105 protein-coding genes, 1 tRNA gene and 1 pseudogene (1 of these 107 running past the window's edge) are annotated in these 115343 nt (G+C 61.7%); 58 read left to right on the forward strand and 49 right to left on the reverse strand.

Annotated features, from left to right (window positions below; all coding sequences use genetic code 11):
• Positions 1-81 precede the first annotated feature (81 nt).
• The 3 genes from betA to KJP30_RS21455 all read left to right on the forward strand — a co-directional run bounded on the left by betA (position 82) and on the right by KJP30_RS21455 (position 2836).
• The gene (gene betA, locus KJP30_RS21445; protein WP_218451425.1) at positions 82-1734 is read left to right on the forward strand and encodes a choline dehydrogenase; all 1653 of its coding nucleotides are present in this window, start codon (positions 82-84) and stop codon (positions 1732-1734) included.
• Between the two features lie 83 nt (positions 1735-1817).
• Positions 1818-2489, forward strand: coding sequence for a thermonuclease family protein (locus tag KJP30_RS21450; protein ID WP_218451426.1), 672 nt, complete (start codon positions 1818-1820; stop codon positions 2487-2489).
• Between the two features lie 110 nt (positions 2490-2599).
• Entirely contained in the window at positions 2600-2836 is a 237-nt protein-coding gene (locus tag KJP30_RS21455; RefSeq protein ID WP_218451427.1) for an HP1242/YdcH family protein, read from the forward strand.
• A 50-nt stretch (positions 2837-2886) separates the two neighbouring features.
• On the opposite strand, the gene KJP30_RS21460 is transcribed toward KJP30_RS21455, so the two are convergent.
• Together KJP30_RS21460 and KJP30_RS21465 are read right to left on the reverse strand one after the other, a co-directional pair.
• Complete coding sequence (locus tag KJP30_RS21460) at positions 2887-3414, reverse strand: glutathione peroxidase (RefSeq protein ID WP_218451428.1); 528 nt, start codon at positions 3412-3414, stop codon at positions 2887-2889.
• 48 nt (positions 3415-3462) lie between these two features.
• Positions 3463-3972 carry an endonuclease V gene (locus KJP30_RS21465; protein ID WP_218451429.1) on the reverse strand — a complete coding sequence of 170 codons (510 nt, stop codon included), beginning with the start codon at positions 3970-3972 and terminating at the stop codon, positions 3463-3465.
• Between the two features lie 71 nt (positions 3973-4043).
• On the opposite strand from KJP30_RS21465, the gene KJP30_RS21470 reads away from it, so the two are divergent.
• Positions 4044-4313 (forward strand): DksA/TraR family C4-type zinc finger protein, encoded by a 270-nt coding sequence (locus tag KJP30_RS21470; RefSeq protein WP_218451430.1) that lies wholly within the window; start codon positions 4044-4046, stop codon positions 4311-4313.
• Positions 4314-4333: 20 nt separating this feature from the next.
• Here KJP30_RS21470 and KJP30_RS21475 read toward each other — a convergent pair whose 3' ends face one another.
• Positions 4334-5395 (reverse strand): dipeptidase, encoded by a 1062-nt coding sequence (locus tag KJP30_RS21475; protein WP_218451431.1) that lies wholly within the window; start codon positions 5393-5395, stop codon positions 4334-4336.
• Positions 5396-5463: 68 nt separating this feature from the next.
• Positions 5464-5934, reverse strand: coding sequence for a GNAT family N-acetyltransferase (locus tag KJP30_RS21480; RefSeq protein WP_218451432.1), 471 nt, complete (start codon positions 5932-5934; stop codon positions 5464-5466).
• Between the two features lie 113 nt (positions 5935-6047).
• Between KJP30_RS21480 and KJP30_RS21485 the strand changes: the two genes are divergently transcribed.
• Together KJP30_RS21485 and KJP30_RS21490 are read left to right on the forward strand one after the other, a co-directional pair.
• On the forward strand, positions 6048-6350 hold the full coding sequence (locus tag KJP30_RS21485) for a DUF4389 domain-containing protein (RefSeq protein WP_218451433.1): 303 nt from the start codon (positions 6048-6050) through the stop codon (positions 6348-6350).
• 65 nt (positions 6351-6415) lie between these two features.
• Positions 6416-6718, forward strand: a complete 303-nt coding sequence (locus KJP30_RS21490) for a PAN domain-containing protein (protein ID WP_218451434.1) — start codon at positions 6416-6418, stop codon at positions 6716-6718.
• A gap of 96 nt (positions 6719-6814) precedes the next feature.
• Here KJP30_RS21490 and KJP30_RS21495 read toward each other — a convergent pair whose 3' ends face one another.
• The 6 genes from KJP30_RS21495 to KJP30_RS21520 form a co-directional block, all read right to left on the reverse strand.
• Complete coding sequence (locus KJP30_RS21495) at positions 6815-7108, reverse strand: PAN domain-containing protein (protein WP_218451435.1); 294 nt, start codon at positions 7106-7108, stop codon at positions 6815-6817.
• Positions 7109-7279: 171 nt separating this feature from the next.
• Entirely contained in the window at positions 7280-9094 is a 1815-nt protein-coding gene (locus KJP30_RS21500; protein ID WP_218451436.1) for a M3 family oligoendopeptidase, read from the reverse strand.
• A 53-nt stretch (positions 9095-9147) separates the two neighbouring features.
• Entirely contained in the window at positions 9148-10008 is an 861-nt protein-coding gene (locus tag KJP30_RS21505) for an amidohydrolase family protein (protein WP_218451437.1), read from the reverse strand.
• 37 nt (positions 10009-10045) lie between these two features.
• Positions 10046-10912: a hypothetical protein gene (locus tag KJP30_RS21510; RefSeq protein ID WP_218451438.1), complete on the reverse strand. Its 867-nt coding sequence runs from the start codon at positions 10910-10912 to the stop codon at positions 10046-10048.
• Between the two features lie 100 nt (positions 10913-11012).
• Positions 11013-12605, reverse strand: a complete 1593-nt coding sequence (locus tag KJP30_RS21515) for an ATP-dependent DNA ligase (RefSeq protein WP_218451439.1) — start codon at positions 12603-12605, stop codon at positions 11013-11015.
• On the reverse strand, positions 12602-13612 hold the full coding sequence (locus KJP30_RS21520) for a ligase-associated DNA damage response exonuclease (protein WP_218451440.1): 1011 nt from the start codon (positions 13610-13612) through the stop codon (positions 12602-12604). Before KJP30_RS21520 ends, KJP30_RS21515 begins: the two co-directional genes overlap by 4 nt.
• 98 nt (positions 13613-13710) lie before the next feature.
• Between KJP30_RS21520 and KJP30_RS21525 the strand changes: the two genes are divergently transcribed.
• Positions 13711-14484, forward strand: coding sequence for an HpcH/HpaI aldolase family protein (locus KJP30_RS21525; protein ID WP_218451441.1), 774 nt, complete (start codon positions 13711-13713; stop codon positions 14482-14484).
• 36 nt (positions 14485-14520) lie between these two features.
• Here the strand turns inward: KJP30_RS21525 and KJP30_RS21530 are convergent, their stop codons facing one another.
• A complete protein-coding gene (locus KJP30_RS21530) occupies positions 14521-15486 on the reverse strand; it encodes an alpha/beta fold hydrolase (protein ID WP_218451442.1) in 966 nt (321 codons plus the stop codon).
• Positions 15486-15776, reverse strand: coding sequence for an SCP2 sterol-binding domain-containing protein (locus KJP30_RS21535; RefSeq protein ID WP_218451443.1), 291 nt, complete (start codon positions 15774-15776; stop codon positions 15486-15488). The genes KJP30_RS21530 and KJP30_RS21535 overlap by 1 nt, the downstream gene beginning before the upstream one ends.
• An 89-nt stretch (positions 15777-15865) precedes the next feature.
• Between KJP30_RS21535 and KJP30_RS21540 the strand changes: the two genes are divergently transcribed.
• From KJP30_RS21540 to KJP30_RS21560, 5 genes are all read left to right on the forward strand, one after another.
• Positions 15866-16417: a tetratricopeptide repeat protein gene (locus KJP30_RS21540; protein ID WP_224874471.1), complete on the forward strand. Its 552-nt coding sequence runs from the start codon at positions 15866-15868 to the stop codon at positions 16415-16417.
• Positions 16418-16478: 61 nt separating this feature from the next.
• Positions 16479-19466, forward strand: a complete 2988-nt coding sequence (locus tag KJP30_RS21545) for a helicase-related protein (RefSeq protein ID WP_218451444.1) — start codon at positions 16479-16481, stop codon at positions 19464-19466.
• 1 nt (position 19467) lies between these two features.
• Entirely contained in the window at positions 19468-19857 is a 390-nt protein-coding gene (locus KJP30_RS21550; protein WP_218451445.1) for an RNA-binding S4 domain-containing protein, read from the forward strand.
• A 44-nt stretch (positions 19858-19901) separates the two neighbouring features.
• A complete protein-coding gene (gene fdxA / locus KJP30_RS21555; RefSeq protein ID WP_218451446.1) occupies positions 19902-20240 on the forward strand; it encodes a ferredoxin FdxA in 339 nt (112 codons plus the stop codon).
• A gap of 274 nt (positions 20241-20514) precedes the next feature.
• Positions 20515-21021 carry a CarD family transcriptional regulator gene (locus tag KJP30_RS21560; protein WP_218451447.1) on the forward strand — a complete coding sequence of 169 codons (507 nt, stop codon included), beginning with the start codon at positions 20515-20517 and terminating at the stop codon, positions 21019-21021.
• Positions 21022-21110: 89 nt separating this feature from the next.
• Here the strand turns inward: KJP30_RS21560 and KJP30_RS21565 are convergent, their stop codons facing one another.
• Both KJP30_RS21565 and KJP30_RS21570 read right to left on the reverse strand, forming a co-directional pair.
• Positions 21111-22991, reverse strand: coding sequence for a monovalent cation:proton antiporter-2 (CPA2) family protein (locus KJP30_RS21565; protein WP_218451448.1), 1881 nt, complete (start codon positions 22989-22991; stop codon positions 21111-21113).
• Positions 22992-23106: 115 nt separating this feature from the next.
• Positions 23107-24033, reverse strand: coding sequence for an alpha/beta hydrolase (locus KJP30_RS21570; RefSeq protein WP_218451449.1), 927 nt, complete (start codon positions 24031-24033; stop codon positions 23107-23109).
• Positions 24034-24280: 247 nt separating this feature from the next.
• Between KJP30_RS21570 and metZ the strand changes: the two genes are divergently transcribed.
• From metZ to KJP30_RS21595, 5 genes are all read left to right on the forward strand, one after another.
• The gene (gene metZ / locus KJP30_RS21575; RefSeq protein WP_218451450.1) at positions 24281-25474 is read left to right on the forward strand and encodes an O-succinylhomoserine sulfhydrylase; all 1194 of its coding nucleotides are present in this window, start codon (positions 24281-24283) and stop codon (positions 25472-25474) included.
• 120 nt (positions 25475-25594) lie between these two features.
• On the forward strand, positions 25595-26695 hold the full coding sequence (gene folE2 / locus KJP30_RS21580) for a GTP cyclohydrolase FolE2 (protein WP_218451451.1): 1101 nt from the start codon (positions 25595-25597) through the stop codon (positions 26693-26695).
• Between the two features lie 153 nt (positions 26696-26848).
• Entirely contained in the window at positions 26849-27076 is a 228-nt protein-coding gene (locus KJP30_RS21585; protein WP_218451452.1) for a hypothetical protein, read from the forward strand.
• Positions 27077-27182: 106 nt separating this feature from the next.
• Positions 27183-28631 (forward strand): TrkH family potassium uptake protein, encoded by a 1449-nt coding sequence (locus KJP30_RS21590; RefSeq protein ID WP_218451453.1) that lies wholly within the window; start codon positions 27183-27185, stop codon positions 28629-28631.
• Positions 28631-30217: a thiamine pyrophosphate-binding protein gene (locus KJP30_RS21595; protein WP_218451454.1), complete on the forward strand. Its 1587-nt coding sequence runs from the start codon at positions 28631-28633 to the stop codon at positions 30215-30217. The genes KJP30_RS21590 and KJP30_RS21595 overlap by 1 nt, the downstream gene beginning before the upstream one ends.
• Before the next feature lie 86 nt (positions 30218-30303).
• On the opposite strand, the gene KJP30_RS21600 is transcribed toward KJP30_RS21595, so the two are convergent.
• The 3 genes from KJP30_RS21600 to KJP30_RS21610 all read right to left on the reverse strand — a co-directional run bounded on the left by KJP30_RS21600 (position 30304) and on the right by KJP30_RS21610 (position 35322).
• Positions 30304-33483: a valine--tRNA ligase gene (locus tag KJP30_RS21600; protein ID WP_218451455.1), complete on the reverse strand. Its 3180-nt coding sequence runs from the start codon at positions 33481-33483 to the stop codon at positions 30304-30306.
• A 263-nt stretch (positions 33484-33746) separates the two neighbouring features.
• Positions 33747-34343, reverse strand: a complete 597-nt coding sequence (locus KJP30_RS21605; RefSeq protein ID WP_218451456.1) for a hypothetical protein — start codon at positions 34341-34343, stop codon at positions 33747-33749.
• 760 nt (positions 34344-35103) lie between these two features.
• Positions 35104-35322: a DUF1127 domain-containing protein gene (locus KJP30_RS21610; RefSeq protein WP_218451457.1), complete on the reverse strand. Its 219-nt coding sequence runs from the start codon at positions 35320-35322 to the stop codon at positions 35104-35106.
• Positions 35323-35547: 225 nt separating this feature from the next.
• Here KJP30_RS21610 and KJP30_RS21615 point away from each other — a divergent pair, with 225 nt between their 5' ends.
• Positions 35548-36612, forward strand: a complete 1065-nt coding sequence (locus tag KJP30_RS21615; protein ID WP_218451458.1) for an Mrp/NBP35 family ATP-binding protein — start codon at positions 35548-35550, stop codon at positions 36610-36612.
• A 168-nt stretch (positions 36613-36780) separates the two neighbouring features.
• On the opposite strand, the gene KJP30_RS21620 is transcribed toward KJP30_RS21615, so the two are convergent.
• The 4 genes from KJP30_RS21620 to KJP30_RS21635 all read right to left on the reverse strand — a co-directional run bounded on the left by KJP30_RS21620 (position 36781) and on the right by KJP30_RS21635 (position 40801).
• Positions 36781-37929, reverse strand: a complete 1149-nt coding sequence (locus tag KJP30_RS21620; protein ID WP_218451459.1) for a DNA polymerase III subunit delta' — start codon at positions 37927-37929, stop codon at positions 36781-36783.
• Positions 37926-38573 carry a dTMP kinase gene (gene tmk / locus KJP30_RS21625; protein WP_218451460.1) on the reverse strand — a complete coding sequence of 216 codons (648 nt, stop codon included), beginning with the start codon at positions 38571-38573 and terminating at the stop codon, positions 37926-37928. The genes KJP30_RS21620 and tmk overlap by 4 nt, the downstream gene beginning before the upstream one ends.
• Positions 38570-39730: a D-alanyl-D-alanine carboxypeptidase family protein gene (locus KJP30_RS21630; RefSeq protein ID WP_224874492.1), complete on the reverse strand. Its 1161-nt coding sequence runs from the start codon at positions 39728-39730 to the stop codon at positions 38570-38572. The genes tmk and KJP30_RS21630 overlap by 4 nt, the downstream gene beginning before the upstream one ends.
• A 150-nt stretch (positions 39731-39880) precedes the next feature.
• Positions 39881-40801: an SPOR domain-containing protein gene (locus tag KJP30_RS21635; protein WP_218451462.1), complete on the reverse strand. Its 921-nt coding sequence runs from the start codon at positions 40799-40801 to the stop codon at positions 39881-39883.
• A 211-nt stretch (positions 40802-41012) separates the two neighbouring features.
• Between KJP30_RS21635 and KJP30_RS21640 the strand changes: the two genes are divergently transcribed.
• The 8 genes and pseudogenes from KJP30_RS21640 to KJP30_RS21675 all read left to right on the forward strand — a co-directional run bounded on the left by KJP30_RS21640 (position 41013) and on the right by KJP30_RS21675 (position 46406).
• Positions 41013-41102: transfer RNA gene (locus tag KJP30_RS21640), tRNA-Ser, on the forward strand.
• 245 nt (positions 41103-41347) lie between these two features.
• Positions 41348-42199, forward strand: coding sequence for a hypothetical protein (locus KJP30_RS21645; protein WP_218451463.1), 852 nt, complete (start codon positions 41348-41350; stop codon positions 42197-42199).
• Between the two features lie 612 nt (positions 42200-42811).
• Positions 42812-43093 (forward strand): helix-turn-helix transcriptional regulator, encoded by a 282-nt coding sequence (locus KJP30_RS21650; protein ID WP_246594693.1) that lies wholly within the window; start codon positions 42812-42814, stop codon positions 43091-43093.
• Positions 43094-43294: 201 nt separating this feature from the next.
• Complete coding sequence (locus KJP30_RS21655; RefSeq protein ID WP_218451464.1) at positions 43295-44104, forward strand: DUF1376 domain-containing protein; 810 nt, start codon at positions 43295-43297, stop codon at positions 44102-44104.
• Positions 44073-44489 carry a hypothetical protein gene (locus KJP30_RS21660; RefSeq protein WP_218451465.1) on the forward strand — a complete coding sequence of 139 codons (417 nt, stop codon included), beginning with the start codon at positions 44073-44075 and terminating at the stop codon, positions 44487-44489. The genes KJP30_RS21655 and KJP30_RS21660 overlap by 32 nt, the downstream gene beginning before the upstream one ends.
• A 98-nt stretch (positions 44490-44587) precedes the next feature.
• Positions 44588-45133, forward strand: coding sequence for a terminase small subunit (locus KJP30_RS21665; protein WP_218451466.1), 546 nt, complete (start codon positions 44588-44590; stop codon positions 45131-45133).
• Positions 45134-45228: 95 nt separating this feature from the next.
• Positions 45229-45993: pseudogene (locus tag KJP30_RS21670) on the forward strand (IS5 family transposase).
• Between the two features lie 86 nt (positions 45994-46079).
• Complete coding sequence (locus tag KJP30_RS21675) at positions 46080-46406, forward strand: IS110 family transposase (RefSeq protein ID WP_218451467.1); 327 nt, start codon at positions 46080-46082, stop codon at positions 46404-46406.
• Between the two features lie 289 nt (positions 46407-46695).
• On the opposite strand, the gene KJP30_RS21680 is transcribed toward KJP30_RS21675, so the two are convergent.
• The 9 genes from KJP30_RS21680 to KJP30_RS21720 all read right to left on the reverse strand — a co-directional run bounded on the left by KJP30_RS21680 (position 46696) and on the right by KJP30_RS21720 (position 55257).
• Positions 46696-47538, reverse strand: a complete 843-nt coding sequence (locus KJP30_RS21680) for a fumarylacetoacetate hydrolase family protein (RefSeq protein WP_218451468.1) — start codon at positions 47536-47538, stop codon at positions 46696-46698.
• A complete protein-coding gene (locus KJP30_RS21685; protein WP_218451469.1) occupies positions 47535-48443 on the reverse strand; it encodes a dihydrodipicolinate synthase family protein in 909 nt (302 codons plus the stop codon). Before KJP30_RS21685 ends, KJP30_RS21680 begins: the two co-directional genes overlap by 4 nt.
• Entirely contained in the window at positions 48440-48778 is a 339-nt protein-coding gene (locus KJP30_RS21690) for an L-rhamnose mutarotase (RefSeq protein WP_218451470.1), read from the reverse strand. The genes KJP30_RS21685 and KJP30_RS21690 overlap by 4 nt, the downstream gene beginning before the upstream one ends.
• On the reverse strand, positions 48775-49938 hold the full coding sequence (locus KJP30_RS21695; RefSeq protein ID WP_218451471.1) for an enolase C-terminal domain-like protein: 1164 nt from the start codon (positions 49936-49938) through the stop codon (positions 48775-48777). The genes KJP30_RS21690 and KJP30_RS21695 overlap by 4 nt, the downstream gene beginning before the upstream one ends.
• The gene (locus KJP30_RS21700) at positions 49935-51005 is read right to left on the reverse strand and encodes an ABC transporter ATP-binding protein (RefSeq protein WP_218451472.1); all 1071 of its coding nucleotides are present in this window, start codon (positions 51003-51005) and stop codon (positions 49935-49937) included. Before KJP30_RS21700 ends, KJP30_RS21695 begins: the two co-directional genes overlap by 4 nt.
• Positions 50987-52078, reverse strand: coding sequence for an enolase C-terminal domain-like protein (locus KJP30_RS21705; RefSeq protein ID WP_218451473.1), 1092 nt, complete (start codon positions 52076-52078; stop codon positions 50987-50989). Before KJP30_RS21705 ends, KJP30_RS21700 begins: the two co-directional genes overlap by 19 nt.
• 80 nt (positions 52079-52158) lie before the next feature.
• Positions 52159-53016, reverse strand: coding sequence for a carbohydrate ABC transporter permease (locus KJP30_RS21710; RefSeq protein WP_218451474.1), 858 nt, complete (start codon positions 53014-53016; stop codon positions 52159-52161).
• Complete coding sequence (locus KJP30_RS21715) at positions 53013-53897, reverse strand: carbohydrate ABC transporter permease (protein WP_218451475.1); 885 nt, start codon at positions 53895-53897, stop codon at positions 53013-53015. The genes KJP30_RS21710 and KJP30_RS21715 overlap by 4 nt, the downstream gene beginning before the upstream one ends.
• Before the next feature lie 43 nt (positions 53898-53940).
• Positions 53941-55257, reverse strand: a complete 1317-nt coding sequence (locus KJP30_RS21720; RefSeq protein ID WP_218451656.1) for an ABC transporter substrate-binding protein — start codon at positions 55255-55257, stop codon at positions 53941-53943.
• Between the two features lie 191 nt (positions 55258-55448).
• Between KJP30_RS21720 and KJP30_RS21725 the strand changes: the two genes are divergently transcribed.
• The 4 genes from KJP30_RS21725 to KJP30_RS21740 are packed head-to-tail and all read left to right on the forward strand — an operon-like array spanning position 55449 to position 59186.
• Entirely contained in the window at positions 55449-56468 is a 1020-nt protein-coding gene (locus KJP30_RS21725) for a LacI family DNA-binding transcriptional regulator (RefSeq protein ID WP_218451476.1), read from the forward strand.
• Entirely contained in the window at positions 56465-57538 is a 1074-nt protein-coding gene (locus KJP30_RS21730) for a Gfo/Idh/MocA family protein (RefSeq protein ID WP_218451477.1), read from the forward strand. The genes KJP30_RS21725 and KJP30_RS21730 overlap by 4 nt, the downstream gene beginning before the upstream one ends.
• Entirely contained in the window at positions 57535-58275 is a 741-nt protein-coding gene (locus tag KJP30_RS21735; protein ID WP_218451478.1) for an SDR family NAD(P)-dependent oxidoreductase, read from the forward strand. The genes KJP30_RS21730 and KJP30_RS21735 overlap by 4 nt, the downstream gene beginning before the upstream one ends.
• A 2-nt stretch (positions 58276-58277) precedes the next feature.
• Entirely contained in the window at positions 58278-59186 is a 909-nt protein-coding gene (locus KJP30_RS21740; protein ID WP_218451479.1) for an amidohydrolase family protein, read from the forward strand.
• Positions 59187-59189: 3 nt separating this feature from the next.
• Here KJP30_RS21740 and KJP30_RS21745 read toward each other — a convergent pair whose 3' ends face one another.
• Positions 59190-60098, reverse strand: a complete 909-nt coding sequence (locus tag KJP30_RS21745) for a LysR family transcriptional regulator (RefSeq protein ID WP_218451480.1) — start codon at positions 60096-60098, stop codon at positions 59190-59192.
• A 181-nt stretch (positions 60099-60279) separates the two neighbouring features.
• On the opposite strand from KJP30_RS21745, the gene KJP30_RS21750 reads away from it, so the two are divergent.
• From KJP30_RS21750 to KJP30_RS21760, 3 genes are all read left to right on the forward strand, one after another.
• Positions 60280-61944: a GMC family oxidoreductase gene (locus tag KJP30_RS21750; RefSeq protein WP_218451481.1), complete on the forward strand. Its 1665-nt coding sequence runs from the start codon at positions 60280-60282 to the stop codon at positions 61942-61944.
• Positions 61945-61969: 25 nt separating this feature from the next.
• Positions 61970-64480 (forward strand): CoA transferase, encoded by a 2511-nt coding sequence (locus tag KJP30_RS21755; protein WP_218451482.1) that lies wholly within the window; start codon positions 61970-61972, stop codon positions 64478-64480.
• A 165-nt stretch (positions 64481-64645) separates the two neighbouring features.
• Positions 64646-66292, forward strand: a complete 1647-nt coding sequence (locus KJP30_RS21760) for a BCCT family transporter (RefSeq protein ID WP_218451483.1) — start codon at positions 64646-64648, stop codon at positions 66290-66292.
• A gap of 64 nt (positions 66293-66356) precedes the next feature.
• Here the strand turns inward: KJP30_RS21760 and KJP30_RS21765 are convergent, their stop codons facing one another.
• The 9 genes from KJP30_RS21765 to KJP30_RS21805 form a co-directional block, all read right to left on the reverse strand.
• On the reverse strand, positions 66357-67691 hold the full coding sequence (locus tag KJP30_RS21765) for a TrkH family potassium uptake protein (RefSeq protein ID WP_218451484.1): 1335 nt from the start codon (positions 67689-67691) through the stop codon (positions 66357-66359).
• 17 nt (positions 67692-67708) lie between these two features.
• Positions 67709-68374, reverse strand: coding sequence for a potassium channel family protein (locus KJP30_RS21770; protein WP_218451485.1), 666 nt, complete (start codon positions 68372-68374; stop codon positions 67709-67711).
• A gap of 36 nt (positions 68375-68410) precedes the next feature.
• A complete protein-coding gene (locus KJP30_RS21775; protein WP_218451486.1) occupies positions 68411-69814 on the reverse strand; it encodes an FGGY-family carbohydrate kinase in 1404 nt (467 codons plus the stop codon).
• Positions 69811-70125 carry an L-rhamnose mutarotase gene (gene rhaM, locus KJP30_RS21780; protein WP_218451487.1) on the reverse strand — a complete coding sequence of 105 codons (315 nt, stop codon included), beginning with the start codon at positions 70123-70125 and terminating at the stop codon, positions 69811-69813. The genes KJP30_RS21775 and rhaM overlap by 4 nt, the downstream gene beginning before the upstream one ends.
• Complete coding sequence (locus KJP30_RS21785) at positions 70125-71126, reverse strand: ABC transporter permease (protein ID WP_218451488.1); 1002 nt, start codon at positions 71124-71126, stop codon at positions 70125-70127. Before KJP30_RS21785 ends, rhaM begins: the two co-directional genes overlap by 1 nt.
• Positions 71123-72106 (reverse strand): ABC transporter permease, encoded by a 984-nt coding sequence (locus KJP30_RS21790; RefSeq protein WP_218451489.1) that lies wholly within the window; start codon positions 72104-72106, stop codon positions 71123-71125. The genes KJP30_RS21785 and KJP30_RS21790 overlap by 4 nt, the downstream gene beginning before the upstream one ends.
• 9 nt (positions 72107-72115) lie before the next feature.
• Positions 72116-73636, reverse strand: coding sequence for a sugar ABC transporter ATP-binding protein (locus KJP30_RS21795; protein ID WP_218451490.1), 1521 nt, complete (start codon positions 73634-73636; stop codon positions 72116-72118).
• A gap of 66 nt (positions 73637-73702) precedes the next feature.
• Positions 73703-74647, reverse strand: coding sequence for a rhamnose ABC transporter substrate-binding protein (gene rhaS / locus KJP30_RS21800; RefSeq protein WP_425515728.1), 945 nt, complete (start codon positions 74645-74647; stop codon positions 73703-73705).
• A 97-nt stretch (positions 74648-74744) separates the two neighbouring features.
• Positions 74745-75551 (reverse strand): DeoR/GlpR family DNA-binding transcription regulator, encoded by an 807-nt coding sequence (locus tag KJP30_RS21805; protein ID WP_218451492.1) that lies wholly within the window; start codon positions 75549-75551, stop codon positions 74745-74747.
• Positions 75552-75740: 189 nt separating this feature from the next.
• Here KJP30_RS21805 and KJP30_RS21810 point away from each other — a divergent pair, with 189 nt between their 5' ends.
• Both KJP30_RS21810 and KJP30_RS21815 read left to right on the forward strand, forming a co-directional pair.
• Positions 75741-77843 (forward strand): bifunctional rhamnulose-1-phosphate aldolase/short-chain dehydrogenase, encoded by a 2103-nt coding sequence (locus KJP30_RS21810; protein ID WP_218451493.1) that lies wholly within the window; start codon positions 75741-75743, stop codon positions 77841-77843.
• Between the two features lie 22 nt (positions 77844-77865).
• Complete coding sequence (locus tag KJP30_RS21815; protein ID WP_218451494.1) at positions 77866-79101, forward strand: L-rhamnose isomerase; 1236 nt, start codon at positions 77866-77868, stop codon at positions 79099-79101.
• A 303-nt stretch (positions 79102-79404) separates the two neighbouring features.
• On the opposite strand, the gene KJP30_RS21820 is transcribed toward KJP30_RS21815, so the two are convergent.
• Genes KJP30_RS21820 through KJP30_RS21830 form a run of 3 tightly spaced genes read right to left on the reverse strand, consistent with a single transcriptional unit; the run spans position 79405 to position 81754 of the window.
• Positions 79405-80001, reverse strand: coding sequence for an HD domain-containing protein (locus KJP30_RS21820; protein WP_218451495.1), 597 nt, complete (start codon positions 79999-80001; stop codon positions 79405-79407).
• Positions 80001-80378, reverse strand: a complete 378-nt coding sequence (locus KJP30_RS21825; RefSeq protein WP_218451496.1) for an AtuA-related protein — start codon at positions 80376-80378, stop codon at positions 80001-80003. Before KJP30_RS21825 ends, KJP30_RS21820 begins: the two co-directional genes overlap by 1 nt.
• Positions 80375-81754 (reverse strand): acyclic terpene utilization AtuA family protein, encoded by a 1380-nt coding sequence (locus KJP30_RS21830; protein ID WP_218451497.1) that lies wholly within the window; start codon positions 81752-81754, stop codon positions 80375-80377. Before KJP30_RS21830 ends, KJP30_RS21825 begins: the two co-directional genes overlap by 4 nt.
• A gap of 232 nt (positions 81755-81986) precedes the next feature.
• On the opposite strand from KJP30_RS21830, the gene dctP reads away from it, so the two are divergent.
• The 9 genes from dctP to KJP30_RS21875 all read left to right on the forward strand — a co-directional run bounded on the left by dctP (position 81987) and on the right by KJP30_RS21875 (position 90850).
• Complete coding sequence (gene dctP, locus KJP30_RS21835) at positions 81987-83018, forward strand: TRAP transporter substrate-binding protein DctP (protein WP_218451498.1); 1032 nt, start codon at positions 81987-81989, stop codon at positions 83016-83018.
• Between the two features lie 125 nt (positions 83019-83143).
• Positions 83144-84091 (forward strand): cyclase family protein, encoded by a 948-nt coding sequence (locus KJP30_RS21840; protein ID WP_224874465.1) that lies wholly within the window; start codon positions 83144-83146, stop codon positions 84089-84091.
• Positions 84092-84105: 14 nt separating this feature from the next.
• Entirely contained in the window at positions 84106-84684 is a 579-nt protein-coding gene (locus tag KJP30_RS21845; protein WP_218451500.1) for a TRAP transporter small permease, read from the forward strand.
• A 35-nt stretch (positions 84685-84719) separates the two neighbouring features.
• Entirely contained in the window at positions 84720-86018 is a 1299-nt protein-coding gene (locus tag KJP30_RS21850; protein WP_218451501.1) for a TRAP transporter large permease, read from the forward strand.
• 79 nt (positions 86019-86097) lie between these two features.
• Complete coding sequence (locus KJP30_RS21855; protein WP_218451502.1) at positions 86098-87108, forward strand: LacI family DNA-binding transcriptional regulator; 1011 nt, start codon at positions 86098-86100, stop codon at positions 87106-87108.
• Positions 87109-87259: 151 nt separating this feature from the next.
• Positions 87260-88168, forward strand: coding sequence for an NAD(P)-dependent oxidoreductase (locus KJP30_RS21860; protein ID WP_218451503.1), 909 nt, complete (start codon positions 87260-87262; stop codon positions 88166-88168).
• Positions 88165-89433 carry a 3-oxo-tetronate kinase gene (gene otnK / locus KJP30_RS21865; RefSeq protein ID WP_218451504.1) on the forward strand — a complete coding sequence of 423 codons (1269 nt, stop codon included), beginning with the start codon at positions 88165-88167 and terminating at the stop codon, positions 89431-89433. Before KJP30_RS21860 ends, otnK begins: the two co-directional genes overlap by 4 nt.
• Entirely contained in the window at positions 89430-90080 is a 651-nt protein-coding gene (otnC, locus tag KJP30_RS21870; RefSeq protein ID WP_218451505.1) for a 3-oxo-tetronate 4-phosphate decarboxylase, read from the forward strand. The genes otnK and otnC overlap by 4 nt, the downstream gene beginning before the upstream one ends.
• Positions 90077-90850 (forward strand): hydroxypyruvate isomerase family protein, encoded by a 774-nt coding sequence (locus tag KJP30_RS21875; protein ID WP_218451506.1) that lies wholly within the window; start codon positions 90077-90079, stop codon positions 90848-90850. The genes otnC and KJP30_RS21875 overlap by 4 nt, the downstream gene beginning before the upstream one ends.
• A gap of 190 nt (positions 90851-91040) precedes the next feature.
• On the opposite strand, the gene KJP30_RS21880 is transcribed toward KJP30_RS21875, so the two are convergent.
• From KJP30_RS21880 to KJP30_RS21895, 4 genes are all read right to left on the reverse strand, one after another.
• The gene (locus tag KJP30_RS21880; RefSeq protein ID WP_218451507.1) at positions 91041-92261 is read right to left on the reverse strand and encodes an NADH:flavin oxidoreductase/NADH oxidase family protein; all 1221 of its coding nucleotides are present in this window, start codon (positions 92259-92261) and stop codon (positions 91041-91043) included.
• A gap of 2 nt (positions 92262-92263) precedes the next feature.
• Positions 92264-92563: an ArsR/SmtB family transcription factor gene (locus tag KJP30_RS21885; RefSeq protein ID WP_218451508.1), complete on the reverse strand. Its 300-nt coding sequence runs from the start codon at positions 92561-92563 to the stop codon at positions 92264-92266.
• 75 nt (positions 92564-92638) lie between these two features.
• A complete protein-coding gene (locus KJP30_RS21890) occupies positions 92639-93874 on the reverse strand; it encodes a tyrosine-type recombinase/integrase (protein ID WP_218451509.1) in 1236 nt (411 codons plus the stop codon).
• A gap of 260 nt (positions 93875-94134) precedes the next feature.
• Entirely contained in the window at positions 94135-94929 is a 795-nt protein-coding gene (locus KJP30_RS21895) for an IclR family transcriptional regulator (protein WP_218451510.1), read from the reverse strand.
• Positions 94930-95092: 163 nt separating this feature from the next.
• Here KJP30_RS21895 and KJP30_RS21900 point away from each other — a divergent pair, with 163 nt between their 5' ends.
• The 9 genes from KJP30_RS21900 (at position 95093) to KJP30_RS21940 (ending at position 105986) form a co-directional block, all read left to right on the forward strand.
• A complete protein-coding gene (locus tag KJP30_RS21900; protein WP_218451511.1) occupies positions 95093-96370 on the forward strand; it encodes an aspartate aminotransferase family protein in 1278 nt (425 codons plus the stop codon).
• A complete protein-coding gene (locus KJP30_RS21905; protein WP_218451512.1) occupies positions 96367-97314 on the forward strand; it encodes a phosphotransferase enzyme family protein in 948 nt (315 codons plus the stop codon). The genes KJP30_RS21900 and KJP30_RS21905 overlap by 4 nt, the downstream gene beginning before the upstream one ends.
• Positions 97315-97327: 13 nt before the next feature.
• Positions 97328-98572, forward strand: coding sequence for a Tm-1-like ATP-binding domain-containing protein (locus KJP30_RS21910; protein ID WP_218451513.1), 1245 nt, complete (start codon positions 97328-97330; stop codon positions 98570-98572).
• 621 nt (positions 98573-99193) lie between these two features.
• Positions 99194-99919 (forward strand): ribonuclease activity regulator RraA, encoded by a 726-nt coding sequence (locus KJP30_RS21915; protein ID WP_218451514.1) that lies wholly within the window; start codon positions 99194-99196, stop codon positions 99917-99919.
• Between the two features lies 1 nt (position 99920).
• Positions 99921-101435 carry an aldehyde dehydrogenase (NADP(+)) gene (locus KJP30_RS21920; RefSeq protein ID WP_218451515.1) on the forward strand — a complete coding sequence of 505 codons (1515 nt, stop codon included), beginning with the start codon at positions 99921-99923 and terminating at the stop codon, positions 101433-101435.
• Between the two features lie 555 nt (positions 101436-101990).
• Positions 101991-102956 carry a Bug family tripartite tricarboxylate transporter substrate binding protein gene (locus tag KJP30_RS21925; protein WP_218451516.1) on the forward strand — a complete coding sequence of 322 codons (966 nt, stop codon included), beginning with the start codon at positions 101991-101993 and terminating at the stop codon, positions 102954-102956.
• Between the two features lie 207 nt (positions 102957-103163).
• Positions 103164-103613: a tripartite tricarboxylate transporter TctB family protein gene (locus KJP30_RS21930; protein WP_218451517.1), complete on the forward strand. Its 450-nt coding sequence runs from the start codon at positions 103164-103166 to the stop codon at positions 103611-103613.
• 3 nt (positions 103614-103616) lie between these two features.
• Positions 103617-105146, forward strand: a complete 1530-nt coding sequence (locus KJP30_RS21935; RefSeq protein WP_218451518.1) for a tripartite tricarboxylate transporter permease — start codon at positions 103617-103619, stop codon at positions 105144-105146.
• Between the two features lie 138 nt (positions 105147-105284).
• Positions 105285-105986, forward strand: coding sequence for a FadR/GntR family transcriptional regulator (locus tag KJP30_RS21940; protein WP_218451519.1), 702 nt, complete (start codon positions 105285-105287; stop codon positions 105984-105986).
• A gap of 902 nt (positions 105987-106888) precedes the next feature.
• Here the strand turns inward: KJP30_RS21940 and KJP30_RS25135 are convergent.
• Both KJP30_RS25135 and KJP30_RS21950 read right to left on the reverse strand, forming a co-directional pair.
• Positions 106889-108844, reverse strand: coding sequence for a methyl-accepting chemotaxis protein (locus KJP30_RS25135; protein WP_218451520.1), 1956 nt, complete (start codon positions 108842-108844; stop codon positions 106889-106891).
• Positions 108845-108988: 144 nt separating this feature from the next.
• Positions 108989-109909 carry a LysR family transcriptional regulator gene (locus KJP30_RS21950; RefSeq protein WP_218451521.1) on the reverse strand — a complete coding sequence of 307 codons (921 nt, stop codon included), beginning with the start codon at positions 109907-109909 and terminating at the stop codon, positions 108989-108991.
• Positions 109910-110031: 122 nt separating this feature from the next.
• Here KJP30_RS21950 and KJP30_RS21955 point away from each other — a divergent pair, with 122 nt between their 5' ends.
• The 5 genes from KJP30_RS21955 to KJP30_RS21975 form a co-directional block, all read left to right on the forward strand.
• Positions 110032-110790: an enoyl-CoA hydratase/isomerase family protein gene (locus tag KJP30_RS21955; RefSeq protein ID WP_218451522.1), complete on the forward strand. Its 759-nt coding sequence runs from the start codon at positions 110032-110034 to the stop codon at positions 110788-110790.
• 174 nt (positions 110791-110964) lie between these two features.
• Positions 110965-112173, forward strand: a complete 1209-nt coding sequence (locus KJP30_RS21960) for a CaiB/BaiF CoA transferase family protein (RefSeq protein WP_218451523.1) — start codon at positions 110965-110967, stop codon at positions 112171-112173.
• Between the two features lie 75 nt (positions 112174-112248).
• Entirely contained in the window at positions 112249-113895 is a 1647-nt protein-coding gene (locus KJP30_RS21965; RefSeq protein WP_218451524.1) for an ABC transporter substrate-binding protein, read from the forward strand.
• A gap of 141 nt (positions 113896-114036) precedes the next feature.
• The gene (locus KJP30_RS21970) at positions 114037-114975 is read left to right on the forward strand and encodes an ABC transporter permease (RefSeq protein ID WP_246594696.1); all 939 of its coding nucleotides are present in this window, start codon (positions 114037-114039) and stop codon (positions 114973-114975) included.
• On the forward strand, positions 114972-115343 hold the beginning of the coding sequence (locus KJP30_RS21975; RefSeq protein WP_218451526.1) for an ABC transporter permease. It continues 567 nt past the right edge of the window; only the first 372 of its 939 coding nucleotides appear in the window; it begins with the start codon at positions 114972-114974; its stop codon lies off the right edge, out of view. The genes KJP30_RS21970 and KJP30_RS21975 overlap by 4 nt, the downstream gene beginning before the upstream one ends.

Genomic DNA, 115343 nt, shown 5'->3' on the forward strand with positions numbered 1-115343 from the left:
CGCCCACCCACCCCGCGCCCGCAAGCGCGCTGTCTGGGACGGGGGGTGAGGGGGCGTCCGGCAGGCCATCGGGGGTGAAAGATGGAAGCGGATTACGTGATCGTAGGGGCCGGTTCGGGCGGCTGTGCCGTTGCCGGCCGTCTGACCGAGGCGGGCAAGTCGGTGATTGTCATCGAACATGGCGGCAGCGACTGGGGGCCCCTGATCAACATGCCGGGGGCGCTGAGCTACCCGATGAACATGGCGCGCTATGACTGGGGCTACCAGACAGAGCCGGAACCGCATCTTGGCGGTCGCCGGCTGGTCTGTCCGCGTGGCAAGGTGATCGGCGGATCCTCCAGCATCAACGGGATGATCTATGTCCGCGGCCACGCGATGGACTATGACCATTGGCGTGACGAGGGCTGTGACGGCTGGGGCTATGCCGACGTGCTGCCCTATTTCAAGCGCATGGAAGACTGGCACGATGGCGGCCACGGCGGCGATGCAAGCTGGCGCGGGCAGGGCGGGCCGCTGCATGTGACCCGGGGCAAGCGGGACAACCCGCTGGTGCAGGCCTTTGTCGAGGCGGGGCGGCAGGCAGGCTATCCGGTGACCGGCGATTACAACGGCCAGCAGCAGGAGGGCTTTGGTGCCTTCGACATGACGGTGTGGCAGGGCGAAAGGTGGTCCGCGGCCAAGGCCTATCTGCGCCCGGCGCAAAAGCAGGGCGCGGAACTGCTGCGGGCCTTTGCCCGGCGGGTCGTGTTCGAAGAGGGGCGGGCCGTGGGGGTCGAGGTCAAGCGCGGCGGCACGGTCGAAGTGATCCGGGCACGTCACGAGGTGATCCTTGCGGCCAGCGCGATCAATTCGCCGAAGCTGCTGATGCTGTCGGGGATCGGCGCTGGCGCGCATCTGGCCGAACACGGGATCGATGTGCTGGCAGACCGGCCCGGCGTGGGACAGAACCTTCAGGACCACTTGGAGCTGTATATCCAGATGGCGGCGACCCAGCCGGTCAGCCTTGCCAAATACTGGAACCTGTTCGGCAAGGCATGGGTCGGTCTGCAATGGTTGCTGGCGCGGCAGGGGCCGGGGGCTTCGAACCAGTTCGAAAGCTGCGGTTTCATCCGGTCGCGCGCCGGGGTGCCCTATCCCGACCTGCAATACCACTTCCTGCCCATCGCGGTGCGCTATGACGGGCAAGTGGCCCCCGAGGGCCACGGCTTTCAGGCGCATGTGGGGCCGATGCGGTCACCGTCGCGCGGCGAAGTCACGCTGAAATCCAGCGATCCGGCCAAGGATCCGCGCATCTTCTTCAACTACATGAGCACGGAACAGGATTGGCAGGACTTCCGCCAGGGCATCCGCCTGACGCGCGAGATCTTTGCGCAAGAGGCCTTTGCCCCTTATCGCGGCCATGAAATCCAGCCGGGGGATCAGGCCCGGACGGATGACGAACTGGACGAGGTGATCCGCGAACATGCCGAAAGCGCCTATCACCCCTGCGGCACCTGCCGAATGGGGCGCGCGGACGATCCGGGCGCTGTGGTCGATCCCGAAGGACGGGTGATCGGGGTGGAGCGCCTGCGTGTCGCGGACAGTTCGATCTTTCCGCGCATCACCAATGGCAACCTCAACGCGCCGTCAATCATGGTGGGCGAAAAGATCGCCGATCACGTTCTGGGGCGGCGACTGGCGGCGGAAAACGTCGATCCTTGGGTGCATCCGACCTGGGAGACTGTGCAACGTTAACATCCGTTAACCAACCTCTGCCAGATTAACCTTTCGTTAAGAAATGCCTTGAAGCAGGCTCTTGGTGTGCCGATATTTACGGTATGTTAAGAATTTGTTTCACTCTTGTTCTTCTGTTGCTGGGCGGCGCGGCCTCTGCGGATTTGCGCGGCCCGCTGCGGGTTATCGACGGCGACACCTTTGCCATCGGAGACATGCGAATCCGCCTGCACGGGATCGACGCACCGGAAACCGCCCAGATGTGCGGCGGCCAAAATGGATATGTCTGGCCCTGTGGTTCCTGGGTGACCGGCGAGGTCCGCGCCCGGTTCGAAGGGCGTCCGGCCTCTTGTGTGGCATTGGACGTGGATCGCTATGACCGCATCGTGGCGCGATGCGAAGTCGATGGCGTGAACTTGGGTGAAACGCTGGTGGAAAGCGGCCTTGCCTTTGCCTATCGCAAGTATTCCGAGGCCTATGTGCCGCAGGAAGAACTGGCTGCGCGCCGCAGGGCGGGGCTGCATGCGACCGGCGTTCCCTCGCCAGCGGCCTTTCGTGCCTTTCAGCGCCAGATGCGCGAAACACGGTTCATGGCGGCGGCACCTGCGGGCTGTGTGATCAAGGGGAATGTGTCCTCTCGCAGCGGCGAGCGGATCTACCACCTGCCGGGGCAGTCTTGGTACGCGGCCACCAAGATCAATCCCAACAAGGGCGAACGATGGTTCTGCTCCGAGCGGGACGCGCGCGACGCGGGGTGGCGCCGGGCACAGCGCTAGGGCGAATTGGCCGAAGAAATTCAACATCGTAACCTCGGTTTGATCCGCGTCAAAGTTTGCGGCCAATGGCTGTGCAAATTGGAGATCGGACAAATCGAAGGAGACGCCAAATGTCCCATACGCCGCATGAACTGGCCGAGGAATTTCCGGAATTCGCAGACAAGATGCACGAGCTGAAGCAATCGGACGCGCATTTCACGAAGCTTGCGGATGAATACCACGAGATCAACCGGCAGGTGCACCGGGCCGAGACCAACGTCGAGCCGATGGAGCAACTGGCCGAAGACCAACTGCGCAAGCAGCGCGCCGTCCTGAAGGACGAGATCTACGCCATCCTGCGCGGCTAAGCGCTGGCTCATCACGAAGTGGAACGCCCCGGCACGAACCGGGGCGTTTTTCATTTCAAGGCGTCTTCGACCGCCCGGATCATCTTGCCCGAAAGGGGCCGTGTGGTGGCTCCAAAGGTCGCCAGAACACGCCCGTCGGATCCGACCAGAACCTTGTTGAAATTCCAGCTGGGCTCAAAGCCTGTTTGCTCGGCCACCCATAGATAAAAGGGATGTGCCCCGGTGCCGCGCACATGGGTGATGTCCGTCATGGGCAGGGTCAGGCCATAGTTCACTTCGCAGAAATCCTTGACCTTTTCTGCCGAGGACAGCTCTTGACGGAAGTCATCCGAGGGGACGGCCAGCACCACCAGCCCTTGATCCCGATACCGGTCGTACAGCGCTTGCAACCCATCGTATTGCGGTGTGAAACCACAGCGCGACGCGGTGTTGACCACCAGCACCGGCTTACCCTTCCAATCGTCAAGCGACAGCGTTCCGCCGTCGATATTGTCAAAGGTGAACGCCTGCGCCGCCCAGCCGGGCAGGGTCAACAGAACGGCGAAAAGCGGGCGCAGGATACGGGTCAGACGGGGCATCGGAAAACTCCTGTGTGTGCCCCAACAGTTAGCGCGGCTTGGCCGGGATCAAGGGAGACCGGCATTGCGGCACAGGTGGTCGACCGCGCTCAGCAGGGTTGGAATGCGATGTGCCCCGTGCATCTCAGCCACATGCGCCTTTGCCCGATCCAGCGGCAGGCCGGCCGCGCTGATGTACAGCGGCGTCTTGCCAGAGCCGCGCAGCAGGGCGCATTCAGGCGGTGTGCCCCGGAAGGGCGACTTGGCCACGCCGATCACGCTCGCCTTTTTGTTCAGGGCGGCAAACAGGCGGGCACCAAGACCCGGGCGCGCCTCTGCCCCAAGCGTGACGAAACCGTCAATCACGATGACGTCAGGCTGTTTGGGGACGATGTCCAGCAGAGCGAGAAGGCAGGGCAGCTCGCGCTTGTAAAAAGCGCCGGGTTCATAGGGGGCGATTGTCGCGACTCGTGTGACGTAATCGGCCTGCGCCCTGGCCGCGGCCCAATGGTCAAAGGCAACCCCGGCCGCGACGGCGGATAAGTCCTTGTTGTAATGCACGTCGCAGGCAAGGATCATCGCGGCCCCCGCTTGCACAGGTGGCGGCGGATGTGCTGCACTGGGTGCCTCACATACGACGGAGGTGTGACATGGCAGGTGGTTGGAGCCGGGACGGCGCGGTCAGCGAACAGATCGAGGCCAGCATTGCCGAGGAACTGGAACGGATGAAGCTGCGCCGCGCACCGGTTGGTGAGAGCCTGATGGAATGTGCCGATTGCGGCGAAGAGATCCCGGAAAAGCGCAGGCTGGCCATCCCCGGTGTGAAACTGTGTATCGACTGTGCCAGCGAACGGGACGGGCGCGCCGAGGCGCGTGGCGGGATCAACCGGCGCGGCTCCAAGGACAGCCAATTGAAGTGACCCTTGGTGGTGCGGGCTGATCATCGCCACGTGCGGTCAAGGCAGGCCAACCAGTTGTCGCGCGCCAGTTTCGCCAGCAGCGCAACGTCATAACCGTGCCGTGCCATGGCCGCCAAAAGGGCCGGTACGCCGGTCACGTCGCCGATCAGGTCCGGCAGCACGCAGCCGTCGAAATCCGATCCAAGACCCACGTGATCTTCGCCCAAAGTCTCGATCAGATGATCCATGTGCCGCAGCATCACGTCCCAGCCGGTGCCGGGATCGGCGGATCCATCGGCGTTCAGATAGAAACTGGCAAAGTTCAGACCCACCATGCCACCTGTGTCGCGGATCGCATGCAGTTGCCTGTCCGTCAGGTTGCGCGGCGATGGGCAGAGAGCGTGCGCGTTGGAGTGGGTCGCCACCAGAGGAGCATCCGACAGAGTCGCCACATCGTTGAACCCGGCTTCGTTCATGTGGGACAGGTCGATCAGGATGCCCAGTTCATTGCATAGCCGCACCAGCGCGCGGCCCCTGTCCGTCAGACCCGGCCCCGTGTCCGGTGTGCCGGGGAAGGCCATCGGCACGCCATGGCCAAACAGGGTCGGGCGGCTCCAGACTGGACCGAGCGAGCGCAAACCCATGTCATGAAACAGGTAGAGCGCATCCAGATCCGGGCCGATCGCCTCGGCACCCTCCATGTGCATGACACCGGCGATGCGTCCGGCCTCCATGGCGGCACGGATCTGCGCCGTGTCGCGGCATAGCGCAAAATCCTCCGGTGCGGCCCGCGCCATCCAGTGCAGCAAACCCGCCATTTCCAGAGCGGTGGGCTGAGCGTTGGCGCAACCCATCTGCGGCGGCAGGGGCAGGTGGTACGGTGGGTCTGCCATCAGGGTCTTGAAATCAGGCGGCGGCCCGTCCGAAACCGGGGGCACGAAAATTGCGAACAATCCTCCGGCAAAGCCCGCCTCTTTCATGCGCGCCAGATCCATATGGCCGGGCGAACTACCCAGCCATGTCTCTTGGCGTGTGGCAGCGGATTTCATCAGCCGTAGCAGGAAATCATTGTGGCCGTCGAAAAACGGAAGCGGGGCGCTCAAAGGAGTCTCCTTGCGGTTAGCGGGTGTCCTATCAGAGCGCGGCGACCGGCGAACTTGCAAGCGTGGCGTCAACGCTCAAGCGGCAGGCGCAGGATGTGTTGCGGCCCATACCCGCCATCATGGTAGAATTGCAGCGTGTCGATGAAACCGCCCGCCAGATAGGCACTGCGCGCGGCGGGGTTCTTGGCGTTCACGGTCAGCCAGCATTCCATGGCGTCATAATGGCGGGGCAGATAGCTGGCCAGTTGCCGACAGGCGGCTTTCGCCACGCCTTTGCCCTGATGCGCCATATCGACAAGGAACATGCGCAGGCCAATGACGCCTTGGGGGGCAAAGTCATGGGTGTCGGCATAGTCGCGGTCGATTGCGAAAAATCCGGCAGGGATGTCATCTTGCAGGATCAGGTGGCCGTCACGGGCCGCACCTTTTTGCATCGAAACAAGGGGAAGATCGGCAAAGGGGGCCTGATCGGGCGGCAAGACAAAGCCCGAGGTCAGGTCCAGTTCGGCGCGGGGCAGGGGGCGGATGGTCACTGTCATGGCCCGCGCATCAGGACCCCGGCTTGCGGTCAGGGTCAACCCGCTGATCTCGGGGCCTTGGCGCAGGGCTATCGCATCGGTAGAGTTCGCTCAGGCGAGGCAAGGAACATGCAATGATGGGTGACGACGACAGGGTGGACGGCAGACTGCACGGGGAACAACCCGAGGTCGATCCCGACAGTATGGCAATGCGTTTGCTGCACATGCTGCTGATCTGGGTGATGCTGAGCCTTGCGCAGACTGTCCTGACGGTGACGACATTGGTGCAACTTGTCGTCATGCTGGTCAACAACCGCGAACCCAACGAAAGACTGGCGGATTTCGGCACGGATCTGGGCATCTGGATGGCCAAGGCCGCGCGGTTCCAGACCGGCGCCAGCGAGGTGAAGCCTTGGCCGTGGACCGAACTGGACTGAGCCTATGGCCAAGGCACAGCCAATGATGACGGGTTGATCGGCTGTTCAAGGTAAAGGATTTTAGGATGGCAGGTTTGTTCAGGATATTTCTGGTCGCAACGGCGGCAATGGTTGCGATGGTCGGGATCAGCCGGGCCGATGAAGGCTGCAAGATCTATCCCACCGGCAGCGTGATCGAATGGCATTATGATCTGATCGGTGCCGAGGCCTGCGCCGCCTCTTGTGTCGAAACCGAAGGGTGCCAAGCCTGGTCCTATGCGCCGCATAACTTCAACCCGAAATCCGCGCCCGGTGAATGCCGGCTTTTGCCAGACAGCGGAACCCGTGAAGAGCATGCGCGGGATTTCTGTGGACTGCGAGCCGAGTGATCCGGTGACCGGGACGGCCTTTGGGACACAAGAATAAAGGGGGCGCAGAGCGCCCCCTTTGCGTTCTGGCCCCGAAAGGCCGGTGACAGCAAGTGGTCACATTTCGCCGCAATAGACCTTGGCAGAGTCTTCTTTCTTGAAGACGCCTTTGATCAGCTTGCACTGGCCGGGCATCGACGAGTCAAAGCTATGCGGCTGAAAGGTCCAGCTGTCGCAACCGGCGGTCTGCTTGCAGGCTTCGACGCAATCCTCGGGTGAGGTGAATGTGTCGATGAAACCGACCTGGTCGACCGGGGTGATAAAGCATTTCTGCAACTCTTCCGCCTGGGCACTGGCAACAAGGGAAACCGAAAATACGGCAGCGGATGCGAAAAGCGATTTGAATGTCATGAATGGCCTCGTGAAAAATGCTTTGAGTGTCTTTGACTGTACCAGAGGTTTCCCTAGCGGAACGGGGAAACGGCGCTGGCCTTTCCCATGACAAAAAAGGCCGCGCCCGGTATCGCGGGCGCGGCCGTTTCGTCCTGTGATTCCGCCGATCGCCGGCGGGTGCGGCGGGGTTTAGTCCTCCATCGCCTCAAGCTGATCGATGAAACCTTCGATCATCGACAGGCCCTTGTCCCAGAAGGTCGGGTCCGTGGCGTCAAGGCCGAAGGGGGCCAGCAGATCCTTGTGGTGTTTCGAACCGCCCGCCTTGAGCATGTCGAAATACTTGTCCTGAAAGCCTTCGGGGGCCTCTTCGTAGGCGGCGTAAAGCGCGTTCACCAACCCGTCGCCAAAGGCATAGGCATAGACGTAGAAGGGCGAGTGCACGAAATGCGGAATGTAGCACCAGAAGGTTTCGTAACCTTCCATGAACTCAAACGCGCCGCCCAGCGATTCCGCCTGCACCGACATCCAGAGCGCGTTGATGTCATCGGGGGTCAGCTCACCCGCGCGGCGCGCCTCGTGCAGTTTGCATTCGAAGTCGTAAAAGGCGATCTGGCGCACGACCGTGTTGATCATGTCCTCGACCTTGCCGGCCAGCAGAACCTTGCGCTCGGCGTCGTCCTTGGCGTTCTCCAGCATCTTGCGGAAGGTCAGCATCTCGCCAAAGACCGAAGCGGTCTCGGCCAGCGTCAGCGGGGTCGATGACAGCATTTCGCCCTGTCCGGCGGCCAGAACCTGATGCACGCCGTGGCCCAGTTCATGTGCAAGCGTCATGACATCCCGCGGTTTGCCGAGGTAGTTCAGCATGACGTAGGGATGCACGTCGGTGACGGTGGGATGGGCAAAGGCACCGGGGGCTTTGCCGGGTTTCACACCCGCGTCGATCCAGCCCTTGTCGAAGAAGGGCGTCGCAATCTCTCCCATGCGGGGATCGAAGGCGTTGTAGGCGTCCATGACCATGGTCCGCGCCTCGTCCCAGCCGACCACGCGTTCGCTTTCCATCGGCAGGGGGGCGTTGCGGTCCCAGACCTGCATCACGTCAAGGCCCAGCCACTTGCGCTTCAATTCGTAATAGCGGTGCGACAGGCGCGGGTAGGCGTTGACGACCGCATTGCGCAGCGCCTCGACCACCTCGGGTTCGACGCCGTTCGACAGGTGGCGCCCGGTCTGGGCGGTGGGCATGCCGCGCCAGCGGTCAAGCACCTCTTTTTCCTTGGTCTGCGTATTGTGGACGCGGGCGAAGGTCTTGATGTTCTCGGCAAAGACGCTGGCCAATTCGCGGGCTGCGGCCTCGCGCTTGTCACGGTTCCGGTCGGTCAGCAGGTTTAGCGTGCCTTCGATGTTCAGCTCATCGCCGTCCACCTCGAAGGTCAGCCCGGCGATGGTTTCGTCGAACAACCGCTCCCATGCGTCACCCACCACGCCGAGGTCGTGGAGGAACTTTTCCAGTTCGTCGGAAAGCTGGTAGGGCTTCATCGCGCGCATCCGGTCAAAGGCGCGCTTATAGCGGTTCAGGTCGGCGTTTTCGGCAAAGAGCTTTTCGTAGTGCTCATCGCCCAGCCGGTTGGCCTCGAGCGAGAAGAAGACCAGCGGCGTGGTGTAGTTGGTGATCTTTTCCTGGCAGTCGGACAGGAACTTGGCACGCTCGGCATCGGTGGTCAGCTGATAGTAACGCAGACCGGCGAAGGACATGATGCGGCCCGCCACGGACGAGATCTTTTCGTTGCGCTGTACCAGCGTCAGAAATTCGTCTGAGGTCAGCGTGTCCAGCTTGCCTTCGTAGTCTTCGGCAAAGCTGCGGCAGGCCTCTTCGAGCCAGTCGAGATCCCGTTTCAGTTCCGGCGCATCGGGCGAGGCATAGAGATCGGTCAGGTCCCATTCGGGCAGATCGCCCAGATCCTTGCCCCCGGCGCTGGCGTTGGCATCAAAGACGGGTCGCAGGGTCATGGGGTGTCTCCTTTGTCTGTTTGGTCATCAGCTAAGGCGCGCGTTGCGGCGCTTCAACTGTCGAAACGGTAGAGGCGGGCCGGATTCTCGGTGAAAATCCGGTTTTGCGTGGCGGTATCGGGCAGCGCGTCCAGCAGGGTGTTCAGCTCGGTGCCCGCATCGGGCATGGAGGCGGCACCCAGCATCAGGTGCGGCCAGTCCGATCCCCACAGCAGGCGTTCGGGGTTGGCCTCGGCCAGTCTGCGGAACAGGGTGCCCGGCTCTGGCGTGTGGCGATAGGCAGCGGAAAGCTTGGTCCAGGCCTGACCCTCGGCCAGCAGGCGTTCCAGCGCCTTTTGCCCATCGGTCACGCCAAGCGCGGGGTCGGGCCAGGCGGCATGGTCAAAGACCACCTCGACCGGAAGGTCGGCGACCTGTGGGGCCAGTTCCGAGAGGTGAAGGTGGGAATGGGCCAGCATCTCGACATGCAGGCCATGGGCGGCCAGCATGGGCGCCATGGATCTCATGCCCTCCCAACTGAGCAATCCGCCGTGGACATAATTCAGCCGGACGGCGCGGGCGCCCGCCTGCGCCAGCGCGGCGATCTCATCCTCGGTGGCACCATCGCGGACAAGCACCACGGCGACATGGCCGGGGCCCATACGGCGGACGGCCTCCAGTGTGATCGCATTGTCGGGGCCATAGAGGATCGAATGCACCATGACGGCGCGGGTGCAGCCAAGTGCGGATTGATGACTGCGAAACCGGTCCAGCCAAACGTCCAGCGTACCGGGCTGGGGCCGTTCGACAGCCTTGTCCCACAGCGGGAAATCATCGCCCACCGGATGCACATGCGCGTTGACCGCATCGGCGGGCAAGGCGGTGCGCAGCGGGGTCAGCGTTTCGGGCGGCGGGGCGGAAAGCGGCAGAGTCATGCGGCGCAAGCTGCCACGTCGCGCGCCGGGGCGCCAGTCAGAAGCGGTGTTCCAGCGTGAGGTGAAAGGCGCTCCCCGCCGCGCCATCGGTGGCAGCGAAAAGCACGCTGGTCTCGGGCCGCAGTTTGTAATCCAGCGCGATGCCATAGGCGTCATCCCTGGCGCCTTCGGCGAATTCGCCAAAGACCATCATGTCCAGCTTGGTCGTGACGGGAAAGACCACGTCCAGCGCCAGCGCATCAGGGCGATCATTGACCTCGGGGTGCAGCCAGGCGATGCCCACATCCAATTGCCCAAGGTCGAAACGCCCGCCGATCTTGGCATTGATGCCGTCGTGTTTCATGTCGCGGGACGACACGGTTTCGACGGCCGCCGCCAGTTGCCAGCCCTCGCCATTGTAGGCGACGGCAAAAGAGGCCGAGCGGAAACTGCCCTTGACCGCGTCATGCAGCGAAACCGCCACATCGGTCCGGCCATAGCTTTGCTGGTAGGACAGCCCCCAAGGGACGGCAGTGCGGCGCATGGCCTCGACCGTGGTGTGGGCGCGGGCGTATTCGGCGCGTTCATAGGCAAGATAGGGAGCCGCGCGGGTAAAGACCGAGGGCAGGACCTGATCATAGGCCGGGCGCACGACGCCGATCCGCCATGTGTCATCCCAGGCCAGCGCGGCATAGGTCTCATGCGGGCGTTTGCCATCAAGCCCAAACAGGACCGTCCCCAGCTCAAGGCTCAGCGGGTAGCGCCGGGTGATCGGGATCGTCGCCGTTGCGTCGATATAGCCGATACCGCTGCCGCCATCGACATCATGGGCGCTGATGCTGACCGCGCCGTCAAAGCTGAAGGACTGGGCAAAGGCGGCAGCGGGGCAAAGCAGCCCGAGCGAGAGCAGTAGGGGGCGAAACATGGGCAGCAGAATCCCGCGGTTAAGACCGTGCAATGAATCCACAACGGTCCGACAGCCGCCAGTCGGGAAAACCGGACAGGGGGGCTGTGTGGCTTTCCCGTCAGCCGTAGACGGCCAGCATCTCGCGCAGATGGTCCAGTGTGTTGGCCTCTTGCGGGGTCTTGTCATGGCGCCAGCGGGCCATGCGCGGGAACCGCAGGGCGATGCCCGACTTGTGGCGCGGGCTTTCCTGAATACCCTCGAAAGCGATCTCAAACACATGTTCCGGGCGCACCTGCCGAACCGGACCAAAACGTTGCAGCGTGTTCTTGCGGACCCATTTGGTGATCTCGTCGAATTCGGCATCGGTCAGGCCGGAATAGGCCTTGGTAAAGGGGATCAACTGGTTCCCCTGCCAGACCGCAAAGGTGAAATCGGTGAAAAGATTGGCGCGTCGGCCATGGCCCTGCTGGGCATAGATCATCACCGCGTCCACGGTCAGCGGGTCCAGCTTCCATTTCCACCAGTCACCCTTCCTGCGGCCCGACAGGTAGGGGCTGTTGCGCCGCTTCAGCATCACGCCTTCGGCGCGTTCCTCGCGGGCAGTGGCGCGGATCCCGGCCAGCGTTGCCCAATCGTCAAAGGCAATGCGGGGAGAGGCACGGACAGCGGTCTCGGGCGGGAGGCCTGTCAACAACTGGTCCAGCCGGTCACGGCGCTGCGCCAGAGGTTGGTCCCGCAGGTCTTGGCCCGCGTCCTCCAGCAGGTCATAGGCCAACATGATGACGGGGGCCTCTTTCAGCAGTTTCCGGGGCACGGTCTTGCGCCCGATGCGCGGTTGCAGCGTGTTGAAGGGCATGGGCTGTTGGCCGTCCCAGGTTACGATTTCGCCGTCCAGAACGGTGCCGGGCGGCAGGAAATCGGCGGCGCGGGCAAATTCCGGAAACCGGTCGGTCATGAGGTCTTCGCCCCGCGACCAGACGTGATGCGCCGCGTCGCGCAGGATCAACTGGCCCCGGATGCCATCCCATTTCCATTCCGCCTGCCAGTCCTGCGGGTCGCCAAGCGCCTCGGGCGGGCCATCCAACTGATGGGCAAGGTAAAACGGATAGGGGCGGCTTTGGTCGGCGGTAGGGTCTTCGGCCTCGATCAGGGCGTGATAGCTGGTGGTTTCGGGGGTCCAACTGCCCATCAGTTTGTGCGCCAGAACGGCTTCGTCCTGACCGGTGGCCTGCGCCAGAGCGCGAGTCATCAGTTTGCGGCTGACACCGATCCGAAATCCGCCGGTGATCAGTTTGTTGAACAAAAAGCGCTCGGTCGGATCCAGCTGGGTCCAGGCGTCCAGAATAGGGTGTTTCCGATCCTCGGCAGGCAGGTCATGAAGGTCGCGCAACAGGTTGATCCAATGCGATAATCCGTAATCGGTGACTGCGGTCGACGGCGGCAGGATCAGCGCGATGGTTTCGGCAAGGTCGCCGACGATCGGATAGGCTTCTTCAAACAGCCACAGTGGGATGCCCGCCTGTTCGGCCGCCCAACTGCGCAACTCGGTTGTGGTGACGGCGCGTTTCGGCCTTCGCCCGGAAAACAGCGCGATGCACCACAGCCTGTCTTCCTCTGGAGCCCGCGTGAAATACTCGGCCAAGGCCTTTGTTTTCACGGTGGTTTTCGTCGTTTGGTCGATCTCGTCAAAGAGCGCGGCAAATTGTTTCATGACGGGTTGTCGCCCTCCGCATCCTCCTCGCCGCCGAATTCGGTCGGGACAATGGCCGCGTCATAGCCTGCCTCTTTCAACCAGCGAGAGAAGATTTCGGTGTAACCATGTGTGACAAATACCTTTTCTGCGCCTGTCGCTTTGATGGCGTCTTGCAGCCCGGGCCAGTCTGCATGGTCAGAAATGACAAACCCCCGGTCCATGGCGCGCCGCCGCCGAATGCCGCGCAGCCGCATCCAGCCCGAGGCGAACCCGGTGGAGGCGGGGCCGAACTTGCGGGCCCATGTGCTGCCAAGCGCCGAGGGCGGCGCCAGCACCAGCGCGCCCTTGTGGTCCTTGACTTTGGTTTCCGGCGTGACGGGAATGGTGTCCGGCAAGGCGTATCCTTGCGCGCGCAGCACGGCATTGGTGGCCTCGACCGCGCCATGTGTCAGGATCGGGCCTTGGGGGGACAGCAGAGACAGCAGGCGCTGTGCCTTTCCCAACGAATAGGCCCCCAACATCGTGACGCGGCCCGCCGCGGCATTGGCCGCCCACCATGTGTTGATTTCTTCTGCGACCTCGTCCTGCGAGGGCCAGGTAAAGACAGGCAAACCAAATGTGCATTCGCTGATGAAGGCATGGCAGCGAACCGGTTCGAAAGGTTCGGACAGTCCGTCCTGAGTTACCTTGTAGTCGCCCGACACCACCCAGACCTCGCCGCCGACCTCGACCCGGATTTGCGCAGAGCCGGGCAGGTGGCCCGCCGGGTGAAAGGACACGGTTGCGCCGCCGATGCGGCGCGGCTGACCATAGGGGATGGCCTCTGCCGTGATCGCGCCCAACCGGTGCCGGATCACCGGCAGCGCGCCGGTGGTGGCCAGATAGCTGCCATGGCCGGGCCGGGCATGGTCCGCATGGCCATGGGTGATCAGCGCCCGCTTGACCGGGCGCCACGGGTCGATGTGGAAATCCCCCGCCGGACAATAGATGCCGCGGTCCGTGAAGGTCAGAACGGGTTGGCTCATGCGGCCAAGATAGGCGAGAATTCCCGCTGTGCCAGCCTGTGCGGGTCTTGCGCTTTGGCTGGTGTGCTGTGCAGATGGCGCCGGAAAAGGAGAGCTTCATGGGACATGCTGATTTCAGGAAACGGGTCCGCGAAGGCGCGCCGCTGGCCGGAACTTTCGTCAAGACCCCCGCCGTGTCGGTGATCGAGGTGCTGGCGCAGTCGGGGCTGGATTTCCTGTGCCTTGACGCGGAACACGCGCCGTTTGACCGGGCCTCGCTGGATGCCTGCATGGCCGTGGCGCGGGCGCTGGATTTCCCGGTGCTGGTGCGCGTGGGCGACAGCAGCCCGCGCGAGATCCTGCAAGCGCTGGACTACGGCGCGGTCGGTGTCGTGGTGCCGCATGTGGAAACCGTCGAACAGGCCAAGTCGGTGGCACGCGCCGCGCATTTCGGCCTGCATGGGCGCGGTTTCGCCGGATCGACCCGCTGGGCTGGCTATGCCACCCGCCCGATGAACGAGGTGCTGGCGCAGGGGCGTGAGGAAACCGTGGTGCTGGCGCAGATCGAAGAACCGGGCGCCGTGGATATCTGCGAAGAGATCGCCGCCGTCGAAGGTGTGGACGGGCTGTTTGTCGGGCCGGTGGACCTGTCGGTGGGCTACGGCTACGAAACCGCCGACAATGACGAGGTCAAGGCGGCGCTGACCCGCGTTGGCGCGGCTTGCAAGGCTGCGGGCAAGGGCTATGCCAGCTTTGTGGGCACCGGCGGATTGGCGCAGGACTGGGCCAAGGCCTATGGCGTGAACATCTTTTGCATTGCTTCGGAACACGCGTGGATGCGGGCCGGTGCAGCCGAGGCCGCGCGCGCTGTTCACGAGATCGGATCTGACTGACAAGTGCAGGCAGGGGGCGCAACCCCTGCCAAACCCTCAGGCGCGCAGCGCGGTCGTGCCTTCGCTGGCGGCGTCGAAATGGGCGGCGATCTCGGACAGGACGCGGTCGCGGATATGCGGGCTTTCCATCAGGATCTCATGCTCGCCGCCATCGACCATATCCAGCCGCCCGTTACGCCAGCGCGCCATGCGCGAGCGGATGCGGTCGATGTCGACGATCCGTTCGTTGGTGCCGCAGTAACAGATGCAGGGTTGCACCGGTGAGGGGCGTCGCGACAGGCGGCGGGTTTCGGCCAGCGCCTCATGCAGCCAGTGCAGCGAAGGCCCGCCCAGTTGCAATTCGGGGATGGCAAGCACCTGACGGCGCATGAAATCCCAGTGTTCTGTGTCGGTGGTCAGCAGGTTGTTGTCAAAGGCGCTGGAGGCCACGTAGCTGTCGACCCCGGTGCCGGGGGCAAAATGATGGCTCAGCCCCATGGTCTTGGAGATGCGAGAGATCGCCCATGCGGCAGGGCGAACGGGGTCGGCGATGCGGATGCCCCACATCGGGCCGGTAAAGACACAAGAGGCCACGTCCAGCCCGTCATAGACCGCGCGCAACCCAATGCAGCCGCCCATCGAATGTCCGATCAGATGGCGGGGGCCGGGCAGGCCAAGGTCATCGGCCAGTTGCACCATCGTGGCGACATCGCGCTGATAGTCTTCGAACACGGCGACATGGCCGGTGCGCGGTTCATCCAGCATCCGGTCGGCAAGCCCCTGGCCGCGCCAGTCGATGGCAAGGACGTGATACCCGGCATCTGACAGGAAACGGCCGACGCGGCCATATTTTTCAACATATTCCGTGCGGCCGGGAAACATGAAAACCGTGCCCCGCGCCCCTTTGCTTGCATAATGCGCGATGCGCACGCGCAACCCGTCCGAGGCGGTCATCCACCAGGCGCGGGAATCTGCCGGACCTTCGGCAAGGTCGGCGTGGAAGGGCGCGGGGACGGCCGTCATCAGGCCAGTACCTGCGCCAGGCGCATCGCGGCAGACATATCGCCATCAATGGCGAGTTTGCCGGACATGAATGCGGAGGTGGGATCCAGTTCGCCTTCGACGATGGCGAGGAAGGTTTCGGCGTTTGCGGTCAGGGTCACGTCGGCCTCTTCATCACCGGCATGGGCGCCGTTTTCGTCGATGATCAGGCTGCCTTCGTCCTCAATGGTCATTTTCGCGGTTCCGTCGAATCCGTTTCCGCCCATTTTTTCATTCAGGGCGGTGACGGCCGCGTTAACAGTGTCGCTCATTTTCGCTCCTCAAGCTTGCTCTCATAATCGTGCGCTGGCCAACTGGCGTTCAGACGCTACACTCGGCACATGTTATGAGGACGGCACTTATGGATTACAAACGTATCCTCGCGGCATTACTGGCCCTAGTCATGATTTCCCTACCCGTCGCCGGGAGGGCGGAAAATCGCGTGGCGGACCTGCTGGCGGAACTGCGCGAGGCCGAGACGGAAACCGCCGCGCTCCGGCTGGAAAACCAGATCGTGGCCGAGTGGTCCAAGTCGGGTTCGGCCAGCATGGACCTGTTGCTAAAGCGCGGACGCGACGCGCTGGAGGTGCAGAATTTCACCGCCGCGGTTGAGCATTTCCGAGCCCTGACCGATCATGCGCCAGAGTTTGCCGAAGGCTGGCACGGGCTGGCGCTTGCCTATTTCGGGGCCGAACGCTTTGGTCCGGCGATGGATGCGCTGGAGCGAGTTCTGGCGCTGAACCCCGATCACTTTCCGGCGCTGCGTGGCGTTGGCGCGATCAACGAACGGGTGGGAAATCCGACCCTTGCCTACCGCGCCTTCGAGAAGGTACTTGAACTCAGGCCGCATGATCCCGACGTCCAACAGGCGATGGATCGGCTTGAGCGCGAAGCCATCGGCATCACGCTTTGACGAGGCAGGGGGCGCGGCGCTGACGATTGTCGGGGCACGCCCGGGACAATAGGCGGCCCCAATGGCCCAGAGATCGCGGATCGCGGCCGTTCTCGGCCCGACCAACACAGGCAAGACACACTACGCCATTGAGCGGATGCTGGGCTATCGGACCGGGGTGATCGGTCTGCCGCTGCGTCTTTTGGCGCGCGAGGTCTTTGACAAGATCGTTGCCATTCGCGGACCGTCGGTTGTGGCTTTGGTCACGGGCGAAGAGCGGATCGTGCCGCCGCGTGCGCAGTACTGGGTCTGCACGGTCGAGGCCATGCCCGAAGGCATGGGGGCCGATTTCGTGGCCATCGACGAGATCCAGCTTTGCGCAGACCCCGAGCGCGGCCATGTCTTTACCGACCGGTTGCTGCGGATGCGCGGGACGCAGGAAACGCTGTTCCTTGGATCGGACACCATGCGGGGGCCGATTGGCGCCTTGGTTCCGGGCGTCGAATACGTCCGGCGCGAGCGGATGAGCCAGCTTGTCTACACAGGTTCGAAAAAGATCAGCCGCCTGCCGGCGCGGACGGCCATCGTCGGCTTCAGCGTCGACAACGTTTATGCCATCGCCGAGCTGCTGAAACGGCAAAAGGGCGGGGCGGCCGTGGTCATGGGCGCGCTTAGCCCCCGGACGCGGAACGCGCAGGTGGATCTGTATCAGAATCGCGAAGTTGATTACCTGGTGGCCACCGATGCCATCGGCATGGGGCTGAATCTCGATATCGACCACGTGGCCTTTTCGTCGCTGGTGAAATTCGACGGCCGTCGGATGCGCCCGCTGCAACCCAACGAACTGGCCCAGATCGCGGGCCGGGCAGGGCGCGGCATGTCGAACGGCACCTTTGGCGTGACGGGCGAGGCATCGCCGATTCCCGACGACTGGGCCGAGGCAATCTGCAACCATCAGTTCACGCCGCTGAAAAAACTTCAGTGGCGGTCGGCGGATCTTCGCTTTGGGTCGATCGACGCTCTGGAGCGCAGTCTGGACGGCAGTCCGAACCACGAGGTTCTGACCAAGGCGCGCGAGGCGGATGACTTGCGGGCGCTGCGCGCGCTGGCCTCCGAGGCCGAGGTGCGGGCACGGGCGTCGGACGGCGCATCCGTGCAACTTTTGTGGGATGTGTGCCGAATCCCCGATTTCAGGGGCATTTCGCCGGCGGAACATGCGGGCCTTTTGGGCGTTATCTTTGGGCATCTGCACGAAAGAGGCCGCGTTCCCGATGATTTCCTTGGCCGTCAGGTCAACCGGATCGACAGGACCGATGGCGACATTGACACATTGTCGAAACGACTGGCCTATATCCGCACGTGGACATATGTCGCGCAACGCAAGGGCTGGGTCGCGGACGAAGACCATTGGCGCGGGCGGACTCGCGCTGTAGAAGACGCCCTGTCAGACGCGCTGCACGAGCGTCTGACTCAGAGATTTGTAGACCGCCGCACCAGTGTGCTTTTGCGGCGGTTGAAACAGAAGGAGGCCCTTTTGGCCGAAGTGAACGATCAGGGTGAAGTCACCGTCGAGGGCCATCTCGTCGGGCGGCTTGAGGGGTTCCGGTTCCGTCAGGACAAGGACGCGACCGGTCAGGAAGCCAAGACGCTGCGGCAGGCCTCCTTGCAGGCGCTGGCGCCGCATTTCCATTTGCGTGCGGACCGTTTTTATAACGCGCCGGACACCGAGATCGACTTTACCGAACAGGGTGGGTTGATGTGGGGCGACCAGGCGGTCGGCAAGCTGGTCAAAGGCGACGATCCGCTGAAGCCGCGCGTTGTGGCCTTTGTCGATGACGAGGCCGGGGCCGATGTGGCCGCCAAGGTGGAACGCCGGCTGCAACATTTCATGGACCGCAAGATCGCGGCGCTGTTCGAACCGCTGCTGAAAATGCAGAACGACGAGGCACTGACCGGTCTGGCGCGGGGCTTTGCCTTCCAGATGGTCGAGGCGATGGGCGTGCTGCCGCGCGCGCAGGTGGCCGACGACGTCAAATCGCTGGATCAGGACGCGCGGGGCAGCCTGCGTAAACATGGCGTGCGCTTTGGCCAGTACACGATCTTCATGCCGCTGCTGCTGAAACCTGCGCCGACCCGTCTGCGTTTGGTGCTGTGGTCGCTGGCTGGCGGGCTGGATGAATTCCCAGAGGCACCGCCGCCGGGTCTGGTCACTGTACCGAACATCGAAGAGGTCCCGGCACAGCATTATACGCTGGCAGGCTACCGCAAGGCGGGCGCGCGTGCGATCCGCATCGACATGCTGGAGCGTCTGGCCGACATGCTGCGCGCCGAGGACAGCCGCGGCGGATTCGAGGCCAAGGCCGACATGCTGTCGATCACCGGCATGACGCTGGAACAGTTCGCCGACCTGATGCAGGGGCTGGGCTATCGCGCAGAAAAGGGCGAACGCGAAAAGGTGAAACCCGTGGACGCGGTTGTCGCGACCGAGGCGGGCGCCCCGGCCGAGGACAAGCCCGTGATGGATGCCGCGGCCGAAGAACCTGCCGGTGTCACCCCGGATGCGGCCGAAACGCCCGCGCCGGCAGACGTGGCCGAACCGGTCGCCAAGCTGGAAGATCAGGGCGAAGCACCGGTTTCCGAAGAACCTGCCGAACCGGTTGCCGAAACACCGGTGCCGGATGCGCCCGAAGAGGAACTGGTTCCCGGAACCGCGCCGGATGAGGCGCTGGCCGGGCCCGAGCTTGAAGTCTTCTTTACCTTCACTTGGGGCGGCAATCGCGGCAACCAACGTCGTGGCGGCGGCAAGCCCCGTCGCGAGGCGCGTGGCGGCGATGCGCCGCGGGGCGACCGTGGTGGCCGTCCGCAGCGCGGCGACCGTAACGACAAGGGTGGCGAACGCGGCGACAAACCGCGCGGCAAGGGCGGCAAGCCCCGTGGCAAAGGCGGCAAGCCGCCCCGCGACGGTGGTGGCGGCAAAACCTACGAGGCACGTCCGCCCCGCAAGGAAAAGCAGATCGACCCGGACAACCCCTTTGCCGCGGCACTCATGGGGCTGAAGGACAAGACCTGAGTTGTCAGAGGCTCCCGCCAGCAAGATCCGCATCGACAAATGGCTGTGGCAGGCGCGTTTCTTCAAGACGCGCTCGCTGTCGGCCAAGGTCGTGTCCGGCGGGAGTTGCAGGGTGAACGGAACCCCGGTGGCCAAACCGGCCTTCATGGTGGCCCCGGGGGATGTTCTGACCTTTTCAAAGGAACGTGAGGTGCGCGTGATCAAGGTGCTCGCCTTGGGCGAACGCCGGGGTCCAGCCCCCGAAGCGCAGGCGTTATACGAGGATTTGTCCCCTCCGGAACCCAAATCGGGGGAGGACGTTCCACCGATCCGCCGCCTTGAAGGCAACGCGCGTCCGACCAAGCGGGACCGCAGGAAACTCGATCTTGATCGTCGCAGGGAGGTTGAATGATTCCGCGCGCTGATCTAGCTAGGCAAAAAAGCCGAGAGTGACCCATGACCTACGTCGTCATCGACAACTGCATCGCCTGCAAATACACCGACTGCGTCGAAGTCTGTCCGGTGGATTGTTTCTACGAAGGCGAGAACGCGCTGGTGATTCACCCCGATGAATGCATCGATTGCGGCGTCTGCGAACCGGAATGCCCCGCCGATGCCATCCGCCCGGACACCGAGCCGGACATGGAAAAATGGGTGGAGTTCAACCGCAAGTACGCCGAACTTTGGCCGGTCATCATCACCAAGAAAGATCCGCTGCCCGAGGCAGAGGAGCGCGACGGCGAGACCGGCAAGCTGGATAAATACTTCTCCGAGGCGCCGGGCGAGGGCGGCTGAGTCGATTCGCCGGAAGGGCGGCAGGGAAACGGTTGGATTTTCGATTAAATATCTGAAATCCAAAGCCTAAACCGTGTTCTTCGACTGTGCTAGGATGCCTATGCATTCTATGCTATACATGTGCTTCACATGATGACTGCACGCGCGGGGCGTATCGCCCGACGGCCTTTCGGGGCATAACCAGACTGTATGACATGAGATGAACGGGAATCCTGTGGTCCCCGCTCGTCTTTTTTGTCGCCTGTCAACTGATGAGTTGCGAGGAACGACTTACATGACCAAGACCAAAAAAGCTGACTTCCGTCCGAATGACTATGTGGTTTACCCGGCGCATGGCGTCGGTCAGATCGTGTCGATCGAAAAGCAAGAGATCGCCGGCATCAGCCTCGAACTCTTCGTGATCTCCTTCGAAAAGGACAAGATGACCCTGCGCGTTCCGACGCACAAGGCCACCGAGGTTGGTATGCGGTCCCTGTCGTCGCCGGACGTTGTTAACGAGGCGATGAAGACGCTGAAGGGCAAGGCCAAGGTCAAGCGCGCGATGTGGTCGCGCCGCGCCCAGGAGTACGAGCAAAAAATCAACTCGGGTGACCTGATTGCCATCGCCGAAGTGGTGCGCGACCTGCACCGCGCCGACGACCAGCGCGAACAGTCCTATTCCGAGCGTCAGCTCTACGAAGCCGCGCTGGAGCGCCTGACCCGCGAAATCGCCGCCGTGTCCGGCGACGAGGCCGCCGCCGCCAAGCAGGTGGACGAAGTGTTGGGCCTGCGTGCGGCCTAAGCGACCCGCGAAACGGAAATGAACTGACCGCGTCCCCCGGGGCGCGGTTTTTTCATGTGTGGATACCGGAAGGGCGGATCGATGATCCGTCAGGCCGCGTCTTGTTTGCCGCGTTCGATCAGGGCGGTGTACAGCTCTGCTTCCAGTTCGCGCTCCAACTCCTTGGAACGGGCGATATAGGCCGCGTTTTCTCCCGGCGGCACCGAAGGATCCCACAACTGCGCCAGTTCCTGGATGGTCTTGCGGTCGTGGTGGTAAAAGGTCTCTTCGGCAATCGCCGCCTCGAACTCACTCATCCCGACGTTCTCCAGCACATAGCGCCCGGCCCTCAGGCTGGAGTCAAACATCTCGCGCACGATGTCATTGGCCCCGGCCTGGTACAGTGCATAGACGTGGGTACGGTCCCGCGCACGGGCAACGATATGGATGTCGGGCCGGATTCGGCGGGCATAGGCCACCAGTTTCGTCGTAGCCTTGGGATCATCCAGCGCCGCCACCAGAACGCGCGCGCTTTCGATCCCGGCGGCATGCAGCAGTTCCGGCCGAGTGGGATCGCCGAAAAAGCCTTTGACCCCGAAACGGCGCATAAGCTGAATTGTCTTGATGTCATGGTCCAGCACCACGGTGCGATGTCCGGCCGAGCGCACAAGCCGATTCACGATCTGGCCAAAGCGGCCGATGCCGGCAATCAGCACCGGGCCTTCTTCGTCGATCGTGTCCTCGGGTTCGGCCCCTTCGGCCACGCGGCTGAAACCCTTGTTGAGATAGTCGAAGAAAAGGAACAACAGCGGAGTGATCAGCATGGTCATGGCGATGACCAACAACATCCGGCCTCCCAGCGCTTCCGGAAAGACATTCTGCTGTTGCCCGAAGGAGACCAGCACAAATCCGAACTCCCCGGCCTGTGCCAATCCAAGCGTGAACAGCCACAGCCCCCGCTTGCGCAGGCCAAAGGCGCGGCCCAGCCCGTAGAGGATCACGCCCTTGATTAGGATCACGGCCAGCGCCAGACCAAGGATGACGAAGGGTTCCGCCAAAAGCGAGTCGATGTCGATGCCTGCTCCGACCGTGATGAAGAACAACCCCAGCAGCAATCCCTTGAAGGGTTCCACGTCCGATTCCAGTTCGTGCCGGAACTCAGAGTTGGCCAGCACCACGCCCGCCAGAAAGGTTCCCAGCGCGGGCGACAGGCCCACCAGCATCATCAGGAACGCGATGCCGATCACGATCAGCAGGGCAACGGCGGTGAACATCTCGGGCAGGCGCGCGGCGTGGATATAGCGGAACAGGGGGCGCGCGCCATAAACCCCGGCCAGAATGATCGCGGCAATCACGCCCAGCGTCACCAGCGCCGCGGCCCAGCCCGGCAGACCCTCGACCAGCGACATGGTGGCGTGATGGGCATCCGCGGCATGGCTGTCACCTTGTTTGGCAAGGAAATCGGCCGGGCTGACGAACAGCGTGACAGACAGAAGCGGAAAAATCACCAGCATCGGGATGACAGCGATGTCCTGCGTCAGCAGAACGGAAAAGGCGGATCGCCCGCCATTGGTCTGCATCAGGTTCTTTTCGTTCAGCGTTTGCAGCACGATGGCGGTCGAGGACAGGGCCAGCGCAAGCCCCACTGCCAGCGCCGTCTGCCATGCCAGCCCCAACGCCAGCCCGCCGGCAAGGATCGCGCTGGTGGTCAGCAGGATCTGTAACCCGCCCAGCCCGATCAGACGGTGCCGCATGTCCCACAGCGCGCGGGGTTCCAGCTCCAGCCCGATGATGAACAGCATCATGACCACGCCGAATTCGGCAAAATGCTGAATGTCAGCGGTGTCCACCACCAGCCCAAGCCCCGGTCCGATGACCAGCCCGGCCAGCAGGTAGCCCAGCACCGAGCCAAGCCCCAGACGCGCCGCAAGTGGCACCGCGATCACCGCGGCAAGCAGAAAGACGGAGCCTTGAAATAGAAACGAGTCCACGGGCGTCTCCGCTGTTTGGCCGATACCCTATATTGTGCCGGGGAGGGCCAAAGTGGCAACAGGTGACATGGATCCGGGGCTTGTTCCTTGCCGAAGTTTTTCGTGGGGCTGTCCGCTATTCCGCCGGCAATAGAGGGGGCTGGGGCCGCGGCAGGCGTGGACGCAGACGTGACCAGCGCGGCGCGGATCTGGCAGGCAGCAGCGCCCGCAGCCGATCCAGCGACATCTCGCCGCTCAGCACGGCGCGGTACAGGGGAAAGACCCCGGCGCGCAGGTAGGGCGACCAGTGACAGATCAACCGGTCCGGCGCTTCGATGGGAAAGCCGGCACTGCGCAGGGCCGCAAGGCTGCGCGAATCATCCAGTTGCAAAGTAACCATCCGCGGCAGGCGCAGGCCGCCGTGCCCCAACATCCGGTCGCCGCGACGTGCGGGTGGGATCAGGCATTCCAGCAGGAAATCATAGAGGTCATTTTCGCGGCTCGTGACGTTCAGCACCTCGGTGTGGCGGCCCGTCTCACCTTCAAGAATGTGACGCGCGGTATCGGCATATTCGGCCGCCGCCAAAAGCACCGCCCGATTGATCGACCCCGGCGCCCCGGCACCGATTGCGGCCAGCGCCACGCGCGCGCCCAGCGAATGCGCGATCAGGTTGACGGGACGTCCGGGCGCAAAGCGGCGGATATCGCGCACCAGCGCGGCCAGCGCCTGTCCTGCGGTCTGCGCCCGCCGGTGGGCCGCCCAGATCGAACCGCGCGCCTTCCAGCCAAAAGAGATCGCCACGCCGGTGCCGCGCTGCCCGTGCAGACCCAGTTGGGACGGCCAGCTGACGATTTTCCAGTCGTCCTTTGCGGGATCGGGCGACATGAGCGAGCCATGAGGGCAGTGGATGGGGTGGCCGGGCAGGTATTTGTACCCATGCACCATGATGGTGACCGGCCCCTTGTCGGCGGCAAGCGCGGCGACAAGCGCGGGTTGCAAGGGAACGTCCCCGCCATGCAGGCGCGGTTCGGAATCTGTAACAGTGATGCGTAGCATTGGCATGGCAGCGTCCCACTACATCTAGTGCGTGGCCCTAAGCCAAGGCTGCGACGTTTCCGTGAAGCTCCGGTTACATTGCCGTGACGCTCTTGCAATGTGTTGTTAACGACTCTATGCCAGCGCTCGTGGCGATTTGTTACCGGATTGCGGGCCACGGGGGGCAGGGACCCTTCATAAACCGCTAAAGAGGTCAGACGGAAGGCTCCTTTCGCTTGACCGCGATCGGGGCTTTTTTGTTGGGAGTGGATCCATGACAACGAACGACAGCCCATCAAGGGCAAAGGCAACCAATCTCGTCCATGGCGGCACCAAGCGCAGCCAGTGGGGAGAAGTCAGCGAAGCGATTTTCCTCACGCAGGGCTTTGTCTATGACACCGCCGAGGCAGCAGAGGCACGCTTTCTCAAGGCTGGCGAAGACGAATTCATCTATGCACGGTACGGCAACCCGACGGTGGCCATGTTCGAAGAGCGCATGGCTTTGCTGGAAGGGGCCGAAGACGGCTTTGCCTGTGCCAGCGGCATGGCGGCGGTCAGCGGCGCGCTGACCTCGATGCTGAAGGCGGGGGATCACGTGGTGTCTGCCCGTGCTCTGTTCGGGTCCTGCCTTTATGTGCTCGAGGATGTTCTGACGCGATTTGGGGTCGAGGTGACCTTTGTCGACGGAGAAGACCTGTCGCAATGGGAGGCCGCGATCCGGCCTGACACCAAGGCGGTGTTTTTCGAAAGCATGTCGAATCCCACGCTGCAACTGGTCGACATCGCCGGGGTTGCGGCGCTTGCGCACAAGGTCGGGGCCACCGTTATCGTGGACAATGTCTTTTCCACTCCGGTCTATTCCAAGGCCATCGAGCAGGGCGCCGATCTGGTTGTTTATTCCACCACGAAACACGTGGACGGACAGGGACGCTGCCTTGGTGGTGTGATCCTCGGCACACGCGAGCATATTCGCGGTGTCGTGGAACCCTACATGAAACATACCGGCGGTTCGATGAGCCCGTTCAACGCCTGGGTGATGCTGAAAGGTCTGGAAACCGTTGGCCTTCGTGTACGCGCCCAGACCGAAGGCGCGGTGGCCGTGGCCGAGGCGCTGACAGATCACCCCAAGATCGCGCGCATGATCTATCCGGGCCATGCCAGCCACCCCCAGCATGCGCTTGCCCAACGCCAGCTTGGCGCGGGGGGAACGCTGGTTTCCTTCGAGATCGCAGGCGGCAAGGAAGCGGCTTTCAGGTTCCTCAACGCATTGGAAATCATCATTATTTCCAATAACCTGGGGGATGCGAAATCCATTGCCACGCATCCGGCGACAACAACCCACCAGCGGTTGAAGCCGGAACAGCGCGCGGCCTTGGGAATCGGTGATGGCATGATTCGCTTGTCCGTTGGAATCGAGGATGCGCAAGACCTCGTGCGGGACATCCAACAGGCGCTGGACGCGGTTTGACCGAAAATCGCCGCCCGCGACTGATCCGGATAGGCTATCCTGTCGTATGAATTAGCGATTGGAATTGCTGCAAACAGTTCCTAGGTTTTGCGCTACAGGATACGCTCGAAAGGGGTGGTGATGAATATCCACACACCGGAACTCGACAAGAAGCCCAGCCAGCAAGAGGCCGCCGAAGCGCTGGCGCTCTTGCGGCGATGGGCGTCGAAGGCTCAGGACGCCGAGATCGAGGCGCTGGACCCAGTGGTCGCGCGGCTCGCACCCGGTGCCGCGCCCGAGTCGTACCCCCTGCTATCCCGCAGCTATCCCGAGGGTTTCACTGTCGACGGTGATTACAAGGCTGGCCTGCCGGATCTGCAAAACGGCCCGTCGTCGTTGATCCGTGGGGCCAACCGGGCGATTCAGCACGTGGGCATCTCGAATTTTCGCCTGCCGATCCGTTACCAGACCCGCGACAGCGGCGACCTGCATCTGGAGACCAGCGTGACCGGCACCGTCAGCCTTGAGGCGGACAAGAAGGGCATCAACATGAGCCGCATCATGCGGTCCTTCTATGCCCACGCGGAAAAAACGTTTAGCTCAAAGGTGATCGAGGCGGCTCTGGATGACTACAAGTCCGATCTCGAAAGCTTTGACGCCCGCATCAACATGCGTTTCTCCTTCCCGATGAAGGTGAACAGCCTCCGCTCGGGGCTGTCGGGATATCAGTATTACGACATCGCGCTGGAGTTGGTCGAAACCGACGGTGTCCGGCGCGAGGTCATGCACCTCGATTACGTCTATTCCTCGACCTGCCCCTGTTCGCTGGAACTTTCGGAACACGCGCGGCGCGAACGTGGCCAATTGGCGACGCCACATTCGCAACGCTCGGTTGCGCGTATCTCGGCCGAGGTCAAGCCGGGCAAGCGGTTGTGGTTTGAGGATCTAATCGACATGTGCCGCCGCGCCGTGCCGACCGAAACGCAGGTAATGGTCAAACGCGAGGATGAGCAGGCCTTTGCCGAGCTGAATGCGGCGAACCCGATCTTCGTCGAAGACGCGGCCCGGCTGTTTGCCGAGCAATTGCAGGCCGATCCGCGGGTTGGCGACTATCGTGTGGTGGCCAGCCATCAGGAAAGCCTGCACAGCCATGATGCGGTTTCGGTGCTGACCGAGGGCGACCTTTTTGCCGCTGAAAGCATCGACCCCAAGCTATTCTCGACGCTCTTCCACGTGGGCTAAAGAATTGGGCGGCACCGCAGGACGGCTGCTGCCCTTTTGATCGACCGCCTGCCGCGGCAGAAATGTCATGTCCCGTTCATGGCTTGGTCACGCCTGATGTGACAAGCTTGCCGAAGGGAGGAAACCGATTTCAGGCATGAAAGGTTTCCGGCGATGACACGCGACAATGTACAGATCGGGATGGGCCACAGGTCCCTGAACGCACGCATAGATGTTTTCCTGACCGAAGTCGGCTTTGGCATGAACCCGGGCCAGTTGCGCCGCGCCCGCCTGCGCCAGATCATCGCTTTGGAAAGCGCCAGTGATGCCGAACTTGCACGGCTTGGCATCGGACGCGACGACATTCTGCCCTTTGTTTTTCGCGATCTTCTGGCCGCCTGACAGGGGGCCGACGGTTTTATAGCAACGGGGCATTGGCACAGATCCCCTTCACGTCATGACGGCGCCTGCTTGACAGTCCGGTTCCGGCGGGCCAACGCTCCATCCCATGTTGGATGTCCGCCCTGTCGCTTACGTGATTGGCCTGCTGGTCGCCTGTCTTGGCGGCTGCATGTTGTTGCCGCTTGTGGTCGATCTGGCCGAGGGGCGGGGTGAATGGCCCGTCTTTCTGGAAAGCGCCGCGATCACCATTCTCGCCGGAGGGCTGACCGCGCTGTCCTGCGCCAATGCGGTCAAAGAGGGGCTGTCGTTGCAGCAGACTTTTTTGCTGACGACGGGCGTTTGGGCGGTGCTGCCGATCTTTGGGGCGTTGCCTTTCATGCTGGGCGCGACGGACGCCAGCCTGACAGATGCCTATTTCGAGGCCATGTCGGGCATGACCACCACCGGATCGACGGTCTTTACCGGTTTGGACGACCTGCCCAAGGGGCTGTTGCTATGGCGCGGGTTGTTGCAATGGCTGGGTGGCATCGGGATCATCGTCGTTGCCATGGTCTTTCTCCCGGAATTGCGGGTTGGCGGGATGCAGATATTTCGCTCCGAGGCCTTTGATACCATGGGCAAGATCCTGCCCCGCGCGACGCAGATTTCGGCCTCGATCTCGTCGATTTACATCACGCTCACGCTGGTCTGTACCATCTGCTATCTTTTGACCGGCATGAATGCCTTTGACGCGACGGTTCACGCCATGACGACGGTCTCGACAGGGGGCTTCGCCAATTACGATGCCTCGTTCGGCACGTTCTCGGGGCCCGCGGAATACGTGGCCTCGGTTTTCATGGTGTTGGCCGCGCTGCCTTTCGTGCGCTACGTCCAGATGGTGGCCGGGGCGCGCTATGTGCTGTTCTCGGACAGTCAGGTGATCGCCTTTGTCGGGATCATCGGCATCCTTGCCGTTGTGACGTCATTTACCTTGCTGTCGATCTTTCCACACCACCCGGAACAGGCGGTGCGCGAGGCGCTGTTCAACATCACGTCGATCATGACCGGCACAGGATATGCCAGCGTCGATTACATGTCCTGGGGGCCGTTCCTGATCGCCATGTTCTTTTTCATCGGGCTGATCGGTGGTTGCGCCGGATCTACCGCCTGTTCGGTCAAGATCTTCCGCTATCAACTGCTGATCGCGTCGATCCGGGTTCAGTTGCGTCGCATCCGCTCGCCGCATGGCGTGTTCGTGCCACGCTATCAGGGGCGTCCGGTCGGGCCGGATGTCATGAGCTCGGTCATGAGCTTCTTCGTTTTCTTCGTGGTGTCGCTTGGGGTGCTGTCGGTCGGGCTGAGCCTGACGGGGCTGGATTTCATCACTTCGGTGTCCGGTGCGGCGACGGCGATTGCCAACATCGGTCCGGGGCTGGGGGACACTATCGGCCCGGCGGGCAATTTTGCCACGCTCAGCGATACCGCCAAATGGATGCTGAGTTTCGCCATGCTTGCCGGACGGCTTGAGCTTTTGGTTGTCTTTGCCCTGTTCACTGTCGGCTTCTGGAGGGCCTGATGCAAAAACCCCTTGGTGCAGAAATCAGCCATGCGCTCAAGGCGCGCGGAGTCGAGGTGATTTTCGGCATTCCCGGTGTCCACAATATCGAGATGTATCGAGGCATCGAAGAGGCCGGCATCACGCATGTGCTGGCGCGCCACGAACAGGGCGCGGGCTTTATGGCCGATGGCTATGCGCGGGCCACCGGGCGGCCCGGCGTCTGCTATCTGATCACAGGGCCGGGCTTCGTCAACGCGATGACGGCGCTGGGGCAGGCCTATTCTGACAGTGTGCCGGTGCTGGCGCTGGCCTCCTGCCTTGACGAAACCTCGGCGCGCCGGGGGCAATTGCATCAGATGCGGGACCAGAAATTGGCGGGGGCGACGGTCTGTGACTGGTCGGAACAAGCCTCGGATCCGGCTGCGGTCTATCGTTTGATCGACCGGGCCTTGGGCGAATTCGCCTCGTCGCGACCACGGCCCAAGGCGCTGCATGTGCCGATCGCGGCGCTGGGGGCGTTGGCCGATCCCGCACCGGCGGTTCCTCCGCGCCCCGAACGCGCCCATCTGACCCATTACCAGATCTACGCCGTGATCGACGCGCTGTCCGAGGCGGAAAAGCCGCTGTTCGTTTTTGGAGGCGGGGCCGTGGCCGGCGCCGCCGATGTACCCGCTCTGTTGCAGCAGACAGGGGCGGCCTGTTTCACGACCTATGCCGGGCGCGGGATCGTTCCTCCCGGCCATCCCTGGTCCTTTGGCAGCTTCCTTGCCCGGCCCGACAGCGCGCGGGTGGCCGCAGAAGCTGACCTTGTGGTCGCCTTGGGCACCGAATTGTCCGAGGTCGACCTCTGGCGCGATGAACTTGGCCACCAAGGGCGCATGATCCGCGTCGATCTGGACCCCGAGGTGCTGTCGGGCCTGCGCGCCGGGGATTTGGGGCTGATCGGTGATGCGGCAGCGCTGATCCGGGCGATGACGATTGCGATACCGGCACGCAATGACGATCGCCCGCCGTGTTGGGACGCTGAGATGGTCGCCGCCACGCGGGCACGCTGGCGGGCCGAGGTCATGGCGGAACGTCCAGGCATCGTCGAAGTGGCCGAGGCGCTACGCGACGTCATGCCTGCCGAGGCGATGATTTATTCCGACATGACCCAGTTCGCCTATGGCGCCAAAGAGATCTGGGACATGCCGCGGGCGGGGCATTGGCACCATCCCTGCGGCTATGGCACCTTGGGCTATGCCTTGCCCGCCGCGATTGGCGGAGCCGTGGCGCGGCCGGGCCTGCCAACCTGCGCGATCCTTGGCGACTATGGTCTGCAATACACGCTGCCCGAATTGGGCACGGCGGTCGAACTGGGGCTGCCGCTGCCGATTCTTGTCTGGGACAATGGTTCGTTGGGAGAGATACGTGACTCGATGGTGGGTGCTCAAATCGCGCCCAATGCCGTGGTTGCCCGCAATCCCGATTTCCTCGCGCTGGCGCGGGCCTATGGGGCCGGGGCGGTGGAACCGGCGAGCCTTGCCGGGCTGCAACGGGCGCTGCTGGAGGCTTTTGAGGCCGACGGGCCGACCTTGATCCGGATGACCCCGGCCTTGATCTGACCGTGGCCCCATGGGCGGCCACGCCATACCGCACCAACAAAAAGGCCGGGCAGGGTGCCCGGCCTTTGCTGTTTCAGGATGCCGCGTCAGCCGATCTCGGCCAGACGGGCCAGCGCTTCTTTCAGCTTGGCCTCTTCGCCTTCGCGGGCGGCAAGGTTTTCCTTGGCCTCCTCGACCACCTCGGCGGGGGCGCTTTCGGCGAACTTGGGATTGTTCAGGCGACCGCGCAGGCCGCCGATTTCCTTGGCCAGTTTGCCCAGCGTCTTTTCAAGCCGGGCCTTTTCCTCACCCACGTCGATGATGTCAGCCAGCGGCAGGCCAAAGGTGGCCTGGCCCACGGGGACGGTGACGCAGCCCTTGGGGAAGTCTTCGACCGTGGTCAGGCCCTCGATCCGCGCCAGCTTGAGGATCAGCGCCTGATTGCGGTCCCAGGCGGCCTGTTCCTCGGGCGTGATGCCCTTGACCAGCATCGGCACATACAGACCGGCCGGAACGTGCATCTGTGACCGGGCCGAACGCACGCCTTCGATCAGCGAGATGACCCAGGACATTTCCGTATCCGCCGAAGGATCGGCCAGATCGGCGGCGGCATAGGTCGGCCAATCGGTGTGGACCAGCATTTCCGACCGCGCGCCCAGCGTGTCCCAGAGCTCTTCGGTGATGAAGGGCATGATCGGGTGCAGCATGATCAGGCATTGGTCCAGCACCCATGCCATTGTGGCGCGGGTTTCATTGACCACCTGACCGTCCTCGGAGCCGAACAGCGGTTTGGAGAATTCCACGTACCAATCGCAGACCTTGCCCCAGACAAAGGCATAAAGCGCGTTTGCCGCGTCGTTGAACCGGTATTCGGTCAGCGCGGCATCAACGGTTTCCCGCACGCGGGCGGTTTCGCCGATGATCCAGCGGTTGACGGTCTGTTCGGCCTTGGGGGCAAAGCCGGGGTCCAGCACCATTTCATGCGCGTCGAAGACATTGTTCATCTCGGCAAAGCGGCAGGCGTTCCACAGCTTGGTGCCAAAGTTGCGATATCCGGCGATACGGTCCACCGACAGTTTCAGCACGCCCCCGATGGAGGCCATCGAAGCATTGGTGAAGCGCAGCGCATCGGCACCGTATTCATCGACGATTTCCAGCGGGTCGATGACGTTGCCGGTGGTCTTGGACATCTTCTTGCCCTTCTCGTCGCGGACGAGCTGGTGCAGATAGACCGTGTGGAAGGGTTTTTCCCCCACGACAGCAAGCTGCATCATGATCATCCGGGCCACCCAGAAGAACAGGATGTCAAAGCCGGTGATCAGCACCGAGGTCGGGAAGAAACGCTTCATCTCGTCGGTGTCGGCAGGCCAGCCCAGCGTGCCGATGGGCCAGAGGCCCGAGCTGAACCATGTGTCCAGCACATCGGATTCACGCCATGTCGGATAGACCAGTTTGGTCGGATCCTGCGTGGCCTCGTACTGTGCCAGCCCTTCGGCGAAGCGCTGAACGGCTGTGGCGCGGTCCGCGACCTCGATCACGCGGGCGTGGTTCAGCGGCGTGGGAAGGCCCGAGAGCACGTCTTCGAACTGCGATTTGACGGCATCGAAGTCATGCGCGGCGTGGTGGTGTTCCTCGCCGATCAAGAGGCGCTGGTCGTCCAGCAATTCGCGCATCTCGACAAGGTCGAGCGCGCCGTCCTGTTCCTGATCGTATTGCTTGCCACGCTTGGCCGAAAGGTCCAGCCCGTACCAGACGGGGATCTGGTGACCCCACCACAGCTGGCGCGAGATGCACCAGGGCTCGATGTTTTCAAGCCAGTGGTAATAGGTCTTTTCGCCGCTTTCCGGCATGATCTTGATGTCGCCATTGCGCACGGCGTCCAGCGCGGGGCCGACGACCTTTTCGGCATCGACGAACCACTGGTCGGTCAGCATCGGTTCGATGACCACCTTGGAGCGGTCCCCGAAAGGCTGCATGATCGGCTTGGCCTCGACCAGCGGGACCTCGGTCACGGGCGGTTCTTCCTCGCCCTTCTTGAGTTTTTTCTTCGGACCAAGGCGCGGGTCATCCGAGGTGGTCATGACGGCCAGCCCCTCGGCGGTGATTTCGGCCACCACCTTTTCACGCGCCTCGAAACGGTCCAGCCCGCGCAGATGGTCGGGGACGAGGTTGATGCTGTCGGCCTCGGCCTCGGTCAGGGTGCGGTCGCCTTCGGCCACCTGCATGGCGATTTCGGCAGCCTCGGCATAGGCATTGCCATCGGTGCGCATATGGCCGCGCATATCCATCAGGCGGTACATCGGAATGCCGCCGCGCTTGGCCACCTGGTAGTCGTTGAAGTCATGCGCGCCGGTGATCTTGACCGCGCCCGAGCCGAAGGTCGGATCGGGGTATTCATCGGTGATGATCGGGATCAGGCGGCGATGTTCCTTCGGGCCGACGGGGATCTCGCAAAGCTTGCCGACGATCGAGGCATAGCGTTCGTCCTTGGGGTGGACGGCCACGGCGCCGTCACCCAGCATTGTTTCGGGGCGCGTGGTGGCGATCGAGATATAGTCGCGCGTTTCGCGCAGGGTGACGTTCCCGTCCTCGTCCTTTTCCACGTATTCATAGGTGGCACCACCCGCCAGCGGGTACTTGAAGTGCCACATGTGGCCGGCAACCTCGATGTTCTCGACTTCGAGGTCGGAAATCGCGGTTTCGAAATGCGGGTCCCAGTTGACCAGCCGCTTGCCGCGGTAGATCAGACCCTTTTCGTACATGTCGACAAAGACCTTGATGACCGCGTCATGGAAGTTGGGCGAGTTTTCGTGGCCCGTGCGCGGGTCGCCCGGCGCGCCCGCCATGGTAAAGGCGTTGCGGTCCCAGTCGCAGGAACAACCCAGCCGCTGAAGCTGGTTGACGATGGTGCCGCCGTACTGGCCTTTCCATTCCCAGACCTTGTCGAGAAACTCCTGCCGCGTCAGGTCTGTCCGGCGCAGGTTGCTTTCGGCCTTGAGCTTTTTCTCGACCTGTAGCTGGGTCGCGATGCCCGCATGGTCCTGACCGGGTTGCCAGAGCGTGTCGAACCCGCGCATCCGGTGCCAGCGGATCAGGATGTCCTGCAACGTGTTGTTGAAGGCATGACCCACGTGCAGCGCGCCCGTCACGTTGGGCGGTGGGATCATGATGGTAAAGCTTTCGTCGCGGCTTTTGTTGGCGCCGGCGCGGAAGGCACCCGTCTTGAGCCATTTCTCGGTCAGGCGGGGTTCGGCCTCGGCGGCGTTGAAGCTTTTTTCCAGGGGCATCGGTCTTGTCCTCGTCGGGTGTTGGCGGAGGGTCTACGCCAAGGGGGCGCGAAGGGGAAGGGGGCCGGAGGGCGGGCTTGCCTTCGGCAAGACGCTCCTGCTGCGCAGATCGCCCCACCCACCGTCCCTTATGGCACCAAGCGCCGGGCTTTGCCGGGACGGATGCCCGAAAGAAAAGGGGGGCGCAAACCGTGTCGGTCCGCTATGCGGACGAAGGGTGAATACGCAGCGACTACGCAGATGGCGGCTTTCCGGCGCGAGCCTCACCGGAAATCTGGGTATGGAACGCGAAGATCAACGTCGGTAAGAAACTTCATGTAGCCGCGCACAGCATCTCTAAACTCAGTTACGTTGCCCAGCTCACGATCCTTGTAAGCGTGAATCGCGTTTCGACGGTTTTGCACAAGTTGAAACATTACTAGATGTGCCTCTGCGAAGAGATTTTTGTGAATGCTGTATCTACGCAGGACCTCGAGTGTTAGCCCGTCAGGCTCCTTGTGGGTATTCTTCTTGTAGTCGTAAGCATTCGCCTTCTTGAGCGCTTCAGTGTCCGTCTGAAAATCCGAATAGTAGACTGAAAAGAAGAGCTTCAGAGTACCTTCAAGTAACGCACCCAGATTAGCCCAAGCCAAGATCAATTCCCCGTCGGTCATTGAGTTTCGATCGATCCAAAAATAGAGCGTTTTTGAAAGTGAAACCTGCCAGTCTAAGCGTGATTTGGAGAGCAATTTGGCCGCATCTTCGGGCGCCCAGCCATGAGCGGAGGCCCAAAAAGCGGATAGTTTAGCATTTAGTGATATAATCCTGTCTACTACTTCAGCAATATTTTCAGACAACGCTTCGGCATCAACATTTCCCATCTTGCGATGACCTCCATAGCAACCGCGTAGTACCTGTAAATCACGCTTCACTCCTCAATGCAGCCATTCAATCGCCGCGCAGCATCGGTGCGTTTGGGCTCGAACCAGACCTCTGCGCGGCGCCTGTTCGAAACGCGGAAGCGCACCAACACCCTGTGCGGATACCCCCAAAGAAAAAAGCCCGCGATGACGGACATCGCGGGCTAAGTCACGAAACCCCAGGGAGGAGGAGAGGGGCCTCGAAACCGAATTCTGGTGCGGCGGTGCCAGGGAGGAGGAGAGGCACCGCCGCTTATGCAAGACCCCAGGGAGGAGGAGAGGGGCCCGACATCTGGTTGAGGCCATCGGGGCCCCGGAATTTGGTGCGGCGACACCAGGGAGGAGGAGAGGTGCCGCCGCTTATGTGAGACCCCAGGGAGGAGGAGAGGGGCCCGACATCTGGTTGGGGCCATCGGGGCCCCGGAATTCTGGTGCGGCGGTGCCAGGGAGGAGGAGAGGCACCGCCGCTTATGCAAGACCCCAGGGAGGAGGAGAGGGGCCCGACATTTCGATGAGGCCACCTTGGCCCCGGAATTTGGTGCGGCGACACCAGGGAGGAGGAGAGGTGCCGCCGCTCTGTCTGCAGGCCGATTTGGGAGGAGAGGCCCGCGGATACAAGGGGTCATCGACCCCGGAATTTGGGACGCCGGCTCCAAGGGAGGAGAGAGAAGCCGGCGTCAGACCAGACGGGACTGGGAGGAGAAGCGTCCCGCCTGAAAACTCAGTTCTCGTTCGCGGCCTGCCATGCGATGCGAGAGATCTCGCTGCGGGCCAGGCCAAGGTCGGCCAGATCGCGGTTGCTCAGAGCCGCCAGCTCTGCGTAGGTCTGCTTGTAGACCTTGCGGCGGGCGTGGCGTGCCTGGAGCATCTCGACAAAGCCGGCAAAACGTGCGCCGAAACCGCTGTGGGCTTTGGAAGAAATCGCCGTTGCATGTGCCATTGTTCAGTGCCTCAGTAAAAGCTGTGTTCGTTTGGTTGCGCTAAAGATGGTCGAAATGCTGCGGGTGCACAATGGCCGGAGAGGCAATGCCGCTATGCAGAAAGTGCATGGGGAATTTGTTCAATTCTTGGGGGTTACGCCCGATCTTTGGGCAATCGCGCGACCGTGGGTTGCGCTAACGCGAGGTCAGCGCCACTGATGGGGCGCGCGTCAGAAGGAAGAGGCATGTCAGATAAAACAAACGTGATCGAGGCGGCGCTGGAGAGAGTCGAACTGCCCGACGGTGGAAACCTGATTTCCAGAGATATGATTCGAGCTTTGCGGGTCGACGAGGGTGTCGTGCGCTTTGTGATCGAGGCACCCAGCGCCGAACTGGCCCGCCAGATGGAGCCGTTGCGCCAGATGGCGCAACGCGCGGTCGAGGCGGTGCCCGGTGTCACCTCGGCGAGCGTGGTGCTGAGCGCCCCGACGGCCGCCAAGGCGCCGCCGCAGTTGAAAATGGGGGGGCACCCGAAACCGCAGGAGGGCGTGATGAAGCCCGCAGGCGTCAAGACGATCCTTGCCGTGGGATCGGGAAAGGGCGGCGTGGGCAAATCGACCGTATCCGCCAACCTTGCCGTGGCGCTGGCGCGGGCCGGAAAATCGGTGGGGCTGCTGGATGCGGATATTCATGGCCCCTCGCAGCCGCGCATGTTCGGCTTGACGGACAGACCCGCCAGCCCGGACGGCAAGACGATCATCCCGCTCACGGCGCATGGCGTCACGGTGATGTCGATCGGGTCGATGCTGGCCGAGGACAAGGCGGTGGTCTGGCGCGGTCCGATGTTGATGGGGGCCTTGCAGCAGATGCTGATGCAGGTCGACTGGGGCACCAAGGACGTGTTGATCGTCGATCTGCCGCCGGGCACGGGCGATGTGCAACTGTCTCTGGCCCAGAAATCCGAAGTGGCGGGTGCGATCGTGGTCTCGACCCCGCAGGACGTGGCGCTGATCGACGCGCGCAAGGCGCTGGACGCTTTTGCGACACTGAAAGTGCCGGTGCTGGGGCTGATCGAGAACATGGCGGTTTTCACCTGCCCGCATTGCGGCAAGGACAGCCATATCTTCGGGCACGGCGGCGTGGTGTCCGAGGCGGAGAAGATCGGGGTGCCCTTGCTGGCACAGTTGCCGATCGACCTTGATACCCGGCTGGGCGGTGACGGGGGCATGCCGGTGGCTCTGGGCGACAGCGCCATGGCCACGGCCTATGCTCAGTTGGCGGATCGATTGATCAAAGGCGGGATCGTCTGAGGTAAATGCGGCTGCGCCTTCGGCGCGTTTGAGTATTTGGGCCAAGAAGAAGCAGGGGCCTGCGCTGCCGGAGGCGTGTTGGGCGCATATATATGTGTCGTTCGGCGCAACGGTGGCGCGGGGCGGGCCCGGCAAAAGGCGTGCCTGGGAAGGAGCGTGCCCGGGGCCTTACAGGGCCTTTTGCAGTTGCAGGAAAAGATCTGTGACGAGGGCGCCCGCGTCGATATTGACGGCGCGGGCGTGGCGGGCGCGGTCACCTGCTTCTTGAGAGATCTCGGCCCAGCGGCGGCCAGACGCCGGATCGGGCGCGAGGCGGGAAAGGATTTCCGCCTCGCCTTGCAGGACTTCGGGCGGCGGCGTTCCGGTTACGCCTGCGCGGGCCAGCCGCGCGGCGATCTGGTCGGTCAGGGTCAGCAATAGGTCCAGCCGCGCTTCTTTGCCCTTGCCGGCGCAACTGTCGGAAAGCGCCAGCAGGCCGGCGCGGTCGAGCGCGGGCATGCTGCCCAGAAGGCGCAGGAGGTTGCCATACAAGGTCAGCCCGTCCAGTGTCAGCAATCGCATCGCCGCGCCCACGGACCCTTCGGCCAGGGTGGTCAGCGGTGCGATCTGATCCTCGGCCACATCCGCCCCGGCCTGAGAGAGGGCCTGTGCCATGTCTGAAGCCCCAAGCGGTGCAAGCCGCAGCGTCCGGCACCGGGAGCGGATCGTGGGCAGGAGGCGCGCAGGTTGGTGGCTGAGCAGCAGCAGAGTGGCATTGGCGGGCGGCTCTTCCAGCATTTTCAACAGTGCGTTGGCGGCGGGGGTATTCAACTCGTCCGCGCTGTCGACGATGACGACCCGGCGGCCTCCGTCGGCAGAGCTGAGGCCAAAGAAGCTGTGCAGCTTGCGGATTTCATCGACGCGGATCACGTCGGAGAAACGCCCGTCTTTCAGGGCTTTCTCACGCTCGCTGTCCGAACTGCCGGCGCCGCCCCGACGCAGCAGGAAAAGACCCGGTTCGGAAAGGGCCCGCATGCGGTGCGCAACGGGGTGGTCCGGGTCGATGTGCAATGTGTCGGGGGGCGGAGGGGCACCGATCAGCCCGTCCTGATCTGTCGGCGGGGTGGCCAGAAGAAAGCGGGCGATTTGCCAGGCAAGCGTGGCCTTGCCCAGCCCGCGCGGACCGGTCAACAGCCAACCATGGTGCAGGCGGCCAGAGTTATAGGCGGTGAGGAAGGCTTGCTCGGCCTTGTCCTGGCCGATGACGCGCGGGGTCTCGCGCGGATGCGGCGCACCGTCGAGCCGGTCCGGTTCTGGCAGGTCGACAGGGTCGTTCATGCAGGCGCCTTAGGCAGATGAGGTGCAATGACGGCGCGAATGTCGGCGGCCACGGCATCGATATCGCGATTGCCGTCAATCACCCGGAAGCGCTCGGGATCTTCATGCGCCAGAGCGAGGAAGCCGTCGCGCATCTGTTGTTGGAGCGACAAGCCGAAATCCTCGAACCGTTCTTCGGCGGTGGCGCGCGCCTTGGCCCGCGACAGCCCGGCCTCGGCCGGCATGTCGACCAGCAGCGTCAGGTCCGGTTCGACCCCGATCATCAGTCTGTGCAGGGCGTCCACCTTGGCCCGCAGGCCGCCGCGTCCTTGATACATCCGGGTGCTGTCAGCGAAACGGTCACAGATGACAATACGGCCAGCTTCCAAGGCGGGCAGGATCACCCGTTCAAGATGGTCGCGGCGTGCGGCGGTGAACAACAGAAGTTCGGTTTCCGCCGACCAGCGATCCGGGTCGCCTTGCAGGACAAGCGCGCGGATCTCCTCGGCCCCCGGGCTGCCGCCCGGTTCCCGGGTCAGCACCGGATCCAGCCCCTTGGCGCGCAGGCTGTCGCACAGGCCGCGCGCCTGTGTGGATTTGCCGGACCCGTCGATGCCTTCGAAACTGATGAACAGGCCGGGCCAGGGGCGGTGTGTCGTCGTCACATGGCCTCCTCGGCGTCCTCGGCAAAACGTTTGATCAGCAGGCTGCTGACCGTCATCATCCGATCAAGGAAACCGCCGGCGTCCACCTTTTCGGCGGCGAACAGAGGGACGCGGGTTTCCGGCAGGCCATCGGGCTGGATGATGAGTTCCGCCAGCTTTTGCCCCTTGGACACCGGGGCCTGAATCGGGCCGGTATAGACAACTTCGGCTTTGATACCCTCGGCGCTCATGGTGGGCAGCAGCAGCGTCACGTCCTTGTCAGAAACAAGATCAACATGTTCGGCAGATCCCATCCAGACCTCGGCCCTGGCAATGCTGGCGCCCTTTGTCACCACGGTCTGTTCCGCGAACTGGCGGAAGGCCCAGTTGACGATGGCCTCGGATTCCTCGGCGCGGGCGCGGGTGCTGTCCAGTCCGGTGATCGCAAAGACAACGCGGCGCTCGCCGTTCTTGGCCGATCCGACCAGCCCATAGCCTGCCTCGGCGGTGTGACCGGTCTTGAGACCGTCAGCCCCGTTCACCAGACCCAAAAGCGGGTTGCGGTTGTTCACGTTCGACGGCGCGCGCCCGTCGAATTCGAATTTGCGCTCTGAGAACATCGGGTAGAATTCCGGGAAATCACCGATGATCCGCGTGGCCAGCAGCGTCAGGTCGCGCATGGACATGACATGGCCCTGCGCGGGCCAGCCTGAGGCGTTCTTGAACGTCGAAGAGGTCATGCCAAGCTGCTGCGCGCGCTGCGTCATCAGGCGGGCAAAACCTGCTTCGGTGCCATCTGGGCTGAGCGCTTCGGCCAGAACGACGCAGGCGTCGTTGCCGGACAGGACGATCACGCCGCGCAGCAGATCCTCGACCTTGACGCGGTCGGTGGTGTCCAGAAACATCGTCGACCCGCCAAAAGACATGGCGTGGGCCGACACCGGCAGCCGTTCATCCAGTTGCAGGCGACCGTCGCGAATGGCCTCGAAAGCGATGTACAGCGTCATGAGCTTGGACATCGACGCGGGCGGCAGCGCAAGGTCGGCGTCCTTGGCCAACAGCACGGTTCCGGTGGTTTGATCCATCACGAAGGCGGCCCGGGCGCGGGTGTCGAACGCCATGGCGGCGCTGGAAAGGGTCAAGGCCAGCGCAGTGCCGGTCACAAGGCTGCGGAACATCAGGCTCATCTATTTCCTCCGAGTCGCGGATGGGGATCGACACAGGGCAGTTATCGCCCAAGCCGGACCGGCTGTCATCCCGATGGGCAGTCCCGCGCGCAGCGGACCGCCGATTCAGGGGGACGCCACGCCGGGCGCAGATCCATCAGGTCAGTCCGTAACTGCGTAAGCGTCGGTGAAGCCGGTCTTTTTGATCGTCTGGATCAGGGTGGCCAGTTCATCCTTGGACTGTGCCGGGCCGACAACCACACGCCAGAAGGTCTTGCCCTTCGAGGTGAAGGTCTTGACCGTCGGCACCATGCCGGCCTGCCGCATGGCAGTGGCGGTGTTCTTGGCGTTCTGCTCGACGCTGAAAATGCCGATCTGGATAAAGGGTTTCGCCAGCTTCGATGTGCTTGCCACAGCGGCGGGTTTGGGTGCCGGCGCAACCGGGCGCGCCTTGGGCGGAGTGGGGGCGGATCCGTCGATGGCCGCGGCAGCACCGCCGATCACCGGATCCAGCGGCATAGCGTCCACGCCCGGAGCCGCGGGAACGGCCCCCGCGGCAGGGGCGGCGGCCAACAGCGGATCATCCAGCGGTGCCTCAGGGTCCGCCTGCGGTTCGGGCGCTTCCTCGCGGCGCAGGGCCACCACGTCAAGGTTGGTCGGTTGTCCCGCCAGCATGCCCAGTGCGGCAGCTGCGTCAGACGACACCTGAAGCCGGGGGCCGGGCGTTTCGCGTTCCTTGCGGAACAGCGCTCCGATCACGAACTTGCCGTTCTGCTGGTTGCGGATGATGACCCGCTCGGGGTCCTTGGCGTCGGGATGCGCGACCCAGACGCCGCCCAGCGAGGGGCGGCCATCCCAGAGACCGGCTTCTTTCGCCTCAAAGATCTCGGGCGCTTCGACGTCACGCGGGGTGCCGCGCGGCTCGGCGGTACTGGCGCGGGCGACCACGTCACCGTCGCCGCCGTCCTTGGATTTCAGAAAGCCCGGCATCTGACCATCGGCGCAGGCTGCGACCAGAAAAAGAGCCGTGCCTGCGGTGGACAGACGAAGAGTCCGGGAAAGATTGGATAGGATGCCGCTCATGTCTTGCCTCTTGCCCTTGTGGTGCCGCGGGGTTTCCCGGGCGAGCGCCGGGTTTTCCCGGTCGCACACTGCCTTGACGGGCTCTGACGGCCCTGTTTGGCACAAGGATAACTTGTCAAGGCCCACATGGAAAGCCTGCAAAATTCGGCTGCGCGGATTTTCGGCTAGGTGCTTTCAGAATCGGGAAACACCGATTATCGCTGTCCGGACCGGAGGTTTGGCAGAGTGGTCGAATGCGGCGGTCTTGAAAACCGTTGGGCGTGAGAGCGTCCCCAGGGTTCGAATCCCTGAGCCTCCGCCATGATCGTCAAGCAAATAGGCGATTTTTACTGGATCTTTTTGAACGAAGAAAGCCGCAGATACACTTGCAGATACACTTCGTGTTTAGCGTTTTGGCTTAGGTAGGTTAAGCTGTATCGCCCATACAGTTGCTCTCTTCGTGTTGATTAACTGGGGTTCCTGCCGGATCCAGCTTCGATCTATGATACTCTGCATCCGCTCAGGTGACTCGAATGGCTCTGCCCCTCATCGCGGAGGAAAATCGATTTGACTGACAAGCCGCAGACAACAAGCTGGGGCTGGGAGCCCCTCATTGAAACCGCGTTCTGGGACGATGTGGATGAATGGTGGCGAGACCATCTGCGACTTGCCCCGGATGACAAGGCGCCACTCCTTGCATTGCTGCGCAGGCTGGAGGAGATCGTACCGACGGTTCGCGTCGAGAACGGCGAAGAGGCTAATGTCCGGCTTATCCGGCAATCTGACTCAGCAGGCCATTGGAAACATCGGGAGCACTTGCGGGGCGCGGCTATTATCCTTGAACTTGGAGAGCTGGCAGCCGCCGCAGAAGGGCCCCCGCCGATTGCCAGTGTCGGCTGGGCGGAGCATCGGGAGGAAGTGGAAGCATGCCTTGGCGACCTCATTGTGTGGCCCGAGGTTACAGCGGGAGTCGACGAGTTGTCACGCCGCGCGCATGTCGACGCCGCACTGGAGTTGTTGGAGAGCCTCGATTTCACGACGTCTTTGGTGACGGAGCAAATGGACACGGAAGAAGACCGCACATGGCTCTCTGAGATCATTGCCGAGGTCGCCTTTGCAAGCTTCACAGCCGGACGCCATGTTCAAGCCGCCTGGGGCAAAGAGCTTGAACAGTTTGTGCCAACCGGTCGAAAGGTTCGGCAGGCCCAAACGCGCGGTGGCGATGCGCGCAGGGGGCAGACGAAAGAGCAGTCCCAAGCTGTTCTGAAGGAAATACAGCGCCTTGTTTCCGAAGGGCACCCGGCGAAACGTGCTGCTGAACTCGCCGCGCAAAAAGGGATCGGCACCTCCGCCAGCGCCAATAGACAGTTGCACTATAGGGACCAAAAACGGCGAAGAAGCGGGCCGGGAACAGCTTGAGGACGGCCATCGGCAGCCTTCCGCGAATCTGTTGCAATCGTCGATCCGGAGGCGGCCTCTGACGCGACGCAATGAGGCCCGCTCCCCGAAGGACTCATTGCCTCTCCCCGCACCTGTCCTTCATTCGAAGCAGCCGCGAGGCTGCGGCGCTGGGCGAGAAGCATTACATCAGCGTTTAGCGCGCCATTGTATTGCTTGCGGATGGCGGCCTGATCGTCCGTCCTCAAATTGAGGAAATACCCACGGCGGGCCTCCTGTGACGGCCTATCTGCTCGAATGGCGCGCCTCCCAGACTGCGATTGTTGCGCATCTGTCGCCCAAGTTCACGACCCGCCTCGCGGATCGCCCGCAGGACCACTAACTGGGCGCCGCCGCACCTCTCAGTTCCGTCAACGTCACTGCAGTCGTTCCAATGTGATTTGCGCTCCGCAACAAGGCAATTCTGTTGCGTGACGCAATGCGCGCGAGCGATCCCGGCACTACGAGCCTTACATGCTGCCATGTGGGTACCAAAAGTTGTGACACATCAGACCACTGTCACACGGTGAAATCTCTATGTCTCAGCTCAACGCATGACGACGCGTCACGACGCAAGATAGGCGAGGCTGAGCAGTGAACAAGAACTTTGCAATCGACACGACGGCGACAGCCTTCGCGCAAGCGGAAATTGACCCTTTCGCCACCGGGAACTCGGTTGCCGGCATTGTCGAACGCCTGATCCGCGACACGGAAGGCGCAGCCCTTCTCTCTTGCTCCAAGGCGACCTGGTGGCGCCGGGTCGCTGACGGCACGATGCCGCAGCCGGTTCGTATCGGATCGATGACCCGCTGGAAGCTGTCCGAAGTCCTCGCGGCCATCGAGCGCCTGAGCGCGCCGCAAGCTCCCGAGCGCTAAGGTGATGGCCCTCGGAATGTCCCTCATACCGGCCTTCGACTGCCCCATAGGCGCTCATGGCCTTGCCATTTGCGAGGACCGGCGCGCCATGCCACAGGGGACGCCCATCATTCTGTGCTCCGTGCAGTACCGGCCGGTCGTGGGCAACGGCGTCTACATGACCTGCCGGGCCAAGGACCAGCGGTCCTCGGAGCCCGTGGCATGAACAAGAACCGCCTCCCCTATTACAAAGCCTATCCCCGGGATTTCATCGAGGGAACCGTTGGCATGGAGGCTGATCTCAAGGGCGCTTATCGCCTCGTGCTCGACCTCATCTACATGCATAGCGGGCGCCTCCCGGATGATCCTGGGTACATCTGCGGAATCCTCGGAACATCGAAGCGCAAGTGGGGCACACAGCGCAACCGTCTCATCGAAATGGGCAAACTGTTCGTTGACGGCGAGTTTCTGGGCAATTTTCGCGCCGATATCGAGCTCGAAAAACTCGGAAAATTTCAGAATACACAGCGCCAAAACAGCCTCGGGCAGAACAAAAACAATGGCTTGGGAACTCCACGGCCTGACCAACCAGAACCAGAACCAGATTCAGAACCAGAGAAGAGAGAAACTTCTGTTTCCGTCTCTCCTCGCGATGATCAGGCTGAGCTGGACAGCGATCTCGAGACGGCAGTGACCATCTTCAACGCCGCCGCCGATCAGGCCGACTGGCCGAAGGTTCAGAAACTGACCGACGCCCGCCGCAAACAGCTGAACGCCCGCCTGAACGATTGCGGTGGGCTGGAAGGCTGGAAGATCGCGGTCGGCAAGGCCCAGGAGAGCGACTTTTGCCGTGGTCGCACGTCAAGGCCTTGGACCGGTTTTGGCTTTGACTGGCTCATCAAAGCTTCGAATTTCACCAAAGTCATGGAGGGAAACTATGACAACCGCAGTCGCCTATCCGAACCTTCCCACCTGCCCGGACACCGGTCAGATCCTGCCATTGAGCAAATCGCTCGACTCACAGGGCATTAAAGAGCATCGCGCCCTGCTGGCGGTGGAACTGGAGGTGATGGCGAAGAAGATGGACCGATTTGGCTGGGAGCCTGAACGCGGCACCGCCGCGCATGATCGCCTAATGACGGATTGGATGGATGCGCTTCAGGACTTCACTCTGGAAGAGGTCAAATCGGCTTGCAAGAAATGGGTTCGAAACAATCCGCGGAAAATGCCCAACGAGGGCGACATTCTCAACTTGATCGGCATCCAGAGACAGGAAGAGATTGCCGAATACAAGGCGAAAAATCCGCCCCCCGAAGAGCCAAGGAAGGAAAGGGTCAGCCCTGAGAGGGCAAAACAAATCCTGGAAGAGATCGGTTTCCGGCCCCAAAGGTTCGGAAGCACCGCCACTGAATCGTAGTCCCCCACTTCCAAAGCCAGTCTTGCTCAGGGTTTCTTGGCACTGGCCGGAGGCCCGATGCAACTAGCCAATTGAAGCCAGCCATGTAGGATTCAACCATGTCCACCCTCAAGAACACGCGCCACGAAGCCTTCGCCCAAGCTCGGGTTGCGGGCATGACCATCGACACGGCCTACGTCGAAGCCGGCTACAAGGCGAACCGCTCCAATGCCGCTCGGATGAACGCAAATGAACACATCGGGCAGCGTATTCGAGAGTTGCAGGACGCTGCCGCCGAACAGGCTGAAATGACGGCGGCGCAGGTGCTGGAAGAGATCGGACAGATCGCCTTCAGCGACATCCGCGAGCTCTTCGATAAGGACGGTCGCCTCCTGCCCGTCGACGCCCTGTCCGAGAACGCCGCCAGGGCCATCCAGTCGATCAAGGTCACCTCGAAAGTCGCCCCCGGCTCCGGCGAAGGCGAAATGGTGTTCACAACCGAGATCAAGTTCTGGGACAAGAACGCGGCACTGGAGAAGCTCTTTAAGCATTTCAACCTGTATGAGCAAAAGCCAAAGGGCGATCCCATGGCCGCTTTCGCACATGCTTTGATGGGGAAGGCCAAGCCGTTGCCGGTAGCGACCGCCCTTCGTTCCGACACCTAGGCTCAGCCCCCATTGATTTCCTCTGGGTGGCGTGATTCACCGTTTGAAAAACGAGCGGTGACATGTCTGATCTTTTCTAGCTGAGCGACGCGGAGATGGCGCGTCTGAACCCCTACTTCCCGAAGTCCCACGGTCAGTCACGTGTCGATGATCGGCGTATTCTGAGTGGGATTATCTTCATCAACCCCAATGGTTTAGGGGGGTGCGATGCGCCTGCGGAGTAGGGGCCGCACAAGACTTTGTACAACCGTTGGAAGGGGTGGAGCGACAAACGTGTGTTCGCTAGGATGACGGCGGGCTTGGCTGCCGAACCGAGCGAAGAGAAGACTGTGATGATTGACGCCACCTACCTAGAGGGCCACCGCACAGCGACCAGTTTGGGCGTCAAAATGGGGGACGTGGACGCCTGATTGGGCGCACCAAAGGCGGCATGAACACCATGCTGCACGCCATCTGCAACAGCGAAGGCCGGCTCCTGAACCTGTTCGCCACAGCCGGACAGGTCAGCGATTACATTGGCGCACGAGCATTGCTGATTAGCTTGCCGGATGTCGACTGGCTGCTCGGGGACCCCGGATATGGTGCCGGCTGATTTCGAGAAGCGTTAAAAGACAAAGGGATACGCGCCTGCATCCCTTGTAGGAAGCAACGGAAAAACCGTCAAATACGACAAGCGCCGCTACAGACGCCGTAACCGCCCCTCTCGTGACATTGCTTTGCAATGCACTGCCGGGCAGTGATCCGAGATCATGTTCGACAGGCTCAAGGCCTGGCTGCGTGTGGCAACCAGATACGACCGCTGTCCGAAGGTCTTTCTCTCAGCCATCGCTCTCGAGGCAACTGTCATCTATTGGCTATGAGCCATCGGGTAATTTGTGGCTGCTTCTCTCGGGGCTGAAAGAGAACTCACACTTCTGGCTGTCGAAGCAGAAGGAAAGAATCAACCATGAAACGCTATGCCGGACTGGACCTGTCGATGGACAGCACGCTGGTTTGCATCGACGCACGGCAGGCGCATCAGAGGCTGAAAGCATTGAAGGCGAACAAGACTGACCCGCATGACGCAGCCGGGCTCGCGCAGCTTGCCAGGACCGGCTTCTATAAGGAGGTGCATGTCAATTCAGCTGCCGCCCAAAGTGTGCGGAGCGTCATCGCGACGCGCATCCATCTCGTTGAAGCCCGGGTGCGGCTCGACAACATGATTCGAGGTATTTGTGCAACCTTCGGGTTCAAGCCCAGTCCCGGTCAGAGCAAGGGTTCATCGACTGGGTGATGACTGCTGCCGATGTACCGGTCGTTGGCCAGAGAAACTTGGCGATGGTCGCCGCCAAAGCCGGTTTGGTGGAACAGATCAGGCAACTGGATCGTGTCTTGCGTGAGTCCGCTCACCAATCATCGGCCTGCAGGCAGCTCATGGGCAGCCGAGTACGCTTACCAGAGAATTCTAGCTTCAAATGATCCAGTTATCAGAGGTAGTGCACCGGAAAGGAGGCGCGGGATCGGTACAATGGCCGGTCCCGCAGCATATCCGGTCGCAAAACTGAAAACGAACGCGCCGCGGATCAACGCTGGCGGACAACTTGATGCTGTTCGCCCAGCCGCTCTATCTGCAACCGCATTTCGTCGCCGGGTTTCAGGAACCGTTGGGGCGTCATCCCGAGGCCCACGCCCGGCGGCGTGCCTGTTGAGATTATGTCACCTGGTTGAAGGGACATGTAGCGAGAGAGATAGGAAACGACTTTTGCGACACCGAAAATCATCGTCCGGGTCGATCCGTTCTGAACCCGTTCGCCATTCAATTCCAGCCACATTTCAAGGTTGGTGGGGTCTGGCACCTCGTCCCGGGTCACGAGCCACGGTCCGATCGGGCCGAATGTGTCGGCGGATTTGCCTTTGACCCATTGCCCGCCGTGTTCCAGCTGAAAGGCTCGTTCCGAGACATCGTTGACGACGCAGTAGCCAGCGACATGATCGAATGCCTCGGTCTCGGAGACATCTTTGGCCTCCTTGCCGATGACCACGCCCAGTTCGACTTCCCAGTCACCCTTTTCCGCCCCTTGTGGCAGGATCACGTTGTCGTTGGCGCCGCAGATCGAAGATGTCGCTTTCATGAAGATGACAGGTTCTTCCGGGACCGGCATACCGCTTTCCTCTGCGTGGTCAGCGTAGTTGAGGCCGATGCAGATGAACTTGCCCACCTGGCCGACGCAGGGGCCGATCCGGGTATCGTTCGACACGACGGGTAGGGTCTCCGGATCGAGGGTGCGCAACTTGTCCAGACCATCGGGCAGCAGGGTGTCTCCGGCAATATCGGGGACCACCGACGATAGGTCACGCAGCGTTCCGTCCTTGTGCAGCAGGGCCGGGCCTTCCTTGCCCTTCGGTCCGACGCGAAGAAGTTTCATGCGATTTCCTTTTCAGTGAGTTTCGTTGTCTTGATCCGCGTCAGCAAACGCGCCAGTTCACTGCGGGTTATGGCCTCCGGCAGCGCGGTTGGCGGACGCACGTGGGCATGGCGGAAGATGCCTGCCTGGCACAGCAGTGCCTTGTGGACGTGGTAGAACATGTCCCCTGACTGAAAGCCGAGCCGGCTGACAGGCAGGATCTCGGTCTCGATCAGGGCTGCCGCCTGCCCCTCATCCCCGGTTTCCAGCGCGGTCCACACCTGCATGAACAAGGCTGCCTGGCTGGCAAAGGGCATGGTGCCGCGTGCGCCGCGCCTGTATTCCTCGACCAGCGTGCCGCCGCCTGCGCCGCCCAGCACGGTCAGTTTCCCGTCGACCGCCGCTACCATCGCGCCGACCTGCGCCACGGTCGGATTGGTTTCAACCTTGATCGTGTCCACCAGCGGCACCGCCTCGGCGATGCGCAGGGCAAGGGCGGGGGAGATGGGTGCCTGCGGCACGTCCTGCAGAATGATCGGCAGGCCTGCGGCCTCGGCGATGCGGGACAGGTGTTCGACCACGGCATCGGGGCCAAGTGCAAAGAAATCCGGTGGCCAGATCATCAGCCGTGATGCGCCTGCCTCGGCCGCCTCGACGGCCAGTTCCACCGCGGGCGCGGTGCCGGGGGCAGAGGTGTTCATGATGACCGGCACACGACCATCAACCTGGTCGACCACGGCGCGCAGCATCTGGCGGCGTTCGCTTGGCGTCAGCTTGAAGATCTCGCTGCCGATGGCGATGCCGATACCATGCACGCCGGTATCAAGGGTTGCGTCGACTTCCAGCCGCAGACTGCCGTAGTCGATCGTCAGGTCGTCGTGGAAGGGCGTCAGCAGGATGGGTACAATACCTTCGATCCCGGTCATGTTTCGGTCTCCGATGTGGTGTCGAGCGCGAAGACCTCGCGCAGGGTATGATGGACGGGCCGGTGGTTGGCGCCTTCGGTCACCATCAAGGGCGCCATCGTGCGCCACCAGCGGACGGTGACATCGCTGGGCGGGACCGTGGTGGGGCCAAAGGGCTGGTCGCGTTCCTGGAAGGCAAAGATGGTACGGCCCGAACGGTAAAGGAAAAAGCGCACGATGCCGCTGGCCGTCATCTGGGCCTTCAGTTCGGGCCAGATCGCAGCATGGGCGTCGTCATAGGCGGCTTCGGCCCCCTCGCGCAGCTGCATCGTCCAGGCGCGGCGGTACAGGGTCATGCCGCGATCCTGTTGTCTTCGATGTGATCCCAGACGATGTCATAACCAAGGCCCGGCGATTGGGGCAGGGCGACATAGCCTTCGGCGTCCATTGGATCGCAGTTCCGCTTCAGGTAGGGATGCGGCGCGTCATAGTCGACGCCGGGCGCAAGCAGCCCCTTTTCGTACCACTCGCTGGTGTCTTCGCTGGTCGCCCCCATGACCTGCAGGTTGCCCCAGCCCGCCATGTGGATTTCGCAGCGCTGGCCGAAGGCCTCGCAGACCACGGCCGTCTTGCGGCAGCCGGTCACGCCGCCCCGGCGGATGTCCATGCGGCTCATGTCCGAGGCCCCCTGCAGAATCCATTCCGCACGGGTGAACACGCCCCCGGCGGCAATCTCGGGCGCTAGGATCGGGATCGACAGTTCGCGGCAGAGACGCCGATAGCTTTCGACCCGGTATTCCGGCATCGGATGTTCAAACCAGTAGTAGTCGTTGCGCTCCAGCTCGCGGCCAACCTTTATGGTTTCCTCGATGGTGTGATAGGTGCCCCAGACATCGTACATCAGCACCATGTCCGGCCCGACCGCCTCACGGACGAGGTTGATCGTCTCGATATCGGCCCGAATGTTCGAGGGGCGGCCATTGGTGGGCAGTTCGGTGTCCGGGTTCCAGAAGTAGTGCGGGTGGATCTTGTAGGCCTTGTACCCCTCGGCCTGGCAGGCCAGCGCGTGTTCGGCGTAGACCTGCGGTTGGCCGATGTTGGGATAGGTCGAGGCATAGGCGGGCACTTTGTCCCGCGCGCCACCCATCAGCTTGTACAGCGGCAGGCCGGCATGCCGCCCCGCCAGATCCCAGAGCGCGCAGTCGATGACGCTTTGCGCCACCTCGGGGATGTTGCGGACCCACATCCATTTCCAGATCAGCTCGCGGTCGAACGGATCGGCGCCCAGGATCATGTCGCGGACCTGGCCTTCGATCAGGCGCTGTTCGTCCGGGGTCATGCCGTCTTGATCGCCGTGTTTGCCACCGCCAAGGAAGTATCCGGTCAGCCCCTCGTCGGTGTCGATGCAGGTGATGGTCTGATGCACTTCGGCCTTGGGTTTCAGCCGCGCGTGGCCGATATCCCAACGGTCCGCATGGGTGCGGAACCTTATCACCCTGACGTCGGTGATCTTCATTGCAGGCGATCCCGCGTGGCAAGGGTCTGCTCGGTTTCCGCGTCGAAGCAATGCAGCTTGCCGGGGGAAATGGTGAAATGCACCTGATCGCCGACTGACTGGGCGATGCGGTCACGGGTCGTCATGATGATCGAGGCATCCTGCGTACGCAGGGTCAGCTGCGTTTCCGCGCCGGTCGGTTCGATCAGCGCGACCTTGGCCGCGATGCCGGTGTCGGACAGCTTGATATCCTCCGGTCGGAAACCGGCGATCACGTCCCGGCCCGCCGCGACATGGGCGGCAACCTGTCCAAGGGGTTCACCCGACGGGGTCTGCAAGCCGTTGGCCGCGGCCCGTGCGGGAACAAAGTTCATGGCCGGCGACCCGATGAAGCCCGCCACGAAGACGCTGGCCGGATGGTCGTACAGCTCCAGCGGAGAGCCGATCTGCTCCACGTGCCCGCCGCGCATGACCACGATCTTGTCCGCCATGGTCATGGCTTCGATCTGGTCATGGGTGACGTAGATCGTGGTCGTCTTCAGCCGCTGGTGCAGTTCCTTGATCTCGGATCGCATCTGCACGCGCAGCTTGGCATCCAGGTTCGACAGCGGCTCGTCGAACAGGAACACCTTGGGGTCCCTAACGATGGCGCGGCCCATGGCGACGCGTTGCCGCTGACCACCCGAAAGCTGGCGCGGATAGCGGTCGAGCAGGGCGGTCAGGTCCAGGATCTCGGCCGCGGCGCGCACCTTGCGGTCGATCTCGGCCTGCGGTTCCTTGGACAGGCGCAGCGAAAAGCCCATGTTTTTGGCCACGCTCATATGCGGGTAAAGGGCGTAGTTCTGGAACACCATCGCGATGTCGCGTTCCTTGGGGACCAGCGTGTTGATGACGGTGTTGTCGATGCTGATATCGCCGCCGCTGATGGTTTCCAGCCCGGCGATCGAGCGCAGCAGGGTGGATTTTCCACAGCCCGAGGGGCCGACAAGCACGGTGAATTCTCCGTCCTGAATATCAAGGTCGATGCCGTGCAGCACCTCGACGGCGCCGTAGGATTTGCGGATGTTTCTCAGTGCGACAGAGCCCATGTTTCAGCCTCCTTCAAGTTGGGTTCAGCCGCATCGAAGGCGGCCATGACAGTCTGGGGTGGACGGTTTCCCGCCGGATCGCGCGGAACGGCGACATGGCCATCCGCAAAGCGGGGGCGGGCCCCCATCAGTTCGTAAAGCGCAGAGGATTCGCCCCGGTCGACGCATTCGACCAAGGGGTTCTCCTGCCGCGCAGCGGCCAGCGCCAGCGCCCAGGGCTGTTCGCAGGTATTGTGCAGGATGACCGGCACCTGCGCGGCCTCGGCCATGTTCAGGATGTGCAGCGCCTCGGTGATGCCGCCCGCCCATGCGACGTCCGGTTGCAGGACGCCCACAACGCCGGTGCGCAGCAGGTCCGCGCAATCCGCACGGGAAAAGGCAAAGTTGCCAAGCGCGAGCGAAATGTCGGGATCCATCTCCTGGCGTATCTTCTGCAGGCCCGCGACATCTTGCGGATGGATCGGATCCTCGATCCAGGCGACGGGCAGATCGGACACGGCCTCGGCAAAGCGCAGGGTGTAATCCGCGTCCCACGACAGGAAGGCGTCGATCATGATCGGCACGTCCGGGCCTGCCGCCTCGGCGAAGCGGCGCATCAGGGTGACATTGGCCTGCAGGCCGTCGCCCCCGGATTTCGGGCCATAGGGCGCGGCGGCCTTCAGGCCGCGCCATGCTCCGCCAACAAAAGCCTCGGGGCGCGGGGTGGTCATGTAGACCGGGAGGGTGTCTACCCCCGCGCCGCCGAGGAGGTCCACCAAGGGCCGGGCCTGGGTCTTGGCGGTCAAATCCCACAGGGCGATGTCCACACCGGCGACCGCCATCATGGCAAAGCCGGACCGGTCATTGGGCAAGAGCGACGCCGCCATCTGATCGTTGAGGAGGGACAGGTCGGCCAGGTCCTCACCCACCAACAGGCGGCCAAGATGGTCGTTCACGATCATCTCGACGATTTCGCCGCCGTTGGTGCAGCCCCAGCCGGTGCTGCCGTCTTCGCCCGTCACCCGGACGAAGACCTTTTTCGTGGGCCACATCCAGCTTGCGCGCTGTTCGGCAAAGCGCGGAAAGCGGGACATGGGGGACGCCACTCGGCTGGTCTGCAGCTTTTGGCTGTTGAAGCCGCAGTCCACCGCGCGGGCCGTGATCGAGGTGATCCTCATCCCTTGACCGCCCCGGCCAGCAGGCCGCGGGTAAAGTACCGCTGCCCGAAGAAGAAGACCAACATGATCGGCAGGGCAACGATGGTCGCGGCGGCACCGACATACTGGAACTCCAGGGTGAAAAGCTCGACAAAGCTGGCAAGGCCGATGGTGACGGTCTTGTTGTCGTTCGATTCCAGCAGGATCGAGGCAAAGGCGAACTCGGACCAGGCGCCGACGAAGTGCCACATGGATGCCGTGATCAGCGCAGGCGTGGCCAGCGGCAGAATCACCAGGACCATGCTTTGCAGGCGGCTGGCCCCGTCCATCATGGCGCTTTCTTCCAGCTCTTTCGGGATTTCACGCAGGGAGGACGCTATGATCCAGGTCGCAAACGGCAGGCCGAAGGCGGAGTAGAGCAGCACCAGGCCGATCAGGCTGTCCTGCAGGCCGATCATCGACATCAGCCGATAGGTCGGCAGCAGCAGCGCCGCGCCCTGAAACATCCGGCTGATCAGCAGACCACCAAGGATGAGATCGCGACCGGGGAAGTTCAGCCGGGCAAAGGCGTAGCCCGCCAGCGTCCCAAAGATCAGCACGATCACGGTGGAACTGATCGCGATGAAAAAGCTGTTGCCGATCAATTGCGGCCAATCCAGCAGCTGCCCCTTCTGGTGGGTGGGTGAGAACAGCGCCTTGTAGGCGTCCAGCGTCGGCGCCTGCGGCCAGAAGGTGACCGGCAATTGCGCCAGCTCTGCCTGCGTCTTGAAGGAAGCGAGGAACAGCCAGAAGACCGGGAACAGCACGTAGATCGAGATCACGAGGCCGACGAAGCCAAGGAACATCCAATACAGGGTGCGCGGTTGTTCGTTCATTTCGAACCCTCCGAAGCCCAGGAGCGACGATTGACGTAAAGGTACAGTGCGACGATCGAGGCCAGCATGACGAGGTTGATCACCGACATGGCCGAGGCGACGCCCCAGTTGAAGAATTCGAAGCTCTGCTGGTAGATGTACGTCGCCATGATCTGGCTGGCATTGGCGGGGCCGCCGCCGGTCATGATCCAGGGCAGGGCGAATTCGGCCGTGATCCAGATCATCGAGATCACCGTCACAGCCGTCAGCGAAAAGGCGATGTTCGGCAGGGTGACGAAGCGGAACCGCTGGATGGCATTGGCCCCGTCCATGCGTGCGGCCTCGACCTGATCATCGGGAACGGCGCGGATCGCGGCACATAGGATCAGCGCCACCAGCGGCATCTTGCGCCAGATCAGCACCACCACCAGCACCCACATAACCAGGTTCGGATCACCGAGGAACGAAACGGTGCCCTCGGTCAGGCCGGAGGATTGCAGCGTCTGGCCGATGATGCCCACCTGACCGTGCAACATCCATTTCCACGCCATGGCGGTCACCACGTCGGGCAGCACCCAGGGCAGCAGGATCAGCGCCCTCAACCAGCCGGTCATCCGGCTGTCGATGGCAAGGAACGTGCCGACGCCCAGACCCACGGCGACACAAAGAAACGTGCCGCCGAGGATCCAGATGGCGGTATTCTTCAAAACCAGTCCAAAGACCGGATCCGCCGCCAGTGCCTCGAAATTTCCAAGCGTTCCGAAACCACGCTCCATCCCCATGACCACCTTGGTCAGGCTGAGCGTGGCCACGTTGTAAGTGGGCCCGACGACAAAGGCCACAACGGCGGCCACCACGGGCAAGATCAAGGCATATGCCAGAAAACGATCGCTTCGCAGCATCGTCAGGCCCTCCTTCAGTTCTGTCTTTTCAGGTGTCTGGCGATCAGCCGCGGATCAGGTCGATCTGGCCTTGCGCGGCAACGGTGGCCTCGTCCAAGGCCTCTTGCGGCGTTTTCTGGCCCAGAACGGCTTGCTGGATCGCGGTGCCAAGCGCGGATTCAATGGCCGAGACGCCAATGAAGCGCGGCATCGGGGCGCCGCCTTCGAACAACGTGCCCGCGTCATAGGCCTTGACCCAGTTCGGCCACGCCTCTTTCAACTCGGCATTGTCCCATGCAGCCTTGCCCGCCGGGATCCGCGCGATTTCAGGTTGGCCACCCCAGGTTTCGAGCTGCTCATCCTGCGACCAGAAATCCACATATTCCAGCGCGGCTTCCGGGTTCTTCGACCGCGAGGACACCATCAGCATTGCCGTACCATCCATGATTGCGTTGACCGGCTCATAGCTGCCGGTGGGCGCTTCGGGTTTGGGCATCGGCACGCCGGTCCAGCGGATGTTTTCGTTCACACCCCACGGGGTGTTCAGCCATGACAGTCCGATCCACATGGCCGAGCGGCCCTGACCGAACAGTTGCGCCGTGTCGCGGAAGAAGGTTTCGGTCAGTGATGTGGCCGCGGGTGTCGAGCCGTCCTTGATCAGATCGACGTAGAATTGCAACGCATCTACAACGCCCGGATCGTTCAGAGTGACCTTGCCGGTGTCCTCGTCAAAGATGCGGCCGCCATTGGCATAGGCGAGGCCCTCGAAAATGTTGATGTCGACCGGTGCCGTGGTGGCGGGGAAAGCGATGCCGGGGCGGTCCGGCTTGGTCATCGCCTTGGCGTATTCGCGCAGTTCGTCCCAGGTTTCCGGCGGCCGGTCAAAGCCCGCTTCTTCCAGCGCATCAAGGTTGATCGCGAGGAAGCTGGCCATGTCGACATAAGTGGGCAGGGCATAGAGCTTGCCGTCGTGCATGCCCGATTCGAAGACCTCGGGAACGATGCGGTCCTTCCAGCCCTGAACCCGGTCGGGTGCGATCTCGTCCAGAGGCTGGATCATGCCGAAACCGGCGAATTCCGGGATGTCCTGACCGAAGGCGATGATCACGTCCGCCAGGCGGTTGGTCTGGAAACCGGCAAGGATTTTCTGCCGGCGGATCTGCCCGTTGAAGTAGGAGTAGTTCAGGTCGATGTCGGGCTGAGCAGCGGAAAAGGCGTCATTGCGCGCGGCCCAGACTTCGACCTCCTGCGGGGTGCCCCCGAATTTCCAGACCGAGATTTCGCCGCTGGCGGCGCGGGCCGGTTGTGCGGGCAGAAGTGCTGCGGCGCCCACGGCGGCGGTGGTGCCCAGGAACCTGCGGCGGCTGATTGAATTCGACATGTAGTCCTCCCTTTTTTGCCCTGACTGGCGATCCGCGTGATGCGGGGAATCTGGATGATATACGAGTGTCATTCCATGTTGACGGACGTTATGGGCAATGATACTCGTATGTCAATCGCGATTTTGCGACATGATCTTTCCACCGCCGGTGCCAGGCCGGCGGGGCTGGAAAGTGTCGAAAGGGGGCCGGAATGGCGCGAGGTGAAAACAAGAAGGTGACGCTGAAGGACGTTTCAAAGGCGTCCGGCCTGTCGCTTATCACCGTGTCGCGCGCGCTGCGGCAGCCAGAGACCGTACATGCGGACACACGGGCCAAGATCCAGCGCACGATCGAGGAGATCGGCTATATTCCGAATCTGACGGCACGCTCGCTGGTGTCGCAACGTTCGGACATGATCGGGGTCGTCGTGCCGATCCTTGCAAGCTCGCTCTTCGCGGATTTCGCTCAGGGCATCAGCCACGTGCTGGAGCCGAAGAAGCAGCAAATGTTGTTGGCGGTCAGTGACTGGTCGCCGGCAAAAGAAGAAGAAGCGGTGCGCACCTTTGTAGCGCGTCAGGCGGATGCGATCATCGTCACCGGCTTTTCGCATACGGAGACCACGCGCAAGCTGCTGGACAAGTTCTCCGGCCCCGTGGTCGAGGCCTGGAACCTGCGGGACGGGGTGATCGACAGCACCGTCGGGTTCGACAACTACGCGGCCTCCGTGGACATGACGCGTTACCTGATCGGGCGCGGGTATCAGAACATCGTGATGGTCGGCGGATCGTCCCGGTACAACGACCAGGCCGAAGACCGGACGCGCGGCTTTGTCGACACCATGCGCGAGGCGGGGCGGAGCGTGACCGATGACGTGATCGTCGAATTCGACAACCCTGCCACCATCGAAGGTGGGGTGGCGCTGATCCAGACGCTGATGGCCCGCAAGCAAAAGCCGGATGCGATCTTCTTCCTCGCGGAACTTCCGGCGCATGGCGCCATGTTGTGGTGCATGTCCAACGGCGTCAGCGTCCCGGATGACGTGGCCATCGCCGGTTTCGGCGATCTCAGCCTGTCGGCGCTGTTGCCGGTGCCGATGACCACCGTTCAGATCAAGGGCCGCGCCATTGGCGAGTGTTCGGCCAATCTGGTGATGGACCGGTTGGAGGGCAGGGGGCACAGCGCCTCTCCCCATGACATCGGTTATCACCTTCAAATCAGGAAAAGCACATGACCAAGTCAAACGGCCCGATCCGGGCCGCGATCATCGGCGCCGGGCATTTTGCCTATCGGATGCACATACCCATTCTTGCCCAGCGTGAAGAGGTGGTGCTGGATTCCGTCTGTCGCCTTGGGCGCAAGGAACTGGACCTGATCGCCGATGAATTCGGTTTCGCTTTCGCGACCGAGGATTGGCGCGAGATGCTGTCGCGGGACATCGACATTGCCGTGATCGCTTCGCCGCACAACCTGCATTATGAGCAGGCCAAGGCCTTCCTTGAAAAGGGCTGTCACGTGCTGGTGGAAAAACCGATGTGCCTTGACCCGGATCAGGCATGGGATCTTGTGCACGTGGCGCAGGCGACCGGGCGTGAACTCTTGGTGGCTTACGGCTGGAACTACAAACCCGGCCTCGACGCCATGCGCGACATGGTGGCCGAAATAGGTGAGATCGAACACGTCGTCTGCCACATGGCGTCCTTCACGCGTGGTATCTTTTCCGGCGGCGGAATGGAGCGTTGGGCCCATATCGCCATTCAGCCGGATCGCAGCACGTGGGAGGCGCCCGATCAGGGCGGCGGTTATGCCTATGGCCAACTCTCGCACGCGCTGGGCATACTTTACTGGCTGACCGATTTGCGCTGCGCTTCTGTCCGCTCGACATTGTTTCAGGCCCCGTCGACGATCGACCTGCACGACGCCGCAACCGTTCGTTTCCAGAACGGCGCGACAGGCGTTCTGTCCGGCAGTTGCGGCGTGCCGAACGGCCACGGATTCGAGGTGGATCTGCGGATCTACGGCACCAAGGGGTCTGTGTTGCTGGACATCGAGACCGAGCGCCTTGTGCTGAAACTGCCCGGTGGCGAAACCCGTGTGGCCAAGGTGCCGCAAGGTGCGTGGACCTACAGCTGTGAAGGCCCGGCAAACCGGCTGGTCGATATCGCGCTGGGCCTTGGCCGCAACGAAAGCCCCGGAGAGGTCGGCGCGCGCGCCGTGGAAACGCTTCATGCCATCGTCGCCTCGGGGCAGGCGAACGGGGCCGAACAGATCATCAACCAGACGCAGAAGGCTGCCGCAGAATGAATGACTTCGTTGATCAAACCGCCATCGTGACCGGTGGTGCCCAGGGTATCGGCCGTGCCGTCGCCAATCGTCTCGCCGCGGGCGGTGCCCGCGTCGCGATCTGGGACCGGGACAAGGCTCTGGCGGATCAGGCCGCCGCAGAGATCGGTGGCGGGGCCTTTGCCTGCGCCGTCGACGTGTCCGACTGGGCCAGCGTCGAAGCGGCGATGAAGACGACGTTGGAGGCAACCGGCCGCGCCGACATAATGGTCAATTCCGCCGGTGTTGCCGGGTCAAACGGCCCGCTGGCGGACTATCCGGTGGAGGAATTCCGGCAAATCACGGAAATCAACCTGCTGGGTACCTTTCACGTCAACCGCGCCGTTGTCCCCGCGATGACGGCCCAGGGCTATGGCCGCATCGTCAATATCGCCTCTGTCGCGGGGAAAGAGGGCAACCCCAATGCCAGCGCCTATTCGGCCTCCAAGGCCGGGGTGATCGGGTTGACCAAGTCGCTTGGCAAGGAACTGGCCGACAAGGACATCGCGGTGAATTGCGTGACGCCCGCGGCCGCGCGGACCCGGATCTTTGACCAGATGAAGCAGGAGCATATCGACTACATGCTGTCGAAAATCCCGCGGGGCCGGTTCCTTGAACTGGACGAGGCGGCGGCGATGATCACATGGCTCTGCACCAAGGAAAACAGCTTTACCACCGCGTCGGTGTTCGACCTGTCCGGCGGCCGGGCCACCTATTGATCATGGCGCATTGGCTGGACGGGATTTCACTGGTCGACGGGCATCATCATTTCTGGGAGCTTGACCGCTTCCCCTATCGCTGGCTGGCGCCCGATGCACCGCCCGCCCGCTTTGGCGACAAGTCCACGATCCGCCGCGACTATCTGCCGGCGGATCACATGGCCGCTTTTGGTGATCTGCCGCTTTGTGCAAGCGTACATGTGCAGGCCAATTGCGGTGCCGCCGATCCGGTCGACGAAACCCGCTGGTTACAACATCTGTCGGACAGCACGGGTTGGCCCAATGCAATCATCGCCGAGGTCGACCTGTGCCATCCCGACGCCGCGGCGCAGATTGCGGGTCATCTGACCTGCCCGGCTCTGCGCGGCATTCGGACGCCGGTTGCATGGGATGAGGCGGGTCGTTGGCGCGTTGCGTCGAAACCCGGCGTCCCGCGTGATCCGGGGTTTCGGCGGTCCCTGGCGGTGCTGGAGGCAATGGATCTCTGCCTTGAATGCGTGGTCGTGCCACAGCAACTGATCGAAATCGCCGAACTGGCCCGGGACCACCCTGCGCTGAAGATCGTCATCAATCACTTCGGCACACTGGAACCCGCCATTCCCGGCAACGCGCAGCAGTGGCGTGAAGGGATCGTTGCGCTGGCGTCCGCACCAAACGTCTACATGAAGCTGTCCGGTCTGTGGACCGTCGACAAGGGCTGGCAGGCTGACGCGCTGAAACCCCATGTCCTGCATCTGCTTTCGTCGTTCGGGGCAGAGCGTGTCCTCTATGGATCGAACCTGCCCGTCGAAGGCGTGAACTGCCCGCTGCAGCGCCAGTTCCAGCAACTGGAGATCGTGCTGAGGGGCCAGCCAAAACCAGTCCTGAACGCGATATTTTCGGAAACCGCGCGCAGGGTCTATCGGCTGTGACGGTCAGTGCCAAACGGTCTCAAGCTGGTCGAACAAGGCCGCGATGACAGGTGCCTCTTTTCGCGCATCCAAGGCCAGCATCACGAGGCAGGCGGGCACACGCAGGTTTTCGCACATGCTCAGGCCAAAAGACTGTCGTTGGTCAAGCGCGATGGACTCTCGGCAGAGGCTGAGACCTACGCCTGAGCGCACCATTTCCAGCATCGAGGCCTCGTGATCGACAAGCGCGACGGTGTTCTGCGTGCAGCCGCGTTCGGCAAAGATCCGGCTCAGCAGGCGGTTGTGCACGGAAACAGAGGTTGTCCCGATCCAGGGGAGAGGGGCCAGTTCCTCCCAAGCCGCAGACCCCACCCGGGCTTCCCAGCCCGCAGGTGCGATGACGCAGTAATTGAACTTGGCCAGGACCCGGACATGGACCGCCTCTTCGGAGGGAATGTTGTCGACCTCTTCGGGGGCCGTCAGGTAGTAGCCCGCGTCGATCTGGCGCCGCTTCAGCCGTTCGAGGATCTCGCCGCTGATGCCATGAACAAGTTCCGTGGTGATGCCCGGATGCGCGTCGCCAAGACGGCTGAGCAATCGACCCAGACGGATGAATTCGGGGTCGACAATCGTGCCGATCCTGAGCGTCCCGGACACTAGTCCGGCCTGCCTGTTTGCGCTCTGGCGGAATTCGATCATGGCGTTCAATACGTGTTCCGCCTTGGGCAGCAGTGCCTTTCCGTCGGGTGTCAGGTCAAGCCCGTGCGGTGTGCGCCGGAACAGGGTGATCTCGGTCTCTTCGCTCAGCCGCCGGATCTGATGGCTGATGGCTGGCTGCGTCAGGTTCAAAACCTCGGCCGCGCGCGAGACATTGCCTTCACGCGCCACCGTCACGAAGGCCAATATGCTATTCGGGTTTGAGAATCTTTGCATATTACGGATTTTAATATCAGGCAAAGACATATGTCATTGGAATTGCGCAGCGGGCCTTTCTAAACCCCGATCAGTTGGTGCCGGGAGGAGCATCGACCGTTGTGACCGACCTTATCCCGCTCTCGGGACGGGGGGGGCCAACGGAGCCTCCGGGACCGCGGATCATCTGAGGGGAAAGGCAATGCCGGGCACGGAAACGGTTTTCGATTTTATCGTCATTGGCGGCGGGTCGGCGGGTTGCCTATTGGCCAATCGGTTGAGTGCGGACCCCTCCAAAAACGTGTTGCTGCTGGAAGCAGGCAAGCCGGACACCTATCCGTGGATCCACATTCCCGTCGGCTATCTGTATTGTATCGGCAACCCGCGCACGGACTGGATGTACAACATCGAGGCCGACAAGGGGCTGAACGGGCGCACGCTCGGCTATCCGCGCGGCAAGACACTGGGCGGGTGTTCGTCCATCAACGGCATGATCTACATGCGCGGGCAGGCGCGGGATTACGACAACTGGGCGGCCCTGAGTGGCGAGGACGAATGGTCATGGGACGGAGCGTTGAAGGATTTCAAGGCGCATGAGGACCACTACAAGCTGGATAACGGCTCCGATCCCGAAACCGGAGACAATGAGCGCTTTTCCGACATGCACGGCCACGGTGGCGAATGGCGCGTCGAAAAACAGCGCCTGCGGTGGGATGTGCTGGACAGCTTTGCCGAGGCGGCGGTTCAGGCGGGTATCGACAAGACCGATGATTTCAACAGTGGCGACAACGCGGGGGTCGGCTATTTCGATGTCAACCAGCGGTCCGGTTGGCGCTGGAACACCTCCAAGGCCTTTTTGAAAACGGTCCGCTCGCGGCCCAACCTGACGGTCTGGACCGAGGCTCAGGTTGAAAAGCTGACCTTTGAAGCGGACGCCAATGGCGCGCCGCGCTGCACGGGCGCGCGTGTACTGCGCCGGGGGCAGATGACGACTGTCTCTGCAAGGCGTGAAACGCTTCTGTCCGCCGGTGCGATCAATTCGCCCCAGATCCTGCAACTTTCGGGGATCGGACCCGCGGACCTGTTGAAATCGCATGGAATCGAGGTGCTGCGTGATGCGCCCGTGGGGGAAAACCTGCAGGATCACCTGCAGATCAGGGCCGTCTACAAGGTCAACGGAACGCAGACGCTGAACACGCTGGCGAACAGCCTGCTTGGCAAAGTGAAGATCGGTGCGGAATACATGCTGAAGCGTTCCGGTCCAATGAGCATGTCGCCCAGCCAGTTGGGCGCGTTCACAAGGTCCGATCCGGGCCGCCCCCATGCCAATATCGAATACCACGTGCAGCCCCTGAGCCTAGAGGCCTTCGGCGATCCATTGCACGACTTCCCGGCCATGACAGTCAGCGTCTGCAACCTGAACCCGTCAAGCCGGGGCACGGTCCAGATCCGGTCCGCCGATTTTCGGGACGCGCCGATGATTTCGCCGAACTACCTGTCGACGGAAGACGACCGAAAAGTTGCAGCGGACAGCCTGCGGCAAGTGCGGCAGATCATGTCCCGCCCCGCGATGGCGCGCTACGCGCCCGAGGAGTACAAGCCCGGACCGCAATACCAGAGCGACGAAGACCTCGCCAAGCTGGCCGGTGACATCGCCAACACGATCTTTCATCCGGTCGGCACCGTCAAAATGGGCCGTGTCGACGATGACAGCGCCGTTCTGGACCCGCACCTACGGGTGAAGGGGGTGACCGGCCTGCGCGTCGTCGACGCCAGCATCATGCCTGAAATCACCAGCGGCAACACCAACTCGCCGACATTGATGATCGCGGAAAAGGCGGCCCGTTGGGTCCTTGCCGGCAATTAACCAAACGTTCGTGCTGGGAGGAACCATGCGCACTTCGTTTTCCAATCTGCCCCTGACAGGGGTCAAAGTGGTCGATTTCGGACAGTACATCGCCGGGCCTGCCGTGGCGATGTTGCTGGGGGACCTGGGCGCGACGGTCGTGCATATCGATCCGCCGGACGGGCCGATGTGGGATAGCCCCGCCAACGCGACCCTGATGCGCAACAAGCTGATCCTGAACCTTGACCTGAAGTCCGAGGACGGCCTGGTCAAGGCCCGGGCGCTCTGTGCAGAGGCCGACATCATCGTCGAGAATTTCCGCCCCGGCAAACTGGCCGCGCTGGGCATCGACTTTGCCGCCATGCGAAAGGAGCGTCCCGAACTCATCACTATATCTATCCCGGGCTTTGCCTCGAACGACATGGAGCGCCGCGAGCAGCGGGCCTTTGAAAGCGTGGTCGCCGCGAGTTCCGGTGTCTTCACTGACATGGGGCTGAACCGGGTGCTGATGGGCTTGAACCCGTCGTTCTCGCCACTGCCGCTGTCGTCGGCCTATGCCTCGCAGATCGCGGCCTCCGCCACGGTACTTGCTTTGCAGTCGCGGCAGTTGACGGGCCTGGGTGACCAGATCGAGGTGCCGCTGGCTGCGGCGGTGATGGAGGGGCTGTGCTACAACTCCATCAAGGTGTCGGACATGCCGGAACGCTACCTGACCCAGCGGGAGCTGGAGATCGAGCGTCGCCGGATCGAAGGGCTGCCGATGAACGTGTCCTACGAGGACCTGCAAGAACTGCTCGACCCGTTCTTCCGCAGCTACATGTGCAAGGACGGGCGTATGTTCTACGTCGTCTGCCCCAGCCACAAACACCACGCGCGCCGCTGTCTGGAGGTTCTGGGGCTCTATGATGAGATGATCGATGAGGGGTTGCGGGAAGAGGACGACACCTACAAGCCGCAGTCGGAATGGGTATCCGATACCTCGCTGGGCGTCTATCCTATGCCGAAGTTCTGGGCCGACAAGATCGCCGCGCGGATGAAAGAGGTGTTCATGACCCGCACCTCGCATGAATGGAAGCGCATGTTCGGACGGGCGGGCATTCCTGGCGCGCCGCAACGCTGGTTGCAGGAATGGATCAACGATGAATACGCCGAGACATCCGGCCTGATGATTGACGTTTGGGATCCGGAGTTCGGGGAAATGACCCAACCCGGCCCCGTTGTCTGGATGGAGGAAAGTGGAGAAGAGGCACTGAACCCGACCCCGCGCCGCTGGGTCGAGTTCGAGGAGGCGCTGAAGGTGCTGCGCAAGCTGCGCACCGACGTTCCCGACCCGGAAGAAGGCATCGCGCAAGAGGGATGGCTGTCCGGTGTCCGCGTCTTGGACATGTGCAACGTGATCGCCGGCCCGCATTCGGCCAGCTATCTGGCGCGTTTCGGGGCCGAGGTCATCAAGCTGGACCCTGCCACGCCGTTGTATGACAGCTGGAACACCGTGATCTACGGGCTGAGCCAAGGACGGGGCAAGAAATCCATTCTGGCCGACATCAAGTCGGAACATGGGCGAAAGGTCTTTGAAGACCTTGTAAAGTCGGTCGATGTCATCTTTTGGAACGCGCCGGACAGCCAGATTCGTCGGATGGGATTGGACGCCGAAAGCCTCCGCAAGCTGAACCCCGAGGCGATTTTCTGCAAGCTCGACTGTTTCAGCGGTGTCCGTCGCGGAACACGCACCGATTACATCGGCTATGACGACCTTGTGCAGGCCACAACCGGCATCATGCTGCGGTTTGGCGGTGCCATGGATCGTCCCGAAGAACATGCGCATGTGGGTACGATCGACGTGATGTGTGGCTTTGGCGGCGCTTTGGCCGTGGCCTCCGCCCTGTATCAGAAGCATCGCTTTGGGCGGATCGGGCGCGGGCGCACCTCGCTGTCGGCCAACAGTGGGTTGTTGCAGGTGCCTTTTGCCTATGACTATCGCGGGCGCGGCCTGTTCGATGAGCCGTCAGGGCCAGAAGTCAACGGATATGACTCGCTCAGCCGCTTCTACAGCACGGCATCTGGCGTCTACATCCTGCTCAGCGCCTACGACACCGACCTGCCGCGTTTCCGAAATGTCGAGGGGTTGGAAGATCTGCCCGATATCCCCGAAGAAGAGCGCGCAGCCTATCTTGCTGGTGCGTTCCAGTTACACCCGGCGACCGAGTGGATCGATCGACTGCGCGCGGCGGATATCGGTTGTGCGATCTGTAACAACATCGACGCCCTGCGGTCCGAGAACATGCGCGAACCCGATGGCACCCCCGGCACGGACCGGGGCAGCTATTCCTTCTCGCACTACTCCGACCATCCCAGCGGGCATGAGGTGATCCAGCTGGATCCCTATGCGGTCCGCCCGACACGGGGAAAGGTCTATGCGCTGCCGCCGACGGAAAAGTTCGGCAGCTCCACACGCGTCATCCTGAGCGATCTCGGCTATTCCGAGGCCGCAATCGAACGGATGCTGAAATCCGGACACCTCAGCGAAAGCTGGAGTGCCGAGTACTTGCCCAGCTGAGGGTAAGGCGGGGTCTGTCCCATCCGGGGCGGACCCAGATCCTTTTGCGGCGTCCTGGAAGACCCGTCGCATCCCAAAACGGATTGGACCGGCTATGTCGAACGTTTCCGTTCGGCAAACGGAGGAAGCTGTCCAACCCGTCATTCAACAATAAACGGAGGAGACATGCCTAACAAACCGCCTTTGATGGACCTGCACATTCCGACCGCGGATCGCGGCTTTTATTCCGGCTTTGCCAAGAGCGTCGCCATTCCATCGAAAATCCTTGTCAGCGCTTTGATCGTCTGGGCGATCACGGTGCCTGAAAATGCCGCTGCCGTTCTCAACGCCTTGAACGGCGCCATGCTGAAAAGCTTTGCCAGTTGGTACATCTGGGTCGTGGCCCTGTTCCTGATCTTGTGCGTTGTCTTGGCACTGGTGCCTTCCACCGGTCGGCTGAAGCTGGGCCTGCCGGACGACAGGCCGGAGTTCTCGCGCTTTTCATGGTTCTCGATGATGTTCGGCGCGGGCATCGGGATTGGCATGCTGACCTTTGCAACAGCAGAGCCGATGTATCACTTCGCGACAAATCCCAATGTCATCATGGGCCAGACCAGCGGATCGGCGGCAGATAATGTGACGGCCGCCTATGTCTGGTCTTTCTTGCACTGGGGCTTTTCGGCCTGGGCCTGCTACGCGCTTGTCGGACTGTCGCTGGCCTACTTTTCCTATCGCCGCAATCTGCCGTTGACTGTGCGGTCCGCGCTGACGCCGCTGTTCGGTGCGCGGCTGTCGGGGCCGGTTGGGCATGTGGTCGACATCGTAGCGGTGGTCGCCACGATCCTTGGTGTGGCGCAGACGTTGGGTTTCGGGGTCGAGCAATTCGTGGCGGGCCTCAATCGCGTCGGCTTTGGCGACTGGATTCTCATGGATGATGGCAAGCCCAGTTCGGCGGGGGTCGTGGTGGCGCTTGTCGTGATCCTTGGCGCTTCGACCCTGTCGGCGCTGTCAGGCGTGGGAAAGGGGATCAAGTGGTTGTCCAACCTCAACATGGGTCTCAGCTTCTTCCTGCTGGCCTTCTTCGTACTGTTCGGGTCCACATTCTTTGGTCTCGGGGCGCTGTTCTCTGGTTTAATGGCCTATCTGCTGGAACTGCCCCAACTCCTGTTCACTGTCTGGCATGCCGACGGGACTGAGACCGGCGATGCCTTGGCCGCGTGGCAGGGGGGCTGGTCGGTGTTCTACTGGGCGTGGTGGATCGCGTTTGCGCCCTTCGTCGGTGTTTTCCTCGCGCGGATCTCGCGCGGGCGCAGCATTCGCGAATACGTGCTGGGCGCGATCATCGTCCCGTCGCTGATGTGTTTCGTCTGGTTCACGCTGGTTGGCGGCACGGCCATCGACATGACCCTGAATGGCACCGCTGGGGACGCGATTTCCGGGGCCGGTCAGGAAAGCCAGCTGTTCGTCATGCTGGACCTGATGCTGAGCGACGGGTTTGCCGTGGCGATGGCGGCAATCGTGGTTGTCTTGTTGCTGACCTATCTGGTGACAACGGCGGATTCAGCGATCCTGATCGTCAACACGATCAACGCTGCTGGAGAGGAAAGCCCGAAGGGCCGCGCCCATATCATCTTTTGGGGTGTCGCGCTCAGCCTCGTGGTCGGAGGCTTGCTGCTTGTCGGCGGGCTGGACGCCATCAAGACGGCCATGGTGATCGGTGCGCTGCCATTCAGCCTTGTGATGTTCCTGATGTGTGTCGCGCTGACCAAGGCGGTGATCAAGGACGCGATCCGCGAACGCAACGGCGTGCAAAGCCTGCACGTGAAAACCTGAGTTTGCACATTCGCGGGGCAGGGTGGACCTTGCCCCGCGATGTTCGGCCGGCTTCACTCGCAGATCACCCGAGATAGACCTGCCCTTCCGGATAGCGCAGACGGGGCGCCGTTCTGGTGGCAAGAAAAAAGCCAAGTGTCAAAGGCCCGACCCGGCCGATGAACATGATCGCCATAATCACCGCACGCCCGAAATCCGAAAGCTCCCCGGTAAAGCCGCGCGACAGGCCAACGGTGCCAAAGGCACTAGCGACCTCGAAACTCACGTCAAGGAAATGTCCTTCGTGTGAGGCGACGATCAGGAACACCCCGACAAACACAAGGATGACGCTGATCGCGGTCAGCGCCATGACCTTGAGCACCTGGTCCAGAGCAATGGACCGACCAAAGGCGTGCAACTGTTGCTGGCGGCGGAAAAAGGCGACCGTTGCAATCATCATCACGATGAACGTCGTCACCTTGATGCCCCCGGCGGTCGAGGTCGGCCCTCCACCAATTAGCATCAGGGAAATGAACATCATCGAGGTGCTTTCATGCAAGGCACCGATGTCGGTTGTGTTAAAACCGGCTGTCCGTGTCGTGACCCCCTGAAACCAACTGACGACCAGTCGGGCACCGGCGCTGTCGAGTTGCCCAAGCGTTTCAGGGTTTGACCATTCCAGCAAGGCGAACATGCCCACGGACCATTGGATCAGGATGGCTGTTCCAATCAGCATCAGCTTGCTGTGCAGAGAGAATTTCCGCCAGGATTGTTTGCTGAAGACGTCGTGCAGGACGACATAGCCGATGCCTCCGACGATGAAGAGTGCCGGGATGACGACATTCACGACCGGGTCCGTGGCGTAAGAGACAAGCCCGTCGGCAAAGGTCGAGAAGCCCGCGTTGTTGAACGCCGAAATCGAATGAAAGACCGCCGTCCAGAGGCCTTTGGCCGGCCCCAAATCCGGCGCGAACACCATGAGGAGCAACAGCGCGCCGATACCTTCGCACAGCAGAACGACCTTGAGGATCGTGCTGACCAACGCCCGCAACTGATGCATCGACGTCTGGTTCAGGTCCTCGCGCAGGTATTGGTGGCCGGTGATCCCGACGGGCAATCCAAGGGCGCCAAGGATCAGGACCGCAAAGGTCATCAGGCCCAAACCGCCCATCTGGATCAGGAATGCCAGCACCGCCTGACCGAAAACCGTAAGATCCTGCCCGGTGTCCAGCACCACCAGCCCGGTCACGGTCACCGCCGACGTCGAGGTGAACAGCGCGTCAGACCAGGTGACCGGGACCGTGTGCGCAACTGGCAGCAATAGCAGGGCGGCGCCAAGCAGAATCAGCAAAGCGTATAGCAGCGCCAGGATCAGCGGCGGTGGCAAGGCGGCAAATTCACGGTAGAAAGTACGTGTCATGGATTTTCACTCAGGCGTCAGAGACCGTCGCCGAACCGGCGCAAGTCTGGGCGTTTTCCAAGTACGATAAGCTTGTCGTCCTGTTCGAGTGTCGGTGTATCGCTGCCGTCGGTGCCATGAAACTGGGTGCCGCGCATCAGCCCCAGCAGTCGCAAATCATACTTGGTTCCGATCCCCAGGTCGGAAACGGCGCGGCCTGACAGCGCCTCGGGCACGACGATATTCACCACGCTGAAACCGTTGCCAAGGCTGACATAGTCCTGAACGACGGGATTGTTGAGCATCTGGGCAATGTGTCGGCCCATTTCCTGCTCGGGCAGGATCACGCGGTTAGCGCCCAGTTTCGAAAGGATCCGGTGGTGTGTCTTGCTCGATGCCTTGGCCCAGATGTTCTCGACCCCCAGCAGCTTCAGGTTCATGACGGTTAGAATGCTGGCCTCGACTTCCCGCCCGATCGCAACAAGAGCCACGTCGTACTGGTCTATCCCGGCTTCTCGCAGCGCCATTTCATCGGTTCCGTTCAGGATGACCGCCGAATGCAGCTGCGTGGACACCTGCGCAACCCGTCTCTCGTCCAGATCTATGCCGATCACGCGATTGCCGAAGCGTGCCAGTTCCAGCGCGACGGTGCTGCCAAAAACGCCAAGCCCGATGATGGCAAAAGACGTGCGCTTCTTTACCATGCCGTTTGCTCCTTGAGCACTCCAAGAGCACAAGCGTTATTGCGACGGATCGGAACAGTCAACGGCGGCCAGGGCCTGGCGCCAGGCATCGTGATAGGCGGTCATTGCCCCGGTCAGATTGTCCGCTGCCGCGTGTGGCGCGGGCGTTCTGAAATGCGACTTGTCTGCGCCTTCCAGCAGCAGCGCAGCGCCTTGACTGGTCCCGGTTGCGCTTGTCATCGCCGAAACCGTGCTGACCGTGATGGCGCGCAGCATCCGCTGATAAGTCACGTTGCGAGCGAAGGGCCCTTCGACCACGATCTCGCCGCGATGGCCGATCAACTCCAGACAGCGCGCCGTCAGCATCGCGAGGTAGAGCGCAACGGCAGCGCCGCGCTGCCCCGTGCCCTTGGCGGGTTTACCTCCACTCCACTGTGCGGACCGGCCGCGAAACGGACCCGCTGTCGGCACGACAGCGGGCAGCAACATGACCCCCGTTTCCAGCACCTCGCAAAGCTCTGCCTCTGTCGACTCTACGTTCTGGCCGCCCAGGGCAATGTCATGTTCCCGCCCGCCCATGAAGCGCGCAGAGGGGACAGGGTCACCAAGCGCGTTGACGTTCACCAGAACGTCCTTGGTTTGATCAAGATGGCAAGGCGCGCCGCCGACTGACATGCAAATCGTCCAAGTCCCGCTGGAAACGACCGAATAGGGCGGGGTGCGGGACAGGATATGGGGCAGGAGTGAGGCGTTGCTGTCATGGATGCCGCAGTACACCCGCGTGTCCGGCCGCAGCCCGGTGTGCGCGGCCACTTTGGGCAGTATGGTGCCCAATACCTCGGCCGAGCGTCTGGCGGGTGCGATCTTGTCCGTGATCTGCAAGCGGTCGACCAGGCTGGAAAAACAACCCTTCCGCGGGTTCCACAGGTCCGTATGACAGCCCAGCGATGTCACGTCACTGGCGGCAACGCCGGTCAGGCGGTGCCCCCAATATTGCGGGTAGGTCACGATGGTTCGGGTACGTTCGCGCAGTCCGCGGTCCATCTCGAAAAGCCAGTGCAGTTGCGCGCCGACATTCAGCCCGCCTGCAAGCTTCGGCGACCCTGTCTCATCGAATGACGGGCGGATTGTGTCATAGTCCGCCGCAACATCGTCGGGCCCCTCGAACTCGTAGTCGAGGATCGGCGTCGCCAGATTGCCCTGTTTGTCGAGCAGCGCGGCACAGGCGCCATGCGTGGTGATCGATATCGCATCGATCCCGTGATCGGTGTGAAACCGCGCCAAGGCATCCAACAGGAAGGCCCAGTGCCCGTCGACATCGAAATGCGGGTAGGGCGGGCCGGGCAACACCGTGTTGGGCCGGGTGACGACAGCGATTTCGGACAGGTCCGCAAGGTTGACCAAGGCAAGCTTGGCATTGGTCTTGCCGATGTCGATGACCGCAACGTGACGCCTGCTCATGGCATGTGGAACATCGGGAGCAGGTCCACGACAACCGGTTCGTTGTCGGGCTTCGTCTCCATGATGTCAGCCATATGCGCCCACCATTTCTGCATGATCGGCAGTTCCGGCAGCGCGGCCATGCCATGATCCGCCTTTCGCCAGAGCACGCCGAACAGCAGCCCGGTCTCCTGGTCGAGGTGAATGGAGTAATCCGATACCCCGGCCTCCTTGAGCGCCGTCACCAACTCCGGCCAGATCGCATCGTGGCGTTTGCGGTACTCATCCTCGCAGCCCGGATCCAGCCGCATTCTGAAGGCGTATTTTTCCATCACCGGTCCCGCCACATCTTCCAGAGGCGCGGCAGGGCGATCACGCCGATCAACAGTGCGCCGATGACGATGGACATCACGATACCCGGCACGTTCAACAGCCCCAGCCCAAATGTCACCAGCCCCATCACGAAGGCCGCGATCACCACTCCCGGGATCGTGCCCGATCCGCCGAGGATGTTGACGCCACCCAGAACCACCATGGTCACGATCTCCAGCTCCCAGCCAAAGGCAATGGAAGGGCGGGTCGAGCCCAGTCGCGAGGTCAGGCAGATGGCCGCAATGCCGGACATCAGGCCCGTCAGCAGGAACAGGAGGAACTTTACCCGCCCGACACGAATGCCGGAAAACAGCGAGGCGGTCGGATTGTTGCCGATGGCATAGACGGCGCGGCCGAAATTCGTCTTGTGCAGCAGCACGCCGTAGATAACCGCCAGCAGCGCGAACAACACCAGTTCGAAGGTGATGACCCAGTACACGTAGCCCTGACCGAAAAAGGCAAAGTCGCGGGGGTAGTTGTTGTAGACCTGATCGCCCAGCACGATGTAGCTGATGCCACGGAACAGGCTCATGGTGCCGATGGTGACGACGATCGACGGCAGGCCCATGCCGGTCACCAGGAACCCGTTGATCGCGCCGCAGATCAGGCCGGTGCCAAGGCCGATTAGGACCAGTACGGGCGTGCCCAACCCGACTTCGGCCGCCGCGCCCATGGCGGTCGAGGCCAGCGCGATGATGGCGGCGACGGAGAGGTCGATCTCTCCCGATATGATCAGCAGCGCCATGGCAAAGGCGACCATCGCCTTTTCGGTAAAGTTGAAGGACGCGTCGCTGAGGTTCCAGGCATCCAGGAAATAGGGCGAGGCAAAGCTGTTGGCGACGAAGATGGCGATGGCCACCAGCATCAGCAGGCTTTCCCAGCTTTTCAGCGTTCGATCCAGCGGGGACCGCAGCCTGTCGGGGATGTCCCGGCCCAATGTGACTTGGTCTGTGCTTGTCATACCGCGTGCTCCGCTGACTTGAGAATGATCCGCCCCTTGGTGCGCGAGGCACGGGAGTTGACCGCAACCGCGATGATGATCGCCGCGCCCGAGATGGCCAGTTGCCAGAAGGGAGAGACATCGATCACCGGCAGTGCATTCTTGATGACGCCCAGGAACAGCGCGCCCAATAGTGCGCCGCCCACCGTCCCGATGCCGCCCGCGATCGAGATGCCCCCGATCACGCAGGCGGCCACCACGTCCAGTTCAAACCCGCTGGCAATGTCCACGTATGAGACTGCGTAGCGCGACACCCAGAGATAGCCCGTCAACCCGGCCAGCGCACCGGACAGGGTAAAGGCCCAGAACTGCGTCCGGCCGACGCTGATCCCGGTGTAGGTGGCCGCATGGGGGTTGCCGCCCACCGCATAAGCCGCCCGGCCCAGAGAGGTACGCGTCATCACGATGGAAAAGACGACCACAGCAAGGATCGCTATCCAGCTCAGCACCGGAAGTCCCAGGATTTCGGCCCGGGGAAAGGCCTTGAAAGCCTCGCTCATCTCGTGGCTGTTGACCCATTTGCCGTCTGAAATCAGGAAGATGATGCCGCGAAAGATGGTCATGGTGCCCAGCGTAACAACGATGGGCGGGATGCCCAGTTTCCACACCAGTACACCGTTGGTCATGCCCATCACCGCGCCCAGGGAGATGGCGATGACCAGGATCACCACGACCGGGACTCCAGGAAAGGCGACGTTGATCATGGCGACTACCATCCCGGTCAGCGCAAGATTCGCTGCTACCGACAGGTCGATACACTTAGTCAGGATGACCACCATCTGCCCGATGGCCAGCAGGATCAGGGGCGAGGTGTCGTTGAACACGTCGGCCAGATTCTGCGGGGCGATGAACCCGTGAAAGCGCGAGGCAATGGCCGCCAGCAGCGCGGCGATGGCCACCAGAAGCAGGGTTTCGCGCGAGGAAAGAAGTCTTTGCAGCATAACTGGTCCTCAGATTCCGGCCGCGTGGCGGACGAGTGTTTCGGGGGTCAGGTCATCGCCTGCCAGTTCGGCGGCGATCCGGCCTTCGCGCATGACGATCACCCGATCCGACATGCCGAGGATCTCGGGGATTTCCGAGCTGACCATGATCACGGCAAGCCCCTGCGCGGCCAGTTCGGCCATGAACTCATGCACCGCCGCCTTTGACCCGATATCGATGCCCTTTGTCGGCTCATCGAGGATGATCACCTTGGGCTGGGTCGCCAGCCACTTGGCAATCACCACCTTTTGCTGGTTGCCGCCGGACAGGTTGCCGACCTCGGTGTCCAGCGACGCAGCCCGCAGGTCGAGCCGCCGGGTATACTCCCGCGCCAGTTTGAACTCCTCGGCCATCCTCAGAAAGCCCTTGTTCGACGTACGCCCCAGCGAGGGCAGGGTGACATTCTGAAAGATGGGCAGGGCAGTGATCGCCCCCTGTTTGCCCCGGTCCTCGGGGACATAGACGACGCCGTTGCCGATGGCATCGGCGGGCGAACGGATCACCTTGATCGCGCCGTCGATCTTGGTCACGCCCTTGGACGGCTTGGTGATGCCGAACAGCGCCTGCATGAATTCGGATCGGCCTGCGCCGACCAGCCCGTAGAAGCCAAGGATCTCGCCCCGCCGCAGGGTGAACCCGATGTCGGCAAATTCGGTGGGGTGGTCATAGCCGACAACCTGCAGCACCTCGTCGCCCAGATGGCTTTGGCGCTGCGGAAACACCTGGGACACATCGCGCCCGACCATCATCTTGACCAGTTCGGCCTCTGACACGTCCGAAATCAGGCCGTCGCCGACGAATTGCCCGTCTCGAAAAACGGTGTAACGGTCTGCGATACGAAAAATCTCATCGAACTTGTGGCTGATGAACAGGATCGCCTTGCCCTGCGCCTTCAGCTTTTCGACCAGTTCATAAAGCTCCTGGATTTCCTTGTGCGACAGCGCCGCGGTGGGTTCATCCATGATGACCACGCGCGCGTCGATGGACAGGGCGCGGGCGATGGCAACAAGGTGCTTGTTTGCGATGCCCAGATCGCGCAACCGATGGGTCGGGTCGATCTCGGCGCCGATGCTGGTCAGGATCTCGGTCGCCCGCCGCTGCATCGTCTTCCAGTCGATCAGGCCGAACTTGCCGCGCGGCGCATGCCCCAGAAAGATGTTCTCGGCCACCGACAACTCATCGAACAGAACTGTTTCCTGGTGGATCGCGGTGATCCCGGCGTCTGCGGCGTGCTGAGCGGTGGGAAACGTGGTCGGAACCCCGTCCACCAGGATAGCGCCGCCATCCGGCTGGTAGATGCCGGTCAGCGTCTTCACGACCGTCGACTTGCCGGCCCCGTTTTCACCGACAAGAGCGGTGACCTGTCCGGGAAAGAGACGAAGCGATACCCCGTCCAGTGCCTTGACCCCCGGAAAGGTCTTGGTGATCCCGTCGAGCGCAAGGATGGGAGCCGTCTGGGCGACAGCTTCTTTCTGGATTTGCATGAGCATGTCGGCAATCTGTTTGGGGCCTCCGGCGCGCATGGCACGCCGGAGGCGGGTGGGGCAGACGGACGATCAGAAGATCGACTTGAAATCGTCGATGTTCGAGCTGTCGTAGACGAAGGGATCGGCCATCGCGCCTTCGTTGTTGTCATCCAGCGTCACGCTGCCCATGCGGCCCATGGAAATCTCGGCGCCCGGTTCGGCCGTGGCCTCTCCCGATGCCAGCGCGTGCGCGATCATTGTCGCCGAATAGCCAAGGTCGATCGGGTTCCAGATGGCAAAGCTCTTGGAGGCGCCGCTGTCGATGGCGCCGGCCATCTCGGACGGCAGGCCAAGACCGGTCACGTTGACCTGTCCCACCTTGCCGGCGTCCACGACGGCCTGTGCCGCGGCCACAATCCCCACGCTGGTCGGCGCGATGATGGCGTCAAGGTCCGGGTATTTCTGCATCAGGCCCTGCGCTTCGCGATAGGACTTGTCAGCCAGGTCGTCCCCGTAGACGGTCGCCACCACTTCGATCCCGGGATAGTTGCCCATGACCTTTTCCATCTCGGAAATCCAGATGTTCTGGTTGGTCGAGGTGGTGGTGGCCGACAGCAGCGCAACCTGACCGCCATCCGGCAGGTGGTCGGCCGCCAGCTTGATGATCATGTTGCCGATCAGCGGGTTCGAAGACGGGTTGAGGTGCATCTGCCGCCCCTCGGGTGCAACGCCGGAGTCCCAGGAAATCACGGTGATGCCGCGCTGCATGGCCTTTTTCAGCGCCGGAACCAGCGCGTCGGTGTCATTGGCCGACACGGCAATCGCATCAACGCGCTGCGCGATCAGCGAGTTGATGACCTCGATCTGTTCTTCGGCGGTTGTGCCGGTGGGGCCGGTATAGATGATCTCGACACCGCCCAGTTCTGCGGCGGCCTCTTCGGCGCCCTTGTGTGCGGCTTCGAAAAAGCCGATGCCAAGCGCCTTGACCACCAGCGCGATGCGCATGTCGTCCTGTGCCATGGCCGATGTGCCCATGAGCGATGCGCCAAGGCTGAGGCCGAGGGCGAGTTTGGTGAAGTTGCGACGGAACATGTGGTTTCCTCCCTGATTGTCACAATGGTTTGTCGTTTGGTTACGAGGCCGCTTCGTCCCCGTCCTGCGCCGCGCTCGATTGCGCGACGATCAGCTTGACGTCGGCGGCTTCGAGCATGGCGGCGGCCTTGTCCGGGATCCCTTCGTCGGTGATCACGGTGTCGATGCGGTTGAGCGGGCAGAGCACGAGGCTGGAGCGGTTCTTGAACTTCGTGCTGTCGACCAGAACGACCAGTTCATCTGCCTGACCGATCAGCTTCTGTTCCGCCTGGATCAATAGCGGGTCGGCTTCCATCAGGCCGATGGGGCCAAGGCCCTGCGCCCCCATGAACATCCGCTTTGCGTAGAAATTGCGGGTCACGTCGTTGTCGAAGGGCGACAGGATGATGTTCTGTTCTCGATAGATCGCGCCGCCGGACAGCATGATGGTGTTCTTGGAGTGCTTCAGCAGGTGTTCGGCGATCGGAAAGCTGTTGGTGAAAACCTGGCAGCGTCGGCTGGCCAGCGGGTGCACCATCTGGAACGTGGTCGTTCCGCCGTTGATGATGATCGAGTCGCCATCCTCGCAAAGCTCGACGGCCGCGCGGGCAATCGCCTGCTTCTGTTTGCCCTGCATCGTCTGGTTGACCGAAAAGGGCCGCCCGGCCAGTCCCACGAACTGCGGCGGGCTGATCGCCTCGGCGCCGCCGCGCACCCGGCGCAGTTTCTTCTGCATGTGCAGGGCGGCGATGTCGCGGCGGATGGTGGCCTCTGACGCCTCTGTCAGGTTGCATAGGTCCGCCACGGTGACGACCGGGCGATCCTGGACAGCAGATAGAATGATCCTGTGGCGTTCCGTTTCGTGCATCTGGGCCTCCCTTGGTCCGTCACATTCCGCGACTCTCCCTCTTCTGTCAATCAAAAATAATCACAAACAATCATCCTGCGCCGCAGCATGATCGATTCTGATCGAAAGTGATTGACACTGGCGGGGCCAAGTCGCAGTGTCAGACCCAAGCCATGACACGGGGCGCGTTGCGCCATTTGGGAGGACAGGATGCTGAAAACCGTTGAAACGCAGTTGCTTGAGAATCGCTGGGACGAGGCCGAAGCCGCAGGAAAGAGCGAATCGGAACTGTTGCTTTATCGCTCGAACATCCTTGGTGCGGACAAGCGTGTAACCAATTATGGCGGGGGCAATACATCCGCCAAGGTCATGGAAACCGATCCTCTCACCGGCGAAGAGGTCGAGGTTCTCTGGGTCAAGGGATCGGGCGGTGACATCGGCTCGATCAGGATGGACGGTTTCGCGACCCTTTACATGGACAAGCTCGAGGCCCTGAAGGGCCTGTATCGCGGGGTCGAATTCGAAGATGAGATGGTCGGCTACCTGCCGCATTGCACCTTCAAACTGAACCCCCGCGCGGCCTCCATCGACACGCCGCTGCACGCCTATGTTCCGCGCAAGCATGTGGATCACGTCCACGCGGATGCCATCATCGCGATTGCCGCCTCGAAAAACTCCAAGGAGCTGACGCAGGAGATCTTTGGCGACAAGATCGGCTGGCTGCCCTGGAAAAAGCCGGGATATGAGCTGGGCCTCTGGTTGGGCAAGTTCTGCGAGGAAAACCCCGAGGCAGACGGTGTTGTCCTGGAAAGCCACGGGCTGTTCACCTGGGGAGACACGGCCAAGGCCTGCTATGACAAGACCATCGAGGTGATCAACACCGCGACCAAATGGCTGAGCGAGAGGACCGAGGGCGTCGCGGCATTCGGTGGCGCCAAGCACCAGAGCCTGTCACAGGCGGATCGCCGCGCCATTGCCGCGCGCCTGATGCCGGCCATCCGCGGCTTTGTGTCCGGTAACCAGCACATGGTTGGCCATTTCAACGACAGCGAGGCAGTGCTGGAATTCGTCAATTCCAAGGATATGGAACCCCTGGCGGCGCTGGGCACCTCCTGCCCGGATCATTTCCTGCGCACCAAGATCCGTCCGCTGGTGGTGAATTTCGACCCGGCCAAGGGCAACATCGACGAGGTCATGGCAGGCCTGCCCGAGCAGATCGCGGCCTACCGCGAGGAGTACAAGGCCTATTACGAGCGCTGCAAACATGGTGACAGCCCGGCCCTGCGCGATCCCAACGCCGTCGTCTACCTTGTGCCCGGCGTTGGCATGATCACCTTTGCCAAGGACAAGGCGACGGCGCGGATTTCCGGCGAATTCTACGTCAACGCAATCAACGTGATGCGCGGCGCTTCGTCGGTGTCGGAATATGTCGGCCTGCCAGAGCAGGAGGCCTTTGACATCGAGTACTGGCTTCTGGAAGAGGCAAAGCTGCAGCGCATGCCGAAACCGAAGTCCCTGGCCGGTCGCGTGGCCCTGGTCACCGGCGGGGCAGGGGGCATCGGGTCGGCCACGGCGGAACGATACCTGCGCGAAGGGGCCTGCGTGATGCTGGCCGATATCAACGACGAGGCATTGGCGGCGACTTCCGAAAACCTGACCGGTCGGTTCGGCAAGGACGTTGTGCGCGCCGTCAACATGAATGTCACCGATGAGGCGGCCGTTGCCGCAGCCTTTGCCGAAACGGCGGTCGAGTTCGGCGGGATCGACATCCTTGTGTCTAACGCGGGCATCGCCTCATCCGCTCCGATCGAGGAGACCAGCCTTGCCCTGTGGAACAAGAACATGGACATCCTGTCCACCGGCTATTTCCTTGTCTCGCGCGAAGCGTTCAAGCTGATGCGCGTGCAGGACATGGGCGGGGCGGTTGTCTTTGTCGCCTCCAAGAACGGCCTCGCGGCCAGCCCGAATGCGGCGGCCTATTGCACGGCAAAGGCCTCCGAAATCCACCTCGCCCGCTGCCTTGCGCTGGAGGGGGCCGAGGCCGGCATTCGCGTCAACGTGGTCAACCCGGATGCCGTTCTGCGCGGGTCGAAGATCTGGGAAGGCGATTGGCTGGAGCAGCGTGCGGGCACCTACGGCACCGACAAGGAAGGGCTGGAGGAAATGTACCGCCAGCGGTCCATGCTCAAGCGGTCCGTCCTGCCCGAGGATATCGCTGAGGCGGCCTATTTTCTTGCCTCCGATCTATCCGCGAAATCGACGGGCAACATTTTGAATGTGGATGCCGGCAACGTTCAGGCGTTCACGCGCTGAGCGGATCGGGGGAGGAGTAGACATGGGTGATTTTGACAGCGCCAAGGCGCAATTCGCCGACTGGGGGATCGACGCCGAGGCCGCGTTGGCCCGGCTGCAAACCATCCCGATTTCAATGCACTGCTGGCAGGGTGATGACGTCGTCGGGTTTGAGAACCGCAGCGCCTCTTCTGGGGGCGGCATTCAAGCGACCGGGAACTATCCCGGTCGCGCCCGCACGCCAGACGAATTGCGGGCGGATCTGGAATTTGCCTATGGGCAGATCCCAGGTTCGCACCGGTTGAATCTGCACGCGATGTACCTTGATACCGACGAGACGCCCGACCGCGACGAAATCGAGTACAAGCATTTCGCGCCCTGGGTCGACTGGGCCAAGGCACAGGGGCTTGGTCTTGACTTCAATCCGACCTTCTTTGCCCACGAGAACGCTGACGACAACCTGACGCTGGCGCATCCCGAAGAAGGCATCCGAGACTTCTGGATCGAGCACGGCAAACGCTCCCGTGAAATCGCCGCGCGGATGGGGGCGGAGCTGCGCAGTGCCTGCGTAAACAACATCTGGGTACCGGACGGTTTCAAGGACGTTCCCGTCGATCGGATGATGGCGCGCCAGCGTCTTGAGACCTCCATCGACGCCATGCTGGCAGACCCGCAGGACAGGGCGCACATGCTGGACGCCGTCGAAAGCAAGCTTTTCGGAATCGGGGTCGAGGCCTGCACCGTTGGCAGCCACGAGTTCTACATGGGATATGCCATCCGAAACGGCACATTGCTGTGCCTCGACATGGGGCACTTCCATCCGACCGAGAGCATTGCAGACAAGCTGTCTGCGGTAGCCCTGTCGGTTGACGAAGTCCTGCTACACGTGTCGCGCCCAATGCGCTGGGACAGCGACCACGTCATTCTGCTGAACGACGACGTGCAGGCTGTGGCCAACGAACTTGTCGCTAGTGACTTGCTGGGTCGCACGCACATCGGTCTCGACTTTTTTGATGCCACGATTAGCCGGACCGCGGCTTGGGTGATTGGAACCCGGAACATGCAAAAGGCGTTGTTAAGGGCATTGCTCATGCCGTTTGATCAGTTGCGTGCGGCAGAAGACAGATTTGATTATTTGAGCCGTTTTATGCTGACTGAGGAGTTCAAGGATCTGCCCTTTGGTCAAATATGGGCAGAGTTCTGTGCAAGGAATGAGGTCCTGTCAGGTCGTACGCTCATCAAGGAGTTGGATGCGTACCAAGCGTCACTTGCTCGCTAACTGTGGCAGGTTTTGACAGAGGTCGGGACCAGTCACATCGAACGCGTTGTGCCCCAGGCTGTATCGTGCATCTGGATGGCTCGGATGGTCCGCCAAGAAAGAGGGGCGTGCGTCAAATGAAGACACGGGGCTTGTTCGACGTCCTGCAGGAGCGCGCGACTGGGGCGGTCGACGCAGGGGGAGGCGGTTCGGCTGGTTCCGACCGGTGCGCGCCGGAGTCAGCAATGAAAGACCTGGGCTCGGGCAGCTTATACTGACACGTAAGTTTGGTGGGTCACGCGGCAGGCGGCCAGCTTCCGACAATCACGAAAGCGCCGGGTCAAGCAGCAGGCCGGAGACCTTCAACGCACGCCAGTAGCAGAAGTCCGCGTGGTGAACGAGAGTGCATTCAAGAGAGCGTTGCACGTGCTCGCCTTCATGTGAGTGCGCGCCAGCGATATGGGCGACCTCGATAGGCAATCCCGCCATTAGGCAGATGTGCCAGCCGTGGGCTGGGTGGCGCATCGAGGGAAATCCGCACGCTGAGGGCCGCTCGGTCCATGCCATGCGCTTGTCGGGGTTGAATTCGAACGGTTTTCCCACGTCGTGCAGCAGGCCTCCGGCGATAAGCACGTCCAAATCAAGCGGTAAGTCGGGCGCAGACGCTTTTAGTGCTTCGCCGCTCGCGCGTGCCATGTTTGTCACGGCGCGGATATGGGTCAGCTGTGTGCCGCTGCGTAGTTGCAACCGGCCAGGTGAGCCACAGCCTTCCATGTTGGAAATGCGGCTCAATCCTTCTTGTGATAAAGACATGCTCCAGGCGGCGACTACCTTATCGCGCAGATCCTTGTCCTGGATGTCTTCCAGTTCCGGAAGTTCATTGCGGACATTGGCGGCAATATCTTTGGATTTCGACTGCATCAGGCCGACCTCTTGTAGGGGCTTGCGGGGTGTAACGTGCTTTCGGGAACTTCGACCTCTTCGGCCAAAAGGCGGAACGAAAGCGTCTTGCCGTGGCCATCCAAGTTGAGCGATGAGTTGACCCCTCCTTCAAGCACATTGTCGATCACGAAATTGAAGCTGGCCAATTTCGGCAGGTCATAGCGCTGAACCTTGGTCGTTCCCCGATAGCGAAAGACCTCATGCACGCGTTCTGCTGTCATTTGTTTGGCGATATATGTGTAAGCGGCTTCGTTGTAGGGGATAACGCTGATGTTTAGTCGGTTGCCTTTGTCGCCAGCCCGTCCGTGCGCCACCTCGTGCAACGGAACTTTGACGATCGGGTCGTTTTCAGTCATAGCAGGTCCTCGCTTGTAATACATAGGGACTGGGTTGTGATTGCCGTTCGATCGGCCAGGTAGGATCGCGTGACGACCCTGCGGGTGACGCGCCATCTTGCGCCGCCGGTACCGGCCGTCCCGCAACACAGAAGGGCCAAGACCTCGCGTGCTGACTGCTCGACGTCGTTCTTGTCGGCCCCTGCGGCTGCCAGTCGAATGCGAATGTCGCCTGGGTCAGGCCCGAGGTCTTGCTGGCTGAGTGCACCATCAGCGGAATCATGGACGCTGGAGACGCCGATCAGGTCAAACCGCGCGGTGACATCAAGCCCTCGGAACTTCAGCCTATCTCGTAGAACTTGCCGGGTCGCTTGGGCGCGGGCGAGGGCATTCGGCCCAGCCACGGACACTTCGCCTTCTCCGAGGTAGCTGCCGCCGAAACACGCGGTGACTTTTAGCTTTTTCGGGCGCGAACTGCCTGTAACGCCGAGGATCTGAACCCTGTCTTCGCCTATTCGGCTCAAAGTCACATCGGACAGGTCGACGGTCACATCCGGGGTAATGTAATTTGACGGGTCGTGGATCTCGTACAGGAGTTGTTCCTTGATGGTCCGTTCATCCACGACCCCTCCGGTCCCGGCCGCTTTGCCGACAACGATGCTGCCAGCAGCGCTGACTTCGGCAATCGGAAAGCCGATATTTTCGGGGTTGGGGATTTCCTTGTAACCGGGTTCGAAGAAGACCCCGCCGCATACCTGCGACCCGCATTCCAGTAGATGCCCCGCAGTGGCGCCGGCGGCCAGCAGATCCCAGTCATCCGCAGACCAGCCGAAATGGTGGATCAGGGGGGCAAGGGCCAGCGAAGGATCGCCCGTCCGGCCACAGATCACCACGTCTGCACCCTTAGCGAGCGCCTCGACTAGTGGCTGAGCGTCCAGGTACGCATTGGCGGACACCAGTGTCCCATCGTGTACGTCGATGTCTTCGTCTGCCTCGTAGACTTCCAGTTCGTCCAGCGAAACCTGTTCGCGGATGTCGTCGCCGAGCACCACGCCGATGCGCATACCCTTGAGGTTCAGGGATTTCGCCAGCCGGCTAATGCAGCGGGCGGCTCCCATCGGGTTGGCGCCGCCAAAATTCCCGATGATCTTGATACCATTCTCGAAGCAGTCTTTCAGAATGGGGCTGAGGAGCGGTTCGAGCATTGGCTCGTAGCCGCTATCGTTGGACGTCGAGCGCTCAAGTTGGGCGAGAGCCACGGTGCGCTCTCCCAGAACCTCGAAAAAGATCGCGGATGGCCGTCCGTCCGCAACAAGTGTCCTGACCACCGGAATCGGCGCGTCGATCCGGTCGCCGGAGAAGCCGGAGCCGTTACCTATCAAGAAACTGTCAGCCATTTCTGCATCCCATTTTGCACACGCGTTCAGTATCTGTAGATATCATGGGAGTGCAATCAGAATCTTTGGCTCATCACGAGATTAAGAATTTAACGATTAATATCATATGATTGCAGCGCTCCGCCCTTTGGGGTGGCGTCTTCTCGGTGCTTGGGCGCCAAGTGAGTTATTGCACGCGTATCCAAAATGTTCATACTGGGTATTGAGGGGAAGCGAATCGGAGGAGATGCGCATGACATGCATTGGAAAACTGAAAACACCTGCGGCTTTACTTGCAGGCGCAATTACGCTTGCTGCAGCCACGGCGGCGAATGCGCAGGATGTCCGGTGGCAGGCGTCGACATGGGGTACGCCGCGCGCTGCCACGGCGGGTGCCGAAGCCTGGGCTGAGGAAATCTCGCGACGCACGGATGGCGCGTTCCAGATCGCCATCCACTACGGTGGAGAGCTGTCAGCGCCGCGGAACAATCTCGACAACCTGCAGTTGGGTGCTTTCGAGGTTGCGAACTACTGCGGTGGCTTCCACCCCGGCAAGCATCCGGCGTCCATGGTCGTCGAGCTGCCCTTCCTTCCGTTCGAGGATCCCGCCGACCAGCGCGCCGCACATGAAGCGGTGTATTCGCATCCTGTCGTCGAGAAGGAGCTTGCGCGCTGGAATGCCAAGTGGATGCTGTCCTCGGTCCTGCCGCAGATGGAGTTGATCGGACGGGGCGACGCGGTGGAAACCGTGGCTGGAATCGAAGGTCTGCGTGTCCGCGCCTTGGGGCCTTTGGGGGCTGCCTATGAAAAGGCTGGTGCTGTCCCGATGTCGCTGTCGGCGCCAGAAACCTACCAGGCGCTGTCGCAGGGAGTGCTGGATTCCGTGGCCATTGCGCATTACGCCATGGCCTCTTACCGGCTGTACGAGCCTTCGGACTGGGTGACCGAAAACCTTGCCCCCGGAACCGTGAACTGCCCCTGGGTTGTCAGCCTTGATGCGTGGAACGCGTTGCCGCAGGAATACCGCGATATCGCGCTCGAGGCGCGAGACGTGGCCTATGCTGCCTTCGCCGAAGCCTATGGCGCGGCGGTTACCGATGCGATGCAGGCCTTCCGCGATGACGGCCTGATCATCGTGACAATCCCGGAGGCTGAACGCGAAAAGTTCCGCGAGCTGGCAGGTGTGCCGCTGTGGCGGGAGTGGATCGCAGACGCCGAGGCAAAGGGCCTGCCCGGTCAGGAATTGTTCGATCGCATGATGGCGGCGGTTTCGTCCGAAAAATAACCGCCCCGGCGGTTCTTGGCGGTCGAAGGAGGCCATTTAGCATGAGCAAAGAACAAGGTGGGCAGCGGCGATTTCAAAATCGCCCGCCCGGGTCGAATTGGGGCGATTTCGGAGATGATGACTGCTTGGGTCGGCTCAATCTGATCACGCCGGAACGGCGTCGGAAGGCGGCCGAGGAGATCCGCGAGGGCCTCACCTTCTGTCTCAGCCTGCCGCTGGATATTCCGGGGCGCAACGTGCTGAACCCCAACCGCAAATCGCCAAAGCTGAAACCTACGGTCCGGCGTCACGGAGAGGCCTATCACTACCGGGTCGAGCAGGAGCACGCGGGCGTCGTCGATGTCTCTTGCGACGATGTCATCACGATCTACAGCCAGTATTCCACCCAGTGGGATTCTCTGGCCCATAACGGCGCGCTCTTCGATGCGGATGGAGACGGGGTCGCGGAAGAGGTCTACTACAACGGCTATCGGGCGCGCGTCGACGTGATCGCGCCGGACGCCGAAAGCGGCCGCGGCGGATCCAACCCGCTGGGCATTGATCGGCTTGCCGAAAGCTGTGTGCAGGGCAGGGGTGTGCTGGTCGACCTAGAAAAGGTCTTTGGCCCCGAGCGCCGATTGATCGGCTTGCCGGAACTGAACCATGCAATGGATGTACTTGGCCTTGAGATCGAGGTGGGCGATGTACTGTGCCTGCACACCGGTTTCGCGCGCGAACTGTGGAAGATGGGGGATACCCCGGATGCCAAGACACTGGCCTGTGTCGGGGCTGAACTGGATGGCGCGGATCGCAGCCTACTGGACTGGATATCGGGGTCCGGCATCGCGGCCTTGGTTGCCGACAATGCGGTGGTCGAGCACCGTCCAGCGGCACCGCGCACCGACGGTGTCTTGCTGCCGCTGCACAACCACTGTCTGTTCAAGCTGGGGCTGCCGCTGGGCGAACTCTGGCACCTGTCAGACCTGGCGAGGTGGCTGAACCGGGCTGGACGAACACGGTTTTTCCTCAGCGCTCCGCCGCTGCGCCTGCCCGGCGCGGTCGGCTCACCCGTCACTCCTGTTGCGACCGTTTGAAACCACAGCTTCGCATGGGGAATATTATGAAGAAATCCGACAAGATCCTGGCGGCGCTGAACCGGGCGGTCAGCGCGGTGGAGAACCTTGGCGCCGCCATTGGGGCCTGGGTCATTTTCGGCCTCTTGTGGCTGAGTGTAGCGGAAATCCTGTCACGCAACCTGCTGAGCGCGCCCCTGCGCGGGCAGTTCGACGTTTTGGTCCTGGTGGGGCCACTGTATGGCTTGCTGGGCCTGTCCTATTGCTACCGCAAGGCCGGTCACGTCCGCATGGACCTGGTCAACCGCAAACTCACGGGGCGCAGCGCCCATGTAACCGAAATCCTCATCGCCGGCTGCGCCCTGCTGATCACGGTGCAATTGTTCCAAGGGTCGCTGTCGCACTTCAGCCGGTCCTACATGATCGGCGACACTACCATTGCTATGAACTGGCCGACCTGGCCGTCAAAGCTGATGGCGCCGCTGTCTTTCGCCATCCTCGCGGCGCGGCTGGTCCTGACCATCTGGGCGCACGGACGTTTGCTCATGGATCCGGCACGATCGGCAATCGCCATTCCGGTTCCGCCGGACCCCGTCAACGAAGCCGTCGACTGAACGACCCCTTCCAGACTTGATCAAAGGATAGAGACATGGACCCTATCACCGTGGGACTCATCGGCGTTGCCGGATTGTTCGTCCTCATCCTCGTTGGTTTTCCCATCGTGTTCGCCGCGGCGATCACCGGCTTCCTGGGGTTGAGCTACCTCAAGGGCTTTGGCGTAGCCACCAACATATCGGGGCTGATCCCCTATGACAGCACAGCGCGCTACGAATTGTCCGTTCTGCCGCTGTTCATCCTGATCGGCTTTCTGGCCAACTCGGCGGGCATGATCAACGGGGCCTACAGGTTCGCCCGGGCCTGGCTGGGATGGATGCCGGGCGGGGTTGGAGTGGCCACGATCTTTGCCAGCGCCGGTTTCGGCGCCGTTTCCGGGGCAAGCACGGCAACAGCCGCAGTCTTTGCCCGGGTCGCGATCCCGGAACTGTCCAAGAGTGGCTACTCGTTGAAGAACTCTGCGGCGCTGGTTGCGGCTAGTGGCACGCTTGCCTCGCTGATCCCGCCCAGCACGATCCTCGTGGTCTACGGCATCATCGTTGAGGAATCGATTGGCAAGCTGCTGCTGGCAGGCTTCATTCCGGGGTTCTTTTCTGCGTTGGTCTATGCGGCCTATATCGTCTTTGCCGCCAAGACCGGGGCAGGCGACGGGCCGCAGATCATCCGAGAAAGCTGGCGCGTGCGCTTGGCCGAGGTGCCGCGGGTGCTGCCGATTATTGCCGTGATCCTGGTGATCATCATCGGCATGTCCTCGGGCTGGTCAACGCCTACTGAGGCTGGGGCCGTGGGCGCCGGGATCGTTTTTCTGATGTTCCTGGCTTCCGGGAAATTCTCGATTCGAGAGCTGCATTCCTGCCTAATGGATTCGATCCGCCTGACCGTGATGATCTTTGCCACCATCTGGGGCGTGCTGATCCTCGCGCGGTTCTTGGCCTTCAGCGGCTTGCCGGGCGCGGTGGCTAACTGGATCGTGTCCCTCGACATGCATGCCTCGGTGATCCTGAGCGTCATTCTATTGGCCTATGTCGTGCTTGGCATGTTCATGAATGCCATCGGTATGCTGCTTCTCACCCTGCCGATCATTTTTCCTGCCATAGTCGGACTGGGTTTTGACCCGATCTGGTTTGGGATACTCGTGGTCAAGGTGGTTGAGATCGGGCTGATCACGCCGCCCGTGGGGCTAAACTGCTTCGTTGTGGCCGGTGTGCGCCCCGACATCCCGCTGGGATCCATATTCAAAGGTGTCTTACCGTTTCTCGCGATGGACATCGTGACAATTGCAATCCTGTTCTCGTTTCCGGCCATCGTTTTGTGGCTGCCCAACCTAGTGTGATCGCAGTTTGTGCGGGGCAATGGCTTCCGATAGCGTAGCTCGGAGTAATCTAGAAAAAAGAAGGAATGAAAGCGGCGCGATGGGCAAAAAGATATCCGCAAGCCGGGTGACCGCCGATGATGTTGCGCGCGCAGCAGGGGTATCCCGATCAGTCGTGTCTCGCACCTTCACAAAGGGGGCATCTGTTTCAGCTAAACGGCGCAAGCTGGTGTTGGAGGCGGCAGAAAAACTGGGCTACGAGCCAAATATTGCGGCTCGTGTGCTGGCCGGAAAGGCTAGCAACGTGGTGGGCATACTCACTGGTCCGCTGCTCAACCCCTTTCTTGCCGATTTGCTGGACAAGCTGTCAGACGGGTTGCGAGAGGCGGGGTTCCTGCCAACTCTGTTCAAGGTCGATACCGCAAGCGATGCCAAGAGCATCCTGCCACTCATCGCTCAATATCACATGGTGTCGACCATCGTCATGGGTATCTCACCCTCGGCGCAGATTTCCAAGTTCTTCTCCGGTCAGTCACAGATGCCGATCATTCTGAATCTTGGCGTGTTGCGGGATGTCGAAGCGGCCAACATCTCGACCGATCATTTCAAGGGCGGCATGCTTGCCGCGCAAGCGCTGCTTGATGGCGGAGCCCGCAATCCTGCGGTGGTGACGCGTCAGATCGAAGCCGGTATCTATGAAGAGCGCGCGGCAGGGTTTCGATACGTGCTCGACCAGGCAGGAGTGCAGTGCACGTCACTTCAAGTGACGGAAGGGTCTTACCAAGCCGGACATGAGGCTATGCTGCGGCTTTCCAAAAGTGAAAAGCATCCGGATGCGATATTCTTCGGCAACGATGTCATGGCGCTTGGGGGGCTTGATGCATTGAGGATCGACCTTGGCCTTTCGGTTCCGGGGGATGTCGCCGTGGTGGGATACGACGACATTCCTAGCGCGGCACTGGGAGCGTACAGGATCAGTACTATACGGCAGCCGGTTCGAAAGCTGGCCTCAATGGCGGTCGCTGCGATTGTCGACTTCGAAAATAGTGGTGCTGCTGATCTGACAACATCTATGATTGCGCCCGCCTACGTCCCACGCGACACGATCTGATGCCTTGGACTGCCGGAAGCCTTGCGTGTCGGCGTGCGCGGTGGCGGTGGGCTGCGTGTCCAATGGTAATTGCAGATCGCTGCGCTGATGGCTGTTCTATTCTTACCTGACGTTGCCCCGCGGTGGCCCCGGTGGGCGAAAGGAAACTGAAATGACAAACAATAGCAAAAACGTGGCTGTAGTCGGGTTGGGCGCGATGAGCTACGGCATTGCCGTCTCCGCGCTTCGCGGTGGCCACAGGGTCTGGGGGGCGGACATCAGCTCCGATCATGTTGCCCGGTTCCAGGCAGAGGGCGGGCAGGGCGGTGCCCTGACCAACGCCGCCGGTGATCTGGATGCCGTTGCGATTGTTGTTCTGAACACAGCCCAAACCAATAGCGTGATTTTCGGCGTGGATGGTATCGTCGCCCGGTTGCGGTCCGGAGCGGTGGTCGTAGCCTGTGCCACCGCGCCCTCGGCCTTTGAAAGGGAGATGTCGGTGCGCTGCGCCGCGGACGGGATTCTCTATCTCGACGCACCGATTTCGGGCGGAGCCGCGAAGGCCGCCAGCGGGAAATTGTCGATTGTGGCCTCGGGCACGCCCGATGCCTTGACCGTTTCCCAGCCGTTCTTGGATAGCATCGCCGAGATAGTGTTCGAGCTCGGGGGCGAAGCCGGGACAGGCAGCGCTATGAAGGCGGTCAACCTGCTTTTGGCTGGAGTGAATATTGCCACCATGGCCGAGGCGCTGACCTTTGGCATGACCCAGGGTTTGGCCCCCGAGAAGTTCGTCGAGGTGATCAGCAAATGCGCCAGCACCAGCTGGATGATGGAAAACCGTACACCACATATCGTACTTGGGGACTGCACGCTGCTGAATTCGGTCATTATTTGGCCCAAGGATCTGGGCATCGTGCTGAACATCGCGAGGTCAGCGCGGTTCAGTCCCCCGATCACTGCCCTTGCGATGAGGCAGTTCCTCGCCGCCGTAGGGATGGGGCTTGGTCAGGAGGATGATGCTGCAGTGGCCAAGGTCTATACCCGTAGCGCGCGTCTGGCATTGGCGGGAGAGGACAAATGACGACCGTTCTTGGCTGTATTGCCGATGACTTCACCGGTGCAACGGACCTTGCCGGGCTCCTTGCCCGCAGCGGGGTTCGGGTTTCCCTTAGGATTGGTGTCCCCGAACAACCGCCGTCGGATCCTGCCGCTTTCGAGGTGATCGCGCTGAAATCACGAACCGCTCCCGTGTGTGAAGCCGTTGCCGAGACACTCGCTGCGCTGAAATGGCTGCAGGCGGCGGGGGCGCGGCGCTTCTTTTGGAAGTATTGCTCGACTTTCGACAGCACGGCAGAAGGCAATATCGGCCCCGTGGCCGAAGCGCTGATGGCGGATTTGGGCACGGATCAGACGATCTATTGCCCGGCCTTCCCGGAAAACGGGCGCTCCATCTTCATGGGCAATCTGTTTGTCGGGCGTCAGCCGCTGGCGGAGAGCCCGATGAGGGATCACCCGCTGACCCCCATGCGCGACAGCAATCTGATGCGCCTGCTGAAACCGCAGGTGACGCTCCCCGTGGGGCTGGCGGACAGGTTGACGGTGGCGCAGGGGCCGCAGGCGCTGCGGGCGGAGCTGGACGCGCTGAAGACGCAGGGCGTGGCTCACGTGGTGGTCGATGCCGTGGCAAACGAGGACCTGTCAGTGATCGCCGAAGCCTGCCGCGGCATGCCGCTGATGACTGGCGGCAGCGCCGTGGCCATGCCGCTGCCCGCGCTTTACCTGGCCGATGGCACGCTTTCGCCTGATGCGCCCAAGGCAAAGGCGCCGACGCTTGGCAGAGGCACCATCGTGCTATCGGGCAGCTGCTCTGCCCTGACCAACAAGCAGGTGGCGGATTATATCAACCGCGGCGCCACGGCCTTCCAGCTGGACCCGCTGGCACTGGCGGAGGACGGACCGCAGAAGGCGCTGGACTGGTTGGCGGGACAGAATCTGGAGGCGGCTCCGTTGATCTACGCCACGGCCAATCCAGAAAGCGTACGCGCGGCGCAGGACAGGCTGGGCGTGGCTGGCGCAGGCGAGATCGTCGAAGCCGCGCTGTCGGCCTGCGCGGTCGCGGCGCGCGACAGGGGCGCGCGCCGCGTGATCGTTGCGGGCGGAGAAACCTCTGGCGCGGTCACCAAGGCGTTGGGTGTCGCCCAGTTGGACATCGGGACAGAGATCGCGCCCGGTGTGCCCTGGACCTATTGCCACTCTGGCGGTCTCCAGATCGCGCTTACCCTGAAATCCGGCAATTTCGGCCGCGAGACGTTCTTTACCGACGCGCAGGAAAGGCTGACGTCATGACCGCAGAGGCGCGCTTGCGCGAACAGATCTGTCTCTTGGCCAAATCGATGTTCGACCGTGGCCTTACCAGCGGCAGTACCGGCAATATCTCGGCCAAGACCGAGGATGGCGGCCTGTTGGTTTCGCCGACCGGCACCAGCTTTGGCCGGCTCGATCCCGCCCGGCTCAGCCGCTTCGACGCTGATGGCAACCACGTCGAAGGCGACAAACCGACCAAGGAAATGCCGCTGCATTCCGCGTTCTACGACACCCGCAGCACGGCGGGCGCGGTGGTGCATCTGCATTCCTGTCATTCCGTCGCGCTTTCCATGATGCCGGACGTGGACGAAGACAACTTCCTGCCGCCGCTCACGCCCTACGGGATCATGAAGCTGGGCCGGGTCAAGCTGTTGCCCTTCTTCCTGCCGGGCGACCCGGCGATGGGTGAGGCGGTGCGCGGGCTTGCCGGCAAACGCAGCGCGGTGATGCTGGCCAATCACGGCCCCGTCGTGGCCGGCAAGGATGTCGAGGCCGCCTGCAACGCTATCGAGGAGCTCGAAGACACCGCGCGCCTGGCGATGCTGACGCGGAGCGTGCACCCGCGCGGCCTAACTGAGGCCGAGGTTCGGGCGCTGATCACCAAATTCGATGTGGAGTGGGACGGATGAGATTTTCTGCCAACCTCGGTTTCCTGTGGGCCGACCGACCGCTGCCCGAAGCCATCCGGGCCGCCAAGGCGTCGGGGTTCGACGCCGTCGAATGCCACTGGCCCTATGACATTCCCACCGACGCGGTGAAGGCCGCTCTGGATGAGACCGGTCTGCAGATGCTGGGCCTGAACACCCGGCGTGGCGCTGTCGCCGCCGGTGACAATGGACTGTCGGCCATCCCCGGCCGCGAAGCCGAAGCGCGTTCGGCCATCGACGAGGGCATCGCCTATGCTGCCGCCATCGGAACACCGAACATCCATGTCATGGCCGGGTTTGCCGCTGGGTACGCGGCCCGCAACACCTTTGTCTCGAACCTGAAATACGCCTGCGCGCAATCCGCCCCCCACGGCATCACCATCCTGATCGAACCGCTGAACAAATACGACGCGCCGGGCTATTTCCTGACGACGACCGACCAGGCGCTGGCGATCATCGAGGCGGTGGGGATGTCAAACCTGAAACTGATGTTCGACTGCTACCATGTGCAACTGATGGAGGGCGATCTGTCTCACAGGATCGAGACGCTCCTGCCGTCGATTGGGCACATCCAGTTCGCTTCTGTCCCGGGTCGCGGCTCCCCGGATCATGGAGAGATCAACTATGACCACGTGTTCCGGGTCATTTCCGATCTGGGCTATGGCCGTCCGCTAGGCGCGGAATACAAACCCGACGGTAGCACCGACGACACGCTTGGCTGGCTGAACGACCGGGTTGCCAAGCGGGTGTAGGCGTCCGAAATGCAGAGAGATCTACTATTCCTACCCGATAACTACTTTTTGACATTTTTCCCTGTTATCCACGAGAAAAGCAGCAGCCGTAGAGGCTCGCAATTGGCAGTCTTGCGCACCAAGCTTACTTCCATCAAGCCTGCAAAAATGTCCGCTACAAGTAGTGTTCGAAGCTATTTTCAGACAGAGGTCAATCGCATCTCGCTTCGAGTAGCCGCTCAGTGGCCAGTTTTATTTGATTCAAGTAGCGTTCATGCCCATCTACAAGAGACATTGCGAGGTCCGGTGAACCTGTTGTTCCCGCAAGTTCGATCTGTGTGCAGAACCAATTGAGGACCGCGCCACGCGGCAAAGTGTCGGCGGGCGGGAAATTTTGTTCAACAGCAGGTGCTTTGGCGATTTCGCCGCTGAGCAATTTGGCGGCGAAACCTGGATCAGCGACAAAGGGGCGGCCTATCCCGATCAAGTCGGTTTTGCCGCGTGAAATGGCGTCGTTCATGACGCAGGAAGATCGAAAACCTCCGGTGACCATCAGGGGAATGGTCAGTGCCACCTTGATCGCGGCGGCGTAGTCGAGAAAGTAAGCTTCGCGTATCTGCGTCGAACCACTTTTCGAAACGTGTTGATATGCCGTCGGTTTTTCGAAATTGCCGCCGGAGATTTCGATGAAATCTATTCCCTCGGCTTCCAGCATCACGGCTACCTGAACAGCCTCGGCGTGGTCGAAGCCGCCTTTCTGGAAGTCGGATGAGTTCAGTTTGACGGCAACAATAAAATATGGATTCACGGCGCTCCGAACCGCTTTGACCACCTCAATCACTAGCCGTGCCCGGTTTCCCAATGAACCGCCCCAACGGTCGGTGCGGGTGTTGATCCGGGACGACAAGGCGGAACTCAGCAGGTAGCCATGTGCGGCGTGAATCTCAACGCCATCAAAACCAACCTCTTGAGCGATTCTGGCGGACCGGACAAACTTTGCAATGATCTCTTCGAAATCGGACTCGCTTGCCGGGGTCGGCTTGCCGTAGCCCGGTAAATCCAATTGGAGGTCTGAAACAGATGTTGGGGAGGCATTGATCGCTTCGGGGGTTTGCCGACCGGCGTGAGCGAGTTGCACGAGGGTTTTGGCGTCACCGCTTTTACCTGCCGCGGCCAGTGCTGAGGCGCTCTTCATATCCGTATCGGGGTCCAGAACGAAGTTTCCCGCGTGTTCGAGGTGCATTCTATCCACAGGTGTGTTTCCGGTGATCAGCAATGCCGCGCCCCCCGAGCTCCATCGCGCGAAGAGGTCGATAAGGGCGTGTGTTGGATTGTTGTCCGCGTCCGCAAGCGCCTCTGACATCGCGGATTTCACGATGCGGTTTTTGAGTGTGACGCCATTTGGCAGGATGAGAGGGTCGTTGATGGTCATGGCTACACTTCCTCTTGCAGCGTTTTCAGCATCGCCGCGATGGCTTCTTCATTCCGGCTGTAGAAAGTCCATTGGCCATGTCGTTCCGAGGTCACGAGGTTCGCATCCTTGAGCAGGCGCATGTAAGTCGACACTGTCGATTGAGAGAGGTTGGCCCTTTCCTGAATGTAGCCGACGCATACACCGGTCAGATCAGCGTGTTCCGGCAAGGCTGGCGGGAAGTTGGAACGGTCCTTGAGCCACGCAAGTATCTGGCGGCGGATCGGGTTGTTAAGAGCTGAGAGAGCTTTATCTATGTTCATATATCGATTTATCTCGATATTATGAATTTAAGTCAAGCCGCCCAACACCAGCAGGGGGCAGGTCAAGTGGTGTCTTCATTTTCCAGCGATGAACTCATAGAGGCGCCTTGAAAGGTCGGCCCGCTCGCCAGAAGTGTCAATTCTGCGGTAGCTTGCATCCAGCCCCTTCAAACTGTGATCGCAAAAGGCGTCCGCAATGTGGTCGGGGACGGGCGGCGAGGCTCGGCGACAGTATTCCTTGATCGCATTCCGGAAGCCGTGATTGGTCAAACTGGTATCGTATCGCTTGAGGATCTTCAGGAGCGCATTCGGCGAGACATGGCCTCGCGTCGTCGGGCTCTCGAAGGCGAACTCAGCAGAGGGATTTGCGGCCTTGAGCGCGACCAGTTGAGCCAGGAGGCCATCCGGTATCCGCAGGGAATACTCGCGGCCCGATTTCATGTGACCAGTATCCTCCTTGCTGCTGCGCGCAGGGACGGTCCAAACACCTGTGTCGAGATCGATATGATCCCACCTCGCCTGGACGACCACGCCCACGCGGTGCCCTGTCACCATGGCGACAAGGATCGCGAGTTTGGTGGACGGGCTGGCGTTGGTCGCCTGAACAGCTTGCCACAGCCGCGGCATATCCTCGGCCGGCAACGTTCCGTGATGGCGTTTCGGCGTGCTCCTCTTGGGGAATTGCGACCTTGGCGGCGTGGGGTTTTCCTCGCGAAACTCGCGCGTGATCGCCAGTTCAAAGACCTTGTCGATGTGCCCCAGAGCATGCCCTGCCGTGACCGGAATCTTGCGGAAGAGCGGCAGCAAGAGGTCATGGATTTCTCGACGTCGGATCTCGTTGATTGGGCGTTTGCCGATCACGGGGCTGATGTGCTGCTCATGGATCGCACGTGGGCGGCGACGGCTTGGACCGGCTTGCAGATGCGGTTCGACATCCGCGAACCAGTCTTGCCAGAGATCATCATAGGTGGGCACCCGATGGTCGTGTTGATCCGAAAGACCGCCCAGCACCGCACCTCGGACAACCTTCTCAAAGGTGGCCGCATCGTTCGAGTTGGCCAGCCCCTTCTTGAGCGCCTCGATCCCGAACCCTTCGCCGCGCAGGCGCTTGGCGGTCAGCGCAATTTCACGCGCCGTCGCCAGCTTGACTTCCGGATAGTCACCGACCTTCAGCCAAGTCTTGGGCCGGAGATAAAACGCCTTGCTTCCGGAAGGCCAGCCACGAACGTAGAGCCCGTCTCGCCCACCAACACTGCGGGCTTCGCCCGGCTTCTCGGGCTTCCATTTGCGGATGGCTACATCAGTGGACATTGGACTGGGCAAGAGAGACACTCCGGATACACTTTATCTCTGACATTCGGCGACATGCGATGAGATCAGATGACACGAGAATCGCCATATTATTCTGAAAATTTACATTTTTTACCAGTAAGCGCCACGGAAATCGCGCACTGTATCGCTCCCTGAGCCTCCGCCACCGCCGCCTTTGTTGCCTGTTTTCCAGCTTGCCTGAGATGCCTTGGTGAGCTGAGAGTTGGGGCGTTTCCTGTTCCGATCAGTTTCATTGGCTTTCATCCGTCTCCGACCGTTTGCGCAATCGCTTGTGAAAACATCCGCGAGGGGTGTCCGCCGATCGCGTGGGACACGGCATCGGCCTCTTGCCATAGCGATGTTACAATTTGTTGGCGGAGACTGTCCGTCATCCTGTGGCACGGTGTGGCCACGGCGAGCGCACCCCGAGCCATTCCGCTTTGGTCGAAGAAGGGAACCGCAATGCCATAGACGTCCTCTTCGTTTTCTTCTTCGGACGTTGCATATCCCTGCCGCTGCACAATCGCGATGCTTTCGCGGACTTCTTCCGGATCGGTCATGGTGTAGATCGTCTGGGATTTCAGCGGCAAAACCAATGTCCGGTCTCGTAGCGCTTGGGAGCCAAATGCCAACACCGCGACACCGGATGCGGTGCTGTGAAGCGGCAGTATCTCGCCCGCGATCAGGGACACCCGCGTGCTGCGCGTGCTTTCGCAAATTCCGATTGTCGCAAGAGCTGGCCCTGAGATGATCGAGGCATGTGCCGTTTCACCGAGGTTATTTGCCAACTGTTCCAGTGCCGGGCTCACAATCGAAGCAATGGGTGAGGTCGCCTCGCGGATCTGCGCCAGCCTCAAGACCCCCGCACCCAGAGAATATGCGCGCGTCCCTTCCTTTTGCTCCAGAAGTCCGGCGTCGGTCAGGCTGGTCAACAGGCGATAGACCGAGGCCTTGTTGATCCCGGCGCGTCTGGTCAGTTCGGAAAGGCCCAGTTCGGGCTCTTCCTCGGAGAAATACTCCAGAAGAGACAAGGCTTTGGCAACTGTGGACGACATTGCGCTTCTCCGTTTCGATGAGGCTCCGGAACGACCTGTAGCCTTCGGTCATTGACGCTGAAAATCCGGGGGTTTAAATTATCAACCAGCGGTTACAATATAGAACCATCTTTGAAAGTCAACAACCCGTGGCGCTGCGCGGTGGTGTGAAAGGAGACTGGCGATGTCGGGAATAGTTGAACGCAGGCGCGCTCTGCTTGGGCCGAATGTTTCGACCTTCTACGACGACCCGGTGCATATCGTCCGGGGGGAGGGCGTCTGGTTGTGGGACGCAAGCGGCAGCCGGTATCTGGACTGCTACAACAACGTGCCGCACGTGGGGCATTGCAATCCGCGGGTTGTGGATGCGATCTGCCAACAGGCTGGCAGGCTGAACACCCACACCCGTTACCTGCATACTGGAATTCTGGACTACACCGAGGCGCTTGTAGATACCTTCGACGGCGATCTTCGAACCGCGATACTGACCTGCTCGGGGTCCGAGGCCAACGACATCGCGTTGCGTATGGCCGAAGCAATGACAGGCAAGCGTGGCATCATCGCGACGGATGCAACCTATCACGGCAATACCGCGCTGGTCAGTCACCTGTCCAAAAGCAACATCCCCGAAGTGGGATTTGGACTGGGGCAGTATCTACGCCATGTGCATGCGCCCGACAGCTATCGGATCGACGATCCTGATGGGCAACGCTTTGCCGCGCAGGTGCGGGAACAGATCGACGCGCTGGAGGAGGCGGGCATCGGGTTTGCCGCGCTGATCGTCTGTCCGCTCTTTCTGAACGAGGGCTTCCCGACCCAAGCTGAAGGCTGGCTGAAGCCCGCGGCAGAGGCGGTGCGCAAGGCTGGCGGGCTATTGATCTGTGACGAGGTGCAATCCGGCTTTGGTCGCTCGGGAAGCCATTTCTGGGCGCATCAGAAACAGGGCGTGATCCCGGATGTCGTGACCATGGGAAAGCCGATGGGCAATGGTCATCCCGTCGCCGGTCTGGTGACAACGCCCGAGATCATGGCGCGATTTCGTCACGCGTTCCGATATTTCAACACATTCGGAGGCAACCCGGTCTCCTGCGCCGCGGCCATGGCGGTGTTGCGCGAGTTACAGGACCGTAACCTGCAAGCTCATGCCGCCCGGATCGGGCGACTGGCACAAGAGCGGCTGACCGAATTGGCGAAGAAATACGAGGTCATTGGTGATGTGCGCCAAAGCGGCATGGTTTTTGGTGCAGAGTTTGTTCTTGACCGGGGCACCAAGGATCCAGCCAGCACGTATGCTGACCGAGTGGTCAACGCGATGCGGAACCGGGGCATCCTGCTGTCAAAGCTGGGGCGGCACAAGAACACGCTCAAGATCCGTCCTCCGATGCCCTTCGCCGAAGAGCATCTTGATCTGCTGATTGACACGCTCGACGCGGTCATGGCCGAAACTCCGGTCGCCCCGTGACTGAGGCCGTACAACAGGCACTTACCCTTTGGGGCTTTGCCGGGGCCCGATGCGACTTTGTCGCGGGTCGTGAAAACCGTGTCTACCGAGTTCACACAAACGAGGGAGATTTCGCCCTGCGCCTGAAGCGTCCGGGCTATCGCAGCGAGGCGGAACTGTGGTCCGAATTGCAATGGCTGGATGCGATTGACCGCGCGGGATTGCACGTGCCGCGGCCCCGCCGGTCGCTTTCCGGGAAGCTTTTGGAACAAGTGGGGGGCGGTTTCGCCGACCTGATCGGCTGGATGCATGGTACGCCGCTTGGCGAAGGCCAAGCCCCTCTCGCGCTGGCTGATGGGCCGCTGGTATTTCGGCGGCTGGGGCAGATTCTGGCGCGGCTGCACGAAGCCAGTGATGCCTGGACGTACCCGCCGGGCTTCACCCGCTGCTCTTGGGATGCGGACGGGTTGTTGGGGGAAGACCCGGTCTGGGGGTGTTTCTGGGAGAACCCGACCCTCGATCCCGAAGCACGCGCCTTGTTGGAGCGGTTCCGGGTTCAGGCGAGGCAAGCACTGAAGCGATACGCAGATCGGCTGGACTACGGTCTGATCCATGCTGATCCGTTGCGTGAGAACGTGCTTGTCGATGGGGAAGAAATCAAACTTCTTGATTTCGACGACGGCGGGTTCGGCTTTCGTCTGTTCGACATTGCCACCGCGCTGCTGCGCAACATGGATGAGCCGGACTATCCCACGCTGAAAGCCGCGCTGTTGGAAGGGTATCGCGAGGTTCGGCCGCTGGATGACCGGCTGCTGGATTTGTTTCTTGCCCTGCGCGCGGTCACCTACGTGGGCTGGATCGTTCCGCGCATGGGGGAGGCCGGGGCCGAGGAGCGGAACGCGCGATTCAATGCGCGCGCAAGTAGGCTTTGCGCGTCCTTTCTGGGGGAAACCCATTCAGTCTGAGGGGGAGGCTGACATGACCAAGACGATATTGGTGATCGGTACTTTTGACACCAAGGCAAACGAACTGGATTACCTGATTGGTCGGATCCGCGACGAGGGTGGCAGTGTCCTGACTATGGACGTGAGCGTTCTGGGCGACCCGCCGCAACCGGTCGATATCACCAAGCATGACGTCGCGGCGGCAGCGGACTGCACCATCGACATGCTGATTGCCTTGGGTGAGGAGGGAGAGGCATTCGAGAAGATGAGCGCCGGTGCGGCGGCAACCACGCGGCGGCTCTACGATGAAGGGCGGTTCGATGGAATGATCGCCCTTGGCGGCACCATGGGCACCGACTTGGCGCTGGATTGTGCGCAGGCGCTGCCCATCGGGGTGCCGAAATACATCGTTTCCACCGTCGCAGGATCCCCGTTGATCGCAGCCGAGCGGATGGCGGCGGATGTTCAATTCATCCTCTGGGCTGGAGGGCTCTACGGGCTGAACCCGCTCTGCAAGTCCTCTTTGTCACAGGCCGCGGGCGCGGTGTTGGGCGCAACACGCGCCGTCGAACCACCCGCCTTTCGCCGTCCCATGATCGGGATGACGTCATTGGGCTCATCGTGCCTGAAATACATGAAGCGTCTGCATCCGGAGCTGGTGGCGCGCGGCTATGACGTGGCGGTGTTTCACACCACCGGCATGGGCGGCATGGCATTTGAGAAGCTGGCGACCCAGGGTGCCTTTGCCTGCGTGATGGATTTCTCGCTGCAAGAGTTCGTCAACATGCTGTCAGGGTCGCTCGTCAGTGCAGGCGCAGACCGGCTGACCGGTGCGGGTCGCAGCGGGACACCACAGATGGTCTCCCCGGGGGCCAGTGACATTCTGGACCTCGCCGGGTGGCAAGACATCCCCGACCGTTTCAAGGGCCGCCCCTTTCATCAGCACAACCGGCTGATCAAGAACGTCGCCTTCAACGCAAGTGAGCGCCGGCATATTGCGCGCGAAATGGCGGCGCGACTTGCCGAGGCCACCGGGCCGACCCATGTCTTTCTGCCCGCCCATGGAATTGAAGAATGGGACCGACCGGGGGCGCCGGCCCATGATCCCGAAGGGCTTGCCGCCTTCATCGCAGAGGCGGAAGCCGCGCTTTCAGGTCGTATCCCGACGACCGTGCTCGATTGCCACATCAATGATGAAGCTTTCTGCGAAGCTGTCCTGGCTCGGCTGGATTCCTGGATTGCAGAAGGCGTGGTCCCGACCGGCGTGCCCTTGGCATAAGGATGTACGCCGCGCTTGCGGGTCTCGTCATCTATTGGTTGTGAACCCTGACCCGGGTTCAGCCGGTCGATCTTTCCTTCCGCTCTAACCTGCCGCCAATCCCGTGCTGGAAAGGCGGCACGGAGTTATTCGGCGCAAGCAAGCTTTCACGCGACGGTGCGCGCAGGACCCGGGGAATTTTCCGGGGTCACTTCTGCCGCCAGTGCCGCCGCAAGCTGGATGCTTTCGGGCTTGGTCCGGAAACCCGAGCGACGCTCATGAAGCGGATACTTTGCGCTGCCACGCCAAGAGCTCTGGCCGGAGTGGTGCTGGATTTTCGGCCCCTTGGTCTGGGGTTTGAGCGCCCCCGAAAACCTAAAGTTGTTATTATAAGTAGGTATTTGCCTCAAAATATCGGTGAAAATCGGCGATAGATTGACAAATTACCCGCCCATTCATTACAAATATTGACAAATTAACATCCAAACGTGTACCTACGGGAAAACCGTTTTGGGGGAGATTCTGGCTGCACCTGGCCGAAGGTCCGGGGAGCCGCGCGATACTGTCGGACCGGACCGGGCGACAGCTCGCCACAGAATGCACCTCCCAAAGCTGTCAGACGTCACACCATAGGAAGAGACCATGAAAGACTACATCCTGTCCGATCAGACGCGTGACAAGTTGCGCAAGGTGTCCACGGCTTCCGTGGCCACAGCGCTTTACAAACGCGGGTTGCGCAACCAGTTCGTGCAGGGCGTTACACCGGTCGAGCGCAAGCCAGTGACCATGGTCGGCCAGGCCTTCACGCTGCGCTACATTCCGGCGCGCGAAGATCGCAATCCGATCACCGTGTTTCGCGATCGCGATCACAAGCAGCGCGTCGCGGTCGAAACCTGCCCCAAGGGCCATGTGCTTGTGATGGATGCACGCAAGGACTGCCGTGCCGCAACCGCAGGGTCGATTCTGGTCAGCCGGCTGCAAAACCGCGGCGTGGCGGGCGTGGTCTCGGATGGAGGGGTGCGTGACGCCGCCGGCATCGGTGCGCTCGACATGCCGGCCTATTTCGCCCGCCCCTCGGCGCCCACCAACCTGACGCTTCATGAGGCGATCGACATCAACGTCCCGATCTCTTGTGGCGATGCACCGGTTTTCCCCGGCGACGTGATGCTGGGCGACGGCGACGGCGTCATGGTGATCCCGGCGCATTTGGTCGAGGAGATCGCAGCGGAATGCACCGAGATGGAATCCTACGAGGACTTTGTGCTCGAGCAGGTCAACGGTGGGGCAGGGATCATCGGACTCTATCCGGGGACCGACGATGAAAGCCTCGAGAAATTCAGCAAATGGCGCGCAAAAACAGGACGCTAATATGACATTCATGCCCCATGGCGATCACCTGATCGCCGGAAAACGTGTCGGGACAGACACCAAGTTTGCCTCTGCACCTTCCAGCGGCCACGGCTTTGACTTTTCGGTCGGCACGCCCGCGCTGGTGGACGAAGCCTGCGCCGCAGCGCAAGCGGCTTTTCCCGGCTTTGCCGCCACCTCGCGCGAAGAGCGTGCCGTGTTACTGGAAACCATAGCTGACGAGATCGACGCCCGCGGCGACCAGATTACCGAGATCGGCACCGCCGAGACCGGTCTGCCCGCAGCGCGTCTTGAAGGGGAGCGCGGTCGCACCACCGGCCAGCTCAGGTTGTTTGCTTCCCATATCCGCGACGGCAGCTATCTTGACCGGCGCCATGACGGGGCCTTGCCTGACCGGCAGCCGCTGCCACGTCCCGATCTGCGGATGATGCAGCGTCCTGTCGGTCCGGTTGCCGTGTTCGGTGCCTCGAACTTCCCGTTGGCCTTTTCCACTGCCGGGGGCGATACCGCCGCAGCGCTGGCGGCAGGCTGTCCTGTGGTGGTCAAGGGTCACGGCGCGCACCCCGGCACCGGTGAGATCGTCGCCGACGCCATCGTTGCCGCGCTGGACAAGCTTGGCATGGATGGTGGCATTTTCGGCTTCGTGCAGGGCGGTTCCCGCGCGGTGGGCGAGGCGCTGGTCACCGATCCGCGGATCAAGGCGGTGGGTTTCACAGGCTCGCTGGGTGGGGGGCGCGCATTGTTCGACCTCTGCGCCCAGCGAGACGAGCCGATCCCCTTTTTCGGCGAGCTGGGGTCGGTGAACCCGATGTTCGTGCTGCCCTGTGCCGCCACGGCGCGCGGTGCCGAACTGGGCACCGGCTGGGCCGGCAGCCTGACCATGGGGGTGGGCCAGTTCTGCACCAACCCTGGCATCGCCATCGTGGTCGACGGGTCGGAGGCGGATGCCTTCGTTACCGCCGCAACCGGAGCGCTAAATGCGGTCGCAGCGCAGACGATGCTGACCGATGGCATGGCCGACGCCTATCGCAACGGCGCGCGCCGGATGGCAGAGGGCGCCGGGGTGAAATCGCTGCTGAGCAGTTCCTGCGAGGGGCGTTCGGCGGCGCCCTATCTGTTCGAGGTCTCGGGCGAAGACTGGATGTCCAACGAAGGGCTCTCGGAAGAGGTCTTTGGCCCGCTGGGGCTTGTGGTTCGGGTCAGGGACGCGGCGCAGATGCAAGCCGTGGCCAAGAGCTTCAAGGGCCAGTTGACCGCGACGTTGCAGATGGACGATGGCGACATCGGCTTGGCCCGCGATCTTCTGCCGGTGCTGGAGCGGATGGCGGGGCGGGTGCTGGCAAATGGCTTTCCCACCGGTGTCGAGGTCTGTGACGCGATGGTTCATGGCGGGCCGTATCCGGCCTCGACAAACTTTGGCGCGACCTCGGTTGGCACCCTGTCGATCCGCCGCTTCTTGCGGCCGGTGTGCTATCAGAACCTTCCTGCCGCACTGTTGCCGGCGGACATCGCGTAAGTTTGACGTTTTTCATGGGTCCGTCGGCACGTGATGCCGGCGGACCTCCATCACAGATCCGGCGCGTGAGAGGGAATTTACAAATTATTCCATATGCGCGCCAGAAGCCGTGAGGTTGGCGCTGAGAGGGTCAAATTTGTTCCATAAGTGAACAAAAATGGCTAGTTATCCACAGAAATTGCCTGCAATTAGTAAAAATTTGTGTAGACTTGTAAGGGTGGTTTCTGTAATTTGACCAGGTGATCCGGGGGAGCCGGTCACAAATGCGGCGATTTGCGGGGCCATCGGCCCGGCATCAAACGGGAGGGTGTTGTCAGTCGCACAGAAAGCGCCGGTCTGCGTGCTTCGTCGCGCGCAAGAAGTCTGATCTGAGGGGCGCGGGATGTATCCATAGGTCTGTGCCGCCAGTGACGTCGAAGACCCGGTTTCCCGGCTTTGCACCATTCTGAAACACACAATCAACCGCTCTGGCGCGGACCCGATGACCGGGCCCGCCAGCGCATTCAACGTGCCAGGCTTGCCTGGAGGACACTACTGTTTGGGAGGAACATGTCCATGATTTCTAAAGTCTTCAAAACAACACTTGGCGCGGCGCTCGGCGCTGTTGTTCTCGCCACGTCGGTGGCTGCGGCGGATTTTCCGACCCGCGACATCCGCCTGATCGTACCGTGGCCGGCCGGTGGCGGCGCTGATGCGATTTCGCGCAAGATCAGCAACATCGCTGAGCAGGCACTGCCGAAATCGATCTATGTTGAAAACATTGCCGGTGCAGTCACCGCCACGGGTCTGATCCAGATGACCAGCGCGCGGCCCGATGGCCACACTGTTGCCGTGCTGACCTATGACAGCATCATCACCCTGCCGCGCGGCCAGATGGTGCCGGGTTATTCGCTCGACAACATGAAACCGATCGCGCGGATCACCTCCGAGGCCGACGCCATTGTCGTTTCCAAGCATTCGGGCATCGAAAGTTTTGAGGATCTGGTCGCCCGCGCCAAGGAGAACCCCGGTACAGTGCGTATCGGCGTGGCCCCCAAAGGCTCTGGCCCCTACCTCTCGGTGATGCAGCTCGAAAAACTGCTCGACGTGGATTTCAACGTTATCACCTATGCCGGATCGTCCAGCGCCGAAGCCGAAGCGTTACTCTCGGGCGAACTGGACGCGGCGATCTCTTCCCTGGGCGACTTCAGCGGCCTGCTGGCGTCGGGTGATGCCAAGGGAGTGGTCGAGCTGACCGCGGTGCAGAACGCGACTTACACCGACGTGCCGACGCTGAAATCCAAGGGTTATGACCTGCAAACCGGCAGCTTCATTGTGCTCGCCGCTCCGGCCAACACGCCGGATGACGTGGTCGACACGCTGGAGGCCACGTTCAAGGCAGCCTATGACAGCGCCGAATTTCAGGATTGGCTGGCGCAAATCGGCGTGACCGCCGACTGGCTGGGCTCCGATGATGTTGTGACCTGGATCGACGAGTTGCAGACCAAGACCTTCGCGGTCATGGACGAACTGGATCTGTAAACTCTCCCGACCGCTTGGCTCCCGGTCTTCGGATCGGGGGCTTGCACCGGTACAAGTACCGGTCAGGGGCCGGAGACGTCTGCGACGCCCGGTCCCTTCCTTCTATCTCCGATCCTGCCTTGGTCCCAAAAGGCGACACGCCCCGAGGTACGGCGCAGCGACAGCATTTCGCTGCAAACCCCACCACCCCCAGCCCGGGAGAAGGCGATGCTCTTGAACAGGCAACTGGTATTTCTTTACGTTACACTGGCCGTGTCCATCGGTTATCTCGTGTCCGCACTCAGCTTGGGTGCCCCCGTTGTTGATGACGGCCTGACGCCGGCGTTCTTTCCTATGCTCGTGGGCTGTGCGGCAATCCTCTTTTGCAGCATCCTGATCCTGCAAAAAGCGCGCGACTTGCGCGATGATCCCCCCAACAAGGCACCGCGCACCTTCACCCATCTCTGGGTCGTGGTGGCGATCTTTTTCTACATCGTGGCGTTCAAGCCGCTGGGGTACTTCCTGTCGTCGGGGCTCTTTGTCTTTGCGCTGATCGTGCTGTTCTCGTCCTTCGAGAAACTTGTCATCAAGGCGGTGATTGCAGCCGTGGTCACCGGCGTCGCCTATCTCATGTTCCAGCAATTGTTCGGGGTCCGTCTCCCGATGCTTTGGGTATAGACCATGGACTTCATCATCCAAGTTTTCAGCAGCTTTTCCCTGCTGCTTGATCCGTTCAACCTGACCTATGTGATCATGGGTTTCATTATCGGCACTGTCTTTGCGGCTATCCCGGGCCTGACCGCGACGCTGGCGATGGCGCTTTTGTTGCCGTTGACATACACGCTGAATGTCGAGACCGCGCTGATGGCCTGCGCCAGCATATACATGGCCGGTATGACCGGCGGTTCGATCACCGCCACAACCATCAACATCCCCGGCGCGCCATCCTCTATGATGACCGCCCTTGACGGTTACCCGATGCAGCAACAGGGCAAGGGCGCACTGGCGCTGGGCCATGCGGCGCTCGGTTCGATGTTCGGCGGCGCGGTGGGCGCGCTGCTTTTGATCGCTGTCGCGCCCTTTGTGGCCGAGTTGTCGCTGCTGGTGAAAACCACGGGCAAGTTCTCGCTTTTGGCATTTGCGATCATCGTGGTGGTCATTGCCCAGCGGGGCCGAATTCCGCAGGCCGGGCTGGCCGCGTGTATCGGGCTGATGCTGGCAACGGTCGGGCTTGACGCGATGGAGCCGGTGACACGCTTTACTTACGGCTATTCCAACCTGACTGCCGGGATCGACCTGATGCCGGTGATCATCGGCACCTTCGCCATCGCCGAGGTGTTGAGTCAGGCTTACTCTCACACCGATACCGACGCCGCTGCCAAGGCTGCTGAAAAGGTCAGGATCCGGCGCCGCGATTTCATGCCGCCGCTGTCGGACATCCGCAAGATCGGCTTTGGCGTCTACTTCAAATCCTGCCTGATCGGCTATTTCGTCGGCACCTTGCCGGGTGCGGGGGGGTCGATGGGATCGTTCCTCGCCTACACTGAAACGGTGCGCACCTCAAAAGAGCCTGAAACCTTCGGCAAAGGTAACCCGCAGGGCATCGCCGCATCCGAAAGCGCCAACAACGCAGTCTGCGGCGGGGCCATGGTGCCGATGCTGACCTTCGGCATTCCGGGCGATCCGATCACCGCGATCATGCTGGGCGTTCTGGTCATCAATGGCATTCAGCCGGGGCCGCAATTGATGGCCGACCAGGCCGGACTGATTGCGCCGATGCTGGCTGCGCTCTTGTTCAGTGCGCTCGTGCTCATCCCGCTGACGCTCTGGCTGCTGGGGCCGTATTTCATCAAGATCGTCTCGATGCGCAAGGATGTGCTATATGCGGTGATCGCGCTTCTGGCGGTGGTGGGCAGCTATGTGGCGACCTATTCGACCTTCCAGATGTTCATGGCGCTTGCCATGGGTGTTCTGGCCTTCTACCTGCGGCGCAATGGTTTCCCGGTGATCACCATGTTGCTGGGCTATATCCTCGGGCCAAACCTTGAAGAGTTCCTGCGGCGCTCGCTGGCGCTGTCGAACGGGGATCCGACAACCTTCCTCACCAATCCCGACAGCCTGTTCTTTGTGGCATTGACGCTGGTCTTCTTCTACTTTCTGGTGATCCGCAAACCGGCCGAGTTGCCCGCAGCGTCCAAAGCGAAAGAGTAGTCCGGCAATCTCGGGACCTCCGGACGCGCCAGTTGGTCAGACCTTCTGATCTCATGCGGGTCGGTGGCTGTATTCCAGGCATTTGCGGTATACAAAGGCACCACAGGCGCGTTCGGACCAAAAACAAGGAGAGCAAGGTTGTCAGAGGCAAGACGCCCTTCGCTGGCAGATCAGGTTTACGACCAACTGCTGGCCAAGATCATCGAGGAGGAGTACCCGGTGCACAGCCGGTTGCCCACCGAAGAGGCGTTGGCACAGAGTTTTGGCGTCTCGCGGCCCATCGTGCGCGGGGCGCTGTCACGGCTGCGTGACGACGGTATCGTGCAATCGCGGCGCGGTTCGGGCAGCTATGTGTTGCGCCGTCCTGACCGCCAACTGATCAGTTTCGTGCCACTGGACTCGGTGTCGGACGTCCAGCGCTGCTACGAGTTCCGTATCGATGTCGAAGGCGCGGCTGCCGCCTGGGCCGCACGGCGGCGCGACGATGACGACCTGGCCGCGATGGATGAAGCCTATCGGCTGATGGAGCAGACCTACCAGCAGAACGCGCTTGGCGTTGATGCCGATCAGCAACTGCATCTGGCGGTGGCGCGTGCGTCGAAAAACCCGTTCTTTTCCTCGGTTCTGGAATCGCTGAGCGAGCAAATCGCCTTTGGGGTCAAGCTGTCGCGGTCGCTGACCCTGCTCGATACGCCCGATCGACAGGAACTGGTGCTGGCAGAGCACCGGGCGGTCCTTGACGCGATCCGTTTGAAGCAACCCGAGGTCGCAAAAGCCACGATGCGCCACCACATCACAGCGGCAAAGGACCGGATGTTCGTAGGCACGCAGGAGAGCTGATGCCCGCGCGCGTCACCTGATCAAGGTGAATGCGGTGTTTTTGTACCGCGGGCCAAGCGGAGATCGGCACGCTTTGCGTGTATGCATCCCTTGGTCTGCCGCCGATTAACGTTGCTCCGTCAGGCCCTGAGGATGCCGCATAGCGTTTCGTACAAGCGCATTTGGCATGGTGGGCACCTTGGCGGGCACGTTCACGGAAACCGAATTTGAAAACTCATAGTCAATAGTTGCTGGCGGATGTGATGCCGGCGCATAGGTCGATTTGGTCGGCAAGCTGGGCAGGGTCGAGGAGCAGCGCATTCATCGCCACCGGTTTGAAAGCGATCAGCGCGCGATGCGCGTCTCCGGTGGCTGGACCATGGTGCTGGCGCGCAGGCGGGTGGCGGCATGAAAGGCCGCGTCAGGCTCGATGGATTGGCGCAGTTCCATCATGTTCAACAGGCGCTCATCCTCGATGGTCGGTTCCGGTTCCTGATCCGCGTGGTCGACGCATTCGCACCAAGGAAGGCGCGGGGGGCGAAGGGGGGGGCCCTAAAAAAGGATGCCAATACGCGACGCGTTGCGCCCCTGCGACGGCTTTGTGCCACCAGATGAAGCCGCCTGCCAAACGGATCGGCGGGCTCCATGTTTTGTGCCATTTCGCTAGCGAGGTTTGACGGGATTGTTCTCAACGCAGGCCGCCCATCCAGCGGAGGGCGTCAGGGTAGTGGACGGCGGTATTTAGTCGAGATGATGCGACGTAGCGGGTCATGGTGCCTGTCATATCTGTTCCCTACCAGGGCTGGTTCCGATGATTTGGCCGCGGGCTGGTCGTGGTTCGGACCAGCCCGCAATTACTTTGTTTCCATTCCCGTCGCAGGGCTTGATGCCAGAATTCAGTTCATGGTCCATGGCTGGGCAGCTCAAAAGTTGGACCAAGCCGTGTCGTTGGCGGCAAGGCGCCCCTCTGCCGGAGCTGTCCAATCCGTATTGTCATGCTCTGCGGGCAGGCTGGCCCAGGAACCGGCAGGCTCGTGGTCTTCTGCCTTGCCAGAATGGGCCGTTGCACGCTGCGCGTGAGTTCCGGGCGTCGACTTGTCGTTTGCGGGACGCGGTCCGCCAAGGAATGCCGAAATCAGGTCCGAGGCGCGGTCGGTCTGGATGGTCAGCTTTTCACAGGTTGCGTTGATCTCAACCACCATGGCGGCGTTTTGCTGTGTCACGGTATCAAGCTCGGAAACGCCGGTGTTGATTTCCTGAACGCCGGTCGCCTGTTCCTGCGCTGCGGTCGCGATTTCCGAAACAAGGTCTGCCGTCTTGCCAGAGCTTTCCACGATCGAATTGAACGTTCCGTTTGTTTCCTCCATCAGGCGCGAGCCTTGTTCGACCTGTTCGGCGCTTCGGGTGACCAGCTCCTTGATTTCGCGAGCGGATTCGGATGCGCGTTGGGCCAGTGTCCGCACCTCGGAGGCGACGACGGCAAAGCCTTTGCCAGCTTCACCTGCGCGCGCGGCCTCGACCCCTGCGTTCAGCGCCAGCAGGTTGGTCTGAAAGGCGATGTCGTCGATCACCGAGATGATGCTGCTGATCTCGTCCGAAGACGAGGTGATGCTGGACATGGCCTCCATCGCGCGCTGCATCACGCCCGAGCCGGTTTCTGCGCGGTGCCGCCCGTCGATGGCCATTTCGCTTGCGGTCTTTGCACGTTCAGCGGCCATTTTGACCGAGTTCGAGATCTCTTCGAGCGCGGCGGCGCTTTCCTCAAGGGTCGCGGCCTGATTTTCGGCCCGGCGAGACATGTCACCGGACATGGCCTGCAAATCCATCGCGCCTTCCCGGACGGCTGCCACGCTGGCTTTGACCTGTCCTGTCAATTCATCGAAGGCATGGGCCAGCTCGTTGAAATTCTCGCACAGATTGGTGGCGCCGTCGCCCAGTTCGGACCATGCGTTCGTCTCCATTCGGGTCTGAACATTCCCCTGTTTCAAGGCGTCCATCGACTTTCGCATCGCTTCGAACAGCGACTGACGTTCGCGGTCCAGCCGTTCGGCGGCTTCCTGTTCCGCCTTGTTTTCGATCAGCTGCGTGCGGAAGGCATCGACGCTGCGTGCGACGGCACCGATCCCATCCGGGCGGTCCGTGTGCGGGACAAGCGTGTTGTACTCTCCTTCGCGAATTGACCGAACCGCCCCGGACAGCCCGCCGATGGGCGCAAGCATGAAACGCAAGGCAAAGATCGTCATCGCCAGAAAGCCGGCAAGGCTGAGCGCGGCAATCGACAGGCCGGACCAAAGCATTCCGCTGATAGAGGCGCTTAGCGCGGCTTCGGACACGCCGACATACAGGATGCCAAGCGGTGCGCCCGAAGTGTTCTGTACGGGGACGTAGATCGTCAGGTAGTCCTTGCCAAGGATCGTCGCCTTGCCGCGATAGACCTCGGCGCGCATCATGTATTGGTACACCGGGTTTTCGCGCCCAAGCACCGTGCCAACGGCGCGTGCCCCGTCTGGCTTGATGATGTTGGTGCTGCGCCGCACATAGTCTTTCTGGGTTTCATCCCAAACGAAAACGGTGGCGGTTTCGCCGGAAATCTCTCCGACCGTGTCGATCAGGCTGTGGTCATCGAAGGCGGCAATGGCGGGTGCCGTCGCGCCGAGAATCTGGCCATCTGGCGCCTTCTTGACCACGATTTCCTGTTTCGTGGCCATCTCATTGGCCAGAATGTTGATCGACATGTTCTGCTTGTTGGCCGCAGCCTCCAGCAGGGCGCTTTTGCTTTGATTGAACAGCGGTACAAACAGCGCCGCCGTCAGCAGGCACAGCATAACGGATACGCCGAATCCAATCTGGAACCCCAAGCGGCTGAAGAGCTTTCGCACGGTCATCTCCCATGTTGCGTCTTCGCCGAAATTTGCCCACGCGGGTAAACCAACTTTTAATTTCAGCGGCCTAGGTCATTCAAAGTATCGAAAATTGACCGGTCCGGGATTTGCGGCACCTGTGACAAGGGGGCGCCGTGCCGCTCAGGGGGCGTTGCCTGTTGGCACCCCTTGGGTCAGCCCGCCAAGGCCGCTGGTGGCCTGAAGGACGATCTGCGTCAGCTTCCTGCGGCTTACGAAGCTGGGGATGCTCTTGCAGCAGAGCGAAAGGTTGCTGGCGGGCAGGTCGATGCCTGTTTCGATCTCTTCCAGGGCGGCAAGCGCGGGGTCTATCCAGCTTGGATAAACGTAGAGGGTGCCTATGGTCGCGGGCATTTCCAATGCGCCAAGGATGGCCTCGCGGTTGTCGGTTACGATCATGTCCACTGGCCATGCACGCCGCCCGCGCAGGTGCTTTTCGACCGATTTGTAGACATCGGACCATTTCCGAAAGGTGACCAGAGTATAGGTGTTCAGCTGTTTCTCGGTCACCTTCCGCCCGTCGACCACGCCCTTTTGTGCGAACCAGCGTGGCGTCAGGTCGACAAGGGGCACGACGTAGATATCGCTTTCGGTGCTGCCCAGAGACATGATGCAGAAATCCAGCGCGCCGCGGTTCATCTTGTCCAGCAGGGCCGGGCTTGGCCCGATTTCAAAGTCGATCTGAACGTTCGAGAATTCCTTTTTCAACTCGGCCGAGATGCGCGGAATGATGGCCGAGGCACAGCTGCTGTGGGTGCCGATGCGAAAGACGTGCTGCACGCCCCTGCGAACTGTCGACCGGGTGTCTGAAATCTGCCCGGAGGCTTCCACGATCTGTTCGGCGAAGGGGAGGATCTCGATCGCCCGCTGCGTCAGGCGCAGCGGTTGCCGCGTCCGCAGCAACAGCTTGCTGCCGACCTCTTTTTCCAGCGCGGCGACCCGGGCCGATACGGTCGGTTGGGAGATGTTCAACTGACGGGCCGCCGCGCTGAAGCTGCCAAGGGCGGCGGTTGCAATGAATGCCTCTAAGTGAATGATATTCAATGTTTATCTCCCCTGTTAAAGGGAACGTTAAACTCAGTATGAAGATTTCTCAATGCCGCTTGCACGGTCTGTGGCCTACAGATGGCTCTTACAAGCCCACGACAGTCGAAAAGAGGTTACCGATGGCACAGATCAATATGTCCCAGCGGGGCGGGGTGCGGATCATCGAGATCGACAACCCTCAAAAGCGTAATGCTGTCACACATGTCATGGCGCGTGACCTGTTGCGAAAACTCAAGGATGCGGATGCCGATCCGGCCACACGCGCCGTGGTTGTCACCGGGAAAGGCGGTCTGGCGTTCAGCAGCGGTCACGACCTGAACGAGGCGTCAATGTTCGACGAAGAAGGGGACGGGGATCTGGCCTTTGACCATCCCGAAAGGATGAAAACGCCTGTCATAGCGGCAATTTCCGGTCATTGCCACGCCGCCGGCCTGATGTTGGCGCTGTCGTGCGATATCCGCATCGCTGATCCATCGGCGCGGTTTCGGCAACCCGGCGCGGCCTTTGGAATGATCCCGCTGGGCGGGCAGGTGGCAAAGCTGTCGCGGATGCTGCCACCCGGGCGGGCCAAGATCTTTTTGCTGGCGACGCCGCTGATCGACGGAGAGACGGCGACCAGATGGGGAATGGTCGATGAACTGGTCGAAGGCGGCGGTTATCTGGACCGTGCGCTGCAAGTGGCCGAAGCGATTGCGGCGAACTCTCCTCGATCCATTGCCTGTCTCAAGGAAGGAATCGACAGCCTGCCTTTCATGGACGCACAGGCGCAGGTCAGTTGGGAGCAGGAGACCTCGGATTTTCTGCTGACCCTGCCGGATGCCAAAGAGGGAGCGGCTGCCGCGCGGGAAAAGCGTAAACCCGAATTTCCCGATCTGTAGGGCCGTTTGGACAATGGGTGCGTTAAGCGTATAGCTACTAAGCTTATGTAAAAAAACATGAAAAACGACAATCATGAGGTTTTTCAATGAGTATATTTAAATAATCAAGTGGTCAGGTGCCGGCAGTATTGGCTACCCATTTCTCAAGGAAACAAATGAAAACAGGGTGAGTTGATGGCTGCTCAAGCGTTACGAGATCTGAAGATTCTGGATCTGACCCGTGTCATTGCCGGAGCGTCGGGAACACAGTTCCTGTCCGATTTCGGCGCGACGGTCTGGAAGGTCGAAGACCGCGCCGGGGATGAAACCCGCACCTACCGCAAGGACGGCGCAGCGATGTTCAATCGCAGCAAGCAGGCGCTTGTGGTGGACTACTCGGATCCTCGGGGACAGGCGATCATCAAGGGGCTGGCCGCACGGGCCGACATCGCGGCGGAAAACAGCCGCCCCGGCGGTTTGAAGAAGCACAACCTGCATTTCGGCGACCTTGTGGAAGAGTTCCCACGGTTGATCGCGGTGTCGGTATCGGGCTTTGGTCAGACGGGTCCCTGGGCGGATGCCCTTGGATATGACATGGTGGTGCAGGCCACCACGGGGCAGATGTATACCAGCGGTGTGCCGGGCGATCCGCCCATCCGCCTTGGTGTGTTTATCAATGATCTGATGGCGGGCATGGGGGCGGCCACCGCCATCATGATCGCCCTGCACGAACGGCAATTGTCCGGTCGGGGCCAGTGGATCGACCTGTCTCTCTATGATTTCGGCCTGTATTCGCTGGCGACAACGGCGGATGAGTTCATGAATTTCGGAGTTCCGGTCATTCGCGGCGGGGCCGGGCATCCCTTCAAGGTTCCGGTACAACCCTTCGACGCACAGGACGGGCCGATCATGATCGCGGTTGGAAACGATGGCCAGTTTCAGCGTATGTGCAAGGCGATGGAGCTGCACGATCTCGCCAAGGACGGACGGTTCATCAAGAATGACGACCGCCGGGCCAACCTTGCCGAGTTGGAAAAGATCCTGTCCGCCGAATTCATCAAGAAGCCGGTGCAATACTGGATGGATCTGTTCATCCCCAGCAAGGTGCCTGCCGGTCCGCTGAATGACGTGGGCGGGATGATGACCAATGCCCAGACCCGCGCGCGGGCCATGGTCGTGGATACCGAGACCGAGTTCGGGTCCACCACCAAGGTCATGGGAAATCCGTTGCAACATTTCAGCCGCACACCACCCCAGATGAAGCGTCCGCCGCGCCACGGGGAACACACCCGGCAGATCCTGCGCGAGGAACTGGCGATGCTGGATGGTGACATCGACGCCCTGATCGCCGCTGACGTGATCATGGCAGAGGATACACGGCAGATGGCTGTGGGCGCCGAATAGCCGCAGGGGGTCTGACGGCTTGCGTCGGTGAAACAAGAACAAAGACAGCAAAGCTCAACCAACAGGGAAGAGATCATGGCACATCACGATGACGAGACGACCGACGCTGTAAACTGGAAAACGATCAACCAGCATGACCGAGACATGGTGCAGGTTGCGTTGAAAACCGGGGCCAACCGACGGCAGGTCATGGGATGGCTGATGGCCGCGGGCATGACGGTCGGTGCGGCGGGGGCGGTTGTCGGGTCGGCGCAGCGCGTGTTGGCGGATACCCCCAAACGCGGCGGCACCTTGCGCTTTGCATGGGATGTCCATGGCCCCGGTGACACGCTGGACCCGAATGCGATGTTTACCTCGCTGGACTTTGCCCGGGGACGCATGACCTACAATAACCTTGTGCGCATGCAAGAAGACCTGACCGTCGGACCTGAGCTTGCGACGGAATGGGCGCCCAACAAGGATGCAACCGAATGGACATTCAAGCTGCGTCAGGGGGTCGAGTTTCACGACGGATCGCTGATGACGGCGGATGATGTAATCTATTCGATGAACCGGCATCTAGGCCAAGACACCACGTCGCGAGCGAAATCTCAGGTTTCGGACGTCAAGGAGTGGGTCAAGGTCGACAATGAAACCGTCAAGGCCGTGTTGACCGGCCCGAACGCAGAATTGCCGATCATCCTTGGCATGTTCCATTTCAAGGTCATCAAGGACGGCACCACAGAGTTCCAGACAGCCATCGGCACGGGGCCCTACCAGCTTCGGGAATTCAGCCCGGGCGTTCGCGCGATCCATGTGCGCAACGACAACTACTGGAATTCGGATGTCTCCGGTCCCTACATGGATCGGATCGAGTCCTTTGCCATCACGGATGCCGTGGCAAGAACCAATGCGCTGATTGCCGGCGATATTCACATGATGGGCAGCCTCAACGCCAACGCGATCGGCCAGATCGAGGCTTCGGGCAATGCCTCGGTCTTTACGGTGCCCTCGGGCAAGCTGCCCGAAATCTGCATCGCAACCGACCGAGACCCCGGCAACAACCCTGATTTCGTGATGGGGATGAAGCTGTTGCAGCGGCGCGACCGGGTGCTGAACGTGGTTCAGAAGGGGATCGGCACGCTTGCCAACGACCAGCCCATCGGGCCGGCTTATGGCGAAGGCTGGTGCAGCGAGGTCAATGATCCGGCCCGCGACTATGATCCGGAACAGGCCAGGTTCTACCTTGACCGCTCTGGCGTAACGGGCGCGGAATTGCATGTCGCCGAGGTGGTGACAGGCATTTCCGACATATCTTTGATCCTGCAACGCGAAGCGCAGAAGATCGGTTTTGACCTGCGGATCAAGAAGGTGCCCAACGACGGCTATTGGGGCGCGGTCTGGGGCAAGACGCCGATGTTTGTTTCGGGCTGGAACATGCGCCCGTCGGCCAGCATCCAACTGGGCCTGTCCCACCATTCCGCCGGTTGGAACCCGACCAAGTTCAAGAACGAGCGTTTCGACTCGTTGCTGGACATGGTGCGCGGCGAGGTCGACGCGAGCAAACGCAAGGAGATGCTTTGCGAGGCGCAAAAGCTGGTCGCGGAAGAGGCGGGATCGCTGATCCCCACGCATGTGGCCTATCTGGATGCGCTGGCCTCCGACCTGCGTGGCCTGCCGCGCGTCCCGCTTGCAGGGTTTGGCGGCATGGAATGGCCAGAGTTTATCTGGCGCGACGCCTAGGCGCTGCTGCTGCGAGACGGGTAAACCGGATATGGTCCAATCTCCCCGTGGTCCATACCCAAGGCTCTGGGACCGGCTCCTCTTCTCAGGCGGGTCCCAGAGCCCCAAGATGAAAAGGGACGCCAAAAAATGATAGCCAGTATGATCCTGAAGCGCTTTCTGGGCGGCGTCCTGATGATTTTTGTCATCTCCATCCTGATATTCGTATTGACCCAGATCCTGCCCGGCGATGCAGCTGAAATCCGGCTGGGCCAGAATGCAACGCCTGACTCCCTTCAGGCCCTGCGCGAGGAACTGGGGCTGGACCGTCCTCTGCTGTCCCAATACGTCGCCTGGCTGGGCAACCTGCTGACAGGCGATCTGGGCGTGTCCAACGCAGGTGGGGCGACCATCACGCAACTGATTGGTGACCGTCTGGGCAATACGCTTTTTCTGGCCACGATCGTCACGCTGATCGCCGTTCCCCTGTCCCTTGTTCTGGGGTTTGTCGCGGCGATATACGCGGGGCAGGCAACGGATCGGGTAATCACCTTTACAACGCTGTGCCTGATTTCGGTGCCTGACTTCTTTGTCGCGGTGATCCTGATCCTGCTGCTGGCGGTCTGGCTGGGTCTGGTGCCCGCGGTGTCCTTCCTCAGTGGCAGCGAAGGGTTCTGGGAAACGCTGCATGTTCTGGCCCTGCCCATCGGGACTCTGGTGGCGCTGATCTCGGCGCAGATGATCCGGATGACGCGGGCCGGGATCCTGAACGTGATGAACTCACCCTACATCGAGATGGCGATCCTCAAGGGCATCCCGCGTCGGCGTATCGTCATGCGGCATGCCTTTTTGAACGCCGTCGGTCCGGTGGCCAATATCATCGCGCTGAACCTGTCCTACCTGATCGGCGGCATCGTGATCGTCGAGACGATCTTTGCCTATCCGGGGCTGGCCAAGCTGATGGTTGACGGGGTGCGCACCCGCGACATTCCCTTGGTGCAAGCCTGCGCCATGATCTTTTGCACCAGCTACGTCTTGCTGATCCTTGCTGCCGACATCATCGCAATTCTCAACAACCCGCGTCTGAGGTTCCCGAAATGAACGTGTCCACCCCGAACAACGACGCGTTTGACGCCACGGGCGAGCTTCCGCAAATTCCCCCGAGACGGCGGTTGGAGCTGTCATGGATCGGCTGGGTGGCCACGGCCATTGTCGGGATCTGGATCGTGCTGGCGCTGGTCGGTCCTTGGATCGCGCCGTGGCATCAGGCCGATTTCATCGAGTATGACCAGAACGGGGAGGACATCCTCGACCCAAGCTTCATGCTGCCGAATGTGGCGATCCGGTCCTATCTTGGCACGGATTACCTTGGGCGGGATGTGCTGTCGCGCATTGTCTGGGGCGCGCGCACGACGATCGGGATTTCCTTTGCTGCCACCTTGCTGGCCTATGCCGTGGGGGTCACGCTT

The sequence above is a fragment of the Antarctobacter sediminis genome (assembly GCF_019218285.1).
Classification (GTDB): domain Bacteria; phylum Pseudomonadota; class Alphaproteobacteria; order Rhodobacterales; family Rhodobacteraceae; genus Antarctobacter; species Antarctobacter sediminis.

Bases quoted from the DNA above. Each gene is read 5' to 3' on its own strand.
- betA (WP_218451425.1), top strand. From the start codon at position 82: ATGGAAGCGGATTACGTGATCGTAGGGGCCGGTTCGGGCGGCTGTGCC.
- KJP30_RS21450 (WP_218451426.1), top strand. From the start codon at position 1,818: ATGTTAAGAATTTGTTTCACTCTTGTTCTTCTGTTGCTGGGCGGCGCG.
- KJP30_RS21455 (WP_218451427.1), top strand. From the start codon at position 2,600: ATGTCCCATACGCCGCATGAACTGGCCGAGGAATTTCCGGAATTCGCA.
- KJP30_RS21460 (WP_218451428.1), bottom strand. From the start codon at position 3,414: ATGCCCCGTCTGACCCGTATCCTGCGCCCGCTTTTCGCCGTTCTGTTG.
- KJP30_RS21465 (WP_218451429.1), bottom strand. From the start codon at position 3,972: ATGATCCTTGCCTGCGACGTGCATTACAACAAGGACTTATCCGCCGTC.
- KJP30_RS21470 (WP_218451430.1), top strand. From the start codon at position 4,044: ATGGCAGGTGGTTGGAGCCGGGACGGCGCGGTCAGCGAACAGATCGAG.
- KJP30_RS21480 (WP_218451432.1), bottom strand. From the start codon at position 5,934: ATGACAGTGACCATCCGCCCCCTGCCCCGCGCCGAACTGGACCTGACC.
- KJP30_RS21485 (WP_218451433.1), top strand. From the start codon at position 6,048: ATGATGGGTGACGACGACAGGGTGGACGGCAGACTGCACGGGGAACAA.
- KJP30_RS21490 (WP_218451434.1), top strand. From the start codon at position 6,416: ATGGCAGGTTTGTTCAGGATATTTCTGGTCGCAACGGCGGCAATGGTT.
- KJP30_RS21495 (WP_218451435.1), bottom strand. From the start codon at position 7,108: ATGACATTCAAATCGCTTTTCGCATCCGCTGCCGTATTTTCGGTTTCC.
- KJP30_RS21500 (WP_218451436.1), bottom strand. From the start codon at position 9,094: ATGACCCTGCGACCCGTCTTTGATGCCAACGCCAGCGCCGGGGGCAAG.
- KJP30_RS21505 (WP_218451437.1), bottom strand. From the start codon at position 10,008: ATGACTCTGCCGCTTTCCGCCCCGCCGCCCGAAACGCTGACCCCGCTG.
- KJP30_RS21510 (WP_218451438.1), bottom strand. From the start codon at position 10,912: ATGTTTCGCCCCCTACTGCTCTCGCTCGGGCTGCTTTGCCCCGCTGCC.
- KJP30_RS21515 (WP_218451439.1), bottom strand. From the start codon at position 12,605: ATGAAACAATTTGCCGCGCTCTTTGACGAGATCGACCAAACGACGAAA.
- KJP30_RS21520 (WP_218451440.1), bottom strand. From the start codon at position 13,612: ATGAGCCAACCCGTTCTGACCTTCACGGACCGCGGCATCTATTGTCCG.
- KJP30_RS21525 (WP_218451441.1), top strand. From the start codon at position 13,711: ATGGGACATGCTGATTTCAGGAAACGGGTCCGCGAAGGCGCGCCGCTG.
- KJP30_RS21530 (WP_218451442.1), bottom strand. From the start codon at position 15,486: ATGACGGCCGTCCCCGCGCCCTTCCACGCCGACCTTGCCGAAGGTCCG.
- KJP30_RS21535 (WP_218451443.1), bottom strand. From the start codon at position 15,776: ATGAGCGACACTGTTAACGCGGCCGTCACCGCCCTGAATGAAAAAATG.
- KJP30_RS21540 (WP_224874471.1), top strand. From the start codon at position 15,866: ATGGATTACAAACGTATCCTCGCGGCATTACTGGCCCTAGTCATGATT.
- KJP30_RS21545 (WP_218451444.1), top strand. From the start codon at position 16,479: ATGGCCCAGAGATCGCGGATCGCGGCCGTTCTCGGCCCGACCAACACA.
- fdxA (WP_218451446.1), top strand. From the start codon at position 19,902: ATGACCTACGTCGTCATCGACAACTGCATCGCCTGCAAATACACCGAC.
- KJP30_RS21560 (WP_218451447.1), top strand. From the start codon at position 20,515: ATGACCAAGACCAAAAAAGCTGACTTCCGTCCGAATGACTATGTGGTT.
- KJP30_RS21570 (WP_218451449.1), bottom strand. From the start codon at position 24,033: ATGCCAATGCTACGCATCACTGTTACAGATTCCGAACCGCGCCTGCAT.
- metZ (WP_218451450.1), top strand. From the start codon at position 24,281: ATGACAACGAACGACAGCCCATCAAGGGCAAAGGCAACCAATCTCGTC.
- folE2 (WP_218451451.1), top strand. From the start codon at position 25,595: ATGAATATCCACACACCGGAACTCGACAAGAAGCCCAGCCAGCAAGAG.
- KJP30_RS21585 (WP_218451452.1), top strand. From the start codon at position 26,849: ATGACACGCGACAATGTACAGATCGGGATGGGCCACAGGTCCCTGAAC.
- KJP30_RS21590 (WP_218451453.1), top strand. From the start codon at position 27,183: ATGTTGGATGTCCGCCCTGTCGCTTACGTGATTGGCCTGCTGGTCGCC.
- KJP30_RS21595 (WP_218451454.1), top strand. From the start codon at position 28,631: ATGCAAAAACCCCTTGGTGCAGAAATCAGCCATGCGCTCAAGGCGCGC.
- KJP30_RS21600 (WP_218451455.1), bottom strand. From the start codon at position 33,483: ATGCCCCTGGAAAAAAGCTTCAACGCCGCCGAGGCCGAACCCCGCCTG.
- KJP30_RS21605 (WP_218451456.1), bottom strand. From the start codon at position 34,343: ATGGGAAATGTTGATGCCGAAGCGTTGTCTGAAAATATTGCTGAAGTA.
- KJP30_RS21610 (WP_218451457.1), bottom strand. From the start codon at position 35,322: ATGGCACATGCAACGGCGATTTCTTCCAAAGCCCACAGCGGTTTCGGC.
- KJP30_RS21615 (WP_218451458.1), top strand. From the start codon at position 35,548: ATGTCAGATAAAACAAACGTGATCGAGGCGGCGCTGGAGAGAGTCGAA.
- KJP30_RS21620 (WP_218451459.1), bottom strand. From the start codon at position 37,929: ATGAACGACCCTGTCGACCTGCCAGAACCGGACCGGCTCGACGGTGCG.
- KJP30_RS21630 (WP_224874492.1), bottom strand. From the start codon at position 39,730: ATGTTCCGCAGCCTTGTGACCGGCACTGCGCTGGCCTTGACCCTTTCC.
- KJP30_RS21635 (WP_218451462.1), bottom strand. From the start codon at position 40,801: ATGAGCGGCATCCTATCCAATCTTTCCCGGACTCTTCGTCTGTCCACC.
- KJP30_RS21655 (WP_218451464.1), top strand. From the start codon at position 43,295: ATGAACAAGAACCGCCTCCCCTATTACAAAGCCTATCCCCGGGATTTC.
- KJP30_RS21665 (WP_218451466.1), top strand. From the start codon at position 44,588: ATGTCCACCCTCAAGAACACGCGCCACGAAGCCTTCGCCCAAGCTCGG.
- KJP30_RS21675 (WP_218451467.1), top strand. From the start codon at position 46,080: ATGAAACGCTATGCCGGACTGGACCTGTCGATGGACAGCACGCTGGTT.
- KJP30_RS21680 (WP_218451468.1), bottom strand. From the start codon at position 47,538: ATGAAACTTCTTCGCGTCGGACCGAAGGGCAAGGAAGGCCCGGCCCTG.
- KJP30_RS21685 (WP_218451469.1), bottom strand. From the start codon at position 48,443: ATGACCGGGATCGAAGGTATTGTACCCATCCTGCTGACGCCCTTCCAC.
- KJP30_RS21690 (WP_218451470.1), bottom strand. From the start codon at position 48,778: ATGACCCTGTACCGCCGCGCCTGGACGATGCAGCTGCGCGAGGGGGCC.
- KJP30_RS21695 (WP_218451471.1), bottom strand. From the start codon at position 49,938: ATGAAGATCACCGACGTCAGGGTGATAAGGTTCCGCACCCATGCGGAC.
- KJP30_RS21700 (WP_218451472.1), bottom strand. From the start codon at position 51,005: ATGGGCTCTGTCGCACTGAGAAACATCCGCAAATCCTACGGCGCCGTC.
- KJP30_RS21705 (WP_218451473.1), bottom strand. From the start codon at position 52,078: ATGTCCCGCTTTCCGCGCTTTGCCGAACAGCGCGCAAGCTGGATGTGG.
- KJP30_RS21710 (WP_218451474.1), bottom strand. From the start codon at position 53,016: ATGAACGAACAACCGCGCACCCTGTATTGGATGTTCCTTGGCTTCGTC.
- KJP30_RS21715 (WP_218451475.1), bottom strand. From the start codon at position 53,897: ATGCTGCGAAGCGATCGTTTTCTGGCATATGCCTTGATCTTGCCCGTG.
- KJP30_RS21720 (WP_218451656.1), bottom strand. From the start codon at position 55,257: ATGTCGAATTCAATCAGCCGCCGCAGGTTCCTGGGCACCACCGCCGCC.
- KJP30_RS21725 (WP_218451476.1), top strand. From the start codon at position 55,449: ATGGCGCGAGGTGAAAACAAGAAGGTGACGCTGAAGGACGTTTCAAAG.
- KJP30_RS21730 (WP_218451477.1), top strand. From the start codon at position 56,465: ATGACCAAGTCAAACGGCCCGATCCGGGCCGCGATCATCGGCGCCGGG.
- KJP30_RS21735 (WP_218451478.1), top strand. From the start codon at position 57,535: ATGAATGACTTCGTTGATCAAACCGCCATCGTGACCGGTGGTGCCCAG.
- KJP30_RS21740 (WP_218451479.1), top strand. From the start codon at position 58,278: ATGGCGCATTGGCTGGACGGGATTTCACTGGTCGACGGGCATCATCAT.
- KJP30_RS21745 (WP_218451480.1), bottom strand. From the start codon at position 60,098: ATGCAAAGATTCTCAAACCCGAATAGCATATTGGCCTTCGTGACGGTG.
- KJP30_RS21750 (WP_218451481.1), top strand. From the start codon at position 60,280: ATGCCGGGCACGGAAACGGTTTTCGATTTTATCGTCATTGGCGGCGGG.
- KJP30_RS21755 (WP_218451482.1), top strand. From the start codon at position 61,970: ATGCGCACTTCGTTTTCCAATCTGCCCCTGACAGGGGTCAAAGTGGTC.
- KJP30_RS21760 (WP_218451483.1), top strand. From the start codon at position 64,646: ATGCCTAACAAACCGCCTTTGATGGACCTGCACATTCCGACCGCGGAT.
- KJP30_RS21765 (WP_218451484.1), bottom strand. From the start codon at position 67,691: ATGACACGTACTTTCTACCGTGAATTTGCCGCCTTGCCACCGCCGCTG.
- KJP30_RS21770 (WP_218451485.1), bottom strand. From the start codon at position 68,374: ATGGTAAAGAAGCGCACGTCTTTTGCCATCATCGGGCTTGGCGTTTTT.
- KJP30_RS21775 (WP_218451486.1), bottom strand. From the start codon at position 69,814: ATGAGCAGGCGTCACGTTGCGGTCATCGACATCGGCAAGACCAATGCC.
- rhaM (WP_218451487.1), bottom strand. From the start codon at position 70,125: ATGGAAAAATACGCCTTCAGAATGCGGCTGGATCCGGGCTGCGAGGAT.
- KJP30_RS21785 (WP_218451488.1), bottom strand. From the start codon at position 71,126: ATGACAAGCACAGACCAAGTCACATTGGGCCGGGACATCCCCGACAGG.
- KJP30_RS21790 (WP_218451489.1), bottom strand. From the start codon at position 72,106: ATGCTGCAAAGACTTCTTTCCTCGCGCGAAACCCTGCTTCTGGTGGCC.
- KJP30_RS21795 (WP_218451490.1), bottom strand. From the start codon at position 73,636: ATGCTCATGCAAATCCAGAAAGAAGCTGTCGCCCAGACGGCTCCCATC.
- rhaS (WP_425515728.1), bottom strand. From the start codon at position 74,647: ATGGGCACATCGGCCATGGCACAGGACGACATGCGCATCGCGCTGGTG.
- KJP30_RS21805 (WP_218451492.1), bottom strand. From the start codon at position 75,551: ATGCACGAAACGGAACGCCACAGGATCATTCTATCTGCTGTCCAGGAT.
- KJP30_RS21810 (WP_218451493.1), top strand. From the start codon at position 75,741: ATGCTGAAAACCGTTGAAACGCAGTTGCTTGAGAATCGCTGGGACGAG.
- KJP30_RS21815 (WP_218451494.1), top strand. From the start codon at position 77,866: ATGGGTGATTTTGACAGCGCCAAGGCGCAATTCGCCGACTGGGGGATC.
- KJP30_RS21820 (WP_218451495.1), bottom strand. From the start codon at position 80,001: ATGCAGTCGAAATCCAAAGATATTGCCGCCAATGTCCGCAATGAACTT.
- KJP30_RS21825 (WP_218451496.1), bottom strand. From the start codon at position 80,378: ATGACTGAAAACGACCCGATCGTCAAAGTTCCGTTGCACGAGGTGGCG.
- KJP30_RS21830 (WP_218451497.1), bottom strand. From the start codon at position 81,754: ATGGCTGACAGTTTCTTGATAGGTAACGGCTCCGGCTTCTCCGGCGAC.
- dctP (WP_218451498.1), top strand. From the start codon at position 81,987: ATGACATGCATTGGAAAACTGAAAACACCTGCGGCTTTACTTGCAGGC.
- KJP30_RS21845 (WP_218451500.1), top strand. From the start codon at position 84,106: ATGGGGAATATTATGAAGAAATCCGACAAGATCCTGGCGGCGCTGAAC.
- KJP30_RS21850 (WP_218451501.1), top strand. From the start codon at position 84,720: ATGGACCCTATCACCGTGGGACTCATCGGCGTTGCCGGATTGTTCGTC.
- KJP30_RS21855 (WP_218451502.1), top strand. From the start codon at position 86,098: ATGGGCAAAAAGATATCCGCAAGCCGGGTGACCGCCGATGATGTTGCG.
- KJP30_RS21860 (WP_218451503.1), top strand. From the start codon at position 87,260: ATGACAAACAATAGCAAAAACGTGGCTGTAGTCGGGTTGGGCGCGATG.
- otnK (WP_218451504.1), top strand. From the start codon at position 88,165: ATGACGACCGTTCTTGGCTGTATTGCCGATGACTTCACCGGTGCAACG.
- otnC (WP_218451505.1), top strand. From the start codon at position 89,430: ATGACCGCAGAGGCGCGCTTGCGCGAACAGATCTGTCTCTTGGCCAAA.
- KJP30_RS21875 (WP_218451506.1), top strand. From the start codon at position 90,077: ATGAGATTTTCTGCCAACCTCGGTTTCCTGTGGGCCGACCGACCGCTG.
- KJP30_RS21880 (WP_218451507.1), bottom strand. From the start codon at position 92,261: ATGACCATCAACGACCCTCTCATCCTGCCAAATGGCGTCACACTCAAA.
- KJP30_RS21885 (WP_218451508.1), bottom strand. From the start codon at position 92,563: ATGAACATAGATAAAGCTCTCTCAGCTCTTAACAACCCGATCCGCCGC.
- KJP30_RS21890 (WP_218451509.1), bottom strand. From the start codon at position 93,874: ATGTCCACTGATGTAGCCATCCGCAAATGGAAGCCCGAGAAGCCGGGC.
- KJP30_RS21895 (WP_218451510.1), bottom strand. From the start codon at position 94,929: ATGTCGTCCACAGTTGCCAAAGCCTTGTCTCTTCTGGAGTATTTCTCC.
- KJP30_RS21900 (WP_218451511.1), top strand. From the start codon at position 95,093: ATGTCGGGAATAGTTGAACGCAGGCGCGCTCTGCTTGGGCCGAATGTT.
- KJP30_RS21910 (WP_218451513.1), top strand. From the start codon at position 97,328: ATGACCAAGACGATATTGGTGATCGGTACTTTTGACACCAAGGCAAAC.
- KJP30_RS21915 (WP_218451514.1), top strand. From the start codon at position 99,194: ATGAAAGACTACATCCTGTCCGATCAGACGCGTGACAAGTTGCGCAAG.
- KJP30_RS21920 (WP_218451515.1), top strand. From the start codon at position 99,921: ATGACATTCATGCCCCATGGCGATCACCTGATCGCCGGAAAACGTGTC.
- KJP30_RS21925 (WP_218451516.1), top strand. From the start codon at position 101,991: ATGATTTCTAAAGTCTTCAAAACAACACTTGGCGCGGCGCTCGGCGCT.
- KJP30_RS21930 (WP_218451517.1), top strand. From the start codon at position 103,164: ATGCTCTTGAACAGGCAACTGGTATTTCTTTACGTTACACTGGCCGTG.
- KJP30_RS21935 (WP_218451518.1), top strand. From the start codon at position 103,617: ATGGACTTCATCATCCAAGTTTTCAGCAGCTTTTCCCTGCTGCTTGAT.
- KJP30_RS21955 (WP_218451522.1), top strand. From the start codon at position 110,032: ATGGCACAGATCAATATGTCCCAGCGGGGCGGGGTGCGGATCATCGAG.
- KJP30_RS21960 (WP_218451523.1), top strand. From the start codon at position 110,965: ATGGCTGCTCAAGCGTTACGAGATCTGAAGATTCTGGATCTGACCCGT.
- KJP30_RS21965 (WP_218451524.1), top strand. From the start codon at position 112,249: ATGGCACATCACGATGACGAGACGACCGACGCTGTAAACTGGAAAACG.
- KJP30_RS21970 (WP_246594696.1), top strand. From the start codon at position 114,037: ATGATCCTGAAGCGCTTTCTGGGCGGCGTCCTGATGATTTTTGTCATC.